This is a genomic window from Ideonella azotifigens (genome assembly GCF_021043325.1).
Taxonomy (GTDB): Bacteria; Pseudomonadota; Gammaproteobacteria; order Burkholderiales; family Burkholderiaceae_C; genus Ideonella; species Ideonella azotifigens.
Genome location: NZ_JAJNKD010000007.1, coordinates 1 through 113,456, shown reverse-complemented (window position 1 = coordinate 113,456; position 113,456 = coordinate 1). Strand labels below are relative to the sequence as shown.

Sequence of the window (113,456 nt, the reverse complement as noted above, 5' to 3'; positions counted from 1 at the left end):
GGTGGCCCTTGCGCACCAGCGCCGCCACCGCCTGCGCCAGCAGCAGGTTGGCCGGGCCGACCAGGCTGACGTTGATCACCGCCACCCGCTCGCCGGCCAGCCAGGCGAGCGCCCGGGCCACCTCTTCGGCGCTGCCGCCTGCCGGCTGTTCGCAATAGACATCGGCCGCCAGCAGCGTGGCGCCGGGCAGCACCCCGGCGAAAACCGCGTCCCGCCCGACCAGCAGCGAAGCCACCGCGGTGCCATGCGCGCTGGGCCGCTCGGCGCCGCCGCAGCCCCAGCGCTGCAGCGCCAGCCCGGCCAGCGCGGCATGGCCGCTGTCCACGCCGCCATCCACCAGGCCCACGCGGCGCGGCGCCAGGCGCGGCGGTGCCGAAGCTGTTGCTGCCGGCTCGGTAGGCACCACCTCGCCGCCCGGCGTGTAGAGGTGATTGAAGTCGACCATGGCCGATGCATCCATGGCACGCAGCCGCGCCACGGCCTGCGCCGTGCCCAGGCCAGGCGGCGGCCGCAGCACCAGCTGGCGAATCTCCAGCTCGGCCAGCGTCTCCTCGCGCAGCAGCACAAAGCCTTCCGCCAGCGCCGCGGCCAGCAGCGCGGCCGGGGGCGACACCAGCAGCAGTTCCTGGCGGCGCACCGGCTGGCCCGCAGGATCGGCCTCGACCTGGTCCGCATGCCGGCGCAGCAGCTCGCGCACTGCCGCCAGCCGGCGGTCCTGCAGCGCGGCCAGCGTCTGCGGCAGCAGCTCCGGCGAGACCGTGGGCAGGCGGGGCAGCTCGCGCGGCAGCGAAGGCAGCGAAGGCAGGCGCAGCTGGGCGCTGGCCGGCATGGCCAGCGCCAGCGCGCCGCACAAGAGGAGAAGCGAGGGCACAGCTTTCATGGTCGTTGGCAGCATAACGAGCGACGCATGGAAGAAAATCCCTGCGACACCCGTTGTCCCCAGCAGATGAGCCCAGCCTCCCCCGATGTGCGACACCAGATCGCAGCCCTGCTGCCGCGCCTGCGGCGCTTTGGCCGCACGCTGGCGCGGCACCCGGCAGATGCGGACGACCTGGTGCAGATCGCCATCGAGAAGGCCTTGAACCGGATCGACCAGTGGGCGCCCGGCACACGGCTGGACAGCTGGATGTTCAGGATCATGCAGAACGCGTGGATCGACGAAGTGCGGGCCCGCGAGCGCCGCGACCAGACCTTCCTGCCGGAAGAAGCCGGCGCCGAGGTGGGCGTGCAGGACTCGCAGCTGGACGCGCTGGCCGTGCGCAGGGCAGTGGCGCAGCTGGGCGACGAGCAGCGCGCCGCCGTTGGCATGGTGCTGGTCGAAGGCTTTTCGTACCAGGAGGCGGCCGAGCTGCTGGGCATTCCCATTGGCACGCTGACCAGCCGGCTGGCCCGGGCCCGCGAAGCGCTGCAGGCCTGGCTGGGCGAGCTGCCGAAAGAGATGACATGAACGACTGGCAGGACGACGAACTGATGGCGTTTGCCGACGGCGAACTCTCCGCCCGGCGCCGCCAGGCGCTGGCCGAGGCAATGGCCGGCGACGCCACGCTGCGGGCGCGCGTGGAAACCTTCCAGGCCCAGCGCCAGCGCGTGGCCAAGGCCTTTGCGGCCGTGCTGGACGAACCGGTGCCGGACCGCCTCAGCGCCTTGCTGGCACCGCCGCCGGCCGCCGCGCCGCGGCTTGCAGCAGTCGTCGCACTGGATGCCATTCGCCAGCGCCGCGGGGGGCTGGGCTGGGCGGCCTGGGGCGGCATGGCGGCCAGCCTGGCGATTGGCCTGGTGTCAGGCGCCTTGTGGGCACACCGGGGTGGCGATGTGCCGCTGATGGCCGAGCAAGGCGGCCGGCTGCTGGCCCGCGGCGCGCTGGCGCAGGCGCTGGACACGCAACTCGCAAGCGACACGCCGGCCGGTGCGCGCGTGGCGCTGCAACTCAGCTTCGTGGCGCAGGCCGGCGGCTACTGCCGCACCTTCGTGGCCGGTGGCACCGCAGGCCTGGCCTGCCGCTCGCCCGCAGGCTGGCAAGTGCAGGCCGCGGAGCAGGTGGACGCCAGCCAAGCCGCTGGCCTGCGCCAGGCGGCTTCAACGCTTCCGCCTTCCGTGCTGGCAGCGGTGGACCGGTACATCGCCGGCAATGCGCTGGACGCCACGCAGGAGCGCAGCGCACGCGACCGGGCCTGGCAGCGCTGAGACAGGCGTCAGTTCAGCAGTTCGATGTGCCCGCGCACCGGCTCCCAGCCGTCTGCACGCGTGGCCACGCCCATGGTCGACCGGTCGTTGAAATTCAGCGCCATCGTCAGCGTGTAGCCGGCGGGCGAAGGCAGCGAAACCAGCTGGACTTCTTCGGCCAGCTCGAAGCAGCTGTAGGGCATGCGCAGGGAGGCCGGGTGGCCCGACAGGCCGAAGGTGCCGTCCTCGTGGAAACGGATTTCCTGGGACTCGCCCCGGATCGGGCCTTCGAGCCAGCGCAGCTTCAGCGTCCGGCCCTGCATGGCATCGGGCACGGCAGCACGGGTGACGGGGCGTTCGGCGAGGAGATTGGACATGGGATGACAGCGTCGGAAAGTGCGTTCTTGGATTGCCGTGCAGTAGACCGTCGGGCCCGCAAACAGCCCGTGAGTGAACGCCGCATGGCGCTGTAGGCGCAGGCCGACAAGCGCCGTGCCAACCGAAGTCAGCAAGTGCTGTTAACTTCCTGGCTTGCTGACCGTTCTGAAGCCCTCTCCCGAAGCCCCACCAAGCTGACATGAGCATCCGCACCCGTCTCCTGTTGCTGGTCTTCGCCGTCTGGCTGCCGGCCGTCATCGGCTTTGGCCTGCTGGCGCGCACCACCTACCAGCGCGAGGAAGACAGCGCGCGCATGAACGTGCAGAACATCGGGCAAAGCCTGAATTTCGTTGCCGAGCGGGAGCTGGACAAGCGCGCGGTCATGGCCCGCACGCTGGCGGGCTCCAGCGCGCTGCACGACGGTGACCTGCGCCGCTTCCGCGAAGAGGCCGCGGTGGCCGTCGAGGGCAGCGGCAACTGGGCCTTCCTGGTCGACCGCGAACGCGTGCTGCTGAACACCTTGCTGCCCGAGCTGGACCTGACGCCGCGCCCGCGGCCACCCGGCGCGCACTTCGTCACCGGCGAGCCGGAAGTATTCTTCGCCCAGCAGGCGCCATTGCTGAAGAAGCCGGTGCTGGGCGTGTTCGCGGCGCAGCGCGGCGTGCAGCCGCCGCAGTACAACGTCGGCGTGTCCTTCGAGCCGAGCGTGATGCAGGCCATCCTCGACGAGCACCGGTACCCCGAAGGCAGCGTCGCCTCCATCATCGACCAGGACCAGCACGTGATCGCCCGCAGCCGCGATCCGGAAAAGTGGCTGGGCCGGCAGGCCACCGGCGACATCCAGCGCCGTGCCCAGGCCGGCGAAGACGGCTTTGCCGAATCGACCACGCTGGACGGCGTGCCATCGCTGAGCTACCTCAGCAAGCCCAGCCGCTACCGCTGGGCGGTGATCATTGCGCTGCCGCGCACCGCGCTGACCCGGGCGGCACAGCGGGTCACGCTGCAGGCCATGGCGGCCTCCGGGCTGTTGCTGCTGATCGGCCTGGGCATGGCGATGTATGGCGCGCGCCGCATCAGCGCGCCGGTGCTGGCCCTGCGCGAAGCCGCCTCGCAGCTGGGCGAAGACGCGGTGCCGCCGCGCCTGAGCACCGGCGTCAGCGAGGCCGACCAGGTCAGCGCCGCGCTGCACGAAGCCGGCCTGCGCTCGCACGAGGCCACGCGCACGCTGGAGCAGCGCGTGGCCGAGGCCGTGCAGCAGGCCGGCGAGGCCCAGGCCCGGCTGCTGGACGGCCAGAAGCACGAGGCCATCGGCCGTCTCACCGGCGGCCTGGCACATGACTTCAACAACCTGCTGCAGACCATCCAGATGGCCTTGCAGGTCATGGATCGCCAGGTCGGCGAAGGGTCGCAGCGCCGGGTGCTGCAAAGCGCGCTGCGGGCCACCGCGAAGGCGGCCGCCCTGGTCCGGCAGATGCTCACCTTCGGCCGCCGCCAGGCGCTGCAGCCGCAGTCGGTGGACCTGGGCGACTTCGTGCTGAAGACCCAGGAGCTGACCAGCAAGGCCGTCGGCGCACGGGTGCAGCTGTCGGCCCACATCGAGCCACGCCTGCCGGCACTGTTCGTCGACCCCACGCAGCTCGAACTGGCGCTGCTGAACCTGGTCTTCAATGCCCGCGACGCAATGCCGGACGGCGGCCACATCACCCTCACCGGCCGCCTGGCCGAGCCAGCCGAAACCGCCGGCCTGCAGACCGGCCAGCGCTACCTCTGCATCGAGGTGGCCGACGACGGCCCCGGCATGGACGCCGAAACCCAGGCCAAGGCCTTCGAGCCGTATTTCACGACCAAGCCGGTCGGCACAGGCAGTGGCCTGGGCCTGCCGCAGGTGCTGGCCCTGGCGCGCCAGTCCGGTGGCGACGCGCGGTTGCAGAGCAAGCCCGGCGAAGGCACCCGCGTCAGCCTCTACCTGCCGGCCAGCGAGCAGCGGGCAGAGGCACCGGCCGCCAGTGCCGGTGCGCCCCAGCCCAGCCGCCAGCTGCGGCTGCTGATGGTGGAAGACGATCCGCTGGTGGCCTCGGTGGTGCTGCCGGCCCTGCAGGGCGAGGGCCACAAGGTGACGCTGTGCAACAGCGCCGACGAAGCCTTGCAACGCCTGTTGCAGGGTCAACCCTTCGACGTGCTGTTCACCGACGTGGTGATGCCCGGCCGCATGAGCGGGCTGGACCTGGTGGCCTGGTGCCGCGAACACCTGCCCGCGCTGCCCACCGTGGTCGCCACCGGCTACTCGGCCCAGGCGCCCGACACCCATGCCCAGCTGCTGCGCAAGCCGTATGCGATCGACACCTTGCTGAGCGCCCTGCAGCAGGCGGCTGACGACAAGAAGACACCCCCCGCCGCCGAATGAACCCGCCCCATCTGCTGCGCTGCCGCTGCGGCACCGTCTCCGGCCTGCTCAGCCACGGCGAGCGGGCCAACCGCTGCGTCTGCTACTGCAAGGACTGCCAGGCCTTCGCCCACTTCCTCGGCGAGCCGCAGCGCGTGCTGGACCCGCTGGGCGGCAGCGAGGTGATCGCCACCTCGCCCGCCTGGCTGCGGTTCACCCAGGGCCGCGAAGCGCTGGCCTGCATGTCGCTCACCGAAGGCGGCATGCTGCGCTGGTACACCCGCTGCTGCCGCACCGCCATCGGCAACACGCCGCGCAACCACAAGTTCTCGTACATCGGCCTGCTGCACAGCTGCCTGCAGAGCGATCCGACGCACACGCTGGCTGCGTCCTTCGGCCCGCTGCGCATGCAGCTCAACCGGCAGAGCGCCAGGCAGACGCAAGGCCCTGTGCCGAGCGCAAGCGCCCTGTCCACCACCTGGGCCATGCTGCGCATCGCCCGCATGGTGGCCGGCGCGCGCATTGGCGGCAGCTACCTGCACACGCCCTTCTTCGACGTGCACAGCGGCACGCCGCTGGCGCAGCGCCAGGTGCTCAGCAGCGCCGAATACGCGCGGCTGCAGCAACGGGTCGGGCAGTCCTGAACCCGCCTGCTGGACTTCAGCGAAACAACCCGCGGCGGCGGCGCGGCGTTGCCGTGCTCCAGGCAATCAGGGCCAGCAGCGCCACCTGCAGCGGCAGCCGGGCCGCCAGCAAGGCATAAGGCACGTCGAACTGCTCGGGCACCTGCAACATGTAGAAGTGCACCGGCGTGACCGCCAGCGTCAGCAGGAACAGGCCGATGCCCGCCGCACGGCGGGTGCGCCGCCACAGCAGGCCGGCAGCGCCCAGCAGCTCGAACACCCCGCTCACCAGCACCGCGGCCATCGGCCACGGGATGTACGGCGGCACGATGCGCATCTCGGTTTCGAGCGCGGCGAAGTGCGCAATGCCGCCAATGAAGAACCACAGGAACACAAACACCAGGCCGGCAAGGCGCCAGCCTCCGAGCCGGGGCGCGGACATGGGAAGAGCAGATGACATCGGGCGATTGGACCTCAAGTGCCAGGGCCTGCCGAAGACAGCCCCACGAGGCCGCCGGAACGGACAGCGCACTGCTGCAGCCCGCATCCAAGCCCCCACCACTCCCCCCACCAGCACGAAGCCGCAAATTTCTGTATGATTATCATCATGCGAATTTCAAAAGCGAGCCAACGGGCGGCGGCAAAAGAGGCAACACACGCGCGCATCGTCGCCGTGGCGGCGCGCGCGATCCGCCGAAGCGGCTACGACGGGGTCGGCGTGGCCGACATCATGAAAGAGGCCGGGCTGACGCACGGTGCGTTCTATGCGCACTTCGCTTCGCGCGAGGCCATGCTGGTAGAGGCCGCACGCCAGGCCTGCGCCGAGTCCGCCTCGGTGGCAACAGGCGTGGCGGCCAGCGCGCCGCCGGAGCAGGTGGTCGCCGCCATGCTGGGCGCCTACCTCTCGAAGACGCATGCCGACCAAGCAGAAACCGGCTGCCCGCTGGCCGCCCTGGGCTCCGAGACCGCGCGGCAGGCGCCGGAGGTGCGCCGGGTCACGACCCGCCACATCAAGGAAATGGTCGACCTGCTGGCCCGACAGTCGCCGGACTGGGGGCAGCCCCAGGCCCACGCGCAGGCGCTGGTCGCGATCTCCACGATGGTGGGCGCGCTGCTGCTGTCCCGCGCGGTCGATGACCCCGCGCTGGCCGATGGCCTGCGAAGCGCCGCGCTGAAGCACCTGACCCCCACCCACGATTGAAACGGCCACATGGAGCGCCGGCCCTTCGCTCGCCTTCTCACATGATGATCATCATCCCGATATCACAACCCCTCCCCACCCAAGCCTCGGACAGACCCACACCATGACAAAACACAGCAGGATTGCCCTTGTGACCGGCGCTTCGTCGGGCATCGGCCAGGCCACTGCCACGCAGCTCGCCCAGGTGGGCTACAAGGTCTACGGCACCAGCCGCCGCGGCGCCCAGCCCGGCCAACATGCTTTCGAGATGCTGGCCCTGGACGTGACACGCGACGCGTCGGTCGAAGCCGCCGTCCAGCAGCTGATGCAGCGCGAAGGCCGCCTCGATCTGCTGGTCAACAACGCCGGGTTTGGCGTGGCGCCCGCCGGAGCCGAGGAAAGTTCGATCGAGCAAGCCCAGGCCATTTTCGACACCAACTTCTTCGGCCTGGTGCGCATGACACGCGCGGTGCTGCCGCACATGCGCCGCCAGGGCGGCGGCCGCATCGTCAACATCGGCTCGGTGCTGGGCTTCCTGCCCATGCCCTACATGGCGCTGTACTCCGCCACCAAGCATGCGGTGGCCGGCTATTCCGAAGCGCTCGACCATGAGCTGCGCACGCAGGGCATTCGCGTCTCGGTGGTAGAACCTGCCTACATCAACACGCCGTTCGATGCCAACCTGATGCAGCCCGATGCGGTGCTGGACGTGTACGGCACGGTGCGCGCCGGGGTCGAGAAGCGGGTCAAGGAAGTGCTCGTTGGTGCCGACGGCCCGGAGGTCGTCGCCGAAGTGGTGCTGCGGGCGGCCACCGCGGAGCACCCCAAACTCCACTACACACCCGGCCTGGCCAGCCGCATGCGCATGCTGCGCCGCTTCGCGCCTGCCAGCGTGCTGGACGCGGGCGTCCGCAAGGACCTGCGCCTCGAAGCCTGAGCCGCTCGTTGATCCACCACATCTCCCAGCGCCGGGCCATCAGTTCGACCAAGGAAACACCATGAAGGCATTTGTTCTCGACCGCTATGCCAAGAAAGGCCTTCTGCGGCCAGCCGAGCTGCCGGACCCTGATTTGCACGACGACGAGGTCCTGGTCGAGGTCCACGCTGCCGGCGTCAACCTGCTGGACGTCAAGATCCGGGACGGCGAGTTCAAGCTGATCCTGCCCTACCGGCTGCCGCTGGTGCTGGGCCACGACGTGGCCGGCGTGGTGCGCAAGGTCGGCCCGCGGGTGCGGCAGTTCAAGCCCGGCGACGAGGTCTACGCACGGGTGGACGACTTCCGGATCGGCACCTTCGCCGAGCTTGTCCCGGTCAAGGAAAGCTCGCTGGCGCCCAAGCCCAGGAACCTCTCGATGGAAGAAGCCGCGTCCATCCCGCTGGTGGGCCTGACGGCCTGGCAGGCGCTGGTCGAGACGGCCAGGCTGAAGCAGGGAGAGAAGGTCTTCATCCAGGCGGGTTCCGGCGGCGTCGGCACCTTCGCCATCCAGTTGGCCAAGCACCTGGGCGCCACGGTGGCGACCACCAGCAGCAACACCGAGCTGGTGAAGCGCCTCGGCGCGGACGTGATCGTCAACTACAAGACGCAGGACTTCGCGCAGGTGCTGCGCGACTGCGACCTGGTGCTGAACAGCCAGGACGGCAAGACCCTCGCCAAGTCGCTCGGCGTGCTCAAGCCCGGCGGCAAGCTCATCTCCATCTCCGGCCCGCCGGACCCGGCATTCGGCCAGGCCATCGCTGCCCCCGGCTTCGTGAGGCTGGTCATGCGGCTGCTGAGCGCAAGTGTCAGGCGCAAAGCCAGGAAGCTGGGCGTCGACTATTCATTCCTGTTCATGAAGGCGAACGGCAGCCAGCTGCGCGAGATCACCAGGCTCATCGAGGCCGGCGCCATCCATCCGGTGATCGACAAGGTCTTCCCGTTCGCATCCACCAACGAAGCCATGGCCTACGTCGAGGCCGGCCGCGCAAAAGGCAAGGTGGTGATCAAGATCAGGTGAGGATGGCCTCAGGGCCATGACGCAGCGCAAGCTGGCGGCAGACAAGGCGCGACGCACGGCCAGCCGGGTCGCACAATGAATCTCTTGCCAGCCAACCCTGAGGACTCGCCAGCATGACCACGCGTCGCACCTTCATCCAGATCATTCCGGTGACCAGCCTCGCGCTGTTGGCCGCACAGCAGGCGCGCGCCGCAGACGTCGACCCCAAGGATGCCCAAGCCACGGCGCTGGGTTATGTGGTGGACGCCACCAAGGCCGACAAGGCCAAGTTCCCGAAGTACGCCGCTGGACAGACCTGCGCGAATTGCCAGTTCTACCAAGGCAAGGCGGGCGACGCGAGCGGTGCCTGCCCGCTGTTCGCCGGCAAGAACGTCGCGGCCAAGGGCTGGTGCAGCGCCTACGCGAAGAAGGCCTAGACCTGGACCTGGCGGAGCCCGGCTGGACGGCAAGCCGGGCTGAACCTGCGGCAACTTCCGGTGCTCCGGTGCTTCAGCCGTTGGACCTGAAGTGCAGGGGCCTGCAAGACGATCCCTTGCGGCATGGCGGTCGCACTTGCCATCGCGCATGATCGCCCGGCGGACGGCCCAGTTTTCCGGGTCACTTTGCAAACGCCCACACATTCGACTCGTTGTGCCAATGGTCCTCGCCCTAAAATTCACCTCGCCATGGCATACAAACCTCCGACTCACATTCTTGAAGTCCTGCAGAAGATCGAGTACGAAGAAGCGCTGCCCGACGGAGATCCGCGCTATGTGGACACGCAGACGGCACGCGGCAGCGAGAAGACCTTTGCGCGGCTGGCACGCAAGTTTGGCTGGGATCCGGCGACGAATGCCTTCTTTGCCCCCAACGACAAGCATGTGCTGTTCTTCGGCCACATCGGCAGCGGCAAGACCACCGAGCTGCGCCGATACGCGGGCAGGCTGAACGAGTCGAAGCGCTTCTATGTCGTTGAAGTCGACGTCCTTGCCAAGCTGGACCGCAACAACCTGCAGTACACGGAAGCGCTGATGGCGATGGCTGAAACGCTGCTGGAGCGTCTCAATGCCGATGGATTCTCGCTCGGCGAAGACTCGCTCAAGCCCGTGCGCGACTGGTTCGCCAGTGCCATCCAGACGCGCAGCACGAACCGGGAACTGAGCGCGGAACTCAAGACCGGCATCGAGGCTGGCGGCGGTATCCCGGGAATCGTCAAACTGTTCGCAGGCTTTACCACTGCGTTCAAGACCGGGTCGAGCCAGAAGAGCGAGTGGCGGCAGGAGATTCGCAACGGCTTCACGACCCTGGCGATCGCGTTCAGCAACCTCATTCGCACTGCAGAGGCCGAGTTGGCGCGTGCAGGGCGCGCCGAGCGGGTGCTCTTCCTGATCGACGGTACCGACAAGATGCGCGGTGAAGACACCCAGCAATTCTTCGTACAGGATGCCGAGCAACTCCTGGCAATCCAGACCCTGGCCATCTACACCGCACCACTCCACCTCAAGTACGACGGGCGGCTGGGCGGCAAGCTCGATGCTGACATGGTGCTGCCGATGATCAAGCTGCAAGAGCGCGACGGCAGCCCCTTCGAGCCCGGCCTGACGGCCATGCATGAGCTGCTGCTGCGGCGCGCCGACAGCAGCCTGTTCTCCAGCGACGCCGAAGCGAAGCGCCTGGTGGAATACAGCGGCGGTCATCCGCGCGAACTGCTGCGCCTGTTGAAGCTGTGTTGCGAAGTGGCAGACAACATCATCGACGCGGCAGTGGTGCAACGAGCCATCGAACAACTCGCATCCGACTACCGCTACTTCCTCAAACCCGGCGACTACGCGCTGCTGAAGGCCATCGACGCCAACCCGGCCCACGGCGGCAACGACGAACAGGCGCAGGAACTGCTGCACCGGCTGGCGCTGCTGCAGTACAACGATGGCGCCTGGCGCCGCAGCCACCCGGTGGTGCGCACGCTGGAGGGCTACCGACTGGCCGTGGTGCCGGCTGCCGAGCCTGCAACCGCGCCAGCCGCAGCTCCCCCAGCCTGACCCAAGCGGCAGTCTGCGAAATGGCCGGCTCCGCCTTCGATGTTGAACAACTGCGGTTGGCGGCGGCACGTGGTCTCCCAGCGTCTTGCCACGACGATTTCCTGCGCCTTTCGCGCACGCTGGTGCACGGCCCGGCCTTCCAATGGTTGCTGGTCGATGCGCCCGACGAAAACCTGCGCAAGCAGGTGATGACGGCGCTCGACGAGGTCTTGCGCATGGCGGGCCTGAACACCAGCCGCCTGCCGGTGAGCGACAGGATTGCCGACGTGGCTGAGCTGGAAGAGCGTCTCATCAAGAACGCCCGCGCAGGCTCGGTGGTCCACGTCGTCGGCCGGCCGGGATGGTTCGATTCGGCGCGATGGGACGCCTTCAACGCACGCCGCGAACGCCTTGCCTCGCAAGCCCGCGCACGCCTGGTGTTCTGGCTCGATGCCGATGCGATTGCACTCGCCTCGAGCAAGGCGCCTGACTTGTGGGCCTGGCGAAGTGGCGTCTATGCCTTCCTGCCCCCCGCGGCGCCTGCGACATCCGCACCCGCCATCGGTTCCAGCCCCGAACTCAAGCTCACCAGTGGCCATGTCTCGCCGATCCCGCCTAGGCCAACGGGCGCAGACAACCGTTCAATGGCAGAACGCAGCCGCCGCGTCGCCGAGATTCGAGCCTGGCTGGCAAACAAGCCAGCGCCGCCGGACGAATTGCTTGCGGCACCTGTCGACGAACTTGGCAGGTTGCTGCATGATCTCGGTGACTACGACGCCGCGCTGCAGCACTGGCGCGAGGTCGAACTCCCTTTGCATCGGCGCCTGGGTGACGAACGAGCGGAGGCCATGACCAAGGGCCAGATCGCCGACATCCTGCAAGCCCGCGGCCAGCTCGACGAGGCCCTGCGCATCCGAAGAGAGGAGCAACTGCCCGTCTATGAACGCCTGGGCGACGTGCGCTCCAAGGCTGTGACCACAGGCAAGATCGCCGACATTCTGCAAGCCCGCGGCCAGCTCGACGAGGCACTGCGCATCCGGAAGGAGGAACAACTGTCCGTTTATGAGCGCCTTGGCGACGTGCGCGCCAAGGCCGTGACCATGGGCAAGATCGCCGACATCCTGCAAGCACGCGGGCAGTTTGACGAGGCCCTTCGCATCCGCCGAGAAGAGCAAATGCCTGTCTATGAGCGCCTGGGCGACGCGCTCTCCAAAGCCGTCACAGTGGGCAAAATTGCCAACATCCTGCGAACCCGCGGGCAGCTCGACGAGGCCTTGCGCATCTACCGGGAAGAACAACTGCCGGTATTCGAGCGACTTGGCGACATACGCTCCAAGGCCGTCACCATGGGTCAGATTGCAGACATCCTGCAAGACCGTGGCCAGTTCGACGAGGCCTTGCGCATCCGCAGGGAGGAACAAATGCCCGTCTTTATGCGCCTGGGCGACGTGCGCGAGCAGGCCGTCACCATGGGGCAGATCGCCGATATCCTGCAAGACCGCGGCCAGCTCGGCGAGGCCCTGCGCATCCGCAAGGAGGAAGAACTGCCCGTCTATGATCGCCTTGGCGAGGTACGCGGGAAGGCGATCACAAGCGCGAAGATCGGGTTGCACTTGCTGGATGGAGAAGGGGCAACGGCCGATGAAGCCAGGCAGTTGCTTGAGACGGCATGGGCAGAGCTGTCGCGCCTGGGTTTGCCAGAGGCAGATGCCCTTGCCGAACAGATGCGCATGCGAGGTTTGAAGTTGCCCGCCACCCACCGACGTGAGTGAAACGCGGTGCGCTGCCCGGAGAACGGCGCAGGCATTGCTGGCCTACGGCGAATTTGCAGTCGCTCTCGGCAGCCACAACTCAACGCGAGTCCCGGCCCCCGAAGCTTCGACCACAACCCGCGCCTCGTGCACCTTAGCCACCTCGGCGACGATGGCCAGGCCCAGGCGGCCGCTGGCGGCGGGGGTGCGGTCGCTGCCGGTGCGCAGCAGCAGTTGCTGCGCCGGCACTGGCATGCCGGCGCCGTCGTCGGTGACGATCAGGCCGGCCTCTTGTTCGGTGACCTGCATCAGCACGTCGACCCGGCCGCCGGGGCGTGAGAACTTGAGGGCGTTGTCGACGAGGTTGCAGAAGGCCCGGGTCAAGGCCTCGCGGTGGCCGAGCACGGCGACGCCGAAGACCAGCGCCTGCTCCAGCGTGCGGCCTTCCTGGACGGCGCGGCGCTCGAAGGTCTCGCAGGCCTCGTCGATCAGCGAGGCCAGGTCCAGCGAGACACGGCCGCTCAGCGGCAGGCGGCTCAGGCGGGCGATGTCCAGGAAGCGGTCCGTCATGGTCAGCGCGCGCTGCGCCAGGCGGCCGGTCCGCAGCAGCGTGTCTTCGCGCGGCGTGTCGGACAGCGCGGCGGCAATGGCCGTCAGCGGCGCGCGCAGGTCATGCGCCAGGAAGGCCAGCGTTTCCTCGCGCTCGGCGCTCATGCGCGCCTGCAGCTCGTTTCGCCTCAGCAGCTCGGTCTGTGCCGCACGCAGATCCGACAGCGCAGACCCCAGCGCCTGGGCGCGCTTGGCTTCGACGTCGGCGAGGCGGCGCAGGTGTTCGCTTTCGGCGCGCGCCCGCTCGGCCTCGTGCCGCAGCTGCGTGGCCATGGCCCGGTCGCGCACCTCGCGCCCGTGCGTGGCCTCGCGGGCGGCCGCCGCAGCGCGCGCGCAGGCATAGGCGCGGGCGTGGTCGCCGACCTTGGCATGCTGCTCGGCGACGAGGGTCAGCAAGTGGTCGGGCACCGTGAACCCTGGGATCTCGGCCGCGACATCGAGCGCCAGCCCCAGGTAGTGCAGCGGCGCACTGGTGGCCGCGGCCCTGGTCGGCGGCGCGAGCTCGAAACGGTCGTGCAGTTGGGCCAGAAACTGCAGCACCTCGATCTGGGCGGTCAGCTCGCCGTTGGCCACGGCGGTTGCGAGCGCTCGAAGGGCGTCCTGCTCGGCTTCCGGACCACGCCCCAGCAGGGACAGGGCACGGGCGCGGCCGATGTGAACCGAGAACAGGAACTGCTCGCGGTAGTGGCCGTGCGACTTTCGTTCGAGTTCCGCATAGGCGAGCAGCGCGGCTTGTGCGTCCCCTCGCTGGAGGGCAAACAGGCCGCTGAAGCTCAGTGCCGGCAGGTAGAAAAAGCAGCCCGTCAGCGGCGCCAGCACGTCGATGGATTCGTCCAGCATGGCCTGCGCGGCTTCGGGCTGGTCCAGCTTGGCCAGGACCGGTGCCATCTGCACCAGGCCGGCACCGATGGCCACCGGCCAGCCGGTGCGGCGCGCCATGTCCAGCGACTGCTGGGCCCAGTCGAGGGCAGCGCCGTGGTCGTTGAGCATGGAGAAGGCCAGGCCCAGGTTGGCGGCGGTCGAGATCTGCTTCCTGACCATGCCGCAACGCCCGGCGGCCGCCATCTGGTCCCGCAGCCAGGGAATCGCGGGGCCGTGGTCCCCGCGCTTGAAGGCCATGGCCACCCGGAAGTCGTTGGCCACCACCGTCAGGACCGGAATGCCAGTGGCGACCAGATCGTTCATGGCCGCCGCCCAGCAGGTCTCGGCGTTCGGGTCGTTGGCAGCCGCCGCGTTGTAGGCCAGGGCCGCATGGACCAGCGCAACGCGCAAGCCGTCGCCCCCGGCAACGGCGCAGTCGCGTGCGCGCGCCAGTGCTGCGTCACGCTCCCGGTACTGGCCCAGGTCGCTGGCGATGTTCGCGGCCAGCATCAGCGCGTCGCAGCAGCCCGCGTGCTCACCCCGGCCCATGAACGCCGCCAGCGCTGCCTGCGCCTGAGCGCCCGCGGCGTCGAAGTCGGCGCGCAACAGGCAGGCCTCGGCGCGCACGAGTGACAGGCGCGCAAGGGCCGTGCCGGCAACCGCCGGCGCGCTGGTGGCCAGCAAAGGTTGCGCTTCATCGGCCAGGACCGCGGCGAGCGCCGGGTCGCGCTGCCTCAGGTGCCAGGCAAGCGTCACCAGCTGCAGCGCGCGGGCTTCGCCGAAAAGCGCCGGCAAACGGTGCTGCCAGGCCGCGACGAATTCTTCGGTGGCAACCGGCTCCAGCGCTTCCATGAGATCCGCGCCGGGCTGCGGGTTCACCGTGAGGACCCCGGCGATTCCAGGCGGTAGCCCGAGCCGTAGACCGCCGCGAGCCGGATGTCCCGCCGCGCCAGCCCCAGCTTCTTGCGCAGCGCGTGCACGTTCTGCGCCAGCGTGTGGGGCGCCACTTCGCTGCTCTTGCCCCAGACGCCGGCAATCAGTTCAGCCCGCGGGATGAAGCGGTCCGGGTTGTTCATCAGCAGCCAGATCAGGTCGAACTCGCGCGGCGTCAGCGCGAAACGTGCGTCGGGCTCGTCGACGTCGCGCACGCTCTGGCGCGCATAGTCGAGCCGGTAGGGGCCGAAGCTGACGCTGCCGCTGAACGCGGCCGGCGCCTGGTTGACCCGGCGCGCCAAGGCCTGCAGCCTGGCGCGCAGCACCGGCCTGGCAACCGGCTTGGTCAGGAAGTCGTCCGCACCGGCCTCGAAGGCCGCGACCACCCGCTCCTCGTTGTCGACGGAGGTCAGCATGACGATGGGCACCGCCAGGCCAAAGCGCTCGCGCACCCGGCGCAGCACCTGGTAGCCGCTGAGGTCCGGCAGCATCCAGTCGAGCACGATGAGCTGCGGCGTGGACTCGGCCAGCGCCTCGAAGAAGCTGCCCGCGGTCCAGAAATGGCGGACCTGGAATTCCGTGGCCGCCAGGCTCGCCTTGAAGTGCGCTGCGTGCTCGGGATCGTCTTCCAGCAGAAAGCTGCGCATTCATTCCCTTCTATTGCCGCGTGCAAATGACCCAAGCGGCCCAAGCGATTATGCGGTCGAGGTCAGTTGCGCTTGTCGAGCAGGAAGGCGTGAGGCACGCCGTCCAGCAGGCCATTGCCGGCGATCTGGCCCTTGGCATTGATCGCCGTGGCCTGCACGAAGGTCCAGCCGGCGGCGTTGTCGACCAGGCTGGCGAGGTCGTGCATCTTGCCGCCCTTGTAGAAGAAGGCCGAGGGGGTGCCTGCCGCGTCCACCATGCCGCCGACCACCGCGTCATGGTCGTTGAGCGCGGTGGCGAAGCTGCTGCCGCCATCGGGCGCGCCCAGGTCGATCATCGTCGTGCCGTCGAAGAAGAAGGCGTGGTGGTTCACACCGTCTGCGACATCGGCGTTGCCCACCACGTGGCCAGCGGCATTGATGGCCATGCCGATGGAGGACCGGCCCCCCAGCGTGCCTAGCTCGCGCCAGAAGCCGACCGTGGGGTCGTAGAGGAAGGCATGCGAGCCGGAATACGGCACCTGCGTGGCGCCTGTGATCTGGCCCGCGTCATTGACGCCGCGGGCATCGCAGCCGGAGGTCGGCACCAGGCAGCTCAAGCGGGTGAGCTTGCCGTCCTGGTACTTGAAGGCGTAGATCGAGCCCCACACCGGATCCAGGATGCCGGTGCCCACGACCGTGCCGTTGCCGGAGATCGCATGGGCATGGCTCTCGCCGGTGCCAAGGGGAGCAATCTCGACGGCGCCGGCCGCCTTGCTCCACCAGGCCGACGTTGCCAGCGAGCTTTGCTTGTCCATCAAGGTGCCTGCGACCTGGCCGGCATCGTTCAGCGCGGCCCCAGCGATCACCGAAGGCACCGAATGCCATTGGCCGCCGAAGTAGCGCGCCACCTTGCCGTTGCGCTCGCCGAGCACGTTGGCATTGGCATTCAGGCTGGTCGCGCTGGTGTTGGGGCCCAGGTCCACAAGTTGGTAGGCCGGCGCGGCCAGGCAGGCCGGTGCGACGAGCGACAGCGCCGCCAAAAGCGCGGCACAGGAAAGGGAAGACGAATGCATCGTGAGCCTTTGAATGGCGAAAGATGAGGGACGGGGCCGCGCTGGCGACTACTGCCTGGTCGTCTTGACGGTGATGTTGTCGATCACCGTGTTGCCGTCGGCGGGGCCGCTGAACGAGAAGCCTGCGATGCCGGTGGCCGACTTGAAGTGCAGCGTCTGGTAGCGGCTGGTCGGCACGTCCTTGTAGCTGTCGACCCGCAGCACCTTGGAGTAGACCGGATTGCCATTGCTGTCCCAGGCGGAGAAGGTCGACTCCACGTACACCGCCACGTCGATCTGCATGGCCTTGAGGGTGGCGCCGAAGGCCGCGTCGAAGTTGATGGTGATCGGGGAGGAGGACCATCCACCCTCGCTGCTCAGCCAAATGCCGCTGCCGGCCGTGCCGCGCACGGTGTTGCTGGGGTCCGCCCAGTCGCCGTCCACCAGGCAATAGTTGCTTGTGCAGAAGTTGCTGGCGTTCGAGTGCTTGGCGAACCAGCCCGACTCCCAGGCCGGGAAATCAGCGTTGAAATCTTCCGTCTTGGTGGCGGCGTGCGCGGACAGCGCCGGCCCGAAAGCGCAGGCCGCAAGGCATGCGAGCTTGAAAACGGCGGTGCGGAAGGTCGTGGGCATGGGCGTGTTCTTTGGGGGCTGCAATGACCCCATTGAACGCGCCGGCGCCGCCCGGGACAAGGGCAACTATCAAACATCATCAATGGCCGTGCGGAGCTTCCGGCGCGCATCTGCGCGGCCTGTTCCTGACGGGCAGGCCGCTGGTGACCAACCTCCGTGTCGGCGCGGCAATCGGTGCAGTTGCCAGTACGGTTTTGGGAAAGTTTTGGGGTCGCTTGGGGACGCCCAAGGGGGTTGGATCGGACATTGAGTCCATCCACTGCTCACTGGACGGATCCCATGATCGAAGTCAACTGGCTGCTGTTTGTCGGCGCCTCGCTGGTGCTCATCCTCACGCCCGGCCAGGACATGATCCTGGTCATGTCGCGCTCCGTTGCGCAAGGCGCCGTGGCCGGCTTGGCCACGGCCACCGGGGTCTGCAGCGGGCTGGTGGTGCACACCGCCCTGGCGGCGCTGGGACTGGGCGCCGTGATCCGCGCCTCGGCATGGCTGTACCTGGGTCTGCAGATCGGCGGCGCCCTCTACCTGGCCCACCTGGGCCTGCAACTGCTGCGTGTGCCTGACCAGCCGTTGGCCATGACAAGCGCCGCACCGCAACGGCCGGCGCGCATGTTCCTGGACGGCGCGCTCTCCAATGTCTGCAACCCGAAGATCGCCGTGTTCTACCTCGCGTTCCTGCCGCAGTTCGTCGCCCCCGGTGCCTCGCACGCGACCGCGTCGCTGTTCGCCCTGGGCCTGGCCTTTGCGCTGCTCGCCCTGCTGGTCAAGGGCCCGATCGGGCTGGGGGCGGCGGCGCTGTCGGGCTGGCTGCGGGCGCATCCGCGCTCGCTGGTCTGGCTGTTTCGCTGCAGCGGCGTGGTGCTGCTGGGGCTCGGCGCCCAGTTGATGCTGCAGCGGCCGCTGTGACGCCCGGAACCGGTGATCGGCGGCTAGGGCCTGTTAACGCTACGGCAAGGGGCGCGAAGGCCAGGCACAAGGGGCCAATCTAGGCGTGGACCGCCGCCCGCACTCGTGTGCGGGCAAGGGATGCAACGACGAGTGGCCCCTTGTGCCTGGCCTTCCCGAAGGGTTGTGATCAAAAGGGCCGCACGCGGCGTTGCAAATCCTCGTCGGGTATCCAACCCGACTGCGGTTCGCGCCTTGCCTGCGGCCCTTTTGATCACAACGCGCTCCCTTGCCGTAGCGTTAACAGGCCCTAGGGTGCGTCGCCTGTGGCGAGCGCCTCAGCGGCCTCCTCGGTGAGCAGCCGCCCTTGCTGCACCAACCGCTCGGCCTGCGCCACGCCCAAGGCCGCGCTGGCCGCCGCGAGCACGCCCGCCAGCAGGGCTGCCTCCTGGGGCTCGAACGTCATGCCGCGCGACTCGTAGCCTTGACGCGCATGGCCCAGCAATTGCGCGGCCGGCCCGTGACGCCGCTCGGCCGAGGCCAGCGCGCACAGTGGCGGGCCCAGCGTCGGGGTCGCGAAGCGCCGGGCCGCCGCAAGACTGCGCGGCAGCAGGGCCCGCGCCTCGTCGAGCCGTCCCAGCGCCACCAGCGCCTCCAGCAATGGACCGATCACCCAGGGCAGGTTGCCATTGCGACCGCTGCCGTCGGCGTCCACGCGGGCCAGCAGCGCCTGGCCGCGCTCGGCAGCCTCAGCGTGACGGCTCAAGTGGCCCAGGACGCCGACGATGCTGGACTCGGCGGCCTCCGCCGCGTCCTGGTCCCCCAGCTGCTGCGCCAGCGCCAGCTCCTTTTCGCGCACGGCCAGCACGGCGAGACGGTCGCCCCGGATCACCGCCGCCCGGCCCAGCGCGCCAAGGATCCCGAGACGTTCGCGCGGCGTCAGGTCCGGGATGGCCTCGGCCAGGGTCTTCAGCTCGGCACAGGCTTCGGCGAGTTCAGGGTCCGCGACCGCGATGCTGCGCACCCAGCCGAGGGTGGCGCGCAACAACTGCCTGGGCTGGCCCAGGGAGCGCCACAGGGCCACGGCACGCCGTGCGGGCACCCGGGCGTTGGCATCGCGCCGGATCACGCCGACGCGGGCGCGCTCGGTCCACCACAGCGCCTGCACCTCGGCTGGCAGGGCCAGCCCGGCGGATTCCAGCATCCGGGGTTCCAGGGCCAGCAGCCAGTTGCCCGACTCGTGGCGCCAGATGGTGAAAGTGGTGACGCCGACGATGCGCGCGCTCAGTTGTGCCGCCACGGCGAGGTCGTGCCCTCGCGCCCAGGCGAGGGCGTCGCGGGCGTTCTCCATCTCGGGCAGGCACATGGCCGTGGTCACCGGGTCGCTCAGGATGTGGCGCGAAAAAAGCGCCAGCACCGCGCCGGCATGGCGCCTGCGAACGGTGGCAGCCTCGCCTGCCGGGGCATCGGCCTGCGCAGGCTGCTGCGCCAGCTGTTCCAGCGCAAAGGCCCGCAGGGTTTCGAGCAGCCGATAGCGTGGCGGATCCTCGCTGCTGACCACCACCAGCGAGCGATCGGCCAGCGTCGCCAGCCCGTCGATGACATCCCAGCGCGCCTGAGGATCGTCCGTCATCAGGCCCACGGCAAGGTCCAGCGTGAAGCCGTCGGCGAACACCCCGAGGGACCGGAACAGGCGCTGCTCCGTCGAGCCCAGCAGGGCGTAGCTCCATTCGAGCGCGTTATGCAGCGTTCGGTGGCGCGTGGCGGCGTCGCGGTGGCCGCGGGTGAGCAGCGCGAAGCGCTGCGCCAGCGCGTCATGCACGCCCTGCAGCCCCAGCAGCGGCACCCGCGCCGCCGCCATCTCCAGCGCCAGCGGCAGCCCGTCGAGCTGGGCGCAGACGGCATGCAGCAGCGGCTGGGCTGCGGGCGTCACGGCGAACCGATGGTCAGCTGCGATCACCCGCTCCACCAGCAGTGCCAGCGCGCCGTCGGGCGCCACGGCGCCGGTCCCCGCCTCCGGACCGACCAGGGCCAGCGGTTCGAGCCGCAGCACGCGCTCGCCGGCCACGGCCAGCGGGACCTGGCTGGTCACCAACAAGCGGACGCCGGCCAGCGGGCCCAGCAGCGAGGCCAGTTCGGCGCAGGCCTGGACCAGATGCTCGGCGTTGTCCAGCACCAGCAGCAGTTGCTGGCCGTCGAGCGCCGCCACCAACTGGGCCGGCGCATCCTCGTCGTGCCCGGTCAGGTGAAGGTCCAGCGCACGCGCCAGGGCACCGGTGATCTGCTGGTCCTGGTCCAGCGCCGCCAAGTCGACCCAGACGCTGCGGCCAGCCCAGCGCGCGGCCACCAGGCGCGCCAGGCTGGTCTTGCCCACGCCCGCCGTGCCGACCAGCGTGACGCAGCCTTCAACCTGCAGCAGCGCCTCCAGCCGGGCCAGGTCCGGGTCCCGGCCGATCAGGCGGCGGGCGGCAGGCCGCGGCGCCGCCGTTGCGACCGATGCAACGGGGGCTGGCTGCGGCGGTGTTGCCGTGGGCGCCGACAGCGGCATGGGCGGAACCGATGCCGCCTCGCCCACCTGCGCTGTGAAGCGGTAGCCGCGACCCGGCACGGTGGCGATCAGCTCGTTGCCCAGCACCTTGCGCAGGTTGCTGATCTGCATCTGCAGGTTCGCCTCCTCGACCACCAGGCCGGGCCAGACGCGGTCCAGCAGTTCGCCCTTGGTCAGCAGGTGTTCGGGCCGCTCGGCCAGCGCGATCAGCAGGTCCAGCGCCCGCCGGCCCAGCGTCGCGGGCTGGCCGTCCACCAGCAGGCGGCCCTCCTCCGGCTGCAGCTCGAAGCGCCGGGACGGCCCGAAACGCAAAGGCGCGATGACCGGTGATCGAGGTTGGGGGTTCGGCAAGACGCGTCCTTTCCGAGCGCGAGGCGGCGAAGCAGCTGCGGGAGCAGGCGCCAGGGGCCGATTTTGGCGAAGTTTTGGGACCGTTTGAGGACGCCAGGCGGGGCGACATCCACAGTTCGAACCACGCGCTGCCCACCGCTGGCCAGCCACCGCCCCACTCCCGACACAGGTGCCTACATGACCCAAGCTTCCCTGACAGCCGAACCCCGCATCGAGGCGCCCGCGACGAGCGCGACCAATGCAGATGCGCCCAGTCCAATGTCGTTTGCCATCCTGCGCAACACGCACGAGGCCTTCCGCACCAGCATCCGCCTGCAGCACGAGGCGCTGAAGCTGGGCGACAGCGCCAGCTTCGCCACCGAATGGCGGGACCTGCAGCGTGCGCTCGCCGTGCATGTGGCGATGGAGGACCACACCATGTTCGCACTGCTGGACGAGGTGGGTGCCGGGGCGATCACCGCCGCCCACCTGCCGGACGAGCACCAGGAGGAAGCGCGTTTTGCCGCGCGAGTGGATGCCGCGCTGGCGGCCGGCAGTCCGGCTTTGCTATACGGCACCTGGGCCGCCTGGCGCGAGGTGCACCTTGGCCACCTGCTGCACGAGGAAGCAGTGGTCACGCCGCTGACCATGCAGGCCGCGCCGACCCCGAAGGCACGCGGCCGCGTCGTGCACGAGCGCGTGATCGTGCCGACCGAGCAACTGCCGGATTTCGACTGGTCCGTCGGCTGGGTGACGCGCCACCTGGCCGAGTTCGGCTCGACCTCGCAGCCGCCCGTGGTCGCGACGCGGGTCTTCGCCTGGGGCCTGCAGAACGCCTGTTCACGCAGCCAATGGCGCCGCCTGCGGCCCGTCGTGCAGCGCAATTGCCCGCCCGTGCTGTGGGCCGAGATGGCCTCGCAGTTCGGCCTGGAGGGCGAAGGCGCCATCGACTGAAGCGACCGGCGGAGGCGCCGGATCCGGCGCTGTGCGATCATCCGCCCGTGACCTCCCGCCCTCCACGCCTTCAGCCTGCGCCGCGCCTCGTGGCCCGCGTGCTGTGCTGCGCGTCGATGGCTGCGGCCCTTCCCTTCGCGATTCGAATTCTCCAGGACCGTTGAGCTGCGGCGTCACGCCGGTGCCCAACGGTCCCCTCGCCTGCAGCGGCGCGCTTCCCGCGCCATCCCACGCGTTGACCCACGGAGAATTCCCATGCCTCATTCCGCTTCGTCCGCCCACCCGGGCACGGAGTCCACTGCCCATCCCCTGCTGTGCGACATCGAGCGCACTGCCCGGCGGCTGGCCGGCCAGGTGCTGCACACGCCGGTATGGCAATGGCAGACCGGCGCCGCCAGCCAGCTCGCCCCGCAGACCGAGGTCTGGCTGAAGCTGGAGTTGTTCCAGCACACCGGCAGCTTCAAGCTGCGCGGCGCATTGAACTGCATCCAGGCGCTGGACGCGCCTGCGCTGACGCGCGGCGTGGTAGCCGCCAGTGCCGGCAACCATGCGGTGGCGGTGGCCTACGCCGCACGCACCGCCGGCACGCATGCCCTGCTGTTCATGCCGCGCCATGCCAGCCCGGTGCGCGTGGCCGCCTGCCGCGAGCAAGGCGCCGAGGTGCTGCTGACCGACACCATCCACCAGGCCTTTGCCCAGGCACAGCAGGCAGCCACCGAAGGCCTCAGCATGATCCATCCGTTCGACGGCCCGCTGACCGCCGAAGGCACGGCCACCATCGGCCTGGAGCTGATGCGACAGGTGCCGTGGCTGGACGCGGTGGTCGTGCCGGTGGGCGGCGGCGGGCTGTGCGGCGGCATTGCCGCGGCGGTGAAGCAGCTCAACCCGCGCACCCAGGTCTTCGGCGTCGAGCCCTTCGGTGCCGATGCGATGTACCGCAGCTTCCAGGCCAATGCGCCACAGGTGCTGGCGCGCGTGGACACCGTGGCCGACAGCCTCTGCGCGCCCTATGCGCTGGCCTACAGCTACGGCGTGTGCCGGCGCTTCGTGGACGAGATCGTTCGGGTGAACGACCGCGAGATGGTCGCGGCCATGCACCACCTGTTCCGGGACATGAAGCTGGCGGTGGAGCCGGCCTCCGCCGCGTCCACCGCGGCCTTGCTGGGACCCTTGCGCGGGGCTCTGGCCGGCAAGCGCGTGGCCCTGGTGGTGTGTGGTGCCAACATCGACACGGCGCGCTTCAGCGAGCTGCTGGCCGAAGCCGCCTGAGCCGTTGCTGCCCAGCGGCCTGGGCGCGCGCTCGGGCCGCTCAGGCCACTCAGTCGGCCGTGATGTGGCCGACCTCGATCACCTTCTTCCACCGGGCAAATTCGGAAGCCTGCATGGCCTTGAACTGCTCCGGCGTGTTGCCGACGATCTCGAACCCCTGCTCCACAAGCTTGGGCTTCACCGACGGATCGTTGAGTGCGCTGACGATCGCGGCATGAAGCTTGGCTTTCACGTCGGGGGGCAGCCCTTTTGGTGCCGCCACGGCCTGCCAGGAGTAGACATCCGCGCCATGCACGCCGGCCTCACCGAGCGTGGGGGTCTGAGGCAGCAGCGGGGAGCGCTTGTCGCCGGTCACGGCGAGCGCCCGCAGCTTGTTGGCGTTGATGTGAGGGATCACGGCGTTGATGTTCTGGAACGAAGCGTCCACCACCCCGCCGAGCAAATCGGTCATGGCCGGGGCGCCCCCTTTGTAGGGCACGTGCAAGGCCGACGTGCCGGTCTGCTGCCAGAACAGTTCAGCGGTCAGATGATCCGAAGAGCCATTGCCCGAGGAAGCGAAGCTCAGCTTGCCCGGGTCTTTCTTCAACGCGGCAAGCAGGTCGGCCACCGACTTGAAGGGCGATGCCGCCGGGACGACCAGCACATTCGGCGCCTGCACCGCCACGGTCAGCAGATCGAAGTCCCTGGCTGCGTCATAGGCCACGTTTTTGATCAAGTGCGGCGCGATCACATAAGGCCCCAAAGACGACACCATCAGCGTGTACCCGTCCGGCGCTGCGCGCTTGACCTGGCCTGCGCCGATGGTGCCCGTGGCGCCCGGTCGGTTTTCCACGATGAAGGTGCCGCCCAACTTGTCCTGAAGCTTGGCCCCCAAGGTCCGCGCGATCGCATCGGTGGAGCCCCCCGGCGGAAAAGGCACCACCAGGGTCACCGGCCGCTCGGGATAGGCTGCCTGCGCCATGGAAGTCAGGCCGCCCAGGGCGACGGTGGCCAGCGCGAGCGCGACCCACCGTCGCATCGGCGATTTGGCTTTGAACATGATCTCTCCTGCAAGGTCGAACAAGGTGCCTCGGCCGACGGCAGCCCGCTCACCGGAGCGCCAGCGCACCGCAAGACCGGCTCTCCGCGCGGCGAAAGCTCGGCTTTGGCCGGCAACAGCCTCTGGGCACCTTGGCAATTGTTAACGTTAACATCAGGCCAAGTCAAAGGCGTTCGCCTCAGTGTTTCCCCGGGGAACGGGCGCGTCGCCGGGTGACTTCTAGAATCCCCCATCGCATGGCCCTCCCCCCTTCTGACCCGCCGCCGCCGCCGGCCTCCACCGAGACCCGCGGCGCAGTGACCATTCATCAGGTCGCCGCCCTCGCGGGGGTGTCCCTGATGACGGTGTCCCGAGCGCTGAATGAACCGCATCGCGTCGCCGGCCCGACCTTGGAACGCGTGCGAGCCGCCATCCACCGCACCGGCTATGTGCCCAACCTCGCAGCGGGCGGGCTGCGGTCCCTGAAGAGCCGGCTGGTGGTCGCCCTCATCCCGACGACCACCGGTCAACTGTTCGCAGGCATGATCGGCGCGCTTTCCGAGGCGCTGCGTGAGCGCGGCATCCAGCTCATGATCGGCGAAAGCGGCTACGGCGCGCACCGCGAGGATGACTTGCTGCGCGCCGCCATCGGCCGCAGGCCCGAAGGCATTTTCCTGACCGGCGTGATGCACTCGGAAGAGGGACGGCGGGCCTTGCAGTCCTGCGGCATCCCGATCGTCGAGACCTGGGACGAAACCGAGGCACCGCTGGACATGCTGGTCGGTGTCTCGCAGGTGCAGCTCGGATCCGAGGTCTGCCGGTATCTGCATGGCAAGGGGCATCGGCATCTGGCGCTGATCTCCGGCGACGATCCGCGCGCCGCCCGACGCCGCGAGGGCTTTTTGCAAACCGCCGCGATGCTGGGCCTGCCCCCGCCCGTCACGCACATGCTGACGGCCCCCACCACCCACGCGCAAGGGCGCCAGGCGATCGACTCGCTGCTGCGCCAGGCGCCACCGCGCATCGACGCTGTCTTTTGCAGCTCCGACATGCTGGCCCTGGGCGTGTTGACCCAATGCCGTGTCATGGGAGTGGCGGTCCCGGGCGACCTGGCCGTGGTCGGCTTCGGGGACCTGGACTTTGCCAGCAGCGTGGTGCCCGCCTTGACCACCGTCCGGATCGATGGCGACGCCATCGGCCGCATTGCGGCTGCGATGCTCGCCACCCGGGCCGAAGGCCTGCCCGTCGCCAAACGCAGGGTCGAGGTGGGGTTCACCGTGGTCTCGCGCGAGACCGCCTGAACCGGTGGCGGCTCAGGCGCGGTCGGCGGCGGCGGCGGCGGCCTGCTCGGCGTAAGGCCCCAGCTTCAGCAGCCGGGCCGCGTTCTGCTTGAGGATCAGCGGCTTGACCTGGTCCTTGAAGCCGGCTTCCTCGAAGTCGCTCATCCAGCGTTCGGGCGTGATCAGCGGGAAGTCGCTGCCGAACAGGATGCGGTCCTTCAGCAGCGTGTTGGCGTACTGCACCAGCTGCGCGGGGAAGTACTTCGGGCTCCAGCCTGACAGGTCAATCCACACGTTGGGCTTGTGCATGGCCAGGGAGATGGCCTCGTCCTGCCAGGGCCAGGACGGGTGGGCCAGCACGATCTGCATGTCGGGGAAGGCAATCGCCACGTCCTCGACCATCATCGGGTTGGAGTTCTGCAGCCGCAGGCCGCCCCCGCAGCGCATGCCGCTGCCAATGCCCGAATGCCCGCTGTGGAAGATGGCCGGCAGCTGGTATTCGGCGATCACTTCATAGAGCGGCCATGCCATGCGGTCGGCCGGCTCGAAGCCCTGCACCGTGGGGTGGAACTTGAAGCCCTTGACGCCGTATTCCTCGATCAGCTTGCGCGCCTCGCGGGCGCCCATCTTGCCCTTGTGCGGGTCGATGCTGCCGAAGGCAATCATGATGTCCGGGTTGGCCAGCGCGGCCTCGGCGATCTCCTCGTTCGGAATGCGCCGCCGGCCCATCTGCGTTTCGGCGTCCACCGTGAAGTTCACGAAGCCGATCTTCTTCTCGCGGTAGTAGGCAATCGTCTCGTCCATCGTCGGCCGGCGCGACGAGCGGAAGTACTTGTCGGCCGCACGGTCGAACTCCTCGCCGTAGTTGTCGAAGGGGTTGCGGCAGGACACCTCCAGGTGGGTGTGTGTGTCGATCGCGATCAGCTCGTCCAGGTTCATCGAGAAAGCTCCAAATTTGTTTAAGTAAAACAATCAATTGACGGGTGCGTCATCGGGGTTTTCACGGACAAATATTCGATTGATCTGCGGGCGCGCCAGCGCAAATAATGATTAAGTTGCTGAATCATTTTTCTGCCTCCACCGGCACCTGCCCATGACCCTCCCGGATTTCACCCCCGCCACCGGCCTGCTGGCCGGGCTGCCGTTGCTGCAGATCAGCCAGCAAGGCGCCGTGGCCCACCTGCGGCTGAACCGCCCGGCCAAGCGCAATGCGCTGAACGACCCGCTGATCGCCCAGCTGCACACCGCCCTGCTGAACCTGCCGGAAGACGTGGGCGCGGTGCTGCTGAGCGGCGAAGGCGAACACTTCTGCGCCGGGCTGGACCTGTCCGAGCTGAGCGAGCGCAGCGTGGCCGAAGGCATTGCGCACTCGCGCGGCTGGCATGCGGCGTTCGAGCAGGTGCAGTTCGGCCGGGTGCCGGTCGTGGCGGTGCTGCACGGCGCGGTGGTGGGCGGCGGGCTGGAGCTGGCCAGCAGCGCGCATGTGCGTGTGGCCGAGCGCAGCACCTTCTACGCGCTGCCCGAGGGCCAGCGCGGGCTGTTTGTCGGCGGCGGCGGTGCGGCGCGCATTCCGCGCCTGATCGGCACCGCGCGCATGACGGACATGATGCTGACCGGCCGCGTGCTGAGCGCCGACGAAGGCCTGCAGGCCGGCCTGTCCACCTACCTCACCGAGCCCGGCGAAGGCCTGGCGCAGGGCCTGGCGCTGGCCAGGAAGATCGCCGTCAACGCACCGCTGTCCAACTTCGCGGTGATGCAGGCGCTGCCGCGCATCGCCGGCCTGTCGCAGTCCGACGGGCTGTTCGTCGAGTCGCTGATGGCCGCCATCGCCCAGGGCGACGACGCCGCCAAGCAACGCATGCGCGCCTTCCTCGAAGGCCGGGCAGGCAAGGTGAGCGCCGCATGAGTGCGCCTGCCTATCGTGCATTGCGGGTTGGCGGTTGCCTGGAGGCGGCTGTCGAGTACCGCGACGATGGCACCGTGGTCCTGCGCTCCACCGAACCACTGTCGCCCTTCCCTGCCCGCCTGAGTGACCGGCTGGAGCACTGGGCGCGAGAAGCGCCGGAGCGAACGTTCATCGCCCGCCGTGGTGCGGACGGTGAATGGCAGCGCATCAGCTATGCGCAGATGCTGGCGCGCGCGCAGGCCGTGGGCCAGGCGCTGGCGCAGCGCGGGCTGTCGCACGACCGGCCGGTGGCCATCCTGTCGGACAACGACCTGGAGCACCTCACCCTGTCCCTGGGCGCGATGTGGGCCGGCGTGCCGTACACACCGGTCTCGGCCGCGTATTCGCTGCTGTCGCAGGACCATGCGAAGCTGCGCCACATCCTGGGCACGCTGACGCCTGGGCTGGTGTTCGCGTCCGGCCCGGCCTATGCAAAGGCGATTGCTGCGGCGGTGCCCGAAGGCGTGGAAGTCGTGCTGACCGACGGTGCGCTGGCTGGCCGCAGCACCACGCCCTTTGCCGAGCTGCTGGCCGCCACGCCCGGCCCGGAAGGCATGGCCGCGCATGCCGCCGTCGGCCCGGACACGCTGGTCAAGGTGCTGTTCACCTCCGGCTCCACCAAGCACCCCAAGGGCGTGATGAACACGCACCGCATGCTGTGCGCCAACCTGCAGATGATCCGCCAGTCCTTTGCCTTCCTGGGCGACGAGCCGCCGGTGCTGGTGGACTGGCTGCCGTGGAACCACACCTTCGGCGGCAACCACAACGTGGGCATTGCGCTGTACAACGGCGGCACGCTGTACATCGACGAAGGCAAGCCCACCGCCAGTGGCATTGGCCAGACGCTGCGCAACCTGCGCGAGATCTCGCCGACCATCTACTTCAACGTGCCCAAGGGCTTCGAGGAAATCGTCTCGGCGATGGACGAGGACGACGCGCTGCGCGAGTCGCTGTTCCGCCGCGTGAAGGCCTTCATGTACTCGGGCGCCGGCCTCTCGCAGGCCGTGTGGGACCGGCTGGATGCGCATGCCGAGCGCACCATCGGCCACCGCGTGCGCATGCTCACCGGCCTGGGCATGACCGAGACCGCACCGTCCTGCACCTTCGCGCTCGGCGAAGACGTGCGCTCCGGCCACATCGGCCTGCCCAACCCCGGCGTGGAGCTGAAGCTGGTGCCCACCGACGGCAAGACCGAGATCCGCTTCCGCGGCCCGAACGTCATGCCCGGCTACTGGCGCGAGCCGCAGCAGACCGCCGAGGCCTTCGACGAGGAAGGCTTCTACCGCACCGGCGACGCGGTCGCCTTCATCGACCCCGAACAGCCCCAGGGCGGCCTGCGCTTCGACGGCCGCATCGCCGAAGACTTCAAGCTCTCCAGCGGCACCTTCGTCAGCGTGGGCCCGCTGCGCGCCCGCGTGCAGCTGGACGGCTCGCCCTGCGTGCAGGACGTGGTGGTGGCCGGGCTGAACCGCGACGACATCGGCCTCCTGATCTTCCCCCGCGTGGACGAATGCCGCCGCCTGGCCGGCCTGCCGGCCGACACACCGGCCGCGCAGGTGCTCAGCGACGCCAAGGTGCGCGATTTCTTCCAGCAGCTGGTGAACCGCCAATGGGCGGCCGGCACCGGCGGCGCGACCCGCGTGGCGCGCGCGCTGGTGATGGCCACGCCGCCGCGGCTGGACCTGGGCGAGGCGACCGACAAGGGTTCCCTCAATCAACGCGCGGTGCTGGCCCATCGCGCGGCATTGGTCGATGCCTTGTACGACGGTCTGCCGGCCGATGCTCTCCATTCACTCACGGACGGCCTCGATGTGATTCGGCCGAAGACAGCATGACGATGATGAACCTGCAAGGCGTGGCCGCACTGGTCACCGGTGGCGGCTCCGGCCTGGGCGCGGCGACCGCGCGTGCGCTGGCGCAGCAAGGCGCCAGGGTCGCGGTGCTGGACATCAACGAGGCCGGCGCAGCCAAGGTCGCCGCCGAGATCGGCGGCCTGGGTTTGCGCTGCGACATCACCGACACCGCCAGCGTGCTGGCTGCGCTGGCCGCCGCGGCAGAAGCCCACGGCCCGGCGCGTGTGTTGATGAACGTGGCCGGCATCGGCGGCGCCAAGCGGCTGATCGCCAAGGACGGCACGCCGATGCCGATCGAGGACTTCCAGCGCATCATCAACGTCAACCTGGTCGGCACCTTCAACATGATCCGCCTGGCCGCCGCGGCCATGGTCAAGCTGGAACCATTGCAGGATGGAGCACGTGGCGTGATCGTCAACACCGCCTCGGTGGCAGCCTACGACGGCCAGATCGGCCAGGAAGCCTACGCGGCTTCGAAGGGCGGCCTGGTCTCGCTGACGCTGCCGCTGGCGCGCGACCTGGCGCAGTTCGGCGTGCGCGTGGCCACCATCGCGCCGGGCCTGTTCCTCACGCCGCTGCTGCACGAGCTGCCTGCCGAGGTGCAGCAGTCGTTGGCCGCGTCCATCCCGTTCCCCAAGCGCCTGGGCCAGCCGGAAGAGTTTGCCGAACTGGCGCTGCACATCGTCCGAAACGGGCACCTCAATGGCGAGGTGATCCGGCTGGATGGCGCCTTGCGCATGGCGCCCCGCTGAACTGTTTTCCCGATTCCCAAAAAGGGCCGCGCTGACGGCCCGCCCACAACGGAGACAAACCGATGGACCTTGATCGCAGACAGTTCCTGCTGGCCACTGGCGGCACGCTTGCCGCCGGTGCCCTGCCCGGCCTCGCGCAGGCACAAAACCTGGAGACCGCCCGCATCGTCGTGGGCTTCCCCCCTGGCGGCACCACTGACGCGGTGGCCCGCCGCATGGCCGACAAGCTGCGCGGCAACTACGCCAAGGTCGTGCTGGTGGACAACAAGCCCGGCGCGGGCGGACGCATCGGCGTGGACGAACTGCGCCGCAACCCGCCCGACGGCAGCACCCTGCTGCTCACGCCGGCCTCCATCATCACGCTGTACCCGCACATCTTCACCAAGCTGCCGTACACCACGGACGACGTGAGCCCCGTCAGCACGGCCTGCATCATCAGCTTCGCCTTCGGTGTCGGCCCGGCCGTGCCGGCTTCGGTGAAGAACCTCAAGGACTATTTCGCCTGGGTCAAGGCCAACCCGGCCCAGGCTGGCTACGCCACGCCCGGCGCCGGCACGCCGCCCCACTTCCTTGGCATGCTGCTGTCCAAGGAAAGCGGCGTGGAGTTGAACCACGTGCCCTACCGGGGCTCGGCGCCGGGCATCCAGGACCTGGTGGGCGGCCAGATCCCGGCCATGAGCTCACCCATTGGTGACTACCTGCCCCACCTGGCCAGCGGCAAGCTGCGCGTGCTGGCCACCTCCGGCCCCAAGCGCTCCCGCTTCACGCCCGACGTGCCCACCTACGCCGAACAAGGCTTCCCCGCGCTGCAGATCCAGGAGTGGTACGGCTTCTTCCTGCCCGGCAAGGCCTCGCCCGAAGCCGTCACCCGGGCGGCAGACGCCATTCGCGCTGCCGTCGCCCAACCGGATGTCGCCGAGGCCTTCTCCCAACTCGGCTTCGAAGCCTCCGCCATCACCCCGGCCGACATGGCCAAGGCCGTCAAGGCCGAGTCCGCCGCCTGGGGCCCGCTGGTCAAGCGGGTGGGATTCACGCCGGAGGCGTGAGTGCCTGCGACGGGGCCGACTTGGGCCCCCGTCGGCGCCGAAGAGATTCAGGCAGCCCGGCGCTTCTTCCGTCGCGCCCGCCACTGCACTTGGCCATGGCCGGAGCTCAGCGGCTGGCGGGGCAAATGCCCCTAGGTGCTGGACAATCCCGGCCATGAAGCCGAAAGCCGCAGCGCCGTCACCCGCAGCCTTGGTGCCCGAGGGCATCGACGAAGCCGCCCTGATGGGCGATCTGCGCGCGCTTGTCAGGTCGGCCCGCGAGCGAATTGCAGCGGCTGCGTACGCCACTCAGACCTTGCTGTGCTGGCACATAGGCAAGCGCCTTGCGAGAGAGCATCTTCAAGGCGGCAGGGCGGCGTATGGCAAGCAGATTCTCGTGACGGTGTCACGAGAATTGACGGCCGACCATGGCCGAGGGTTCAGCTACGCCGAGCTGGCCCGCATGATCCAGTTTGCCGAGGCATTTCCCAGCGAAGCCATTGTCGTGACGCTGTCACAACAATTGAGCTGGTCGCACAGCGCAGCGCGGCGCTGCGCTGCGACCCCGAAGGCGAGCAGCCGTGAACCCACCAATTCAATGCGAATTTTGACCAACTCGCGCCGGTGATCCGGGAGCCTGGTCAACCCCAGCGGCAGACGCCCCGCGCCGCCATTCCCCCGGCCGCTGCCCCGTCTGCGCCTGGAAGGCGCGGGACAGCGCGGCCTCGTTGCTGTAGCCCACCTCCTGGGCCACCAGCTTCAATGGCATGCCGGCAGCCAGGTGCTGCTGGGCCAGGCCGATGCGCCAGGCCTGCAGGTAGGCCCCGGGCGTGACGCCGACGACATCGCGGAAGGTGTTGGCGAAGGCCGTGCGGCTCATGCCGGCCAGTTCGGCCAGGCTTTCGAGTGACCAGGGCTGCTGCGGGCGCTCGTGCAGCGAGACCAGCATGTTGCGCAGCCTCGGGTCTGCCAGGCCGGCCAGCATGCCCGAGCGCACATGGCCCCGGTCCATCACCACCCGCAGCAGCTGGATCAGGAGTGCCTCGAACAGCCGGTCCAGCATGGCCTGGCGGCCGCAGTTGCGCGCATCGGCTTCCGAAAACAGGTGCCTCAACAGGAAATCCATTTCCGGTGCCTGGGCCAGCGGCAGCTGCACCACGTCCGGCAACGCCGCGGCCACCGGGTTGGCCACGCTGCCGGTGAACTCGATGTGGGCGCAGACCATGTCGGCGCCGCGCTGGGCGTCGGTGATGAAGCGGCGTGGCAGCGGCCGCGGGTAGAGCAGCAGGCTGGGCTCGCACACCTCCAGCGGCGGCGCCGCGCCGAAGTGGTCCACCGCCAACCGGCCAGCGCGGACGACGTGCAATTGCCCGCGCGTCTCATCTTCGCCAATGGCGTTGATGCCGCACAAGGCCCCGCTCTGGAAGGTGCGCGCCGAGACTGAAAAGCGCTCGAACAGCGCGGCGAGCCGGTCCATGGGTGTGGCCGTGCAGCCAGCTTCGTTGAGGTCAGGCGTGAGGCTCACTGTACTAATTGATATTTTTCAAGAACGCAAAGATACCAAACATACATACCCGGCAGGCAAAGTTCAGTCCATCGAACGCCGCGCTGAAGCCCTTTCTGGACCACAGCGCGGCGCCAACCCTCAACCGTCAGCCCAAAGGAACTGCCATGACCTCCGTTCGCACCCTGATCGCTTCTGCCGCCGCCGCCCTCGCACTCGGCATCACGGTCGGCTCCGCCACTGCCGCCGGCAGCCCCGGCGTGGAGCACCAGACCCAGGCCTTCCTGGAGGCCCTGGCCAAGGGCGGCGGCCAGCCGCTGGAAACGCTGAGCCCGGCCGATGCGCGCCAGGTGCTGGTCGGTGCGCAAGCTGGCGCCAAGCTGCCGCCGGCCGACGTGAGCGAGAAGACCATCCAGGTGAACGGCCAGCCGCTGAAGCTCCACATCGTGCGGCCCGCGGGCGCCAAGGGCGTGCTGCCAGCCTTCATCTTCGTGCACGGCGGCGGCTGGATTTTGGGCGACTTCCCCACCCACGAGCGCTTCGTGCGCGACCTGGTGGCCGACTCCGGCGCGGTCGCGGTGTTCGTCAACTACACGCCCTCGCCCGAGGCGCGCTATCCGGTGGCCATCCAGCAGATCTATGGCGCAACCAAGTGGGTGGCCGAGCACGGCGCCGAGATCGGCGTGGACGGCCAGCGCCTGGCGGTGGTGGGCAACAGCGTGGGCGGCAACATGGCGGCCGTCACCGCGTTGATGGCCAAGGAACAGCATGGCCCCGCGCTGCGCGCCCAGGTGCTGTTCTGGCCGGTGACCAACGCCAGCTTCGAGAACGCCTCCTACGACGAATTCGAGGCCGGCCACTTCCTGACCCGGCCGATGATGAAGTGGTTCTGGGACGCCTACACCAGCGACGCCAAGCAACGCCAGGACATCCACGCCTCGCCGCTGCTGGCCACGACCGAGCAGCTGAAGGGCCTGCCGCCCGCGCTGGTCATCACCGCCGAGAAGGACGTGCTGCGCGACGAAGGCGAAGCCTACGGCCGCAAGCTCGACGCCGCGGGCGTGCCCACCGTCGTCACCCGCTACAACGGCATGATCCACGACTTCGGCCTGCTGAACGTGCTGGCCGACGTGCCGGCGACCCGCGCCGCGCTGCACCAGGCGGGTGAAGTGCTGAGGGCTGGCCTGCGCTGAGCCGCAGGCGGCGGTTCAGCGTTCGCGCGCAGGCAGCACCGTGCCGCGGCAATCGCCGAAGCCGATCCTGGCAAAGCCCTCGCGCACGCCCCAGGCGCGCAGGATCACGGTGTCGCCGTCTTCCAGCGTCGTGCGGGTTTCGCCGTTGCCCAGGGCCACCGGCCGCTGGCCGTTGTGGCCCAGCTCCATCAGGCAGCCCTGCTCGCCCTGGCGCGGGCCGGACTGGGTGCCGGTGCCCAGCAGGTCGCCGGGCCGCAGGTTGCAGCCGTTTTCGGTGTGGTGCGCCAGCATCTGCGCCAGGCCCCAGTGGGCATGCCGCGAACTGCTGTGGCTGATGCGGAAGGCCTGCCCCTGGCTGGCGGCCGTGGCCAGCCAGACTTCCAGTGTCAGGTCGAGGCCGGAGCGCGAGGCGCCCCCGCCTTCGGCCAGGTTGGGCCCGCCGGGCGGGTCGCCGGCCTCTCGCGCCAAGGGGCAGCGGAACGGCGCCAGGGCCTCCAGCGTGACGATCCAGGGCGACACAGTGGTGAGGAAGTTCTTGGCCAGGAACGGGCCCAGCGGCAGGGACTCCCAGCCCTGCACGTCACGGGCCGACCAGTCATTGAGCAGGCAGACGCCGAACAGGTGGGACTCGGCCTCGGCAAGCGGCACCGGCTGGCCGCGTTCGTTGCCGGGCCCCACATAGGCCCCCAGTTCCAGCTCGTAGTCCAGCTTGCACGTGGGCGCGAAGACCGGCTCGGCCTGGCCCGGCCGGCGGTACTGTCCCCAGGGACGCGGCAGGCCCGCGCCACTGACCTCGATGGACGAGGATCGCCCGTGGTAGCCAATGGGCAGCCAGCTGAATTGCGGCAGGGCCGGCTGGGTCGGCTGGAACATGCGGCCCATGTTCAGCATGTGGGCCCGCGAGGTGAAGAAGTCCGTGTAGTCGCCAATGGCCGCCGGCACCGCATGCTCGGCCTGGGCCTGCGGCACCAGGCAGCCGGCCAGCCGGCCGGCCTCGGGCGCGCCTTCGCGAAGCACCGCCGAGAGGCCTGCCCGCAGCGCGGACCAGGCCGCCGGCCCCAGGGCCATCAGCGCGTTGAGCGTGGGCTGCGCGGCGGCCTCGGCCGCGGCCCGCAGGCCGGCTGGAAAGACCTCGGCGGCGAGCGCCTGCCGCATGTCGAGGATCTGGTCGCCAATGGCCACGCCGCCGCGAAAGGCCTCGGCGCTGCCGGCACGGCGGAACACGCCATGTGGCAGGTTCTGGATCGGGAAGTCGGTCCCGGGCAGGTTGGCGGCGTCCACCCAGCTGCGCAGGCGGGCATCGTGTGTGGCATTCAAGGTCATGGCGAGGTGTTCCAGAAAGCACAAGGCCGAAGGGCCTGGGCGGCTGCAGGCACAGGCAGGTCAGAAGCGGTGGCGGATGCCCAGCGCGAAGCCGGTGCCGCTGCTGAGCTCGGTCATCCGGTCGTCCATCACCACGGCGTACAGGTCGGTGCGCTTGGACAGGTCGTGGCCATAACCCAGGCTGGTGGTGGTGCGGTGCAGGTCCTGGGCCCCGGCGCGCTGCATGCCGGTGCGGGCCGACGACAGCAGCCAGCGGCCGCTGCCCATCGGCGCGGAGAGGCCGAGCTGGTAGGTCTTCAACTCGATGTCCTGCGACCGCCCGGCGCGCAGGCCGGCCATGCGGGTGTCGATCGCCTGGCCGAACAGCTTGACGACGCCAAAGTCGTAGGAAGCCCCCAGGTTCCAGGTCTTCAGGTCGTGGGCGGTGTAGGGCGGCACGGCACCGGCCAGCGCGGTATCCCACAACGGGAAGGTGAGCGCGGCGTCCTGCACATGCTCCACCGAGAGGGTGGCCGCAAGATCACCTGCGCTGTAGCTCAGGCTGCCCCCGATGCGACGCCCGCCATTGCTCTTGTTGTCGGTGACCTGCAGCGCCGCCACCAGGCCGGCCAGCCTGGGCGAGGTGTAGGCCACCGAGCCGTTCCAGCCGGAGTCGGTGGCGCCGCTGCCGGTGGTCATGGGCTGCGTGGGGCTGCCCACATAGGTCTGCAGGAAGGTGGGACTCAAGGACGACGATGCGCCGAACGGGTTGAAGCGGATCATGTTCAGGAAGCCCGGCGTGGACATGCGGCCCAGCCTGAGCGTGCCCCAGTCCCCGGCCACGCCGACCAGGGCGCTCTTGCTCCAGAAGGTCTCGCCCGGAATGCCGCGCGTGGCGGCGCCCAGGTCAGGCCGGAAGAAGGTGCTGAGGTCGAACAGGCCGCGCCATCCGCCGCCCAGGTCTTCGGTGCCACGGAAACCGAGCTGCGAGGTCTCCATCAGGTTGCTCTCCACCTGCCGGTCGCGGCTGCCGCCGGCCAGCTGCTTCTGGTAGAGGCCGGCGTCCATCACGCCGTAAAGGGTGACGTTCGATTGGGCACAGGTGGTGCCGGCGGCCAGGGTCAGGCAAGCGGTGAGGGAGCTGTGCAAAAGGCACTGGTTCATCATGTCTCCTCGTGGGGTCGTTGTCGGTGGGTTGGAAATCCAGGGCGAACGATGCCGTGCGGCGGCCCCAAGGCCACCGCAGGGCGGGAATGAAGGAACGGGGCCGGCGGCGAGGCGCCGCCGAGGTTCAGCCGGCGGCCATCAAGGCCTCGTCGAAGATGGCCACGGCACGGGTCCACCCGGCCGAAGCGCCACGCACCTTGTGCGGGAAGCAGGAGACATGGAAGCCGTCGCTGGGCAGCGACTCCAGGTTGTGCAGCTTCTCGAGGTGGCTGTAGCCGATGTCACGCCCCGCCTTGTGGCCCTCCCAGATCAGGCTGGCGTCCTGCGTCTCGCGGTATTTCTTGGCGGTGTGCACAAACGGCGCGTCCCAGCTCCAGGCGTCGGTGCCGGTCAGCCGGATGCCCCGCTCCAGCAGGTACATCGTGGCCTCGTAGCCCATGCCGCAACCGGCCGAGACATAGTCGGGATGGCCATAGCGCTCGCCGGCCCGCGTGTTGATCAGCACGATCTCCAAGGGCTTGAGGCGGTGGCCGATGCGGTCCAGCTCCGCTGCCACATCGGCGGCCGTCACCACGTAGCCATCGGCGAAGTGACGGAAGTCCAGCTTCACCGCCGGCTGGAAACACCACGCCAGCGGCACGTCGTCGATGGTGGTGGACTTGCGGCGCTCGCCCAGCGCAGCGTCCATGCTGCTGTGGAAGTGATAGGGCGCGTCGAGATGGGTGCCGTTGTGGGTGGAGAGCTGCACCAGTTCCACCGCCCAGCCTTCGCCATCGGGCAGGTCCTCGCGCCGCAGGCCGGGGAAGAACGGCTCGATCTGCTCGTAGCTGTGCGCGTGGGTGAAGTAGGTGATGCGGGGCTCCAGGCCCGGCGGGTCGGAGGCCACCTCGTTTTCGAGGTAGATCGAGAGGTCGACAAAGCGGCGTGTCACAGGCAGGTCCTCGAAAGGTGGAAACAGGAGAAGGCTCAACGGCGCTGCCAGCGCAGCAGGTGGGCCTCGGCGGCCGCGAGCGCGGCATTGCTGGCGAAACCGATGCCGCCCAGCAGCATCACGCCGGCAAACAGCTCGCTGGCCTGGTACGACCGGGCGGCCAGCAAGATGGCCTGGCCCAGCCCGGGTTGGGAGGCCAGCATCTCGCCTACCACCGACACGATCAGCGAAATCGTCATCGACAGGCGCATGCCCGCCAGGATGTCCGGCATGGCATGGGGCAGTCCCACCTGGGCCACGAAGGCCCGGCGGGAGAGCTGCAGCGCGCGGCCGACCTCGCGCAGTCGCCCATGCAACGCGCCGAAGCCGTGCACCGTGGCCAGCAGCACGGGCCACATCGCACCGAAGGCCACCACCGCGAGCACCATGCCGGCTGACAGGCCGAACAGCGCAATCGCCAGCGGCATCAGCGCCGAAGCAGGCAGGGGCCGCATGAACTCCAGCGTCGGCTGCAGCCAGCGGCGGGCGGCCTCGGAGCTGCCGATCAGCGCCCCCAGCACCACGCCGCACAGCGAGGCCAGGCCCCAGCCCAGCAGCATTCGCCCCACCGTGGCCAGCGTGTCGCTGCCCAGCGAGCCCCCGGTGAACCCATCGCCCAGCGCGCCAAAGGCGGCTTCGGGCGTGGGCAGGAAGGCCCGGTTCATCCAGCCCAGGTGGCTGGCCAGCCACCACAGCCCCAGCATCGCGGCCAGCAGGGCCACCGAGCCGGCCGTGTGACGCAAGTCGAGTTTCATGGCCAAGCTCCCATGCGGCGGGCCAGGCCCTGCTGCAGCGCGCCCGCCGCCGCGTTGATGCCCAGGCCGAGCGCACCGATCCACAACAGCCAGGCCAGCATCAGCGCCGGATTCAGGCTTTGCTGGGACAGCATCAGCGCGTAGCCGATGCCGTACGGGTTGGCCGCGATCTCCACCGTGACAGCCACCATCAGCGCAATGGCCACTCCCAGGCGCAAGGCCACGAACAGGCGCGGCAGCACGGCCGGCAGCACGATCTTCAGGAACCGGTCGCGGGGCTTGAGCTGCAGCGCTGCGCTCACCTCGAGCAGCCGCGGCTCGATCTGCCGCACCGCAGCCTGGGCCAGCACCAACACCGGCCAGACGGTGGCGAAGGCCACCACGCTGGTTTCCATCGTCACGCCGAAGCCGAAGATCAGCATGGCCAGCGGAATCAAGGCCACCGACGGGATGGGCCGCAGCACTTCGATGGTCAGGAAGCTCACGCTCGCCGCCTGCCGCCACAGGCCAAGCACGGTGCCCAAGGCCAGCCCGGCCAGCCCCCCCACCAGCAGCCCCAGCGCAGCGCTGCCCAGCGTGAAACCGGTGGCGGCCAGCAGGCTGCCGTCGGCCACCGCGCCCATCAGCGCCCGCAGCGCCGCGCTGGGCGGCGCCAAGGCATCGCTGTGCTGCCCGGCCGTGCGGGCGAAGACCTCCAGGCCGGCCAGCAGCACCGTCGGCAGCACCGGGCCCTGCCAGCGATCAGTCATGGCTGTGCCCCAGGAAGCCATAGAGCTCGCGGCGCAGGCGCAGGAACTCGGGCAGTTCCTTGGTGCCGAGTTGGTCGCGGGGCCGCGGCAGTTGGACGTCGATCACCCGCGCCAGACTGGGACGCTCGGGCGTGGGGTTGGCGCGCAAGGCGACCACGCGGTCGCCCAGGTACAGAGCCTCCTCCAGGTCATGGGTGACGAAGAGCACCGTCAGGCCTCGTTCGCGCACCAGGCGGGCGAGTTCGTCCTGAAGGCTCTCGCGCGTCATCGCGTCCAGCGCTCCGAAGGGCTCGTCCATCATGATCAGCTCGGGCTCCTGCGCCAGGCAACGCGCGATCTGCACCCGCTGCTGCATGCCCCCCGAGAGCTGCGCCGGGAACTTGGCGGCATGCGCCGCCAGCCCCACCGTGGTGAGCACACGCTCAATGCGGGCGGCCCGGTCGGCCGGGGCCACCCCGGCCGCCTCCAGGGCCAGGCTGATGTTGCCCGCCACGGTGCGCCACGGCAGCAGCGCGCGCCCATAGTCCTGGAACACAAACGCCACTTCGCGGGACGGGCCCGCAACGCGTTGCCCGCCCCGCATCACCGTGCCGCTGGAGGGCGTCTCGAAACCGGCGGCAGTGCGCAGCAAGGTGGTCTTGCCGCAACCCGAAGGGCCGACGATGCAGACGAACTCGCCCCGCGCGATGTCCAGGCTGGTGGGAGACAGGATGACCCGCGCACCGAAGTGCATGGCCACGCGGTCGAAGCGCAGCAGGGTCTCGCGGGGTTGGGCCTGGGCCGCATGGCGCAGCTCGATGACAGGAACGGCAGACATGGTGGCCTCAAGCCTTCAGGATCAGGTTGTCATAGGCGATCTGGCCCTTGAGCAGGCCCTGGTCCTGCATCAGCGCGCCCCACCAGCGAAGTTGCGCGGGCGTGACAATGGGCCCGGGCGGGGAGATCTGCATCTTGGTCGCGACCGGCTCCGGCAGCTTGAGGTACTTGCCCAACGACGCCCGCACCTTCTCTTCGTTGGACGGCCTGAGCATGAAGGCCGCCGCCTCGCCCAGCCCCTCGCGAAAGGCCTTCACCGCGGCCTGGTTCTGCTGAACCCAGTCGCGGCGCGCCACGTGCACCACGGTCGGATAGCCGGAGGGCAGGAACGTCATGTAGTAAGCGGCCACATGGCCGACCCCGCTTTCCAGGATGCGCGCCATGAAGGGCCCACCGGTCACCACGGCATCGATCGCGCCGCCGCGCAGCAGGTCGGCGTGCTGCGGGAACGGCGCCTCGACGAAGCTGACCTTGGCCGCGTCCACGCCCAGGGACTTCAGCCAGGCGCGGAAGGTCACATGCAGCAGCGCGCCCAGTCCCGGCACGCCAATGCGCTTGCCCACGCAGTCCGACGCGCCGCGGATGTTGGTGCCGGCCTTGGCCACCAGGCCCAGCTCGGTGTAGGTCTTGGAGAGCACGCCGCCACCGGCCAGCACCACGTGGTTCAGGCCGGCGTCCACCGACTGCAGGAAACCCGTGGGTGTGACGCCCCCGATCTGCAGCGAGGCCGACTGCACCGCCGGCACGATCGTGGGGTTCAGCGGAATGAAGCGCAGTTCCATCTCCAGGCCGCGCCGGGCGAAGAAGCCCTCGTCCACGCCCACGAAGACGGTGGCGAAATCGGACACGGCGGAATAGCCCAGGCTGATGCTGGCGTTGGTGCCGGCACGTGAAGCCATCGGCGGCGCGGCCAGCGAGGCGGCGGCGGCCATGCCACGGCGCAAGGCATCGCGGCGGCGGAGCAAGAAAGGTGATCGCATGCGGGTCTCCGGGTCGTTTCGTCAGGTCATGGCTGCGCCAGCCGGGGGCTGACCCAGCTTCGAAGCGCGCGGCGCAGGGGAAGGCGGAAGGGGACGCTCAGGTCACCAACACGGCACGGAAGCCGGCGGTGACAAAGCGCAGCAAATGCGGGGTGGCCGCCGGGTCGGCGGGCTGGTTCTCGCCTTTGGACAGGCGCGCCACGCGCGTGTCGGAAAGGAAGTGCAGCAGCGCGCCGAGCATGAACTGGTAACACCAGGCCACCTGGCCGCGGCTGCTGCCGGGAAACAGGACCTGCAGCGCGTCGAGGTAGGCATGGGCCAGCGGGTCGAAGAACTCGCGCTGCGCCTTGTCGGACTCGGCAGTGGGCAGCGCCAGTTCACGCGCGGCCATCAGGGCGTAGTACTGGCCCTCGGGGCTGCCATGCAGGGCCACCACCGGCCCGATGAAGGACGCGATCAGTCGCTCCAGCGCATCGTCGGCAATCGGGGGCTGGGTGGCCGCTCGCAACTGCGCGAGCCGGGTGTCGATGGTGCCCTGCCAGGACTCGAAGATCGCGTAATAGAGGTCCTGCTTGGCGCCGTAGTAATAGCCCACCAGGGCCAGCGGCACGCCGGCTTCGGCGGCAATCTCGCGGATCGACACCGCGTGGTAACCACGCAGCGCAAACAGCTTCTCAGCGGCCAGCAAGATGGCGCGCTGCCGGTTCGGCTGGGCATCGCCTTGGCTGGCTTTGCGCGACTCGGGCAGGCGCCGCTGGGGAAAGGTCGAAGGCATCTCGGCAGGCATGGTGATCCGGAAATCGACAGGCGCGACAAGCCGCGCCATGTCGAGTTTGTACACCCGTACAAGAATTTTGTACGACCGTACAAACCCTGGATTACCCCCGCCGGCGCTGCCGGCCCCTCTCAGTTCACAGCTGCTCAGGCTCTAAGGCCACCGGATCGGCGTCGAACGAGATGGTGGCCTCCACCGTCTCCCAGATGAAGCGCCCCGACGGTCTTTGCTGTTCCTCGACGACGTGGGCGACGAGCCCGGCGGCGCGCGACATGACGGCGAAGCCGCGCATGACTTCGGTGGGCACGCCGATCTCGCCGAGCAGCGCGGCGACGGCGCCGGTGGCGTTAATCGTGATGGGTTTGCCAGCTGCCGTGTCGACCGCGCGGGACAGGGTTTCGAGGGCGCGCAGGTAGTCGCCGGGCAGCTCAGGCTCGGCGCGGGCCAGGTCCAGCAGCTTGTAGGCGCGCGGGTCCACCGGCTTGTGCAGGTGGTGGCCGAAGCCAGGCACGGGCTGTTTGCGGGCCTGGTGTTCGCGGGCGATGGCCAGGGCTTCGCCTTGCGGGTCGGCCGCGGCCTGCAGGCGGTCCAGCAGGCGCGAGCAGTTTTCCATCGTGCCGACGAAGCTGCTGCCCACGGCCATCAGGCCCGCGGCCACGGCACCCTGCAGGTTCTCAGGCGCGCTCATGTAGACCAGCCGGGTGGCAATGGCGCTTGGCGTGAGGCCGTGTTCCATCAGCACGATGAGTACCACGTCGGCGATGCGCATGTCGACCGGGCGCGGCGTGCGGCCAAGGATCTGCATCAGCAGCACCTCGGTGAAGGTCTTCTGGCCCATCAGGTCGTCGACCAGGTTGGCGCCGCCGTAGTGCAGGCTGGTCAGCGTGTGGCGGCACAGGCGGGTGGTGGGCGGTGCCTTGGCTTTGGTGGAGACGGTCATTGCAAGGCCTTCAGTGGGAGTACGAGGCCAGCGCGAGTTCGCGCACGGCCGCCTTCAGCACCTTGCCGACGGGCGAGCGCGGCAGGCTGGCGTGGAAGTGGATGCGCTTGGGCGTGTGCACCGGCCCCAGGCGCTCGCGCACGAAGGCGATCAGTTCGGCCTCGGCCGCATGCTGACCAGGCCGCAGTTGCACTGCCGCCTGCACGGCTTCGCCCCACTTGTCGTCCGGCACGCCGAACACCGCGCATTCGTGCACCGCCGGGTGCTGGCCCAGCGCGTTTTCCACGTCCACCGGGTAGACGTTGAAGCCGCCGGTGATGACCAGGTCCTTCAGCCTGTCCTTGAGGTACAGGAATCCGCGGGCGTCGATCAATCCTCGGTCGCCGGTGTGCAGCCAACCGTCGACCAGGGTTTCAGCAGTCTTCTCAGGCAGACGCCAGTAGCCGCTCATCAGCAGGTCACCGCGGGCCACGACTTCGCCGACCTCGCCGCGCGGCAGCAGCTCGCCGGTCGGCGCCATGATGGCCACGTCGCTGAACCAGGTGGTGCGGCCGACCGAGGCCCAGTTGGCCTCTTCCTCGAAATCCTCGGGCCGCATCACGGTGAGGATTTGCGGCGCCTCGGTCTGGCCGTAGGTGGTGCCCAGCACCGGGCCGAAGAAGGCGCGCACCGCGCGGATCTTCTCGGGCGGCATGGCCGCGCCGCCGTAGATCAGGCGACGCAAGCGTGGGAAGTCGGCCCGCGAGGCGCCGGGCAGCGCCATCAGCATGTAGATCAAGGTGGGCGGCATGAAGCAGGCGGTGCCGCCGCGGGTCCTGAAGGCCTGGCGCACGGCCTCGGCGCCGCCACTGGCCAGCACCACATGGCAGCCGCCCTGCGCCAGGATGGGCAGCAGGTAGGTGGAGGTGCCGTGCGTGATGGGCGCGGCCAGCACGTAGCGCTCGTGTTCGTCGAAGCCCCAAGCCTGGACCTGGTTGGCAATGTTGGCCAGCCAGGCGCGGTAGGGTTGCATCACGCCCTTGGGCGCGCCGGTGGTGCCGCCGGTGAACTTGATGGCCTGCGTGGCCTCCAGCGGCAGGTCGATCACAGGCCGCGGCGCGCCAGCGTGCTGCGCGGCCAGCGAGGCGATGTCCAGGCCGTCCTGGCCCGTTTCGCAATGGATGCGCGTGCCCGGCGCCTCGCCCAGCAGCGCCATGCCGTCGGCGTCGGCCACCAGCAGCGTGGGTTCGGTCGCGTCCACCAGGCGGCGAATCTCGGGCGCGGTGCTCTTCACGTTCAGCGGCACCCACACCTTGCCGCTGGCCAGCACCGCCAGCAGCGCGACGATGTGGGCCGTGCTGTTGGCCGCGCAGATGCCCACGCGGCTCTGCGGCGTGGGGTCCAGCGCGATGAAGGCCGCGGCCAGTGCGCTGACATGCGCGGCCAGCGTGTCGTAACGCAGCAGGCCTTCAGGTGCGTCGATGGCGATGCGCTCGGGCCAGCGGTCGGCGGCGCGCCAGAAGAAGTCGATCGGGTGCATGAAGGGCTTGTCCTGCTCAGTCTGGTTTGATGCCGGCCTGCTTGATGACCTCGCGCCAGCGCTTGGCTTCGGAGGTGATCAACTGCTGCAACTGCGCGGGCGTGCCGGGCTCGGGCGTGGCGGCCATGTCGCGCAGGCGTTGGGCGATGTCCGGCTCGGCCAGCACCTTGTTCAGCTCGCTGTTGAGCCGGGTGATGACGGCGCGCGGCGTGCCAGCGGGGGCGGCCAGGCTGAACCAGGACTGCACGTCGAAGCCGGGGAAGCCGGACTCGGCCAGCGTGGGCACGTCCGGCAGCAGCGGCGAGCGTTGCGCGCTGGTGATGGCTAGCGCGCGCAGCTTGCCGGCCTTCACATGCGGCAGCACCGAGGGCGTGTTGTCGAACATGGCCTGCACCTGGCCGCCCATCAGGTCGGTCAGCGCCGGCGCGCTGCCGCGGTAAGGCACGTGCAGCAGGTTGGCCTTGGCAACCACCTTGAACAGCTCGCCCGAGAGGTGGATGGTGGAGCCGCTGCCGGACGATGCGAAGCTCAGGCCTGCGGGCGCCTGCGCCAGCTTCACGAACTCGGCCACGTTCTTCGCCGGCAGCGCCGGGTTGACCACCAGCACGTTGGGCACGCGGGCGATCAGGCCGATGGGCTCGAAGTCCTTCAGCGGGTCGTAGCCCAGCTTCTCGTACAGCGATGCGTTGACCGTGTTGGCCACGGTGTAGACGTAGAGCGTGTAGCCGTCGGCCGGCGCGTGGGCCACGGCTTCGGCGCCGATGTTGCTGTTCGCGCCGGTGCGGTTGTCCACCATCACCGACTGGCCCAGGCGCTCGCCCAGCTTGCCGGCCACCAGGCGCGCCACCACGTCGGTGGCGCCACCGGCGGCGTAGCCGACGACCAGGCGGATCGGCTTGGTCGGCCACGCGGCGGCCTGGGCTTGCGCTGCCGGTGCGGCGAGCCCGCCCAACACCAGCGCGGCGGCGGCGAACAAGCAGCGGCGGCGCGGCTTGAGGATCACGGAAGTCATGGCTTGTCTCCTGTTCTTGGAGGCGGCCTGCCTGCCCGGCGTGCCACCTTGCCGGCGCCGCGGCACACTGCACCGCTCAAGCTCCAACACGCCAATTCTTCGACATGCCTGCCCGCGCTGCGAATTCAAACGTCCACTCTGCGGACGTTTCTTCCAACACCCGCCCGGCGCCCGGCCCATCGCCGGCCGTGCCGCCCGAGGACAGCGGCGTGCGCACGCTGCGCCGCGGCCTGCAGCTGATGGACCTGGTGCTGGAAGCGCCGCCCGAGGGGCTGCGCGTGGTGGACCTCTGCCGCGCCGCCGGCCTGGAGCGTGCCACGGTTCACCGGCTGCTGGGCACCTTGCTGGACAGCGGCCACCTGGCCCGCCAGGGCCGCTTCCGCCTGGTCGCGGGGCCGCGGCTTGCGGGCGTGCAGCGCCAGCCGCCCGGCCCGTCCGGCATTGCCGCCAGGCTGCAGCCGGTGCTGGCGAAGATCAGCGCTGCGAGCGGCGACGCGGCGTTTGCCATCGTGCGCGAAGGCCCGACCTCGCACTGCATTGCCCGCCAGGTCGGCACGCACCCGGTGCAGATCCTGGTGATCGAGGTCGGCTCGCGCCAGCCGCTGGGCGTGGGCGCCGCCGGCCTGGCCTTGCTGGCTGCGCTGCCGGACGCGGACGTGGCCCCCATCCTCGCCGCCAACGCGCCGCAGCTGCCCACCTACGGCGGCATGACGCCCGAGCGCATGCAACTGCTGGTGCGCGCCACCCGCGAACGCGGCTGGTCGCTGATCGGCAACCACGCCGCGCGCAACATCCTGGCCGTGGGCATGGCGGTGCGCGACACGCGCGGCGCGCCATTGGCGGGCATCAGCGTGGCCAGCACGGTGGCACGCATGCAGAAAGACAGGCAGCAGCAGATCGTGAAGTGGATGCGTGAGGCGCTGGCGGAATTGGTCCCGAAGGGGCTGTAACGGCGCAAAGGCCAGGCATTCCAATTGGTTGACATGTGTTTCCAAGGAAACTATATTGCGCTGAAGTTTCCATGGAAACCAAATGAAGCCCAGAACCAGCACACCCGCAGCCTCGCCATCACCGCTTGCAGCCCATCTGGGTTTCTGGCTGCGTTTCGTGTCCAACCACGTGTCCACGCGCTTCCAGCAGTTGCTGGAAGCAAAGGGCGTCAGCGTCACCGAATGGGTGGCGCTGCGCACCCTGTGGTCGCGCAGCGAGACCCGCCATGCCGAACTGATTCGGTCCCTGGGCATGACCAAGGGCGCTGCGTCCAAGGTGGTCTCGCGGCTTGAGGAGAAAGGCCTGGCGGAACGGCAGTTGGTCGGCGGAAGCGCTCGGGAGCAATCGCTGGTGCTGACGCGCGCGGGCAAAGCACTGGTGCCCCAGCTGGCCGCGCTGGCCGACGCCAATGACGAACACTTCTTTGGCCACCTCAGCCCAAAGGATCGCCTGGACTTGATGGCGGCCATGCAAGCCCTGGTGCAGCAGCACCAGCTCAAGGACATCCCTGTCGCCTGACGGATCAGGCACTCCAGCCAAGGAAGGAACCCGCCGTGAACGAACACACCCAAGCTGCCATACAGGCCACGTTCGAGGCATCGAACCAGGGCCGCATCCACTTCGGCGAAGTGATCGCGCGACTCTCGAGCGTCCAGGTCGAGTCCTACCATGTCGACTACCGCGCGGGCCGCAGCACCTACCACCTGCACGACGGTGCCTCCCTGGACCTCGGCTTCGAGCGGCCGCAGGAGGCAATTGCCGACACCTTCGATGGCGATGCGGTGCGCGCGGCCATCCTGGGTGCGCAGCAGGGCCGGGTGATGTACCCCGAGTTCAAGTTGCTTTCGCAGCGCGCGGGCTGTACCGGCTACACCGTCTGGATCGCGGGGCGCCACGTCACCTACTTTGGCCGAAGAGGGGAAACGCATGTGGAGCGTTTCCCGGACTGAAGGGGACGCGCCTGATGCGGGACAGGGTGCCCGGCATGCCGCCGATCCCGCCTGCACGCAGCCTGAACCGCGCCACCTGCCATTCGTCGCAGCCCTGACGCTGTGCGCTCGCCTGCTCTCTAAAGTGCACCGCCATGCGCGGCCCGTCGGCCGCCCCGCACGGTGCCCACATGCTCGCGATCAAGCAACTCACCCACACCTACCCCAATGGCGTGCGCGCCCTGGACGAGGTTTCGCTGGAGATCCCCGCCGGCATGTTCGGCCTGCTGGGTCCGAACGGCGCCGGCAAGAGCAGCCTGATGCGCTGCCTGGCCACGCTGCAGGTGCCCAGCGCCGGGCAGATCCGCTTCGGCGACATCGACGTGATTGCCCAGCCCGAGGCGCTGCGCGCCACGCTGGGCTACCTGCCGCAGGACTTCGGCGTCTACCCGCGCGTCTCCGCCGCCGACATGCTGGACCACCTGGCGGTGCTCAAGGGCATTGCCAGCCGAGGTGAGCGCCGCGACACGGTCGAGGCGCTGCTGCGCCAGGTCAACCTGTGGGAGGTGCGCAAGTCGGCCATCGCGGGTTTCTCGGGCGGCATGCGCCAGCGCTTCGGCATCGCGCAGGCGCTGATCGGCAACCCGCGGCTGATCATCGTGGACGAGCCCACGGCGGGCCTGGATCCGGAGGAGCGCAACCGCTTCAACAACCTGCTGGCCGAGATCGGCGAAAACGTGGTGGTCATCCTGTCCACCCACATCGTCGATGACGTGACCGACCTCTGCCCGCGCACCGCCATCCTGGTCGGCGGGCGCATCGTGCAGGCGGGCACGCCCACGGCGCTGATTGCCGCGCTGCAGGGCCACATCTGGCAGGCCAGCATCGACAAGCACGAGCTGGACGCCGCCAAGGCCCGCCACGCGGTGATCGCCACCCGCCTGCGAGGGGGCCGCACCGTGATCCGGGTGCTGGCGGATGCGTCACCCGGTATCGGCTTCGCGCCCGCCGAGCCGGGCCTGGAGGACGTGTACTTCTCGACCCTTTACCTGCACCGTGCCGCCCAGCCGGCCGCTGTCGACATGAAGGCGGCCTGAGATGTCCGCCCGAATGTTCGCCCCCGTGGCCGCCTTCGAATGGCGCTACCAGCTCAGGAGCCCGGTGTTCTGGGTCGGCTGCGTGATCTTCTTCCTGCTGACCTTCGGCGCCACCACGGTGGACCAGATCCAGATCGGCAGCCGTGGCAACGTCAACATCAACTCGCCCTACGCCATCCTGCAGACGCTCAGCATCATGAACATCTTCGCGGTGTTCATCGTGGTGGCGATGGTGGCCGGCACGGTGCTGCGCGACGACGAGACCGGCTTCGCGCCCATCCTGCGCAGCACGCGCGTGGGCAAAGGCGCTTACCTCACCGGGCGCTTCACAGGCGCTGTCGCGGCGGCGCTGCTGGTCCTGGCCTCGGTGCCACTGGCCATCGCCGTGGGCTCGGCCATGCCCTGGCTGGACGCCGAGAAGATCGGCCCCTTCGTGCCGGGCAACTACCTGTACGCGTTGTTCGTGTTCGGCCTGCCCACGCTGCTCATCACCGGCGCCGCCTTCTTCGCGCTGGCCACGGCCACGCGGTCGATGATGTGGACCTACGTGGGCGCCGTGGCGCTGCTGGTGCTGTTCTTTGTCACCCGCGGCCTGCTGCGCGACGTGCAGCACGACACGCTGTCGGCCCTGAGCGACCCCTTCGGCCTGACGGCGCTTCGCATCGTCACCAAGTACTGGACGGCCGCCGACCGCAACACCCGCCTGCCCGAGATCACCGGCCTGCTGCTGGCCAACCGCGTGCTGTGGACCGGCATTGCCCTGGCGCTCTTCGCGGGCGCCTGGTGGCGCTTCCGCTTCGAGGTGCGGGGCAGCAAGGTGGCGGCCAAACCCGGCAAGACACAGTCTTCCCCGGTGGCGCGCAGTGGCCCGCTCCCAATGCCACGCAGCGACGCGGCAACCCGCCGCGCGCAGTTCGCCGCGCTGGCGCGCTTCGACATGGCCTTCGTGTTCCGCAGCCCTACCTTCTTCGTGCTGCTGTTCATCGGCGTGATCAACGCCGGCGGCACGGCCTGGTACACGGGCGAGTGGTACGGCGCCAGCAACATCCCTGTCACGCGGCTGATGGTGCAGGCCTTGCAGGGCGCGTTCACGCTGATGCCGGTCATCATCGCCATCTACTACGGCGGCGAGCTGGTCTGGCGCGACCGCGAACGCCGCATGCATGAGATCATGGACGCCACCGCCGCGCCCGACTGGGCCCACCTGGTGCCCAAGATCGCAGCCATCGCGCTGGTGCTCGTGGCGTCTTCGCTGGTGGCCGTGCTCACCGGCATGCTGGTGCAGCTGCTCAAGGGCTACACGCACTTCCAGCTCGGCGCCTACCTGCTGTGGTTCGTGTGGCCCACCGTCGTGGGGGCTTTGCAGCTGGCAGTGCTGTCGGTCTTCGTCCAGGTGCTGGTGCCGCAGAAGTTCATCGGCTGGGGGCTGATGCTGCTGTACCTGGTGGCCAGCGTCGCGCTGGCCTCGGCCGGCTTCGAGCACAACCTCTACAACTACGGCAGCACGCCGCCGGTGCCGCTGTCGGACATGAACGGCATGGCACGCTTCTGGATCGGCCAGAACTGGTTCCATCTCTACTGGAGCGCCTTCGCCACGCTGCTGGCGGTCGGTGCCTTTGCCTTCTGGCGCCGGGGCGTGGTGTCCCCGCTTCGCTTGCGCCTGCCAGGCGCGCGCCAGCGGCTGCACGGTGGTGCGCTGGCCATCGGCGGCGCGGCGCTGGCCACCTTCCTGGCAAGTGGCGCGTTCATCTTCTGGAACACCAACATCCTGAACGAGTACCTCCCCGCGCCGGAGCGCGAGGCATCGCTCGCCGAAGCCGAGCGCCAACTGCTGCCTTTCGAGAAGCTGCCCATGCCGCGCATCACGGCCGTCACGCTGGATGTGCAGCTCTACCCCAAGGAAGCCAAGGCGGTGACCAGCGGCAGCTACCGCATCGAGAACCGCAGCGGGCAGCCGATCTCCGAGCTGCACCTGAGCTGGGCCAAACCCATGCAACTGGATGAAGTGACGCTGCCAGGCGCCAGCCTGCAGAAGGAATACGCGCAGTGGTCCTACCGCATTTACCGGCTGCAGCCGGCCATGCAGCCCGGCGAAGTGCGCACCCTGGCCTTCAAGACCACGCTGCAGCAGCGGGGCTTTTCCAATGGCGCGCCGCTGACGCGGCTGGTCGACAACGGCAGCTTCATCGAGAACAGCGCCATCTCGCCCAGCATCGGTATCAACCGCGACGACTTCCTGAAGGACCGCGCCAAGCGCCGCAAGCACGGGCTGCCCGCCGACCTGCGTCCGCCCACGCTGGAGGACGAAGCCGGCCGCGCGCACTCCCTGCTGCGCGGCGACAGTGACTGGGTCGACGCCGACATCACTGTCACGACCGACGCCGACCAGGTCCCCATCGCCCCCGGCTACACGCTCAGCGACACGATCGCCAACGGCCGCCGCAGCGCGCACTTCAAGCCGGACGCACCGATCAACCACTTCTTCTCGATCCAGTCCGGCCGCTACGCCGTCACGACCGACGCGCTCACCGTGGCGGGCAAGAAGATCGCCCTGGCCGTCTACCACCAGCCCGAACACGCCTACAACGTGCCGCGCATGCTGGCGGCCATGAAGGGTTCGCTGACGCTGTTCAGCGAGAAGTTCTCGCCCTACCAGTTCCGCCAGGCGCGCATTCTCGAATTCCCGAGCTACGCCGACTTCGCGCAGAGCTTTGCCAACACCATCCCGTACTCGGAAAACCTGGGCTTCCTCACCAAGCTGGGCGACGAAGACAAGATCGACGTGGTCACCTACGTCACCGCGCACGAGATCGCCCACCAGTGGTGGGGCCACCAGCTCGTGCCCAGCAGCCAGCAGGGCGGCACGATGCTGGTCGAAAGCTTCGCGCAGTACTCTGCCTTGCTGGTCATGGAGCGGCTGTACGGCAAGGAGCAGATGCGCCGCTTCCTGAAGTACGAGCTGGACCGCTACCTGCGCTCGCGCGGTGGCGAGGTGGTCGAGGAACTGCCGCTGAACCGCGTCGAGAACCAGCCCTACATCCACTACCAGAAGGGCTCGCTGGCCATGTACTGGCTCAAGGAAGTGGTGGGCGAGGACGTGGTCAACCGCGCCATGGCCACGCTGCTCCGGCAATACGCCTTCAAGCCCGCGCCGTATGCCAATTCGCTCGACTTCCTGCGCATCCTGCGTGCCGAAGCGGGCCCGCAACACCAGCAGCTGATCACCGACCTGTTCGAGAAGATCACGCTGCTGGATGTGAAGGCGTCGCAGGCCAAGGCAGTGCGGCGCGCCGACGGCAAGTACGAGGTGAGCTTCGTCGTCGAAGCGAAGAAGTTTTATGCCGACGGCAAGGGCAAGGAAACCGAAGCGCCGCTGGCTGAGCACTTCGACATCGGCGTGTTCAGCGCCGAGCCGGGGCGGCCGGGCTACACCGCCAAATCGGTGCTGTCCTTCGCGCAGCAGCCCATTCACACCGGCAGCCAGACGGTAACCGTGGTGGTGGACCAAGCGCCGGCCTGGGTGGGCGTGGACCCGTACAACAAGCGCATCGACCGCAACTCGGAGGACAACCTGAGCCGCATCGAAAGCCCTTGAGCGTTCGGCAGCGCGAGGCGCCCGCGCAAGACGCCCCGCGCAGTCGCCAGGCGCTCAGACTTGGGGCGCCAGCGCCTCGACCGCCGAGAACCCTTGCGCCATCAGCGCGAGGAACGCTGCGTTGGCCTTCTTCGCCGATCCGCCGCGCGCCAGCAAGCGGACCGCCTCTTCGCGTGCCGTCCGCACCATCAACACGATCATCCCGGCCTTGAGCCGCGTCAGGCCGTCTGGATTCGGCCCGGCCAGTGCGACCGCGAGGCCCTCGGCTGCCTCGTCGGCAAGCTCGCGCAAACGGGCCTGGAGCGAGGGGCTCGCGTCGACCACCCGCCACCAGTCCAATACCTGGCCATTGATGTAGCAGAGCGGGTGCTTCTGTCCGTTCAACGCCGCCAGGCACGCGCGGAGCGCATCGACCGGCGGCGTGCCATCAGGCCGCTCGATCAGTGCTTGCCGGAAAGGCAGCATCTTCAGGTCGTCCTCGCGGTCGAGCATCAGCTCTTCCTTGCGGGCAAAGTAGTTGAAGACGGTCATCTTCGACACCTTCGCCGCCACCGCGATCTCGTCGATCGTGACCTCCTCGAAGCCACGCTCGAAGAACAGCTTCGTTGCCACATCGGAGATCCGTTGCCGGGTCTCCCGCTTCTTGTTCTCGCGTAACTCGCCCATGGGCGCGAAGCTTAGCCGAAGCATGCGCAAGAGGCCTGCCATTTCGCAGGAACTTTTACCAAGTAAAAAATATATTGCGATTAAGTTTTATCGAGTACACAATTCAACCACGCATCGTGGTTGAGCAATCGAAAGGAATCAGCGGATGACAAGGGACAAGGCCAGGAAGGTGCTCATTTCCGGTGCGAGCTTTGCGGGCCTCTCGTCCGCGTACTGGATGAGCCAGCTGGGCTATGACGTGACGATCGTCGAGACCTGCGGCGGGCTGAGACGGGGCGGCACGGCCGTCGACATCCGCGGGGCCACCGTGGACATCGTCAAGCGCATGGGGCTCCTGGCGCAGATCCGTGCCAACAGGCTGAGCTTGCGGCGCTGGGAGTTCAAGCACGCGGACGACCGAACGGCCCGCATGCTGGTGTTGCGCGAGGAAGGCGATCCAACACCCGAAGATGAATTCGAGATCGAGCGCGAGGTGCTGCTGGACATAGTGCACGGCGCCGTGAAAGACCGTTGCAGGATCGTCTTCGGAACCCGCATCTCGGCCCTGGCCGAAATCGGCGACCGGGTCGAGGTCAGCTTCAGGCACGGCGCCCGGGACTCGTTCGACCTGGTGCTCGGCTGCGATGGCATGCACTCCGGCGTGCGCAAGCTGTGGTTCGGCGAAGAAGCGCAGTACACGCACTTTCTCCAGCAGTATTTCTCGATCGCCATCGTGGACAAGCTGCTGATCGAGCAGGACACCGCGCAGATGTTCAACGTGCCGGGCAAGGCCGCAATGCTCAATGCCTACAAGCACAAGACGGACCTGATCCTGAGTTTCGTCTCCGAGCACGAGATCCCATACAACCACCGCGACGAGGCGCAGCAGCGCCGAATCGTCGCGGCGCAATTCGCTGGCGTGGGCTGGCGGACTGAGGAGATGTTGCGCGAAATGGCGGGCTCCACCAACTTCTACTTCGACAAGCTGTGCCAGATCCGCATGCCCTCTTGGTCGCGCGGCAGGGTCGCGCTGGTTGGCGATGCGGCCTACTGCGCGTCGCCCGCGGCCGGGATGGGTGGGTCGCTCGCCATCGACGGTGCGGCCGCACTGGCCGACGCGATGCAAGCGACGGGCGGCGACCACGAGCAGGCCTTCCAACTCTACGACGAGCGGTTTCGCCCGTTCGTCGACAAGATCCAGGCCCAGGCGGTGCAGACAGGGCTCGAGACGCTGGTGCCTCGGACCGAAGAAGCGATCCGGGCACGCAACGCAAAGACGGACGCCGAGTTTTAGGCCGCCTGGCAAGCTTGCCAAAATGGCAAGCCAGCGCTCAAACCCGCCACGGCGCGGGCCGCGTTCTTGGTATGACCGCGCGCATGCTGGCGTAGACGGTGTGGCCGGCCGCGGCCAGCGATTTGGCGCTGAGGCGGCCGATGCCGCTGGACGCGCCGGTGACGAGGATGGTGGTCTTCATGATGCGTGCCTCCTCAGACCATGCCGCCGTTGGCGCGCAGCGTCTGGCCGTTGATCCAGCCGCCGTCCGGGCCGACCAGGAAGGCCACGGTGTTGGCGATGTCCGCCGGCTCGCCCAGGCGCTCCAGCGGCGGCACCTTGGCCAGGCGCTCGATCAGCTCGGGCGACTTGCCGTCCAGGAACAGCGCGGTGGCGGTCGGGCCGGGGGCTACGGCGTTGACGGTGATCTGCTTGCCGCGCAACTCGCGGGCCAGCACCAAGGTCATCGTCTCAATGGCGGCCTTGGTCGCGGCATAGACCGAGTAGCCGGGCAGCGCGGTGCCGACCAGGCTGCTGGAGAAGTTGACGATGCGGCCGCCCGGCGCGAGGCGCTTGGCGGCTTCGCGCATTGCGTTGAAGCTGCCTTTGACGTTGATCGCAAACAGCTTGTCGAACTCGGCGTCTTCGGTGTCGACCAGCATCGGCATCTGCGGCGGCATCACGCCGGCGTTGTTGACCAGCACGTCGATGCGACCGAAGGCTTGCGCCGCAGCGTCGAACAGCGCGCGCACCGCCGCCGGGTCGGCCACATCGGCCTGCACCGCCAGCGCCTGGCCGCCGCTGCCCTGGATGGCTTCGACGACGCGCGCGGCCTCGTCGGCCCGGCCGGCGTAGTTGACGACGACGGCATGGCCGTCGGCCGCCAGGCGCTGGGCAATGGCGGCGCCGATGCCGCGCGAGGCGCCGGTGACGATGGCGACGCGGAGAGTGGTGGAAGAAGTGACTGGGGTGTTCATGGTGGATTCCGGTGATGAGGGCTTGGCTGGGGCAGGACCGTGGTCTGATCCCGTGCCGCTAATTTATTGTTCGACTCGATCCAGATAAATACGCGATTCAATCCATCACAATCCAAACCACCTAAACAATTGGAGCGTGCATGGACCGGCTGGATGCGATGCACCTGTTCGTGCGCATCGTCGACCTGGGCAGCTTCACCAAGGCGGCGGATGAGCTGCAATTGCCGCGTGCCTCGGTCAGCCTGGCGCTGCAGCAGCTGGAGCTGCGGCTGGGCGTGCGCCTGCTGAACCGCACCACCCGGCACGTCAGCGCCACGCTGGACGGCGAGGCCTACTACCTGCGCTGCCAGCAGATCCTGCAGGACGTGGGCGACAGCGAGGACCTGTTCCGCAGCGCCCAGCTGCGGCCCAAGGGCAAGCTGCGCGTGGACCTGCAGGGCACGCAGGCGTTGCATTTCGTGCTGCCGCACCTGGGCGAGTTCCACACGCGCTATCCGGACATCGAGCTGGAGATCGGCCTGGGCGACCGGATGGTGGACCTGGTGCGCGAAGGCATCGACTGCGTGCTGCGCTCCGGCGAACCGAAGGACTCTTCCATGGTGGGCCGGCGGGTTGCGCTGCTCGGCCTGGTGACCTGCGCCAGCCGCGACTACCTCGCGCGGCGCGGCACGCCGCAGACGCTGGACGAGTTCCGCAAGCACCATGCGGTGAACTACGCTGGCAGCAGCGGCCGCGTGCTGCCCTTCGACTTCCTGGTGGACGGCGAGAAGCGCAGCCTGATGCTGCGCGGCCCGGTCACCGTCAGCAGCGCCTACGCCTATTCAGCCTGCTGCCTCGCCGGCCTGGGGTTTGTCCAGGTGCCGCGCTATCACGTCGAGGCCCAGCTGCTCAGCGGTGAACTGGTCGAGGTCTTCCCCGAGCTGCGGCCTGCGCCCATGCCGGTCTCGGTGCTGTATCCGCATGCGCGCCAGCTGTCGTCCCGCGTGCGGGTGTTCGTGGACTGGCTGGCCGAGCGCATGGCCGGGGCGAACTGAGTGCTCGAAGCGGCCCATGGCCCTGAGCGGCACGGGCGTCGAGGCTGTCGCCGTCCGGGTCGAGCACATTCGCGGCGCAGCAGCGAGGGCTGCAATGAAGCCAGGCACTCGCCAGGCCCCTGTCAGCTTCAAGTTCTCGACTTCAAGTAGCGTCCAGGCGTTTCGCCGAGCACTTTGCGAAACATGACCACGAAGTTGCTCGCATTCTCGTAGCCGAGCCCGGCTGCGACATCTTGGACCGTCGCGCCCCTGGCCAACCACTGCAAGGCAAGCAGGATGTGCAGTTGCCTGCGCCAGCGTCCGAAACTCATGCCGGTTTCTCGGGAGACAAGGCGGGAGAGCGTGCGCGGACTGATGTCCATTCGGGCTGCCCAGGCGTCGATGCTGACTGCATCGGACGGGCTGGCCATGAGCCACTCGACAAGTCTGCCAAGTCGCTTGTCTGTCGGCAGGGGAAGATGAACGAGCCCTGGCTGCGCCGAAGCCATTTCGTCGACGAGGAGCGTCATCAACCTGGACGCCATGGCGCCCTCTTCGTAGCGCATGGGCAATGCCGCTGAACGGATCACCAACTCGCGCAGCAGCGGCGTCGTCGACAAGGTGCAGCAGTCTCGCGGCAATGCGTCGCCCACGGCAGGATCGACGTAGACGACGTAACACTCGATCGTGCCGGCCGCCTCCATTCGATGCCGCACACCGCCGGGCACCCAGATGGCGCTTCCCGGCGGCACGAGCCAGAGGCCGCCGGCAACTTCGCAGGTGAGCACTCCCCGCATCCACAGCAGGAACTGACCCTTTCGATGGTGGTGGAAGTCTGTTTCCTTCCGGGTGTCGTCGCCGTGTGTCACAGCCATGTCCAGGCCAGCGGCGCCGAGGGTGATCACGGGCCTGGGGACAAGGTCCGGATCCTCCCAATCGATTGAAGAAGCGTCTCTGAAAACGGGCATCGGGCGGGTCCGGGACGCCGGAGGCGGCATGGCAAGAATTCAATACATCATGGCATGTTGGATCCTTGTGGCCAAGACATGCCCCGCCTAACGTGGCCGTTCCGAACCACCACGAGGCCTTTCACCTTGGAACGAACGAAGAAGATCCTGATCTGCGGCGGCGGGATCGCCGGCCCTGCGTGTGCCTGGTGGCTGAGCAAGCACGGCTTCTCGGTGGTCGTCGTCGAGAAGGCCAGCGCCTTCAGGGACGGGGGACAGAACGTCGACGTGAAGGGTGCCGGTCAGCAGGTCATCAAGCGCATGGGCCTGACGGCGCAGATCCAGGCTCGCGACACGGGGGAGTGCGGCCAGAAATGGCTGGACGCTGCCGGCAAGGTGGTGGCCGTCTTTCCCAAGAATGGTTTCGGCAGCCTGACCAGCGATTTCGAAATCCTCCGAGGCGATTTCGCACGTGTGCTTTTCGATGCGACCCGCCATACCTCAGAGTACCGATTTGGCACCCATGTCACTGGCCTCGAGGAGACTGGGGACGGCGTGCGCGTGATCTTTGACGATGGCGCCACGGAGGCATTCGAGTTGGTGATCTGCGCCGACGGCATGAGCTCGTCGACAAGGTCCCTGGCGCTCGCCGAGGAAACGCGCCTGCGCTATCTCGGCGCCTACATGGCCTTCTTCAAGATTCCCCGGCGTCCAGAAGACGACCTCTGGGCCTGCTCCGTGAACGGCATTGGCGGCACGATGATCCACCTGAGGCCTGGAGGCCCGACGGAGACCACCGTCCTGGTCACTTTTCCGGCCAGCGAGCCCGACCCGCAAAGGCCGTTGACGTTGTCTCGGCGTGACATGCTTCGTGCAGCGCTGGAAGGTCGGGGCACGGTGGCCGACCGGCTCGTCGGTGAACTGGATGCCGTACAGGACTTCTACTTCGGACCGATGAGCCAGGTGCAAGCTTCGACCTGGTCGAAAGGCCGGCTGGTCTTGCTGGGCGACGCGGCGCACTGCCCGACGCCGTTCACGGGCAAGGGCACGGCCTTGGCCCTCGTCGGAGCCTACGTCCTGGCGGGGGAAATCAAGGCGAACCCGACCTGCAGCGAAGCCTTCCGAGCCTACGAAAGCATCGTGCGTCCGTACGCCGAGCGATCACAGCAGGCCTTGAGCCCCCGAATGATTCGACTCATGCACGTGAGGACGCGGTTCGGCGTCGCCATCGCCCACATCCTGCAACGAGTTTTCGGTAGCAGGCTCATCCAACGCCTGTTGAAACCAGGCGCCGCTGCTCAAGCCCGGAAGATCGACGAGGACTTCGCGCTTCCAGTTTATTGAGGGATGCGACAGACCGTGCGCATGCGCCCTCAAACCCGCTGCAAATACGCGATCGCCGCAGTGACCGTCGCGGCCTGCGCCTGGTTGCACTGGGCGGGGCTGGCCGTGGGGCTGTCGGGGTAGACCTCGGTGGTGGTGACCAGGCGGGCAGCGGTCATGCCGCCGCACAAGCCGAGCGCGCGCTTGGGGTAGTTGATGACGCCGGCCTGCTGCAGCGGCTCGCCGATGAGGCAGCCGTGTTCGTCGGCCTCGGCGATGTGGGTCACAGGGCGGACGGCCTCGATCAGCGCGCGCTGGAAATCGGGCGCTGGGCGCTCGGTGTCGCCCACCAGGTAGAAGCCGTCGGGGATGGCATGCCAGTCGAACGCGACGCCATCGCGCGCGGCCTTGGCAGGCCCGAACTCGCTGTTGTCGGTGTCGGTGGTTTCATGCAGGTCCACGTGCAGGTCGACGCGGGTGCAGTTGGCAGCCACGCAGGCCATGGCCAGCGCCGACTCTGCCGCCGGGCTGGCCGGCTTGAACTGCCGGTTCGGGTCCAGCGCATCGGGATTCCAGCGGTTGATGGTCTCGTAGCCCCAGGGGCTGATGCACGGCAACACCAGCAGGTTCAGGCCTTGGGCATGACGGCCGAACTCGTGTTCCAGCCACAGCAGCGCGCCCTGCACGCCGCTGGTCTCGTAGCCGTGCACGCCCCCGGTGACCAGCACGACCGGATGATCGGCGCGCCATGCGCGGCTGCGCACCGCCCACAGTGGGTAGCTGGCCAGGCCCAGGCGCGTGTAGTCCAGCGTGCCGTACTGGAACAGCTCTGCCTGTGCCGGCAGGCCAGCGGCGAGGGCCTTGAGGGGCGCCACGACCTCTTCGGCATAGACCCGCTGCAGCGGCTGGCGGGCGAGCCAGGCGGCTCTTTCAGCGGCAGCCCAGGGCGTGCCTGGCGTGCCGATGGGATACGGCGTGCTTGACGGGGAGATGCTCACGAATGCCACCCTGATTTTGGCGATGCCGCGCACGATACACCGCGGCACGGCACGGCCAAGCCCCTTGGCCCGAGGCGAATTCCCCGCGCTTCTACACTGGCCCTGCTGCGCAGTTGCTGCCAGGCGGCAGTGGCCCTTGCGCATGCCGGCACCTCTTCTGTTCACAGGGAAGCCCATGCGCCACTCCGGAACCTTCACCCCCACGCCAAGCACCACACCCTGGCCGGCGGCCGCACTGGGCGGGCTGCTGGTCCTGATCGGCCTCGCGCTGGCCGCTGGCGGCGCCATGCTGATCGCCAGGGCGGGCAGCGCCTACTACCTGGCCATGGGCCTGGCCCTGGTGGTTTCGGGCGCGCTGCTGACGCGCGGCAAGCGCTCGGCGCTGGTGGTCTACGGGCTGGCATTTTCCGCCACCGTGGGCTGGGCGTTGTGGGAAGCCGGGCTGGACTTCTGGGCCCTGCATGCGCGCCTCTTCACCTTCGCCGGCCTGCTGCTGCTCATGCTGCTGGTGCAGCCGGCGCTGCGGCGCCGCGCGGCGCTCGCGCCGCGCACCGGCATGTTCCTGGGCCTGTCGGCACTGCTGCTGGCCGGCCTGTTGGGTACGGTCTGGGGCATGTTCCAGCCGCATGGCATCCACCACACCACCATTGCCTCCGGCCAGGTGCCGGCCCCCGCCGAAAGCGCGGTCGCCAACTGGTCGCACTACGGCAACGGCCCGGGTGGGGACCGCTTCGGTGCGCTGGACCAGATCAACCGCCAGAACGTGGGTGATCTCACCGTGGCCTGGACCTACCGCACCGGCGACGTGCCGCAGTCGGACGGCAATGGCGCGGAGGACCAGCTCACGCCGCTGCAGATCGGCAACACCGTCTACCTCTGCACGCCGCACAACAACGTGATCGCACTGGACGGCGACACCGGCGCGGAGAAGTGGAAGCGCGTGATCGACGCCCATGCCAAGGTCTGGATGCGCTGCCGCGGCCTGGCCTATTTCGATGCCAACCAGCCGCTGCTGCAGCCAACCGACCCGGGCAGCAGCCCGGTGCCGCCAGCGATGGTCGCGGAAGGTGCGCCGTGCCAACGGCGCATCCTGATGAACACCATCACCGACGAGCTGATTGCGCTGGACGCCGACACCGGCAACTTCTGCCCGGACTTCGGCCGCAATGGCCGCGTGGACCTGCGCGAAGGCATGGGCGACGCGCCGGACCCGCTGTACGCGCTGACCTCGGCGCCGACGATGGCCGGCACCACCGTGGTCGTCGGCGGGCGGGTGGCGGACAACGTCGCGCTGGACATGCCGGGCGGCGTGGCGCGCGGCTACGACGTCATCACCGGCCAACTGCGCTGGGCCTTCGACCCCGGCAACCCGGACGACAAGCAGGCGCCCTCGCCCGGCAAGACCTACACCCGCTCGACGCCCAACGTCTGGGCGCCCATGTCCTACGACCCAGCGCTGAACACCGTGTTCATGCCCACCGGCAGCGCCGCCATCGACCTATGGGGCCCCAAGCGCACCGAGCGCGACCATCAATTCGGCGCCTCGATGCTGGCGGTGGACGCGACCACCGGCCAGCAGCGCTGGCTGTTCCAGACGGTGCACAACGACCTCTGGGATTTCGACGTGCCGATGCAGCCGACCTTCTTCGACTTCAAGAAGACCGAAGGCGGCACCGTGCCGGCACTGGTCTTCGGCACCAAGGCCGGCCAGCTCTACGTGCTGGAACGCGCCACCGGCAAGCCGCTGACCAATGTCATCGAGACCCCCGTGAAGCCGGCCGGCATTCCCGGCGAGCCCTATGCGCTGACGCAGCCGGTGTCGGTCGGCATGCCGCAGATCGGTGCGCAAACACTGACCGAAGCCGACATGTGGGGCGCCACGCCCTTCGACCAGCTGATGTGCCGCATCGCCTTCCGCGGCATGCGCTACGAAGGCCTCTACACCGCGCCCGACACCGACACCTCGCTCAGCTTCCCCGGCTCGCTGGGCGGCATGAACTGGGGCGGCCTGTCGATCGACCCGACCACCAACACCATCTACGCCAACGACATGCGCCTGGGCCTGTGGGTGCGCATGGTGCCGCAGCAGCCGGCCAGCGGCGGCGCTTCGGCGCCTGCAGGGGCCGAAGCGGTGAACGCCGGCATGGGCGCGGTGCCGCTCAAGGGCACGCCCTATTCGGTGGTCAAGGACCGCTTCTTCTCGCCCATCGGCATCCCGTGCCAGAAGCCGCCTTTCGGCTCGCTGACCGCCGTCAACCTGGACACCCGCCAGGTGGCCTGGGAAGTGCCGCTGGGCACCGTGCGCGACTCGGTGCTGCACGGCGTGCGGCTGGGCCTGCCGATGCCGGTGGGCATGCCGACCATCGGCGGCTCGCTGACAACCCAGGGCGGCCTGGTCTTCTTCGCCGCCACGCAGGACTTCTACCTGCGCGCCTTCGACAGCGGCAACGGCCAGGAGCTCTGGAAGGCGCGCCTGCCGGTCGGCAGCCAAGGCACGCCCATCACCTACCGCTCGCCGAAGACGGGCAGGCAATACGTGCTGATCTCGGCCGGCGGCGCACGCCAGTCACCGGAACGGGGCGACTACGTGGTGGCCTATTCGCTCTCGCACTGACCACGGCGCTCACTACACTGCCCGGATGTCCTCCGCCCCCGAACCACACGCCCCCGGCGTCGATCAGACCTGCCTCGCCCACCTGCTGGGCTACCAGTTGGCCCAGGCGGACATTCCGCTGAAGAAGATCTTCTTCAAGCGCATTGCAGAACCGTTCGGCCTGCGGCCGGTGGAGTTCACGACCCTGGTGCTGGTGAAATTCAATCCGGGCATCAACGGCAAGCAGCTCGCGCAGACGCTGGCCGTCACCGCCGCCAACATCACCTTGATGCTGGACAAGCTCAGCGAGAAAGGCCTGCTGGCGCGGGTGCGCAGCGAGACGGACCGCCGGGCGCAGAACGTGCACCTGACGGCAGCCGGCGAAGTGCTGGCAGCGAAGGCACACGAGGTGTCGTTGACGATGGAGCAGGACCTGCTGCGCCACCTCAGCGCCGGCGAGCGGGTGATGCTGCTGGAGCTGTTGCAGAAGCTGGCGAAGCACCGCAGGGTGTAGCCCGCTGCCATCGCCCTTGAAAAGGTTCGCACAAAATATCAAAAGCGTTTCGCCCCCTCTCGGTAGGCTTGCGGCCTTCTGCAACCCACCCGAGGAAACGACATGCGTGACGCCAGACAGACCACCTGGGAAACCTACACCAATGCCTGGCGCGAAGCCTCGGCCGATGCCAAGGCCGCAGCGCTGGCGCAAAGCGTGGCGCCGGCCTGCGTCTACCAGGACCCGCTGGTCACGGCCCGCGGTCACCGCGAACTGATCGACTACATGCTGGACTTCCACAGGCAAGTTCCCGGTGGCCATTTCGTCACCACCAGCTTCCTGGCGCACCACGATGCCAGCGTTGCCAAATGGCACATGGTCGATGGCGATGGCAAGGTACTGGGCGACGGCGTGAGCTTTGGCCAATACGACGGCCAGGGCGCGCTGGTGGCGATGACCGGGTTCTTCGAAGTGCCCGCCCAGTGAATGGCACGCGAAGAAACCCGCGATGAACTACCTCGCTCAGGTGCAGCGCGGCATCGACTACATCGAAACCCATCTGGACGGGGACGTGGATCCGGCCGATGTGGCGCGCCACGCCGGCCTCAGCCAGTGGCACTACCAGCGCATCTTCAAGGCACTGACCAACGAGACCCTGAAGACCTACATCCGCTCGCGCAGGTTTTCGCTGTCGCTGGAGAAGCTGGCGCGCACGCAGGAACGGGTGCTCGACATTGCGTTGGCATCGGGCTTCGAATCGCAGGAGAGCTTCACGCGGGCGTTCAAGAAGGCGTTCAGCGTCACGCCAGCGCACTACCGCCGGCATGCCGGCGCGCTGGCCTTCCTGCACAAGGTCCGGTTCGACGAGGACTACCTGCGGCACATCCATGCCAATGTGTCGCTGGAACCCGAGCTCATCGAACACGGCGAGATGCAGCTGGTCGGCCTGAGCACGAAGTTTCATGGCATGGACTCCGAGAAGAACAACGTGGCCAGCAAGCTGCCTGCCTTGTGGGCTGCGTTCCTGCCACTGCTGGCCGACGTGCCGAACCGGATCGTCGGCAGCTGCCACGGCGTGGTCCAGCAGACCTCGGCCCAGTCCGACGAGCTGGTGTACTGGGCCGCGGCACCGGTCACACACGTCGGGCCGCTGGGCAAGGGGCTGGCCAGCCTGCGCATTCCCGCGGCCCGCTACGCGCGCTTCACGCACCGCGGCCTGCCCGCAGGGCTGGACCAGACGGTCAACTACATCTATTCGAGCTGGCTGCTGCGGTCCGGCGAGCGGCACGCTGGCGGCTGCGACCTGGAGTTCTATGGCGCCGACTATGCGGCCGACTCGCACGCATCGACCATGCATTACGCGATTCCGCTCGCAGCGAACTAAGGCACCTCTTCAGCCGACCAGTTCGCGCAGCAGCGCCACATTGGCCACGCAGATCAGCGCCAGCAGCGCCCAGGCGGCCGCCTTCATGGTCCCGCGCAGCTGGAAGCGGCCCATCAGCTTCGCGTCGCCGTTCAGGCGCAGCAGCGGCCAGATCGCAAACGGCAGCTGCAGGCTCAGCACCACCTGGCTGCCGACCAGCATCGTGCCCACCCCCGCCTCGCCCAGCCACAGCACCCCGAAAAACGCCGGCACCAGCGCGAGCACGCGCGTCGCCAGGCGGCGCTGCCAACACGGAATCTTCAGCCGCAGGAAGCCTTCCATGATGACCTGGCCGGCGATGGTGCCGGTGAAGGTCGAGCTCTGGCCTGCCGCCAGCAGCGCCACGCCGAACAGCACTGACGCGATGGACGCGCCGACCAGCGGGTCCAGCAGGTGGTAGGCCTGCTGGATCTCGGTCACCTCGGTCTGGCCCTTGGCATGGAAGGCCGACGAAGCCAGCGTCAGGATCGCGCCGTTGACCAGCAGCGCGAGCGTCAGCGAGATCACCGTGTCCCAGGTGGACAGCTGGATGGCCTCGCGCTTGGCCTGCTCGGTGCCGGCGAAGTGCCGGGTCTGCACGATGGACGAATGCAGGTAGAGGTTGTGCGGCATCACCGTGGCGCCGAGGATGCCGACTGCCAGCATCAGCGCCCGCGGGTCGTGCAGCACCAGCTCGGTCGGGACCAGGCCTTGCGCCACCGCATGCCAATCCGGGCGGACCAGGACGATCTGCACCAGGAAGCACACGCCGATGGTCATCACCAGCCCCAGCACGATGGCCTCGACCTGCCGGAAGCCGCGGCCCTTCAGGCCCAGCACGAACAACGTGTCCAGCGCGGTGACGGCAATGCCGGCCAGCAAGGACATGCCGAACAGCAGGTGCAGTGCCAGCGCCGTGCCCAGCACCTCGGCCACGTCACACGCGACGATGGCCAACTCGGCCATCACCCACAGCGCCCGGTTCACCGCCGGCCGGTAGCGCGCCCGGCAGGCCTGCGCCAGGTCCAGCCCGGTGACCAGCCCGAGGCGCAGCGCGAGCGTCTGCAGCAGCATCGCCGCCACGCTGGACAGCACGACCACCCACAGCAGCGCCGGCCCGAAGCGCGAGCCCGCCTCGATGTCGGTCGCCCAGTTGCCCGGGTCCATGTAGCCGACCGACACCAGCAACCCCGGCCCCGCCACCTTCGCCAGCCGCTTCCACAGCGGCTGCGAGGAGGAAACATCAACCGAGCCGCGAACCTCGGACGGACAGAACGGCGCAGTGGCGGTGGTGGGCAGACCAAACATGCGGCCGATTCTCGGTGAGGCGGCCGGCAGTTGCACTGCTACCAAAGCATGCCCCGTGTCAGCGACCCAACGCCACCCTCACCAGTTCACCCAACCGGCTGCGCTGCTGCCCTTTCTCGTCGAAGTTCTCCGGCGCCAGCCATTGTTCGAAGGCCGGGCGGATCGCCGGCCATTCGTGGTCCAGCATCGAGAACCAGGCGGTGTCGCGGCTGCGGCCTTTCATGACGGCGGCCTGGCGGAAGATGCCTTCGAGCTGGAAGCCGTAGCGTTCGGCAGCACGGCGCGAAGGCGCGTTCAGCGCGTTGCATTTCCACTCGTAGCGCCGGTAGCCGAGTGCGTCGAACACGCGCTGCATCAACAGGAACTGCGCTTCGGTGCCCATGGGCGTGCGCTGCACCAGCGGCGAGTAGGTCACATGGCCAACCTCGATCACGCCGTTGGCGGGGTCGATGCGCATCAGCGCCAGCGTGCCGACGGCCTGGCCGGTGGCGTTGTCGATGATGGTGTGGTGCAAGGGGTCGGCCGAGGCTTCGGCCTTGGTGAGGTACTCGGTGAGCGCAGCCATCGAAGGGAACGGGCCGGCCGGCATGTAGGTCCAGTCGCGGCCGTCCGGCTGGGCGCTGTAGGCAGCGTAAAGCGCCTCGGCATGTTGGGCCACGCTGAGCGGCTCCAGGCGACACCAGTGGCCCACCAGAGGCGTGCGCGGCGGCAATGCACGCGGCTGCCAGCCTTCGAGCCTGGGGCCGACAGGCTGGCCGTATTCGTTGAGCTGAATGTCGTGGGGCATGGTGGTTCAGAGCAGGTGGCGGTATTGCACGAAGCCAGGCTTGCTGGCGATGCGGTCGTAGAGCTTCATCGCTTCGGTGTTGGTCTCGTGCGTGAGCCAGTGCACGCGCGAGCAGCCGGCTTCACGAGCACGCGCGTAGACCCACTCGATCAATGCGCGGCCGACCCCAGCACCACGCACTTCGGGGTCGACAAACAGGTCCTGCAGGTAGCAGTAGTCACCGACCGTCCAGCAGCTGCGGTGGCGGATGCAGTGCACGAGGCCGACGGCCTTGCCATCCAGCTCGGCCAGCGCCGCGAACATCGGCTCGGCCGGGTCCAGGAAACGCGCAAAGGTGGTCTGCGTGGTCGCCAGCGGAAGGTCGGTCTTGTAGAAGGCCTGGTAGCCGCGCCACAGCGGCAGCCAGGCGTCGAAGTCGGTCTGGGCCAGCGGCCGGACCTGCAGGGCGGTGGAAGACATGCTTTGAGAAAGACGTGCGGTGGGAGTCGGCACGATAGGCGCATCGTGGCATCATGAAAAGTACCACGCCATTAGCTTCTGATGGAACCACGACTGTCGATGATTCCGATGACCCTGGACGCCCCACTGCTCGCCGGCCCGTTGGCAACAGGCCCAGGCGCACCATCGCGCCAGACCCAGCTGACCCAGCGCCTGAAGCAAGCCATCCTGGCCGGCGAGCTGCCAGCCGGCGGCAAGCTGCCGTCCTCGCGCGGGCTGAGCGAATCGCTGGGCGTGGCCCGCAACACGGTGTTGATCGCCTATGAGCAGCTGGCCGCCGAAGGCTTTGTGGTGGCCGACACGCAAGGCACGCGGGTGGCGGCGCTGCAAGGCCGCCCGGTGGCCAGGCCGAAGCCTGTGCCCGCGGCGCAGGCGCCCACGCAGACCGCGCAGCGCCTGTCCAGGCTGCAACCCACGCGCGGTGGGGCGCCCGGCCCGCTGCCGCTGGCGCCCGGCATTCCGGCGCTGGCCCAGTTCCCGCTCGCAGCCTGGCGGCGCGCCCACGAGCAGGTGCTGAAGGCAGCGCTGCCGGCCACGCTGGCCTATGGCGACCCTCTCGGCGAGCCGGTGCTGCGCGAGGCGCTGGCCCGGCACCTGCGCGCCTCGCGCGGCGTGCGCTGCGAGCCGGCGCAGGTCATCGTCACCGAAGGCGCGCAGGAGGCGCTCGCGCTGTGCGTGCGCCTGCTCACCAACCCCGGCGACACGGTGTGGCTGGAAGACCCCGGCTACCGCGGCGCGCGGGCCGCCTTCAATGCCGGCGACCTGAAGCTGGTGCCGATGCGGGTGGACGCGCAAGGCCTGCAGGTGCCGACGCAAGCCTGGCGCGAGGCGCCACCGCGCCTGATCCAGGCCACGCCGGCCCACCAATACCCCACCGGCGCGGTGCTTTCGGTGGCGCGCCGGCTGGACCTGCTGCAGCGCGCAGCCGAGGCCGGCGCCTGGATCGTCGAGGACGACTACGACAGCGAATTCCGCCACCAGGGCGAGCCCATCGCGGCGATGCAAGGCTTGCGGCCCGACGCGCCGGTGCTCTACATCGGCACCTTCAGCAAGACCATGTTCCCCGCGCTGCGCCTGGGCTTCCTGGTGCTGCCGGCTGCGCTGCAGGACGCGGCCGCCAGCCCCATGGCCGAGCTGCTGCGCGGCGGCCACCGGCTGGAGCAACTGGCCATGGCCCGCTTCATCGAAACCGGCCAGTTCGCCCGCCACCTCGGCCGCATGCGCCGCCTCTACCGCGAGCGCCAGCAGGCGCTGCGCGAAGCGCTGGCCACGCAGCTCGGCGTGGCCCACGAAGTGCTCGGCGGCCAGGGTGGGCTGCACCTCACGGTGCGCCTGGCTGCGGCCTTGCGCGACCAGGCCATCGTCGATGAAGCTCGCCGCCAGGGCCTGGGCGTGGCTGCGCTGTCCAGCTATGCAATGCAGCCGCGGCCCGAGGACAACGGCTTGGTGATCGGCTACGGCAACACCTCGGCGGAGCAGATGGGACCGATGGTGAAGCGGCTGGGACGGATTGCGAAGGCTCAGGCGGGCAAGGCGGCCGGCTGAGGCGACAGGCGCTGTGCCGTGCGCGCCAGGTGCTCACCGAAGCGCTGGGCAGAGCGCGCATCCGCCTCGCTGAGCACCGGCGCCTCGCCGGGGTTGGCCAGGTTGTGGCCCATCAGCCCGAGGAAGCTGCCGAGGTGGTTGGTGCCGTCGGGTTGGTACGGCAGTGCGTCCCAGCTCAGCCAGTGCATGCCGTGCTGCGCGGCCAGCACCGACAGGTAGCTCAATGTGGCCAGCTTGTCGCCGCTGGGGCTGCCGCTGGTGGTAAAGCCGGCCGCGAGCTTGCCGGTCCAGGCGCGGGCGAACCACAGGCCGGCGGTAGCGTCTGCAAAGGCCTTGAACTGGGCGGCCGGACCGCCCATGAAGGTGGGCACGCCGAAGACGATCAGATCGGCTTCGCTCAGCCTGGCCAGCACGGTGTCGTCCTGCCAGCGGCCTTCGTGGACCTGATGGCCGTGCAGGCGGATCAGCCGCAGCTCGGCCTGGCCGGACTGGCGCGCGCCGGCGGCGATCTGCTCGGCCAGCAGGTGGGTGCTGCCGCCTTGGGAGAAGTAGACGAGTGCGATGGTGGGCATGGGGTTGCTCGTTGGAAAGGAACGGGGGTTTCAGGCTTGGGGCGGCCAGGCACTCAGCTGGCCCAGCATGCCGAACCAGTCTTCGAGGTGCCAGGTGTGCGAGATCCGGCCGTCTCGCAGGTGGTGCACCTCGTGCATCACCACGTCGATGGGCTTGCCGGTCGGCGCAATGCCGAAGAACTCGCCGCGGTGGGTGCCGGTGATGCGGGCGCGCACCGCCGCACGGCCCTGGTGGCCGAACATCTCCTGCACCGTGATGCGCACGTCCGGGAAGGCCTGGGCGAACATCGCGATGACAGGGCCCAGCCCGGCCGGGCCTGGCGCCTGGCCGGGGCCCAGCGGGATGTCCTGCCAGTCGGGCGTGGTGGCCTCATGGACCAGCGCCGGGTCCTGCTCGTTGAAGGCGCGGTAAAGGGTTTCGATGGCGCGCTGCTCGGCGGCACTGAGGCCGTTGGGCTGCACTGCGGCGGCGGGAGAAAGGGGGATGTCGGAAGGCATGGCGCCACTGTAGAAACAGCGCCCACCCGCGTCCAATCGAATAATGGTATGCAGCAAAATCCACGGCATGGATCTTCATGCGGTGGACCTGAACCTGCTGGTGGCCTTCGACGCGCTGATGCGCGAGCGCAGCGTGACGCGCGCCGGCCTGCGCATCGGCCGCACCCAGCCGGCGATGAGCGCCGCGCTGGCCCGGCTGCGCCATCTGCTGAAGGACGAACTCTTCGTGCGCAGCGCCGCCGGCCTGCGGCCCACGCCCCGCGCCACCGAGCTGGCCGAGCCCATCACCGCGGCCCTCGCGCAGCTGCAGCAGACGCTGGCCTTCACGCAGCCCTTCGAGCCCGCCAGCAGCACGGCCACGTTCACGCTGGCCCTGTCGGACCACCCTGCCCTGGTCACGCTGCCGCGCCTGGTGCCGCTGCTGGCCAAGGCCGCCCCCGGTGTGACGCTGCGCGTGAAGGCTTTCACCGCTCGGGAAGACGCGGTGGCCATGCTGGACGCCGGCCAAGCCGACGCCGCGGTGGGCGTGCCCGGCTCGGCCACGCCCCGCATCCTCACCGCACCCATGTTCAGCGAGCCTTTTGTCTGCGTGCTGCGCCGCGGCCATGCGCAGGCCAAACGCCGGCTCACGCTGGAACGCTTCCTGGCCATGGACCACCTGCTGGTCTCGCCCGAGGGCGACGGCGTGGGCCTGGTGGATCTGAAACTGGCCGAGCAGGGCCTCCAACGCCGCGTGGCCCTGCGGCTGCCCCAGCTTTTTGCCGCAACGGCCGTCGTCACCCGCAGCGACCTGATGGCCACGCTGATGGTGGGCGCCGTGCAGGCCTCCGGCCTGGGCGACCAACTGGTGTTGTTACCACCGCCGCTGGCCGTGGACGAAGTGCCGTTCGTGCTGCACTGGCACCGCCGCAGCGACGCGCTGGCAAGCCAACGATGGTTCCGTGAGCAGGTGCTGGCGGTGGGGCGGGCGCTGGTGGCGGAACGCGCGCTTCAGGCGGCAGCGCCCAAGATCGCCAGATAGCGGCCCAGGGCTTCAGCGCAAGCCGCCCTGCACCGTTGCGGCACGCCGCAGCCTCAGTCCCCCGTCAGGGTCACGGCGGCCTCCCTCCACAGCGCCAAGCGCCGCGCGGCACCGCCGTCGATCATGGGATCAGGAGAACCTTCCCATGACCCAGTTTCAGAACCAAACCGTGCTCATCGTGGGCGGCAGTTCGGGCATCGGTGCCGCCACGGCGCTGGCCTTTGCCGCCGCGGGGGCCCGCGTCACGATCGCGGCGCGCAACGCGGAGCGGCTGGCAGCCGTCGCGTCCCGGGACAAGGGGCGCATCGACACCGCGTTGCTCGACATGACCGATGCCGCCGCTGTCGAGGCGTTCTTCGCGCAGCGGCCGGACTTTGACCATGTGGTGGTCTCGGCGGCGCAGACGGCCAGCGGCCCGGTGCGCAAGCTGCCGCTGGCCGATGCGCGCAGATCCATGGACAGCAAGTTCTGGGGTGCCTATGGCGTGGCGCGCGCGGCCCGCATCACCCCCGGCGGCTCGCTGACCTTCGTGTCCGGCTTCCTCAGCGTGCGGCCCAGCAAGACGGCCGTGCTGCAGGGCGCGATCAACGCGGCGCTGGAGACGCTGGCCAGCGGCCTCGCGCTGGAACTGGCGCCGGTGCGGGTCAACACCGTGTCGCCCGGCATGGTCAACACCCCCATCTGGGACCGGCTGCCGGACGACGCGCGCCAGGCCACGTTCGACGCCGCCGCCAAGCGCTTGCCCGCGGGCCGCGTGGGCGAGGCCGACGACATTGCACAGGCCATCCTCTTCCTGGCCGGCAACGGCTACGCGACCGGCAGCACCGTGCGGGTCGACGGCGGCGGTGCCATCGCCTGACCCGGCCTGCCCAGCCGCCACCCCAAAGGCTCAGGCCTTCAAGGGTTGATTGCACCGGGCGGCACGCACCACCACCCCTGGTGCTTCAATCCTTCCACCAGATGCCGCGCCCGCGGCCCCCTCTTCAAGGAATCAACTCGCCATGAACATCGTCCTGAGCGGCAAGACCGCCATCGTCACCGGCTCCACCCGCGGCATTGGTTATGCCATCGCGCTCGGCCTGGCGCGTGCCGGCGCCAGCGTCGTGATCACCGGCCGCAAGCAGGAGGACGTAGAACAGTCGCTGGTCAAGCTGCGCGCTGCTGTGCCGGGCGCCCAGGTGCGTGGCGTGGCGGCTGACCTGGGCAACGCCGCGGGCTTCGAGGTGTTGAAGGCCGCCGAACCGCATGCGGACATCCTGGTCAACAACGTGGGCGTGTTCAACCTGCAGCCCTTCGCCGAGATCCCCGACGAAGAGTGGACGCGCATGTTCGAGGTCAACGTGATGTCCGGCGTGCGCGCCAGCCGCATCTACCTGCCCGGCATGCAGCAGAACAACTGGGGCCGCATCGTGTTCATCTCGTCCGAGTCGGGCCTGAACATCCCCGCCGACATGATCCATTACGGCTTCAGCAAGACCGGCAACCTCGCCGTCTCACGCGGCCTGGCCAAGAGCCTGGCCGGCACCGGCATCACGGTGAACGCCGTGCTGCCCGGCCCCACGCTCTCCGAAGGCGTACAGCAATTGGTGGCGCCGGGCGGCGACCTGGCCACCGCCGAGCGCATCGCCAACGAGTTCGTCAAGGCCCACCGCAGCTCGTCCATCCTGCAGCGTGTCGCCACGCCCGAGGAAGTGGCGAACATGGTGGTCTATGTCTGCTCGCCGCAGGCTTCGGCGACCACGGGCGCGGCGTTGCGGGTGGATGGGGGCGTGGTCGACACGATTGCCTGACCGGCGCCGGCAGGCCCCACCGAACGCTCGCCTTCTGAGGCGAGCGCCGCGAAGCCTTCGGCAGGCGCAGCGTACCTCCCGGGCCGCTGCGCCCAGCTTCACTTAGCCCTGCTTGGCTTTGCGGGCTTCCATCAGTTCCTTCTTGCAATCGGGCGAGAGCTCCTTGCGGTGCTCCTTCATGCAGGCCTTGAGCGTGCCGTCGCCCGGCTTGATGCCGGGGCAGAGCTTGTCAACGTCGGCCTTGCAGGCCGCAGCCACGTCGGCGGTCGATGGCGCGGCGTCAGCAGCGTAGGCGGCGGCGGACGCCAGAAGGCCGGCGCAGGCCAGGGACAAGGCAGAGAACATGATCTTCACGGGCGGGATCTCCAGGTTGGGTGACACGGGATACGACGCGAAACGCGGCCAATTCTCCCACCCGACTCACACCCGCTGCGGCAGAAAGCTGCGAGGGTCAATACCTGCCGGAGCCTGCCAGTGTCAGGTCTTGCAAAACGGCGGCCCAAAGCCGATGAAAGACGTCCAGCGTCAAGACGTTGTCGCTTCGCAAGACCCCAGGCCACAGACCCCAAGCCCACACGGCATCGCTGAAACGCCCGCCACTCCCTTCTCCACCGACTGCCTCAGTAGCGCGCCGATCAGAGCCGGCACGAGCAGAGCCAACACGCCGCCGCGGGTGGCCGGGGCATGAGAGTGCGTAGACCTCGTTTACGATAGACGTACTTTGTTCCGAGCCTTGGCTGGCCGGCCGAGAAGATACCTAGCGGCAAAGCCGCGACCAAGGCAAGAGAGCGCAGACATGACTACACCGGCGCACCCAGGCCAGATCCTGGCCGGCAAGCTTGCTGCCATCGGAGTTCTGCCTACAGAACTTGCGCGCCAACTTCACGTCCCGGCGAACCGAATCACGCAAATCATCAAATGGCAGTGCGGAATCAAGGGTGATTCCGCTTTGCGCTTCGCGCATTGGTTCAGCAGTGCTCCCGAGTTCTGGATGGGTCGTCAGGCACAACATGAGCTGCACGAAGCCGTTCGAAGCTCCGGCAGAGAGACTCGGCTGCTTCCTCGGCAAACCACTCAGGCGGATGCGCAATGAAGTACGTCTACGAAGATCTAAGCGACGACCAATTCGAGCAACTCGTTGTACTGATCTGTCAGCGCTTGCTTGGCATGGGCGTGCAGAGTTTCGCCAAAGGCGTCGATGGCGGACGTGATGCGAAATTCATCGGTGTCGCTGAACTCATCCCGAGCAAGGCCGCGCCGTGGAACGGCACCATCATCGTCCAAGCCAAACACACCAATGGCTACAACCGAAGTTGCTCCGAATCTGATTTCTTCAGCACGAAGTCAGGGGACACTGTAATTGGCAAGGAAATTCCGCGTATCAAGAAGCTGCAAAGAGCCAATCAACTTGATCACTACATTTTGTTCGCAAATCGCAGCCTAACGGGAAATGCCGAGAGCGACATTCGCGCTCACATCGCCAAGGAATGCGGCATCCCAGAGCAGTCGATCATGCTTTGCGGCCTTGAGGCGCTTGAACTGTGGCTGAAATCGTTTCCTGAGATCCCGAATTTGGCAAGACTTGATCCACTTGACTCACCTCTTGTAGTGAGCCCCGACGAACTTGCCGAAGTCGTGGAAGCGCTCGCCCGCCATATGGACGGGGCTGTTACGACCATGGACGCGCCGCCATCTCCGCGCACGTCCTATGAGACCAAGAATGCGCTTAACAAGATGAGCCCTGAATATGCCAAAACTTTGCGCCGGCAGTACCTCAAAGACACGGCACAAGTAAAGGAATTTTTGGCAGCACCGGAGAATGACGAGCTCCTTCGCATGTATGAGTCCACGGTCGATGAATTTCAGCTGAAGATTATTGCAAAGCGCAAATCCTATCAAAGCTTCGACGACGTTATGAACTACCTCATGGACCTGCTCTTCGCACGGGATCCAATCCTCCGCAGAAACAAGAAACTGACGCGAGTGATGTTGTTCTACATGTACTGGAATTGCGACATCGGGGAGGGCGAAGATGCTGCGCCCAACTAAACATTCGCACCCCGACCGGACTGTCGTCAACGTGGCGCTACTCGTGCTGAATCGCCTTCGTAAGCGGCGGCTAGAAGGTTACAGCCCGCTGCGGGCGTACGTGAAGAAAGTTGTCGCTGGTGGTGACGTACTGTTCCTGCCCGCGCTCAATTTTTTATTCCTTCTGGGGCTAATCGAGTACCGCCCGAAAACTGATGCTGTCGAGTACGTGGGGCCCCAATGAAGTTGTCAAAGCTTTACAGCAACAAGCCCGAACTTTTTGGTCCGATCGACTTCCGGTCGGGCCTGAATGTTGTGTTGGCCGAGATTCGACTTCCTGACAACCGTGATAAGGACACGCACAACCTCGGCAAGACCACTCTCGGCCGATTAATTGACTACGGCTTCCTTGTCACGCGCGATCCGAAATTTTTCCTTTTCAAGAATGAGGCGTTATTCAGTCGCTTCGTGTTCTTCCTCGAAATCGAACTGGCTGATGCTTCCTACGTCACGGTACGGCGAGGGGTGGAAGAGGCGACAAAGATCAGCTTCAAAAAGCATGAGGCATCGCATCAAGATTTCGCCGACCTCGCGGAAGAAGACTGGGATCACTTTGGTCTGCCCTTCGAACGGGCACGGGAGATGCTGGACGGCCTTCTTGATTTGCGGGGTGTATCTCCATGGGATTTCCGGAAAGGCCTCGGATATCAACTGCGAGGACAAGACGACTTTCAGGACGTTTTCCAGCTTCGCCGTTTCGGGATAGGCGCACACAAGGACTGGAAGCCGTACGTCGCTCACATTCTCGGCTTTGATCATTCTCTTGTGCAGCAGCACTACGAGAAACAGGAAAAACTTGAGGAAGCGAAGTCCGTCGCCGATACGGTTAAAGCCGAACTTGGCGGAACTGTCGATGATGTAAGCAAGATTGAAGGCATTCTTCAACTAAAGTTGAAGGAAGCTGAAAAGAAGCAGAAACTCCTTGATGCTTTCGACTTCCGCCAGCAAGATAAGGAGCGAACCAAGCAGGTCGTCGAGGACATTGATGCTCGTATCGGCGCACTTAATACGCAGCGCTATTCCCTCAGTCAAAACAGAAGGAAGATTGCGGCCTCGCTGGAAGAGGACCAGATTCTCTTCAATCCTTCCGAAGCCCAGCGACTCTTTCAGGAAGTCGGCGTTCTGTTTGCCGGTCAAATCAAAAGGGATTTCGACCAGCTAATCGCGTTCAATCGCGCAATCACGGACGAGCGCCGAGGCTATCTGATTGAAGAATATGCCGAAGTCGAAGCCGAAATTAAGGGAATCACGACCGAATTGAACACGCTTGGTAAGCGCAGGTCAGATCTTTTGTCATTCCTCAGCGCTACCGATGTTTTTGCCAAGTACAAGCAGGTTACAGATGAGCTGGTAACCCTGCGCGCCGATATTGAGACACTGGAAAGACAGCGCGGCTTTCTCCGGAGGCTGCAAGATCTGAGGACCAACATCCGAAAGCTCTCCGAGGATCGGACTCATCTGCAATCGCAAATCGAGGCAAACGTCGAGGCGCAAAGCGGGGAAATCAATAGTTTATTCTCATCCATTCGCTTGTACTTCAGCGATATTATCGAAGAGGTCACCTCGCACAAGGCCTTGCTGAGTGTTTATGTCAACAAAGAGGGCCATCTCGAATTCAAGGCGGAAGTACTGGATGATGCTGGGAAAGCAACGAGCGCCGACCTTGGACATACCTATCGGAAACTACTGTGCATTGCTTTTGACCTAGCTGTGCTGCGTGCCCATCTCGATCAAAAATTCCCACGTTTCGTCTTCCACGACGGCGTCTTCGAATCCCTGGACGACCGGAAGAAGGCAAACCTTCTTGCAGTCATCCGTCAGTACGCAGATCTTGGGCTTCAGCCAATCATCACGCTGATCGACTCGGACGCACCACCGCCCTCCGAGGACGGAACGCCTGTCTTCTCGATCGAGGAAATCGTCGTGAGGTTGCACGACGAAGGGGACGAAGGGCGCCTTTTCCGCATGAAGGCTTGGTAGCTCATTAAGCTCATTAGCCGAGCAATTTCTCCTCGCCACGCTGACCCCTTCGCCCTTCAAACGCTCGCCGCCCCCACCACCAACCGCCTCGCCAACGCCGTCCCATCCTCCCGGAACACATGCACGCTTTCCGGCGGCGCGACCAAGCGCAGCATGTCGCCCACCCGGAAGTTCTCGTCGTGGACCTTGGCGATGAGGGTGGCGTTGCCGTCGCGCAGCTTGGCGTGCACGTAGCCGTGTTCGCCGAGGTGTTCGACGTGCTGGACCTGGGCGGGCCAGCCGGTGTCCTGGCCTGGGGCTTCGCGCTGGGCCAGCAGGTGTTCGGGGCGGATGCCCAGCGTGGCGCGTTGGCCGGGTTGCAGGGCGCGGCCACCACTTTGACCGTCTACGCAGGCGAGCTGGGACTGGCCGGCGCAGTCCAGCAGCACGCGTTCGGCGTCTGCGGCGGCCACGCTGGCGTCCACGAAGTTCATCGCGGGTGAGCCGATGAAGCCGGCGACGAAGCGGTTGGCGGGGTGGTGGTAGAGCGTGAGCGGGGAGCCGACCTGGGCGATGCCGGGCTCGCCACGGGCGCCGGCGCCGGGCGTGAGCAGCACGATCTTGTCAGCCAGCGTCATGGCCTCGACCTGGTCGTGGGTCACGTAGATCATGCTGGCCGAGCCGATTTGGCGGTGCAGCTTGGCGATCTCCACGCGGGTGTTGACGCGCAGCGCGGCGTCCAGGTTGGACAGGGGTTCGTCAAAGAGGAACACCTTTGGCTTGCGCACGATGGCGCGGCCAATGGCCACGCGCTGCCGCTGGCCGCCAGAGAGCTGCTTGGGCTTGCGGTCCAGCAGCTCGTCCAGCTGCAGGATGCGCGAGGCTTCTTTCACGCGCGCCTCCACCTCGGCCTTGGGCAGCTTCTGCTGCTGCAGGCCGAAGGCCATGTTCTGGTAGACGCTCATGTGCGGGTACAGCGCGTAGCTCTGGAAAACCATCGCCACGTCGCGCTTGGCGGGCGGCAGCGCGTTGACGATGCGGCCGTCGATCTCGATCTCGCCGTCGCTCGCGTCTTCCAGCCCAGCAATGAGCCGCAGCAATGTCGATTTTCCGCAACCCGAGGGGCCGATGAAGACGACGAACTCGCCTGGCGCGATGCTCAGGTCGATGGCATGAAAGATGGAGACAGGCCCAAATCGCTTGGAGACGTTTCGGAGTTCGATGCGGGACATGAGGACGCGCTCCTTGCCAACTGGCTTTGTGGGACCAAGTGGCCAAAAAAGGCCTGATGCGGCGGCAGCAGGATGACCTGCGGCTCGTGGCTGCCGATGAAGCCGTGGCCGTTGACGGGGATCACGGCGGTGCCGGCGGGCAGTTCATAGCGCGCCGGCAGTGGCGAGAGGTTGAAGGCGCAGACGAGGTGCTTGGGTGTGTCGCCTTCGGCCGCCGGCAGCGCCGGTTCGCCAGCCTCGTGGCGCACAAAGGCCACGACCTGTTCGTGCGCCGGCAGCAGCGCCATCTCGCCGCTGCGCAGCAGCGGGTTGCCGCGGCGCCAGTGCAGGAAGCGGCGGTAGTGGGCGAGCAGCGACTGGTCGTCGCCTTCCTGGCGGTCCACCGCGTGCGAGAGGTGCGGCTCGGCGACCGGCAGCCAGGGCGTGGCGGTACTGAAGCCGGCGTGCGGCGCGGCGGCCTGCCAGGGCATGGGGGTGCGGCAACCGTCGCGGCCGGGGAAGTCCGGCCACATCTCCTTGCCATACGGGTCCTGGATGGCAGAGAACGGCAACTCGGCCTGGGCAAGCCCCAGTTCCTCGCCCTGGTACAGGCAGGGCGAGCCACGCAGCGAGGCCAGCAGGCCCAGCAGCACCGGCGCGATGCGGCTGGCTTCGCCCAGCGGCTGCCAGCGGGTGACGACGCGGTCCACGTCGTGGTTGTTCAGGCTCCAGCAGGCCCAGGCGCCTTCGGTGCTGGCGACGAACTCCTGCAGCGTGCTGTGGATGAAGGCCGGCGAGCACGGGTGGCCCAGCAGGTTGAAGGTGTAGGCCATGTGCAGGCGCTGGCCGCGGGTGTATTCGGCCAGGCGCTCGTACTGGTGGTCGTCGCCGATCTCGCCGATGGTCGCGGTGCCGGGATAGCGGTCCATCAGCGCGCGCAGGCGCTCCAGGAACGGCAGATTCTCGGGCTGGCTCTTGTCGTACACATGCTGCTGCAGCGCATACGGGTTGCAGTGCGGCACGCCCACGGCGTAGTGGCCTGCGGGCTGCGGCGGGTTGGAGCGCAGCTGCTTGTCGTGCACGTAGAAGTTGACGGTGTCCAGGCGGAAGCCGTCCACGCCACGCTTCAGCCAGAACTCGGCCACGTCCAGCACGGCCTGCTGCACGTCTTCGTTGTGGAAGTTCAGGTCCGGCTGGCTGCTGAGGAAGTTGTGCAGGTAGTACTGCTTGCGGCGCGACTCCCACTGCCAGGCGCTGCCGCCGAAGATGGACAGCCAGTTGTTCGGCGGCGAGCCATCGGGCTGCGGGTCGGCCCAGACGTACCAGTCGGCCTTGGGGTTGTCGCGGCTGACGCGGCTCTGCTGGAACCACGGGTGCTCGGTGGAGGTGTGGCTGATGACCAGGTCGATCAGCACGCGCAGGTTCAAGGCGTGCGCCTCGGTGACCAGCGTGTCGAAATCGGCCAGCGTGCCGAAGATCGGGTCGACGTCGCAGTAGTCGCTCACGTCATAGCCGAAGTCGCGCATGGGCGACTTGAAGAACGGCGAGATCCACAGGCCTTCGACGCCCAGCGAGGCGATGTAGGGCAGGCGCTGGGTGACGCCCGGCAGGTCGCCAATGCCGTCGCCGTTGCTGTCCTGGAAGCTGCGCGGATAGACCTGGTAGAGCGCGCCGCCGCGCCACCAGGCGGGGTCGGTACTGGATTGCTGCATGTTGGTTTGCGTGGGTGGGTCGGGGGAAAGGTTTTCAGCCTTTGACCGCGCCTGCCGTGAGGCCGGCGACGATGAGCCGCTGGAAGTACATGACGAGCAGGATCAGCGGCAGCGTGACCATCACCGAGGCGGCCATGATCGGGCCCCAGGGCAGCTCGTGGCCGCCGGCGCCGCTGATGAAGGCGATGGCCACCGGCACGGTGCGCTGCTCGGTGGAAATGGTGAAGGTGAGCGCGAACAGGAACTCGTTCCACGCGGCGATGAAGGCCAGCAGCCCGGTGGAGACCAGGGCCGGCCAGAGCACTGGCAGGAAGATGCGGAAGATGGTGCCAATGGGGCCTACGCCGTCCATGATGGCGGCCTCTTCCAGCTCCTTGGGCAGCTGCTTCATGAAGGTCACCAGCACCCAGACGGTGAAGGGCAGCGTGAGCATCAGATCGGCAAACAGCAGCGCGCCCAGGCTGTCGTACAGCCCGAACCAGCGCACCAGCTCGAACATGCCCGAGAGCACCGCAACCTGCGGGAACATCGAGGCCGACAGGATGCTCAGCAGCAGCAAACCGCGGCCGCGGAACGCCACCCGGCCCAGCGCCCAGGCCGCCGGCAGGCTGACCAGCATGGACAGCAGCACCACGCCACCGGCCACCAGCAGCGAGTTCAGCAGGTTGTGGGCAAAGGGCTGGTCGCGGAAGACGGTGACGTAGTTGAACAGCGTGGGCGCCAGCGGCACCAGCCGCGGCTCGAACATCTCGCTGCCGCGCTTGAGCGAGGTGGAAATGGCGTAGACAAACGGGAACACCGAATACGCGATGAAGACCGCCGCCAGCAGCCAGTAGCCCACGGTGCCAAGGCCGATCTTGCCGAAGGTGCGCCGTGGCGCCTGCGTTGCAGCGGTGTTCATCCCGAAGCCTTTTCAACGCGGCTGCGCATGGCCACCGCATAGGTGACGGTGACGACCGCGATGGTGAAGAACAGCAGCATGGCCGCGGCCGAGCCGACGCCGACCTGCTGGAAGTCGATCAGCTGCTCGCGCACGTAGACCGACATGCTCTTGGTCTCGCGGGCGTTGGAGGTCATCACGTAGATCACGTCGAACACGCGCAGCGCGTCCAGCATGCGGAAGATCATCGCCACGGCCAGGCCGGGCAGGATCAGCGGCAGCGTGATGTGCCAGAACACCGCCAGCGGCTTCACGCCGTCCACCCGTGCCGCCTCGTAGCAGTCGGACGGCACCATCTGCAGCGCAGCCAGCGTGAGCAGCGCCATGAAGGGCGTGGTCTTCCACACGTCCACCAGCACGATGGCGAACAGCGAGAGGTTCGGGTCCGCCGTCCAGGCCAGCGGCGCACTGAGGATGCCCAGCGCCACCATGTAGTGGTTCAGGATGCCGAACTGGTCGTGCAGCATCCAGCTCCACATCTTGGCCGAGACCACGGTGGGAATGGCCCAGGGCAGCAGCATTGCGGCGCGCAGCCCCGTGCGCAGGCGCGAGGGGTGGTTGATCAGCAGCGCCACGCCCAGGCCCAGCACGGTCTCGATGGCGACCGACAGCAGCGCAAAGCGCAGCGTGGTGAAGACCGACTGCCACCAGCCGGCGTCCATCAGCACGCCGTATTCGCCGAGGTAGTTGTCCAGCCCGATGAAGTGCCAGTCGCCCAGCTGCGAGAGCTGCGCGTCCGTCAGGCTGAACCACAGCGTGCGCGCCAGCGGCCAGCCGGCAATCACCAGCAGCAGCAGGAGCATGGGCGCGAGCAGCGCCCAGGCCCAGCGGCTGCGGTGGCGGGCAATGCCGCCGCCGTGCACGGCGGGCCGGGCGGCCGGCGCCGCGGTGGCGGCAGCTTGGGCTTTCACCGCGAGCTCCGTCACAGCTTCAGTTCCACTTGCCGCCGCGGCTGGTGCGGCCCAGAGAGGTCTCCAGCTGCGGCAGTGCGGCGGTGGCCTTGGCCTGGCCGGCCAGCACTTCGTGCGCGCTGTTCCAGAAGGCGTTGCTGACCTGGTTGTAGTGCGAACCGGTGACGGTGGCCGGGCGCGCGGCGGCGCTGGCGAAAGTGCCGTAGAGCTCGCCCATGAAGGGGTTGGCCTTCAGGACTTCCGGGTCCTTGTAGAGGGCCGGCATGGTCGGGTTGAACGAGCCCTTGATCGCGCGTTCCTTCTGCACCTCGGCGCTGGTCATGTACATCACCAGGTCCGCGGCAATCGCCGGGTTCTTGCTGTACTTCGAGACTGCCAGCTGGTGCCCGCCCAGCGCCGCGGCGCTGCGGCCGTTGGCGCCATTGCCCTTGGGCAGCACGGTGATGCCGACCTTGCCCTTGATCGTGCTGTCGGCCGCCTGCGAGAGCGCCCAGGCATACGGCCAGTTGCGCATGTAGACGGCATTGCCGGCCTGGAACACGCCACGCGATTCTTCCTCGGCGTAGTTCAGCACGGCCGATGGCGAGATGGTGCCGACCCAGCTGGCGGCCGTCTGCAGCGCTTCGGCGGCCTGCGGGTTGTTGACGCTGATCTTGCCGCTGGGCTCGACCACGCTGCCGCCACCAAAGCTGACCAGCCATTCCAGCGCATTGCAGCTCAGGCCTTCGTAGGCGCGGCCCTGCCAGACATAGCCCCACATGCGGTCGTTGCCGGCCTTGCGCTCGCCTTCCTGGATCAGCTTGGCGGACTTGGCCAGGTCGTCCCAGGTGACGGGCAGCGGCTGCTTGTATTTCTCCAGCAGGTCCTTGCGGTAGTACAGCAGGCCGGCGTCGGTGAACCAGGGCATGGCGACCAGCTTGCCGCCCACGGTGTTGTTGGCGACGATGCTCTCGAAGTGCTGCGACTGCGTGCCCTTGGCATACGGCGTCAGGTCGATCAGGTGCGTGCCCAGCAGGCCGGGCCAGACCACGTCGATCTGGAAGATGTCGATCTTGTCGGACTGCGAGCCCAGAATCTGCTGGTACAGCGCCAGGCGCTCGTTCGAGTCGGCCGGCGTGGCAACCACCTGCACCTCGTTGCCGGTCTTCTTGGCCCAGGCATCGGCAGCACTCTTGCAAAGCTCCAGCTCGTAGCCGATGGCGCCGCAAGAGATCTTGATCGACGCGGCCTGCGCCTGAGTGGCGGCCAGGCTGGCGACGAGGGCGAAGGCGGCCAGGGCGGCTGCGCGGGGGATGGTGTTCATGTCATGTCTCCTGTCGATGTGCGTCCTGCCGCGAAGGCAGTCGGGGCCGTGATCCGGCTCGGAGCACATCAGACTCGCCGTGCGTGAACGGCGAATTGCATTTGTTTCAGTGCGGCGCTGGCACCGGCTCGGCGAGCAATGCGGTGAGCGCGCCGCGCTCGAAGGGCTTGGGCAGCAGGCCCACGTCTTCGGGTGCCTCGAGGCGCGGCAGCACGGCCTCGAAGGCCAGGCCGGACATCAGGCACAGGCGCAGCGCCGGGTGGCGGCGGCGCAGCGCGTTGGCGACCTGCACGCCGTCCATGCTGCCGCCCAGGCACACGTCGGTCAGCACCACGTCGGGCAGTGGCGACTCGTCTGCCGCGCGCAAGGCGGCTGGCCCGTCGCCCACCGCCTGCACCTGCGCGCCAGCGCTGCGCAGCAGGTCGACCACGGTTTCGCGGAAGGCCGCGTCGTCGTCCACCACCAGCACCGACAGGCCTTGCAGCTCGCTGCCACCGGGCACGTCGGCCGCCTGCGGGGCGCCCGGCGGCAGCGCCTGGCCATGGCCGGCAGCGCAGGGAAAACGCAGCGTGAAACAGGTGCCCTCACCTGCCCTGCTGCTCACCTCGACCTCGCCACCGGACTGGCGCACAAAACCGTAGACGATGCTCAGCCCCAGCCCGCTGCCCTCGCCCGGCGCCTTGGTCGTGAAAAACGGTTCGAAGACCTTGCCCAGCAGATGCTCGGCAATGCCGCCGCCGGTGTCGGCAACGCTGATCTGCAGCGTCTCGCCACTGCCGTCTGCGCCGGCCGACAGGCGCTGCGTGGCAATGCACAGCTCACCACCTTCGGGCATGGCCGAGGCGCTGTTGAGCACCAGGTTCAACATCGCGTTTTCGAGGTGGCCGCGGTCGACGAAAAGCTGCGCCTCGGGGGCCTGCAGGTCCAGCTGCAGCCGGGTCTGCGGGCCGGCGCTGAACTCGATCAGGTCGCGCATCTCGTCGATCATCGCGTCGATGGGCACCCACTCTGCCGCCAGCGGCTGGCGGCGCGCAAAGGCCAGCAGGCGGCGCGTCAGCCCGGCCGCGCTGGCGGCTGCGCGCAAGGCGCGCTGCAGCCGCGGCCTGGCCTCGGGCGACAGCGTGGCCTCGGCTTCCAGCAGGTCCAGGTTGCCGATGATGGTGCCGAGGTAGTTGTTGAAGTCATGCGCCACGCCGCCCGTGAGCTGGCCCAGCACCTCCAGGCGCTGGGTGTGCTGCTCCTGGCGTTGGATGGCGCGCCGCAGCGTCAGGTCGGTCACCAGCGTGACGGTGCCGCCGTCGGGCATGGCCTGGCTGCGCAGGTCGAACAGGCGGCCATCGGGCAATTGCAGCTCGATGTGGTGGGCCTGCAGCAGCTCGGCCGCGTCGCCTGGATTGCCGCTCTGCCCCGGCACGCTCCATGCGGCATCGGCTGGCAGCGCCTGCATCAGTTCGTGGGCACGCTGGCCGGGATGCAGCGTCACGCCTAGCTGGCTGAACAGCTCGGCCAGGCCGGTGTTCCATAGGCGCAGCTCGCCGCCTCGGCCGAACACCGCCAGCGCGTCCGTCATGCTCTGGTGCACGGCGGCCAGCAGCGCACCCTGCGCCCGCAGGTCGCGCACCAGCGTCTGCTTGGCCAGCAGCGCATCGCGGAAGACCTCGAAGCTGCGGGCCAGCGCGCCGAGTTCGTCGCGCCGCAAGGTGATGGTGGCCGTGCGCTGGGCCAGCGGCGCGGTGTCGCCGCCGACCAGGCGTGTCATGGCCTGCGTGATGGTCTCGACCTGCGAGATGAAGCGGCGCACATGGCGCATAGCCAGCGCGGCGATCAGCACGCTGCCCAGGGCCAGCAGCAAAAGCGCGGCCTCGCCGGAGCGGATGGCCTGCTGCACCTGACTGCGACGCTCGGCCGCCTGGCTGCGCAGGCTGTCCACGTACTCGTCGACCTTGCTGCTGAGTTGATCCGCGTTGCCACGCGTGAGCACCACCAGGTAGGCGATGCGGCCTTCCAGCATCAGCTGGTAGCGGCGCAGCGCCAGCAGGTTCTGCGGGCCGAAGGCCAGGTCCAGCAGGCTGCGTTCCAGCGCGGCCGGCAATGGCTTGGCCAGGCCCGCGGCCTGCTCGCGGCGCGCGGCGATCCACAGCGCCTCGGCGTCGGCCTGCAGCTTGCCGATCTTCGCGGCGTCGCCGCCGCCCGCGCTGGTCACCAGCGTGGCCCACAGCGCGGTCACCGCGTTGGCGCCTGCAGCACCCGGGCCGTTGCCGGCCGCGGGCAACTGCTCCCCCAGGCGGTCCAGCTCGGCCACCTGCAGCTTCAGCTGCGCCTCGACCTGCTGCCGCTGGCCGGTCAGCTCGGCGAGCTGGCCCATGTCGCGCGTCAGGTCGATCAGCACGGTGCGCAGCGCCGGGCCCAGCGCGCCTTCGTTGCTCAGCGTGTCGACGCGCCGGCGCACCTCGGCGAGCAGTGCGTCCACCGCAGCCGAGTTTTCTGCGAGGTTGGCAGCGGTGCGGGACTCGCCAACGTTGGGCGCAATGGCGGCGAGCCGCGCTGTGCGCTGGGCCAGTTCCAGCGCCTGCGTGACGTTCGGCAGCAGCTCGCCCTGGAAGCCGACCAGCGCCCGCTGCGCGCTGCGCATGCCGTACCAGCCCAGCGAGGCCAGCACGATGGCGGCGGCCAGCAGCGCGACCAGCGCCGCCAGCAGCCGCGTGCGGACACGATCGCCCAGCCGCGGCGCCGCTTCGCTCACAGCGGCGTCACCAGCGCTTGAAAGAGGTAGCCCAATCCGCGCTCGGTGCAAATAAACTGCGGGTGGCGCGGGTTCGGTTCGATCTTGCGGCGCAGGCGCAGGATCAGCACGTCGATGGTGCGGTCGTAGACCTCGGTGTCGGCGCTGCGGGTTTGCTCCAGCAGTTCGTCGCGCGACCACAGGCGCTGCGGCTGGCGGGCCAGGGTTTCGAGCAGGCGGTATTCACCTTGCGTGAGCGCACACAGCTCGCCGGCGCGGCTGCGCAACTCGCGCCGGCCCAGGTCCAGCACCCAGTCGCCAAAAGCCAGGCGCGGGCTGTTGGACGGTGCCTGGACCTGTGCCGGTGCAGCGACGGCCGGTGCGCCGGCCTGCTCGTAGCGGCGCAGCACCGCGCGCACGCGCGCCACCAGTTCGCGCATGCCAAAGGGCTTGATCAGGAAGTCGTCGGCCGCAAGTTCGAGCAGCAGCACGCGGTCGGTCTCGTCGCTGCTGCCGCTGATCATCACGATGGGCACGCGCGAGACCTGGCGCAGCTGCCGGGCCAGCACCAGGCCGTCTTCGTTGCGCAGGCGCAGGTCCATCAGCACCAGGTCGTGGCGGTGCCTGGCCATGGCCTCGCGCATCTGCGCGGCACCGTCCACGCAGTCGACCTCGAAGCCGCTGCGGTGCAGCACGTCGTCCAGCATCTGGCGCATGTCGGCGTCGTCGTCGACCACCAGCACGCGCGATGGCGGCGTGGCGCCGAGCGACAGCGCACCCGCGGGGAACTCGGCCAGCGCCGCAGTGGGCGGACTTGCCATCATCTTGTTGTCTCCTGTCGCGCCTGGCGGCTGCCGCGGCGCGTTGTCTCGCTTGTTGCCTGTCACGCCGGCCTCTTCGGGCCGGGCCTGCGCTGCAGGCAAGCCTCACAGCTTGCCTGGGCTGGGTCGCGGCCTGGATGTCGTGCGTGTCGATTCTGCATTCACAAATGAAACATGCGAAGGACGGCTAAACAGCCCCGAGGCGGGCGCAGGGACAGGGTCTCCGGGTTTTCCACAGCTTCAATGCGCCCAATCTGATGGAAAGTGGGCGCACAGCGCACATTACCTCCCCACTGCGACCCTCGCCGGCCCAGACTCGGCGCATGGGACCCGCCCTGCCGAACCGCCTTGCCGACCTTGCGCTGCTGCCCGCCTCCGGGCTGGCCAGCGTTCGGCCGTTGATGGAGCCCGGCATGGCATTGCCTCCCACCGAATCTCGCGGCACTGCCGACATCGTCACCAGCCTGCAGCAAGGGCTGCGCGTGATCGAGGTATTCGACCAGGACCGGCCGCAGCTGACGATTGCCGAGGTCGCCCGCAGAGCCGACCTGAGCCGCGCCGCGGCCCGCCGCTACCTGCTGACGCTGGCCGAGATGGGCTATGTGAAGCACGACGGCAAGACCTTCGCGCTGAGTGTCAAGGTGCTGCGGCTGGCGCAATCGTTCATGCACTCGTCGCGCCTGCCACGCTTGCTGCAGCCGCAGTTGCAGGCGATTGCGGCTGCACTGCAGGAATCTTCGTCGGCCGGTGTCCTGGAAGGTGACGACGTGATCTCCGTGGCCGCCGCCGGCTCAGGCCGGCTGACCTCCAGCACGCTGCAGCCGGGCACCCGCGTGCCGGCCTACTGCACGGCCAATGGCCGGGTGCTGCTGGCCGCGCTGTCACCCGAGGCGCTGGACGCCTGGCTGCGCCGCCAGACCTTGCCCGCCCGCACGACCCACACGCTGGTGGATCACGACGCGCTGCGCGCCGAGGTGCAGCGGGTGCGGGCGCGCGGCCATGCGCTGGTGGACCAGGAATTCGAGCTGGGCTTGCGCACCGTGGCCGTGCCGCTGCGCAACTTCAAGGGTGAGGTCGTGGCCTCGGCCAACCTCAGCGCACATGCCTCGCGCATGCGCATGGACGAGCTGGCCGAGCGTGGCCTGCCCTTGCTGCTGCAACTGCAGGCGCAGCTGCAATCGCTGATCTGAGTCGACGATGGCGCGGCGGGCGCTGTCGAACGCACTGCTTCTGCTGTTCCCGCCACCATTGCCAGGAGCTTTGCCATGCCGCCCACCACCTTTCCCACGCGCACCCAGGTCGCCATCATCGGCGCCGGCCCGGCTGGGCTGCTGCTGGGCCAGCTGCTGCACAAGGCCGGCATTGACGCGGTGGTGCTGGAGCAGCGCAGCGGCGACTACGTGCTGGGCCGCATCCGCGCCGGCGTGATCGAGCAGACCACGGTGGACCTGCTGGAGCGCGCCGGCGTGGCGGCCCGCATGCACGCCGAAGGGCTGCCGCACGATGGCTTCGAGCTGTGCGTGGACGGCCAGCGCTCGCGCATCGACCTGCATGCACGCACCGGCGGCAAGCGGGTCACCGTCTACGGACAGACCGAGATCACGCGTGACCTGATGGCCGCGCGCGCCGAAGAGGGGCTGACCACGGTGTATGAGGCCACGAATGTCGAGGTGCTGGACTTCGACGGCGACACGCCGCGCGTGCGCTTCCAGCACCAGGGCCGGGACCATGAGCTGCGCTGCGATTTCATTGCGGGCTGCGACGGCTTCCACGGCGTGTGCCGCGCCAGCGTGCCGCAAAGCTCGCTGCGCACCTTTGAAAAGGTGTACCCCTTTGGCTGGCTGGGCATCCTGGCGGACGTGCCGCCGGTGGCGCATGAGCTGATCTACGTTCGGCACGAACGCGGTTTCGCGCTGTGCAGCATGCGCTCGGCCACGCGCAGCCGCTACTACCTGCAGTGCTCGCTGGAGGACAAGGTCGAGCAGTGGAGCGACCAGGCCTTCTGGGATGAGCTCAAGCGCCGGCTGGACCCGGCAGCGGCGGCCGCACTGGTCACCGGCCCGGCCATCGAGAAGAGCATTGCACCGCTTCGCAGCTTCGTCACCGAACCGATGCGCTTCGGCCGGCTGTTCCTTGCGGGCGATGCGGCGCACATCGTGCCGCCGACGGGCGCCAAGGGGCTGAACCTGGCTGCGTCAGACGTGCAGTTCCTGGCCGAGGCGCTGACCGAGCATTACCAGGAGAAAAGCGCCGCCGGGCTGGACGGCTACTCGGCCCGCGCACTGGCCCGCATCTGGAAGGCCGAGCGCTTCTCGTGGTGGTTCACTTCCCTGATGCACAGGTTCCCGGACAACGCCGGCTTTGGCGACCGCATGCAGCAGGCCGAACTGGACTACCTGCGCCAATCGGAGGCCGCGCAGACGGTGATGGCCGAGAACTATGTGGGGTTGCCGATGGTGGCCTGAAGCCACCCGGCGGTCAGTTCTTGCAGCCTGGCGTGCCGGACTGCGAGAACGAGTTGAACAACGCGCGCTGCTGGGCGTAGCCGTTGGTGTAGTCGATGAACTGCTGGAACACCGGCACCGGCTGGAACAGCGATGCGTTGGATGGTGCTTCGAGGCGCGGCAGCGTGTAGTCCTGCAGGCCGCCGGTTTGCGAAGTCGGCGTATGCTGGAAGCGGTCGGTGCAGGCGAAGTCGCCCGTGTCGCCGGCAGCAGCCGAAGTGCCACGGTCGGTCGCCTGGTAGATGCGGGCCATCTCGCCGTAGTTGCTGATGATGGCAATGTTCTGGTTGCCCTGCCAGACCATTTGCGGATAGGTGATCTGCGCGCCTGCCGAGGCCGGCACCAGCGTCGCGTACGGGCTCCAGGCGAGCGACTTGGCGTCGTAGCGCATGTACATCAGCGCACCGCCGTCGGCGAAGGCCAGGTGGATGTAGCCCTTGCCATCCAGCGCGGTGTTGAAGTGGCTGGACACTGGCTCGCTGTCTGGCGGGTTGGGGCTGGTGTAGAGGGTCTGTGCCGCGCTCCACGGAGTGCCTGCATCACCCTTGACGGGCCGCTCGGACCAATACATGGTTTCATGCACCGTGAAGACCATGCCGACGCCCGCGGGGGTCAACACCAGGCGAGCGCTGCGCTTGACCTGAGGAGCAGGCGCGGTGGCGTCCTTCGGGCCGAACTGCAGGCCGGTGTTGTTCCACTTGGTCTTGCCGGGCTTGCGCAGGTGCAGCACGATCACCGACTTGCCGTCCGCGCTGTCCGTCTCGACAAACGCGGCCCAGGTGTTGCCCTTGGTGTCGGTGACAAAGCTGGGGTTCGCGCCGCTGGTGGTGGCGCTGCCGCGCGGCAGCGTCTGGATCGCGCCAGCCGCAAAGCTGCGTTTGCTGCTGTCGTACGGGAAGGTGACAAAACGGATGTCACCGCCGACGGTGTCATAGATGACCGACAAGCTGGACGTCGCGCTGTCGTAGTAGCCGTCCGACACATTGCTGGCACCGGTGCCGTTGAGGACCTGCTGCTGCTGCCAGGTGGCGCCAGCGTCATGGCTGGAATACAGGGTCAGCGAATTGTTGCCGGACTGCTTGGTGTGGTTGATCAGCACGTGAATGCCGCCATCGGCCGTCTGCCACGAGTGCTCCTGGTGGCGGTACGAGATCATGCGCTGCGACAGGCTGGTCAGGCTGGTGACCGTGCTGGTGGTGGTGCCAGCCTGTGCCGCCAACGATGCCAACGAAACGGCCAGACCCAACGCAAGCCCACTGGCCATGCAACGCAGGCGGCGAACGGGGTGGGGCGACACAGCGCGGGAAGTCTTCAGGCGATACATCTGTATTTACTCCAGGACATGGGGCGACTGGAATGCTGACATGCATGCATCATGCCGGCCAGCCCACAGCCAGGGGATGAGTGGCCTGACCGGGCCTTGCCACCCGAAAAAGCGTGACAAACCTCTCACCGCCTGAAACCGCGCGCCAGACGGATCCATTGCACCCGCATTGCAGGCGCAGAAATGCAAAAGGCCAGCGCAAATGCGCTGGCCTTTTTTTGTGTTGGTGCCCAGGAGAGGACTCGAACCTCCACGGAGTTACCCGCTAGTACCTGAAACTAGTGCGTCTACCAATTCCGCCACCTGGGCTTTGCTGACAAAGCATTGCTGCTTCCCGGCAAGCCTCGCACTATAGCATGTTCCAGCCAAAGTGCCAAAAATTCTAATGTGGGAAGATTTCACGGAGCATGCTGGAATCGAACCCTGTCCGCGCACGTCTTGCGAGGACTGCACTTCAGAGGCCCGTCGCCATGCCCCAACTCCACCCGCTCGCCGAAGCCCTGGTCGCCGCCCATCGCCACCACGCACTGCTGTCGCCCGCCGAATGGACCGGCCAGCCGGCCGATGCCGAAGCGGCCTACGGCCTGCAGCAGCAGGTGGGCGACACGCTGGGCTGGTGGCCGGCGGGCAGCCTGCCGCGCAGCTGGAAAAGCGGCGGTCCGGGGCCGGATGCCTTGCGGCATGCGCCGCTGGGCGAGAGCGGCGTGCTGCAGGCCGATGGAGAAACGCTGGACTGGCGCGCCCGCCCCTGGCCTGGTGCCGCGCTGGAAGCCGAGATCGCACTGCGGCTGGGCCAGCCGGTCACACCGGCCATGGCCGCAGAGGTGGACGAAGCCAGCGCGTGGGCCCTGCTGGACGGCCTGGCCGTGGCGGTGGAATTCGCCGCCTCCCGCTGGGCGAGCGCCGCCAGCGCCGATCAGCAGCTGGCCGACGGCCTGTCCCATGGCGGCCTGGGCCTCGGGCCATGGCAGGCACCCGCGCCGCGCAACTGGGCCGCGCAAGCCTTGGCGCTGACCCGCAGCGGCGAGCCAGCGCAACCGTTCACGGGCACCCATCCGCTGGGCCATCCCGGCGCGGTGCTGCCGGGCCTGCTGCGCCACCTGACGCGCCACGGCGCAAGCGCGCCCGCCGGCACGCTGGTCACGACCGGCAGCTGGAACGGCGCGCTGCAGGTGGCCCGCGGCCAGCAGGTCACGGTTGCCTTTGCTGGCTTGCCACCGCTGACCGTGCTGCTCTGATCGAACCCGCGACGCGACAGCGCAGCCGGCGCCGGGCCGCCCCAAGACGGCTGCGCAACCCGCCCGGCGGGTGGCTGGCGTACTCGCCAGACCGGGTGCCCCATCTACGGTTTGATGTAGGCGTAGCCCTGGATCTGGAGTTTCGCCAGGCGCACCACGCCCGAGGGCGTGAAGTCTGCCTCCTGCAGGAACTTGTCCTTGGACAGGCCGCGGTTCTTCAGCGTGATCTCGCAGACTTCGAAGTGCACGCCGCGGTTGTGCAGCGCGGCGACCAGGCCTTCGTAAGGCGCGCCGGTCTTGTCCTTGGCGCCTTCCATCAGGAAGTCGACGCCGGTGGCCAGCGTAACCACGGTGATCTGCGCCGTCGGGTCGGCGTCCAGGTGGTTGCGCACATTGCGCAAGGCCTGCAGCGCCTGCGACTCGGTGTCGCCCACGTGGTAGACGACCTTGTCGCCTGCAGGCGCGCTGGCCGGTACGGCGGCGACAGACTCGGCCGCGCCGGCTTGCATCGGCATGCCCGCGGCCACGGCCAGCAGCAAGGCGACCATCCAGCGCCTGGGCCCGCCGTGCGAGGCAGGAGGCTCTGCGCCATTCAATCCGTGAAACGTCGCTCGTGTGGACTGTTCTTGCATGGGGGCCATGAGGAAGTGGGTCAAAAAGACTAGGCGCTTGTCGAAAGAACGTCAAGCAGGTTGAGCCACACCCGGTCTTCACCGGCTGGGCACTCGCATGAGATTGCCAACCAAACTGCCGTTCAACTGAACCCGATCTTCGGCCTCTGTGCATGGCTGCACCGGGGCCGTTTTGCTTGCAGCGAGGCAGCGGTAGGATGCTTGCAGCTGGCGATGCGCTGTTGGCTGTCCGCCCGCCCCCGGCCTCCGGGCTGTTTACGGAGCTTCGATTTGTTCCGCGTCCTGCGACTGTTGCTCCGCCCTTCGCACGATCTGCAAGACCTGCGGGCCTGGCGTACCCGCGTGCTGGACACGCTGCTGACCGTGCTGCTGCTGCTGGGCAGCTTGATCGCGCTGCCCAGCGCCTGGCTGGCCTGGCGCAATGGCTTGTGGCCGGTGCCGGTGATGGATGCGAGCTTGCTGGGCCTGCTGGCCCTGCTGCGCTGGCGCAGCAACTGGCCACTGGCCGGGCGGGCCTACCTGTTGATGGGCTTGGTGTTCGTGCTGGGCATGGGCCTGGTGGCCCTGGTTGGCCCGGTCAACCTGATCTACCTGATGGTGGTGCCGGCGCTGGCGGTGCTGTTGTGCGGCATGCGCACGGCCGCGCTGGCCTTGCTGCTGAACGTGCTGGGCCTGGTGACCCTGGGCGGGCTGGCCCAATGGCTGCCGCTGCCAGGCCTGAGCTCGGTCGACTTCGTCACCTGGCTGGTGATGATCGCCAACTTCTGCCTGGCAGACGGCACCTTGGTGCTGGCGATTGCCGCGCTGCTGGCCGGGCTGGAGTCCGCACTGGCAAGCCAGCTCAGCGCGCTGAGCGCGATGCGCAACAGCCAGGCCCAGCTGAAGGCGGCCGCCGAGGCGCACCGCGTCAACGAGGAAAGCTTTCGCCGCATCGCCGCACAGATGCCGGGTGTGATCTACCAGTTGCGGATGAAATCCGACGGCAGTTACCGCTTCCTCTACGTCAGCCCCGGCGTGCGCGAGCTCTACGGCATCGAGCCCGAGCAGGTGATCCTCGACAGCCAGGCCCTGGCCCGCTTTCGCCACCCGGACGACCGTGACAGGGTGCTGGCGCAAATGCAAGCCTCGCGAGCGGCTGGGCTGGACATCGAGATGGAGTACCGCATCGTGCTGGCCGACGGCACCGAGAAGTGGATCCACCTCCAGACCTCCAGCGCCCAGCAGGACGAGCACGGCATGATGCGCTACGGCCTGATCGTCGACATCACCGAGCGCAAGCGCACCGAAGCCCGGCTGCGCGAGAACGAGGAGCGCTGGAAGCTGGCCCTGGAAAGCACCGGCGACGGCGTCTGGGACTGGCACGTGCAAACCGGCGTCGAGATCTTCTCGCGGCGCTTTCGCGAGATGTACGGCTACAGCGAAGCCGAGCTGCCAAACCGGGCCGACGCGATGGACGGCCGCACCCACCCGGATGACCTGGCCTCGTTGGAGCGCGCGCGCGAAGACCATTTCGCCGGCCGCACGGCCAGCTATGTGCACGAGCACCGCGTGCGCTGCAAGGATGGCAGCTGGAAATGGGTGATGAGTCGCGGCATGGTGATCGCCCGCGACGAGCAAGGCCGGCCACTGCGCATGATCGGCACGCACACCGACATCACGCGCTGGAAGGAATCCGAGGCGCTGATCTGGCAGCAGGCCCACTTTGATGCGCTGACCGGGCTGCCGAATCGCCGCATGCTGCGCGACCGGCTGGAGCAGTCACTGGCCCGCGCCGCTGAGGGCGGCCAAACGCTGGCCCTGATGTTCATCGACCTGGACCACTTCAAGGAGGTCAACGACACACTGGGCCACGCGCAGGGTGACGAGTTGCTGCTGGAGGCGGCACGCCGCATCGGCGCATGTCTCGGGCCAAAGGACACGGTGGCCCGCATGGGCGGCGACGAGTTCACCGTCGTGCTGCCGGCGATGCAGGACGCCGCACGCGCGGAGGCGGTGGCTCAGCAGCTGATCCACAGCCTGAGCACGCCCTTCCAGCTGGGACATGAACGCGCCTTCATTTCGGCCAGCATCGGCATTGCCTGCTACCCGGCCGACGCCCAGGTCATAGACGAGCTGCTCAAGCATGCCGACCAGGCCCTCTATGCCGCCAAGGACGGCGGGCGCAACCGCTTCAGCCACTTCACGCCTGCGCTGCAGGAGGCGGCGCAGACCCGCATGCGGCTGGCGACCGATTTGCGCAGCGCGCTGGCCGAGGCGCAGTTCCGGGTGCACTACCAGCCCATCGTCGATATGGCCACCGGCGAAGTGCACAAGGCCGAGGCGCTGGTGCGCTGGCAGCATCCGCAGCGCGGCCTGGTCAGCCCGGGCCTGTTCGTGCCCATTGCCGAGGCCAGTGGCGTGATCGTCGAACTCGGGGACTGGGTGTTTCGCCAGGCCGTGCAGCAGGTGGCAGCCTGGCGCGTGTCGCACGACCCGCGGTTCCAGATCAGCGTCAACAAGTCGCCGGTGCAGTTCCGCAGCGCTGCCGGCACCGCGCAGGCCTGGGCCCGGCACCTGGCCGACCAGGGCTTACCGGGCGAGTGTGTGGTGGTGGAGATCACCGAAGGCCTGCTGCTGGAGGCGGACAGCCATGTCTTCGAGCAACTGGCCCACTTGAAGCAGGCCGGCATGCCGGTGTCGCTGGACGACTTCGGCACCGGCTATTCGTCGCTGTCCTACCTGCAGAAGTTCGACATCGACTTCCTGAAGATCGACCAGGTGTTTGTGCGCGGGCTGTCGGCCACGTCGAAGAACATCGCGCTGTGCAAGGCCATCATCGGCATGGCCCACGAACTGGGCATGAAGGTCGTGGCCGAGGGCGTGGAAACCGAAGAGCAGCGGCAGCTGCTGCAGGCGGCCGGCTGCGACTATGGCCAGGGCTACCTGTTCGCCAGGCCCATGGACGGTGAATCCTTGTCGCGCTGGCTGGCCGAGACGGAAGGTGTCTGCCCAGCCAAATGAAGGCAGGCGCTCACTTCAATTCACGATGCCGGGACGACGCGGCCAGGTCCGGGCAAGTCCAGCGCAAGAGCTCGGCCAGGCGCTGTACCACCCAGGCACCCTCGCCTGGCTGCAAGCCTGAGGCCGGCTGTTGCAGCGCCTGCAGGCAGCGAAGCAGCACATCGTCTTCCGCCAAGCCATCGTCATGGTGCAGGCCTTGCGCACTGCTGACCAGGTGGCCGGCCAGGTCCTCGCAGAGTTCATAGCGAGTGCGCACTTCGTCCATGGGCACCGTCAATCGGCGAGCGCGGTGCGAGGACGCACCACCATACAGGGCTAGAAAGCTGTCTGGCAGCGGGGTGAGTTGATCTTCGGACACAGTGGCTTGGTGGGCAGCAAAAGCAATGGCCACTGTCGCACGAGATGCCTCGGCCGGCCACACGGCTGCCGCATTCCCGGGCACCGGAACAAAGCGTCAGTGAAATCAAGGGCTTGGCGGCGCCCTCCCAGGTTTGTCCACAGGCTTGCGCACCTCAGACGGGGACAAAGCCTCGAAGCCTGCCTGCGCCGCGTTTCAGCCCGCGTCACCCAGTTCGGCCGCCACCTGCAGCAGTTGCTGCGGTGTCGGCTGGTCCCAGTTGTCACCCAGGCTGCCTTGGGCGAAATAGCGCAACATTTCCGGCAGGACCAGCGGATGCTGCCAACCGCTGGTCTGCAGACGCTTGCGGATCGACGGATGGACCTGCCGCGCTTCCATGTCGATCAGCAGGTCCGCCGCCAGTTCAGCCTGGGCCTCGGCAGACAGCGCGGCAATGTCGGCCGCCACCTGCTCACGCCGGCGGCGTATCCATTCTTCGGTCCAGCGCGACTGGCGCCTGGCCTGCAGTTCGCGGCCTTCGCTGCCGCGCGGCACGCCCTCCCCTTCACGGCTGGCCTCGCGTCCGGGTTCGCGAGGCGCCGACGGTCCTGCCGTCAGCAACTGGCGGCTGCCCAATGCTGAATCGGTTACCGGCCTGGCCTTGCCCTTTTCCTGCCCTTTTTCCTGGGCGCTTTTCGCCTCGGCAACGGCAGTGACCCGCGCCACTTCGCCGGGCATCAAGGACCGCAGGTAGCGGTAAGGGTCGCGCAGCGGCCCCGGGAATTCCGAGGCTGCACGCTTGGCCAGCAGGTCCAGGCCGCTGCGCATGGCCTCCGTGCCATGCTGCAGCAGCAGCTCCTCCGCCTTGTCCTCGTCGACCCCCAGCTCGCGCGCGCGAACCACCAGGCTCAGGTCGATCGCATCAGGCGGATGGCGCAGCGGCAAGGCCGACTGCTGCTTCTGGCGGATCAGGAACTGGATCTCGCTGATGAAGCGCCCTTCCTTGTGCTCGACCAGCTCGACCTCCAGGTCGGTGATGCTGCTGACTTCGGCAATCGCCAGCTTCAAGGTGTCGCGCTTGAAGATGCGGTATTCCAGCTTGGCGGTGCGTTCGGACTCGGGCTGGCCGCTCAGCACCGGCCGCCACCAGCGCCAGTGCTGGCGCGAGGTTCGGCCCACATCCTTGTAGCGGGTGCAGATCTCGTAGAGCGCAATGCCGGCGTGTGAGCGCAACTGGCTGATGACTTCCAGTTTCAGCCGGGCAAACACCGTGGGTTCCAGCAGTTCCTGCTTCAGGTTCACCGCATACGACCATTCCACCCAGACCTGCCCGCGCTCCTTGGCCAGGCGTGCATGCGCCAGCAAGCCCGACACGTTCCAGGCCGCCCCTTCGCCGGTGGTGGGCGACTGCCACTCCACGGTGGTCGAAACCATGGCGCGCAAGTGTTTCTTGATCAGCGCGTGATCGTTCGAATCGAAATCGACGCCGCGCACCACGCGTTCCAGCGGGATGCGGAACACGTCCTTGTCCAGCCCCTGCTCCTGCGCTTCGTACAGCAGCACGTTGTAGGCCTTGCGGCCCAGCGAGGTGATGCGGGCCGACTTGGGCACGATGGCCAGCGTGTTGACCGGCTTGCGCAGCGGCGGCGCGCCGACCGCGTCGGCAGCAAAGCCGCGCGTGGCCAGGCCTTGACCCAAGGGGGCTCGCCGGCGGGCCGGCTGCGGCACAGGTGCATGGGCCGTTTCCTGATCCGGCGGAGGGGCAGGGCGGTCGCGCGCACTCATGTCTGGACTGTACCGTAGATGTTAGTAGCGCTTTCACATGGGCAATGACCACGGTTTCGAGGCCCCTAGCCTGCGCTCCGGCAGGTGAGTCAGGCATTCACCTCAGTCCTGAATACCGTCACCTCAGCGACACAGGCGCTGACGCCTGACGCATCACGAACATGCCAACGCATTGCCAGTTCGGCCTCCGACTGCGAAACCGTATCAGCGCAACAGGCTGGCCTGACCGGAGGATTTTCAGGACAGCAGGCCGAAAAACAGCTCCTGAAAAGTCTCACCTGAATGCTGCAGGCGCAAATGCGCAGGGTAGGGCGCAGTGACGGCACCGGTCTGAACCTACTTTCAAGCCCGGGAAACCTGCCAGACAGCTCGCAGCGCCCTGGTTTGCGGCGCCACAGCGCCAACCGCCCGGCTTCCCCGGCCAGCCAGCGTGGGAAGAGCACGCACTCTCCCGAAAACCTGCACCTGGAACCGCCGGTTCGGGCTCATGCGCCGAGGGCGCCAGCCCGATCCCGGCCGCCAACCAGCCATGGCCCAAAGCCGTTCAGCGATTTGCAAGGCAATCCCGCATGCACGCATGCTGGTTCCCGACGAATCTCCACTCCGCCCTGTGCGCACTCCATTTGGCCCCGAAAACCCGCCGGCTCATCCCGTATCCACGCATCCAAAGAGAGCTAAGTCTTTGATACGAAAGGATAATATCCCGCCTAAAGGATTTAAAGAACTCAAAGGGTCTGAACTTCCTTGAACAGCCAAGGTGCTCGAATCCGCTTCAACCTACTGTGTTGAACGGTTCAACAGCAAGCTCGGGCAGAAGCCAAGGAAAGAGAAGACTTTCCTAAAGGGCCATAAGTTGACAAAATGCAGGCCATTCAACGATTCAGCGTCAAGGCTTCGAATCGTCAACTGTTGGGAGCCCTACGTTGGACAGAATCACATTCAAAGCACCGCGCAGTATTTCGCTGGCGGACATCGCGGACCAGGCGGAACGTGCAGTCGCCATGATGGTGCAGATCCGCTCGGCAATGCTGGCGCCCACGGCGCGCAAGTCGCCACCAATTTTCAATCTCAGCCAGCTGGCCGCGCAATGTGGCATTGAAAAAGGCTCGCTGAGCCATCGCCTGAGCAAGGGCGATTTGCCAGCGGGTCAGCTGAATGCTTCGGGTAGCCGACGCGAATTCAGCCTGGCGGAAGCGCGTACCTGGATCCGCGAATACCGCAAGGACGGTCTCAGGCCAGAGGGGGCTGAAGCCGTCACGCTGAGCATCGGCAATTTCAAAGGTGGTGTGAGCAAGACCACCACAGCGGTCACCTTGGCCCAGGGCCTGTCGCTGCTGGGGCACAAGGTTCTGGTGATCGACACCGATCCTCAGGGGTCCCTGACCACCTTGTTCGGCATCCTGCCGGACACCGAGGTGGAGGAGGAGGACACCATCCTGCCGCTGGCCATGGGCTCGGAGACCTCGATCCGTTATGCCATCCGGCCGACGTACTGGGATGGCATTGACCTGGTCGCGGCCGCGCCAGTGTTGTTTGGTGCCGAGTTTGCGTTGCCGGCCCGCCAGACGCAGGAACCTGGCTTCGAGTTCTGGCGGGTCCTGGACCTGGGCATCGACGATGTGCGTGACGAGTACGACGTGATCATCATCGACACGCCACCCGCGCTGTCGTACACCACCATCAACGCGTTCATGGCCTCGAACGGCATCATCATGCCGCTGCCGCCCAACGCGCTGGATTTCGCCTCGGCCTCGCAGTTCTGGAGCTTGTTCTCAGATCTCACCAGCGAGCTCTTGACCAAGCGGGGGCTGACCAAGGAGTTCGATTTCATTCACATCCTGCTGTCGCGCGTGGACTCAACCGACTCCGCAAGCAACATCGTGCGGCAGTGGATTGGCCAGACCTATGCCGAGAAGGTGCTGCCTGTCGAGATTCCGAAAACCGCCGTGATCGGCGTGACGGCAGCCGAGTTTGGAACGGTTTACGACGTGGCCAGGTACGACGGTTCGGCGCGTACTTTCAAACGGGCAAGGGATGCTTATGACTCCTTCGTTGGCTACATCGACGGCTCGGTTCATTCCGTCTGGCAAAAGCAGCTGGAGGCCAGGCCCCCGCAAAAGGTGCCGGCGGGGCAGGGGGCTGGCGGGGTGTTGAACCGTTCAACAGCGTCTTCGGTGCCGACACCTAAGCAAGGAGCCAAGCGATGAGCAAAAAGCTTGCAGCCAAGGCGGGGCTGATCCAGACCCTGAACCTGCCAGCCACCGGTGCACCCCGTCCGGAGCTGGTGCAAGACGTCAATCGCCCCAAGACGGCGCCGGGCTCGATGTTGCACTTCATGTCCAGCCAGAGCGCCGCCATCAAGGAAGCCGATGATTTGCGCGAGCGCCTGAAGTCCTTTGATGGTGCTTCGCCGGTTCGATTGATCGACCCGGCACTGATTCGTGCCTCGCGCTGGGCCAATCGGCACGACGCCTCTTTTGCATCGGCGGACTTCGCTGAACTGCGCGACGAGATCGAATCCGCCGGTGGAAATGTGCAACCGATTCGCGTGCGGCCGTTGGCGGCAGCAGAGTTGTTGAACGGTTCAACAGAGGCCGGGGCAGGGCAGGGCGCGTTGTACGAATTGGTGTTTGGCCACCGCCGGCACCGGGCCTGCCTGGAGCTTGGCCTGCCGGTTCGCGCGATGGTGGAGCCGGCGACAGACCAGGAATTGTTTGAGGCCATGGAGCGTGAAAACCGCGGCCGCAAGAACCTGAGCGCCTGGGAGCAGGGCTGCATGTACCGCAAGGCACTGGACGAAGGGCTTTATCCATCGCTGCGCAAGTTGGCTGAAGCGGTGCGGGTCGACGTCTCGCTGGTGTCGAAGAGTGTTTCTCTCGCACGCCTGCCGGATGCAGTGGTTGCCGCCTTTCCGTCGCCGCTGGACATCCAGTTCCGCTGGGCTCAGCCTTTGTCCGAAGCCTTGCAAAAAGACCCGGACGGCACGCTGGCTCGCGCGCGGGCCCTGCGCGAAGAAGGTGCTGTTGCCGGGTCGGCGGTGCAGGTGTTTGACGCGCTGATCAAACCGGCTGCTGCTTCGGCAGTGGCCATAGGCGAGCCTCAACGCATCCTGCGCAAAGGCAAGGCGCTGGCGACGGTGAGCCGCGATGCCAAGGGCAGGGTGACGGTCAAGCTTGAAGCGGGCGCGGTGCCTGCGGCCAGGCAAGCGGAGCTGATGTCCCTGCTGGAGAGCTTCCTCAAGGGCTGAATACACGTGGCCGCTGGCCACCGTTGAACGGTTCAACGGGCCAAGTTTGGCGACGACTGGAGGCCAGGCGAGTCAGTTGCCGCCAAATGCCTCGTTCATTTCGGCCTGCAGGCGCTCCAGTTGAGCCCTGGCATAGCGCATCGTCGTGCGTGGATCGGCGTGGCCCAACTGCCTTTGCACTACCTCCAGCGGCGCCTTGCGCTCAAGCGCACGGGTGCCGAAGGTGTGGCGCAGCCAGTGGGGAGATGCCTTCATCGCAATCGCCAACTCCGTGGGGGCAAGCGAACTCTGACGCAAGGCCAGCATCACCCAGCGCTTCACCGTCTGGTACAGCGCCTGGTAGCCGATGGGTGCCAGTGGGTCCGCCGCGCTGGCCACCAGTGGCAACTCGGGAGGCGCTGCCAGCACCATCGCAGGCAAGCCGCGCTGCGTCAGGTAAGTCTGCAGCGCTTGCTCGGCCTGTCCCGGCACCGCGACGACCCGGTTGCGAGCACCCTTGCCGTGCACCTGTAGCGCCAGGCGTCCTTTGTGCGAGCGAAAGGCACCCAGCTTGGCGCTCAGCAACTCGGCCGCGCGCAGGCCGGTGGCCTCCACAAATCCCAGCACGAACAGCATGCGGTCCCTGGAAGGGGAGGGCGCCTGAGCCTGGATGCAGGCCAGCATGGCTTGCCAGGCCTCCGGCGTGAATGCGCGCGAATCCAGCTCATGCCGCAAAGCATCGTCGCCGGTGCGGCGGTTCACCAGCGTCCAGGGGTTGCGGGCCGCGAGATAGCCCACGTCGACGAGCCAGCGAAAGAAGCTGCCCAGCACGATCACTGCCTGCCGCCGGCTGGCCAGGCTGAGTGGCCCACGAAAGGGCGCCCAACCTTCACCCATCACACCGCTGTGGCGACGTGAAATCCAATCCGCCGGCAAGTTCTCCAGAAACGCCATGTAGGCCAGGCAGTCGTCAACATCGGTTTCGCGTAGTCCTTTTCTGCGCACCTCGTTGAGCCACAGCAACAAGCGCAGCGCTTCGCGGCGATAGCTGGTGGCAGTGGTGCTGGCACCGGCGCGAGCTGCAATCCAAGCCTGAATCGCCTCCAGGTCATTGCGGGCGCTGATCAGGGGAGGGGACGTCGAGCGCGGCAATGTTGGTGGCGGATTGTCAAAAGCGACCGAATCGGCCACTTGCCCGGCAAGGCCCTTGATGCCCTGTTTGGGCGAAAAAAAGGTGTCCAAGCCACTGGTGGGTGCGTCGACCTCGGAAAACGCCGCTGGCGGCGTTCTGGCGGGTGGCCTTTGCGCTGTGGTGTCGCCACGAATGGGCCTGTCGGCCTCCTGGCGAGCCACGATTTCGACCGACGGGTGTCGCCCCGCGGTGCCGTCTTGCGCTGGCGACCCAGCCCCTTCTGGCTGCCCGCGCATTGCCAGTGCGAACCGGCGATTGGCAGCGGGCGGGGTAGAGGAGGGCGGCAACAGACTTTGCAGATGCTGCGCCAGGCGTTGCGCCTTGATCTGTCCGATGGAGGCTAGGCCCCGCCACCAGTGGCCGCCCCGGGCAACTCTCGCCTGAAGATCGCCCAAGCACACCAAGCCAGCGCGCATCAGCCGTTCGGCCATTTGCGGATCCAGCCAGGCGTCCAGTGGGTCTTCGGGTCGGGGCGTCTCCGTGGCGGTCAGCTCCAGCGCGCGCAGCAGCTGGAGTTGCCGTTCGCGCAGACGCTGCCGGCGATCCGCACGTCTGTCGTTCGGATACGCCTCCGCGTAGAGCTGCAGCACCTCGGCTTCTGACCAGTCCTCCAGGTCACGCTCTGCGACGAAGTCCTCCAGTGAGGGTTGGCCGGCGTGGTCGCGCAGGCGGATCGTCAGCCCGACCAGGCGCCAGGCCTTGTCGCCCCGCCTGCGGGCCAGGCTGCGCAGGTGATCCACCACCTGCCGGTGCGCTCCAACGGCCTGATTGCCGTGCTCGATCCCCAGGTAGCGCTGGGCCGACACAGCAATGGGCAAACCCTCGGCCACTGCGCGCAAGTGAGCGAAATGGTGGGCGCCGATCCGAGGTGCGTAAGTGCTTGATTTCACAGGGCTTATTGCTGGCCGGCGGATTGGTGTCCGAATTGTCGTAAATTTTCAATACTAAGATTATTACGCTAATCTTAGTATCAGGCTACCGATCCCTGGATGTCTTATCGGCCGGATCGCCGCCTTCCCTTGCAGAAAGCCTGGAAAGACCCGCAGCAAGGCTGCCGCTGGGCTCCAACGGTTTTATATTTGACATAACTAACATTGACACGGTATTGCCCAGTTGGCCGGATTGCAGATGCGACACTGCACGCGGTATTTGCGCCAAAGACAGCGTTGGGAGTTGGCATGACGGGTGGATTTGCAGTGCGCGAGCGGCGTGGTTTCCTGGTTACGGCCTGTGGCAACGAGATGTCCGTGGCTTGCCGTGGTTCTGCCTTGATCCTGCGGGTCTGCGCATGCTGAAGACGCGTCTCTTGCCTGCGGGCCCGCTGATGGGTTTTGTTGCGGCGGTGTTCGCGTTGGTCGCGGTCACGCTGGTCTCGTTTCGGGCGCTGGAGGAAAGTCGCTACACGGCTGACCGGTTGACTCGGTCGGCCGAAGCCATCACGCAACTGCAGGAGGTGCTGTCGGTGTTGAAAGACGCCGAAACCGGTCAGCGCGGATTCCTGCTCACTGGAGACGAGTCTTACCTGGCGCCGTATAACGATGCCCGCGCCCGGGTTCACGCAGCCGTCGCAGAAGCTGGGCCCTTGCTGGGAGACAGCGAGGTTCATCTGCGTGGGCTGGCGACCCTGCAGCAAATCACCACGGACAAGCTGGACGAACTGGCCGAGTCGATTGCGCTGAAGCGATCCGGCCACGCTGACCAGGCCCTGGCCTTGGTGCGCACTTCGCGCGGCAAGGCGGCGATGGACCAGTTGCGCGAGACGATTTCGTTGATGCAGGCCACGGAGCGCCAGGCCTTGGCCGAGCGGCAGCTTCGCTGGCGGGAGGCTCAGCAATTTGCGTCACTTGCCACCTGGGTGGGAGCCGGGCTTCTGCTGGCCTTGATCGGTGCGGCGGCAGTCAGTTCGTCGCGAGAATTCCGGGCCCGCGAGCGCGAGTCCTGGGTGCGTGATGGCCTGGCCGGTCTCGGTGCCGAACTGCAAGGCGAACTGCGGTTGGAGGTGCTGAGTGAAAAGGTCCTGGCCTACCTGGCCCTGTTGCTGAATGCCCAGGTCGGTGCCATTTACGCGCCGGAGCCGGATGGGCGCTTTCGCCGCCTGGCCGGCCATGCCCTGCCGCTTGCCGAAGGCCACGCAAGTGCCTGGCGACCGGGTGACGGTTTGGTTGGCCAGGTTGCCCTGGACCGGCGCCTGCGCCATGTGCGCGAGGTGCCGGCCGGCTATTTGCCGGTGACGTCGGGCACCGGGCAAGCCGACCCGCGGGAGTTGGTGGTGCTGGCGGCCGAGGTCGACGGCGACCTGCAGGCGGTGCTGGAATTGGGATTTTTCCGCCGCTTGCAACCGACCGAACTGGCACTGCTGGCGCGCGCCTCGGCGCTGCTGGGCATGGCCTTGCGTTCGTCTCGCGACCGCACGCAGTTGGAACAATTGCTGGAAGAAACCCAGCGCCAGGCCGAGGAACTGCAGGCCCAGCAAGAGGAGCTGCGCGTCAGCAACGAGGAACTGAGCGAACAAGGCCGCGTCTTGCAGGCGTCGCAGGTGCAGTTGGAATTGCAGCAGGAAGAGCTGTCCCAGACCAATGCGGAGTTGGCCGAGCAATCCCGTGCGGTGGCGCAGCAGCGCGACGCGCTTGAACAGGCGCAAGCGGTGCTGTCTGAAAAGGCCACCGAACTGGCTCGCTCGAATCAGTACAAGAGCGAATTCCTGGCCAACATGAGCCATGAACTGCGCACACCGCTGAACTCCTCGCTGATCCTTGCCAAACTGCTGGCCGACAACAAGCGCGGCAACCTGACCGAGGAGCAGGTCAGGTTTGCCCAGACCATTTCCGCGGCGGGCCATGACCTGCTGGAACTGATCAACGACATCCTGGACCTGTCCAAGATCGAGGCCGGTAAGGTCGAGGTTTTCAACGAGCCGGTGGCGCTTGCTCCTGCTGTCGATTCCTTGCTGAAGATGATGATGCCCCAGGCCAGGGAAAAGGGCCTGGCCTTGACGGCGAAGATCGAGGCCGACGTGCCTGAGTGGCTGGAGACCGACGGGCAGCGGCTGCGCCAGATCCTGAAGAACCTGATGTCCAACGCGCTGAAATTCACCGAGCGCGGCGAGGTGAAAGTGGCGTTGCGGATGCAGGGCGAGCAACTGGCCTTCACGGTGCAGGACACCGGCATCGGGATTTCCCAGCAGCAACAGCGCGTGATCTTCGACGCGTTCCGCCAGGCAGATGGCAGCACCCATCGCAAGTATGGCGGCACCGGGCTGGGCTTGTCGATTTCGCGTGACCTGGCCCATTTGCTGGGTGGCGACATCGAGGTCAGCAGCACGCCTGGCCAAGGCAGCGTGTTCACATTGACCTTGCCGCTGCAAGCACCCGCCCGGTTGGCCACTGCCCTACCCTTGCCACGCCTGCGCCAGCCCGGGCCGGCGACGGCGCCGCCGGCAGGCGAACCCCTGGACTTCGCGAAAGCCAAGCCGGATCCGCAGGTGTCGGTTCAGGCTGACGAGCCGAGCGACATGGCGGTCGACCACGAGTCCGGCCAGGCGCGGCGCATCCTGGTGATCGAAGACGACGAGCGGTTCGCAATGATCTTGCGGGACCTCGCTCAGGAGATGGGCTTTGCCTGCATGGTCGCGCAGTCCGCCTCAGACGGACTGGCGCTGGCGCGCAAATACAAGCCGAGCGCGATCTTGCTCGACATGAACCTGCCGGACCGCTCGGGCTTGAGCGTACTGGACCAACTCAAGCGAAGCTCGCAGACCCGGCACGTGCCGGTGCACGTGGTCTCGGTGGCCGACTACAGCCATGAAGCGCTTGCGCTGGGCGCGGTGGGTTACGCGCTAAAGCCAGTCAAGCGAGAACAGCTGGTGAGCGCGCTGCAGCAACTGGAAGCCACGTTTTCACAGCGTGTTCGCCAGGTGCTGGTGGTCGAGGACGACGCCCGGCAGCGCGACAGCATTCGCCAGCTGTTGGCCGCAGACGAGGTGCAGATCACCGATGTGGCGTCGGTCGGCGAGGCGCTCGCCCAGCTGCAGGCGGCGCGGTTCGACTGCATGGTGATGGACCTGAACCTGCCGGACGGTTCTGGCTTTGAGCTGTTGGAGCGCATGGCGGCGACGCAGTCGCAGCAGCCCTCGCCGCCTGTAATCGTCTACACCGGCCGTTCGATCAGCCGCGACGAAGAGCAGCGGCTGCGCAAGTTCTCGAAGTCCATCATCATCAAGGATGCGCGTTCACCCGAGCGCTTGCTGGACGAAGTCAGCCTGTTCCTGCACCAGGTCGAATCTCATCTGCCGCCGGAGAGCCAGCGCATGCTGCAGGCCGCCCGCGACCGCGACGCGACCTTGGAGGGCCGCAAGATCCTGATCGTCGAAGACGACGCGCGCAACATCTTTGCCCTGTCCGGCTTGCTTGAACCCAAGGGTGCCAAGGTGGTGATCGCCCGCAACGGCCGTGAAGCGCTGGATGCCTTGGCCAGCGCCGATCTGCCTGGCGCCGCTGATGGTGACGGTCCGGTCGACCTGGTGCTGATGGACATCATGATGCCGGAGATGGATGGCTACGAGGCGATGCGCGAGATCCGCAAGCACCCGGCCTGGCAGAAGCTGCCCATCATTGCGCTGACGGCCAAGGCCATGCGTGATGACCAGGAGAAATGCCTGGCAGCTGGCGCCAACGACTACGTGGCCAAGCCACTGGATGTGGACAAGCTGCTGTCGCTGATCCGGGTGTGGATGCGCGGCTGAAATGGGTGTCCACATCAACGGCGTTGCTGCACGCTGCTGTGCCGGCATACCTGCCGGGCCACGCAAAGGCACCCGGCTAAAAAATGAACTAACGGCATCTCTTTTTCCGAGGCTGACCTCAGGCTACAAGCAAGCCGCGCCGTCTGCCGTTAGTTCATTTATAGTTGGGCATGCCTTCCCTGCCACTTTCCGACGATCAGACGTCAAGCCAAGACGCTGATGCAACCTGGGCACGCTGGACAGCCCACGTCCAAAGTCGAGGTCTGCTGTCAAAGCCCGCATCGCTGGCGGTCTACACGCACATGTGGCAATCGTTCGCCACATGGCTGCAAACGCAGCACATCCGCTTGGCTGACCTGAATGTGGCGCAGCTTTCGCGATTCCTGGACGAGCGCGGGCGCGACTCGGAGCTCAGCCCGAGGCATGCCTGGCGCATGGTCAGGCTGATTGACCGGGTGATGCAATTCGAGGCGATGCGGCAGGCCACGCCTCCAAACAATGCGTGCGCAGACCTGCTCGCGCGCCGCCCAGACATCCAATATGCCAACGCTAGCCAGCAAGACGGACTGCCGGAGGCGCTGAGCGCCCAGGAAGCCGCCGCCCTGCTGCGCTGGCTGTCGCCCGGCGAGCCGGAGACCGCCACCAGATCTTCAGCAACCTGGAAAGAAATGCGCATCCGCGCGGCGATCGGCCTGCAACTCGGCGCAGGTCTCACGCCGGGCGAGATCAGGGCGCTGGAACTGCGACATGTGCAGCAGGCGGCAGCCGACTCGGCGGTGCCACCGCGCCCCACCGCACTGACATTGCCAGCCAACGGCAATTCGCCGGCGCACACGGTGCAGTTGAACGGCTGGCCCGCACGGCTGCTTGCTGAATGGCTCATGCTGCGCAGCGAGTTTTCATTTCCCGGCAGCATGGTTTTTCCGTCGACCCGTTCGGCGGGTGCGCCATGGGGCAAGGTGGCGCACTACGAAGCCGTGCGAAAGGCACTGACGGCCGCGGGCCTTGGCCAGGTCGACGGAGGCTCCTACCGCTTGCGCCACACCTATGCCTTGCGGCAGTTGCGCCGCGGCGTTGCGCCTGCAGAGTTGTCAAAGCGGCTCGGCGTGACCGACCCCGACGTGATGGACCGTTACCAACGCCTGCTGGCCAAACGTGAGGAAAGCCAGGTAGAAGAATTCGAAAACTCTTACAATGCCCGGCTCGACGCATGGTGAAGCGGAGGCACGACCCGCGACACCATCCGGCGCGCTGGGTTTTCCAGGCATCGCGGCCCGCTGCCCTCACCTGCAGCCGCCCGTCACCGACCGGCCCTGAGCCATATATCCCCGGTCACCAAGCCTGTTCACCCCGCGCTGGCGCCGTCGGGCCGCGTTCGGCTCGCCGCTTTTGCCGGTGGGCCGACGGTGAATGGTCTTCCGCGTTGCGCTGCAAGGCGCCATGCGTTTCCTGCCCTCGCGGCTCGTGCGCCGACGCTGTTGCCGCTGCCCTCGAGCCGAGGCTTGGCCAGCACACCTTTTGTCATCAGGAGTCCCTTTGGCCAAAGAAGAACTGATCGAGATGCGTGGCGTCGTCAATGAAGTGTTGCCAGACTCGCGCTTCCGCGTGACGCTGGAAAACGGCCACCAGCTGGTGGCCTACACCGCCGGCAAGGTCAAGAAAAATCACATCCGCATCCTTGCCGGGGATGCCGTGTCGCTGGAGCTGTCGCCTTACGACCTGAACAAGGGGCGCATCACCTTCCGCCACATCGAGCGCACCGGTGCTCCGATGGGCGGCAACAGCCCACGTCGCCGCTGAGCTGTCTGCCCCTCGCGGCAGTTGGCTTGATCAAGGCAGGGCGCTGCCCAGCCCACCGTCGGGTTCGTCGTTGACACCTGCGGTTCATGCCTTCCGAGCGACGGTTCGTCGCCTGTCCGTCGCAAGCGGCGCGCACGCTCCCTAGAGTCCAGCCTGTTGAACGCCCGCTGTGTGCGTTGACCACTGGAACCGGAGCCCCGCCATGCCGCTTGCCCAATCCCCGCTCTTCCTTCCCCGCCTTACCGGCCTCGGCCTGGCGCTGGGCATCACCACCGCCAGCCTCTGGGCCCTGGGATCGGAAGCCAACCGGCAGCACGAAGAACTGACGCAAGCCCAGTTCCAGCGCAGCACGGTGGTCGCCCAGAGCTGCAGCCTGCAGCCCTCGCGTGGCCTGCGCAGCTGAACGGGAGACCCGCCCAATGCCGCTGCTGATCGCCTTCTTGCTGTGGTGCCTGTTGTGGGTGCTGTGCTGGCCCGTGGCGCTGGCGCTGTTGCTGGTCGCCCCTTTGCTGTGGCTGCTCAGCCTGCCATTGCGCCTGCTGGGCGTGGTCGTCGGCGCCATGTTTGCGCTGCTGCGCGCCTTGCTCTACCTGCCAGCGCGGCTGCTGGGCCACAAGCCCTGAACCTGCCTGCGGTGCCCGGAAAAGACGCCGATCTCAAGGTCTGACCTGCGCTTTGGGCACCAGGCCGCTTGTGCTACCGTGGCACACCCCTTGAGCGACGCTTGGCCTGCAAAAGGCCGGTGCGCAGCACGGGCATGCTTCGAATGCCACTGTGACCGAGCTGTCCATCGCCATCGCAGCCATTGTCGGCACCCTGCTTGGCATCTTGCTGACGCTGGTCGTGCTGTGGGCATGGCGGCATCGGCGCTGGCGGGCCATGCGGGACCGCCACGGCGCGCGCCGCCGCCAGCAGCTCTCGCAACTGCGCGAAACCGCGCTGGTTGCCGCCATCGCCCAAGGCTCCTCTGACCTGATCTTCGCCAAGGACCTGAACGGCCGCTACCTGTTGTTCAATCCTGGTGCCGGGCGCAGCTTTGCGCGCAAGCCGGAAGACGTGATCGGTCGCAACGACCTGGAACTCTACGGCCCTGAGCGTGCGGCCGAACTCGCGGCTCAGGACGCGCAGGTCCTGCGCGAACAGCGCAACATCGACTTCGAGCGAAACTGGCCGGACAACCGCTTTTTCAGCGTCACCAAAGGTCCGTTGCATGACGCGCAAGGTCGCCTAATCGGCCTGTTCGGCGTGCTGCGCGACCTGACCGAAAAGCGTCAGTTGCAGCACCTGGCCGAGCAGGAAGCCGAACTGCGACACGCGTTGCTGGAGCAGACGCAGGACGGTGTGGTCGTCTTGACGCCAGAAGGTGGCGTGTTCCAGGCCAACGAAAGCTTTGCCCGCATGCTGCGGCGCTCGCGCGAAGAGGTCGCCCAACTCCACCTGTGGGACTGGGACGTGGAGTGGACCCGCGAACAGGCCCTGGCGGCGCTGGCGAACAAACAGCCCAGCCACCCGCTGCTGGAAACCCGCTGGCGGCGGGCCGACGGCAGCCTGCTGGACGTCGAGATCAGCGCCAGCCCGACGCATACCGGCGCCCGTGCGCTCGTGCTCTGCACCTGCCGGGACATCACCGAGCGCAAGCGCCTGGCCCAGGCGCAGGACCAGCAGCGCCACCACCTGGAGCAATTGGTGACCGAGCGCAGCGTGGCACTGGAGCGCGCAGTGCACGCGCGGCAGGAAAGCAACCAGTTCCTGCAGACCATGACCGACAACATGCCGGGTGCCGTCAGCTACTGGGACCGCGAGTCGCGCTGCCGCTTTGCCAACAAGGCCTACGCGCAGTGGATGCAGAGCACGCCGGCCCAACTCATCGGCCGGCATGCCGACGACTTGCTGGGCGAGCAGATCGCCGGGGAAACCGACCCCTGCCTGCAAGCTGCGCTGCAAGGCGAGGCTCGCCAGATCGAACGTCCACTGGTGGGCGTGGACGGCCAAATCACCCAGACCTGGACCACCTTCACACCGGACCTTCACGCCGGCGAAGTCCGCGGCGTCTTTGTCGCCTTCCATGATGTGACCCAGCTCAAGCGCACCGAACGCCAGCTGCAGCAGCTCAACCGCGAACTGCAGCAGGCCCGCGACCGCGCCGAAGCCGCAAGCCAGGCCAAGAGCGCTTTCCTGGCCAACATGAGCCACGAAATCCGCACGCCGATGAACGCCATCATCGGCATGACCTACCTGATGCGCCAGGACCAGCGAGACCCTGCGCTGCTGCTGCGGCTGGACCAGGTCAACCATGCCGCTCAGCACCTGCTGGCCGTCATCAGCGACATCCTGGACCTGTCCAAGATCGAAGCCGGCAAGCTGGTGCTGGAGGAAACAGACTTCTCGCTCAGCGCGATGCTGGAGCGCATGAGCACGCTGGTGGCCGAACACGTGCGTGCCAAGGGCATTGCGCTGAAGCTGGAAGTCGAAGGCCTGCCCGATGGCTTGCGCGGCGATCCGACACGGCTGTCGCAAGCCGTGCTGAACCTGCTCAACAACGCCAGCAAGTTCACCGAGCACGGCAGCATCACGCTGCGCTGCAGCAGCCTGCCGCTGCCACCCGACCTTGCCGCGGAAGCTGCGAACCAGGCCGGCCACGGCCACAACCCGCCCTTGCTGGCCTGCTTCGAAGTCTGCGACACCGGCATCGGCATCGCGCAGGACAAGCTGGCCAACCTGTTCCAGGCCTTCGAGCAGGCCGACGCCTCGACCACCCGCCGCTATGGCGGCACCGGCCTGGGCCTGGCCATCACCCGCCGGCTGGCCGAGCTGATGGGGGGCGAAGCGGGCGTGGACAGCGAACTCGGCGTGGGCAGCCGCTTCTGGTTCACTGCACAACTGCAGGCCAGCGTGCCTAAGGCCAACGGCCGCCTGGCGCTGGCCCGCGACATCGCAGCCGACGAAGACCCTGCACAATCAGCCGAAGTGGCCGCCGCCACCGAGGCGCTGCTGAGCAGCCTGCAGGGCCAGCCGCCCACGCCACCCGTGTCCGCCGACACAGCCGCGGACACCCCGGACAAGCAGCTGCGCCAGCGCTTCAGCGGCACCCGCGTGCTGCTGGCTGAAGACAACCCGGTCAACCGCCTGGTCGCAACCGAGTTGCTGAGCGCTGCCGGCCTTGTCGTCGACAACGCCTGCGACGGTGTCGAGGCGGTGCAGCGGGCCGCCGAACAGGACTACGCGCTGGTGCTGATGGACGTGCAGATGCCCAGGCTGGACGGGCTGGAAGCCACGCGCCAGATCCGCCAGCTGCCAGGCCGTGCGCACTGGCCCATCGTCGCGATGACGGCCGGTGCATTCGCCGAAGACCGCGCCGCCTGCCTGGCCGCCGGCATGGACGACCACGTCGCCAAGCCGGTGCAGGCGCACCAGCTTTACGAGACGCTGCTGCGCTGGCTGGGCCTGGCCGCCGTGGCCTGATCGGCCCATCAGTTCGCAGGCTTGTTGCCCGCCATGCCGAACTGCCACAGCAGGAAGCTGTAGATGTCGGCCTGCTTGCTGTAGCCCTGCGCGGCCGTGCTGCCCACACCATGGCCTGCCTGGCCGTCCAGGCGCAGCAGGATGGGCTTGCCGCTGCTGGTCGCGGCCTGCAGGCGCGCAGCGGTCTTGGCGCTGTGCCACACGTCCACACGCGGGTCGTTCAAGCCGTGGATGAACATCACCGCCGGGTAGGCGGTGCCATCCTTGACCTGGTGGTAGGTGCTCATCTCCAGCAGCGCCGGGAACTCGGCAGGGTTCTTGGCCGAGCCGAACTCGGAGATGTTGGTCACGCCGTTGGCCGACTCCTCGGCCCGGACCGCGTCCATGATGCCAACGTCGAAGATCGCCGCCGCGAACAGGTCCGGCGCACTGGTCACCGAACGGCCGACGAAGATGCCGCCGGCGCTGGTGCCCCAGACGCCCAGCGTCTTGTTCGACGCATAGCCCTGGTTGATCAGGTAGCGCGCAGCCGCCACGCCGTCCTTCCAGGTGTTGGCCTTGGTGGCCTTGAAGCCCGCGCGGTACCAGGCGTCGCCGAAGGCACCGCTGCCTCTGGCATTCACGAAGGCCAGCACGCCACCGCGCTCGAACCACGCGTAGGCACGCGGATCGTAGGTCGCCTCGATCGAAAAACCGTAGGCGGCATAGCCCACCAGCAGTGTCGGATTGCTGCCGTTCAGCATCAGGCCCTTGCGGTGCAGGATGGCCAGCGGCACCTTCACGCCGTCATGGCTGGGCACCATCACCTCGGTCACCACCAGCTCGGGCACGCCGGCCGGCTTCTGCGAATCGCGCAGCCCGGTGTTGCGCACCTTGCCGTGGCCGTCGGCCAGCAGGATGGTCGCGGGCTCGGTCCAGCTGCTGGTGGTCAGCAGCATGTCCGAGTAAGCATGCGCGGGGTCGCCACCCAGGAAGGTCGATCCAGCCAGGCCCGGGGCCATGTCGCTGGTCTTGCCGCCAGCATGACGCAGCGTCCGCAGCGTGAAGCCCTGGCGCTCTTCGGTATAGATCGCGTCCCGGCCCAGCGCGAACGCTTCCAGCACGCCGGTGGCCGGCTCGGGCACCACGGTGCGGGCGTTCGCCAGCACCGGCTTGGCCAGGTCCAGCGCCAGCACGCGGCCACGCGGCGCGCCTTCGTAGGTGCGCAGGAACAGCTGCTTGCCGCGCAGCTGCACGTCGGTGATCTTGTCGTCAAAACCGGAGACCCGTTGCCACGACACGGTCTTGGCTTTCAGCGAGGCCACCGGCGCGATGAAGACCTTGCCCTCGGGCACCGTGGTGTCGGTCGTGCGCGCCACCATGTAGGCGCTGCCGGGGCTGAAGAAGACATTGCCCACGTCCAGGCGGTCCAGCTTCAACTCCGGGTTGACCAGCGGACCGAACAAGGGCCGCGCGGCGCTGGCCATGTCGCCCACCTTCAGCAGGAACACCGTGCTGTCCATGTAGGCTTCGGTGTCGGGCGCGCCGGCCGGCAACTCGCGGATCTGGTTGTAGGTCAACGCCTTGCTGTCGGGCAACCAGTGCACGGCGGACTCGTGCACCCGCGGCACCGGCGCGCCGACCGGCTTGCCGCTGCGCAAGTCCATCACGTACAGCGAAGCGTCTTCCGAGCCGCCGGCCGAGATGCCGTAGGCCAGGTAGCGCCCGTCCCAGGACGGCACGAAGTAGTTGATCGCATGCGGCACGCCGCCGGCCGCCTTGGTCAGCGCTTCCGGGTCCACCAGCACCTTCTCGACGCCACCCAGCCCTGTGCGCAGCACCAGCTTCAACTGGTTCTCGCCGGCCTTGCGCTTGAGGTAGTAGTAGCGCTCTCCCGGCATGCGGACAACGCCGCGCACCAGGTCCCCGGTGGCCTGGGCCAGCATCTCGATGCGCTGCTGGATCTCATCGCGGACAGGAATCGCCGCCAGCTGCTCGGCAGCGTAAGCGCCTTGCGCCTTCAGCCAGGCCTGCGTCTCGGGCGACTTCAGGTTCTCCAGGTTGCGGTACGGATCCGCGACGTCCACGCCGTGCAGCGTCTCGGTGACCGCCTGGCTGGGGGCTGCTGGCGGGGTGACCGCCTCCGCGGCCAGGCCCAGGGAGAACAAGCTGGCGGCCAGGATCAACTGGCGCCGCCGTGAAACATGGATCGACATGCACGGGCTCCGTGGCGCGAGTGCGCCAAAAACAAAGCGGCGATGTTACGGTGCCGTGTTGCGAAGACCCCTCGCGCGCCTGCGGAATCCCTGCCCCTAGAACCTAAGCGCAGTCTGTGCTACACGAAGCCAGCGTGCTGGCCAAAAAAAACGACATGCAGCGGCGGTTCAGCGCCTGCTGCATGTCGCAACGACCCCTGTTGGCAGCGCCCCACGTCCCTGCAAGACGCCGCCCCGGGTTTCGGGACCCGGCAGGCCAGCCGAGCAGGTCAGTCCGCTCGCCTGGCGGCCAGGCCGCACTCACGAAAGAGAAACCGGATCAAAGGCTGGCGCAGCGCCAGCCTCGCCATCTCAGTGGATGACGGCGATCTGCTCGCGGGCGTCGCCCTTGTAGGTGTACAGCGTCAGGGCGCCGTTCTTGATGTCGCCCTTCTCGTCGAAGGCGATGGTGCCGGTCACGCCCTTGTAGCCGCTGGTCTTGGCCAGCACCGGCAGGTACTTCGCCGGTTCCGCCGAGCCGGCCTTGACCATCGCGTCGACCATCACCATCGTCGCGTCATAGACGTACGGGGCGTAGATCTGCACGTCCGCGCCGAACTTCTTCTTGAAGTCGACCTTGAACTTCTCCATGCCGACCTTCTGCGAGCCTTCGACGCCGCCGGCTTCCGCGCACACGACCTGGCCGTCGGCCATCGCACCTGCGGCCAGCTTGGGCAGTTCGCCCGAGCAGATGCCGTCGCCGCCCATGAACTTGGCGGTGATGCCGAGCTGCTTCATCTGGCGGATCATCGGGCCGGCCACAGCGTCCATGCCGCCGTAGAACACGACGTCAGGCTTGGTGGCCTTGATGCTGGTCAGGATGGCGGTGAAGTCGGTGGCCTTGTCGTTGGTGAATTCGCGCTTGGCGATCTTGCCGCCCGCGCCCTTGACACCTTTTTCGAATTCGTCGGCCACGCCTTGGCCGTAAGCGGTGCGGTCGTCGATCACGGCAATCGTCTTGCCCTTGAGCGAGGTGACGGCGTACTTGCCCAGCGTGCCGCCCAGGTGCACGTCGTCAGCCACCACGCGGAAGGCGGTCTTGAAGCCTTGGCGGGTGTACTTGGGGTTGGTGGCAGACGGGGAGATCTGCGGGATGCCGGCGTCGGAGTAGACCTTGGAGGCGGGGATGGTGGTGCCCGAGTTCAGGTGGCCGATCACGCCGTTGACCTTGGAGTCGACCAGCTTTTGCGCCGCGGCGGTGCCTTGCTTGGGGTCGCCTGCGTCGTCTTCGGCCAGCAGTTCGAACTTGGCCGTCTTGCCGCCGATCTTCACGCCCTTGGCGTTCAACTCGTCGAT

98 protein-coding genes, 1 tRNA gene and 1 pseudogene (1 of these 100 running past the window's edge) are annotated in these 113,456 nt (G+C 67.7%); 52 read left to right on the top strand and 48 right to left on the bottom strand.

The features are described from left to right. On the bottom strand, positions 1–880 hold the 5' portion of the coding sequence (locus tag LRH25_RS16380; RefSeq protein WP_310742429.1) for a S8 family serine peptidase. It extends 413 nt beyond the left edge of the window; only the first 880 of its 1,293 coding nucleotides appear in the window; the start codon lies at positions 878–880; its stop codon lies beyond the left edge, outside the window. Between the two features lie 66 nt (positions 881–946). On the opposite strand from LRH25_RS16380, the gene LRH25_RS16375 reads away from it, so the two are divergent. Together LRH25_RS16375 and LRH25_RS16370 are read left to right on the top strand one after the other, a co-directional pair. Further along, positions 947–1,447, top strand: a complete 501-nt coding sequence (locus LRH25_RS16375) for a sigma-70 family RNA polymerase sigma factor (RefSeq protein WP_231011667.1) — start codon at positions 947–949, stop codon at positions 1,445–1,447. Continuing rightward, positions 1,444–2,184 carry an anti-sigma factor family protein gene (locus tag LRH25_RS16370; protein ID WP_231011665.1) on the top strand — a complete coding sequence of 247 codons (741 nt, stop codon included), beginning with the start codon at positions 1,444–1,446 and terminating at the stop codon, positions 2,182–2,184. Before LRH25_RS16375 ends, LRH25_RS16370 begins: the two co-directional genes overlap by 4 nt. 8 nt (positions 2,185–2,192) lie before the next feature. Here LRH25_RS16370 and LRH25_RS16365 read toward each other — a convergent pair whose 3' ends face one another. Continuing rightward, entirely contained in the window at positions 2,193–2,540 is a 348-nt protein-coding gene (locus LRH25_RS16365; RefSeq protein ID WP_141291884.1) for a hypothetical protein, read from the bottom strand. 200 nt (positions 2,541–2,740) lie between these two features. On the opposite strand from LRH25_RS16365, the gene LRH25_RS16360 reads away from it, so the two are divergent. Continuing rightward, positions 2,741–4,945, top strand: a complete 2,205-nt coding sequence (locus LRH25_RS16360; protein ID WP_231011664.1) for an ATP-binding protein — start codon at positions 2,741–2,743, stop codon at positions 4,943–4,945. Next, positions 4,942–5,568 carry a DUF6151 family protein gene (locus LRH25_RS16355; RefSeq protein ID WP_141291029.1) on the top strand — a complete coding sequence of 209 codons (627 nt, stop codon included), beginning with the start codon at positions 4,942–4,944 and terminating at the stop codon, positions 5,566–5,568. Before LRH25_RS16360 ends, LRH25_RS16355 begins: the two co-directional genes overlap by 4 nt. A gap of 16 nt (positions 5,569–5,584) precedes the next feature. Here LRH25_RS16355 and LRH25_RS16350 read toward each other — a convergent pair whose 3' ends face one another. Then, positions 5,585–5,989: a DoxX family protein gene (locus LRH25_RS16350; RefSeq protein WP_141291028.1), complete on the bottom strand. Its 405-nt coding sequence runs from the start codon at positions 5,987–5,989 to the stop codon at positions 5,585–5,587. Between the two features lie 153 nt (positions 5,990–6,142). On the opposite strand from LRH25_RS16350, the gene LRH25_RS16345 reads away from it, so the two are divergent. The 6 genes from LRH25_RS16345 to LRH25_RS16320 all read left to right on the top strand — a co-directional run bounded on the left by LRH25_RS16345 (position 6,143) and on the right by LRH25_RS16320 (position 12,490). Then, positions 6,143–6,748, top strand: coding sequence for a TetR/AcrR family transcriptional regulator (locus LRH25_RS16345; RefSeq protein ID WP_231011661.1), 606 nt, complete (start codon positions 6,143–6,145; stop codon positions 6,746–6,748). A gap of 103 nt (positions 6,749–6,851) precedes the next feature. Beyond that, positions 6,852–7,664: an oxidoreductase gene (locus LRH25_RS16340; RefSeq protein ID WP_141288783.1), complete on the top strand. Its 813-nt coding sequence runs from the start codon at positions 6,852–6,854 to the stop codon at positions 7,662–7,664. Between the two features lie 61 nt (positions 7,665–7,725). Beyond that, the gene (locus LRH25_RS16335) at positions 7,726–8,721 is read left to right on the top strand and encodes an NADP-dependent oxidoreductase (RefSeq protein ID WP_141288782.1); all 996 of its coding nucleotides are present in this window, start codon (positions 7,726–7,728) and stop codon (positions 8,719–8,721) included. A gap of 113 nt (positions 8,722–8,834) precedes the next feature. Further along, positions 8,835–9,137: a high-potential iron-sulfur protein gene (locus tag LRH25_RS16330; protein WP_141288780.1), complete on the top strand. Its 303-nt coding sequence runs from the start codon at positions 8,835–8,837 to the stop codon at positions 9,135–9,137. Positions 9,138–9,260: 123 nt separating this feature from the next. Next, positions 9,261–10,739 carry an ATP-binding protein gene (locus LRH25_RS16325; protein ID WP_231011655.1) on the top strand — a complete coding sequence of 493 codons (1,479 nt, stop codon included), beginning with the start codon at positions 9,261–9,263 and terminating at the stop codon, positions 10,737–10,739. A 20-nt stretch (positions 10,740–10,759) separates the two neighbouring features. Continuing rightward, positions 10,760–12,490 carry a tetratricopeptide repeat protein gene (locus LRH25_RS16320; RefSeq protein WP_141288776.1) on the top strand — a complete coding sequence of 577 codons (1,731 nt, stop codon included), beginning with the start codon at positions 10,760–10,762 and terminating at the stop codon, positions 12,488–12,490. 42 nt (positions 12,491–12,532) lie between these two features. On the opposite strand, the gene LRH25_RS33125 is transcribed toward LRH25_RS16320, so the two are convergent. From LRH25_RS33125 to LRH25_RS16300, 4 genes are all read right to left on the bottom strand, one after another. Further along, a complete protein-coding gene (locus LRH25_RS33125) occupies positions 12,533–14,818 on the bottom strand; it encodes a sensor histidine kinase (RefSeq protein WP_231011654.1) in 2,286 nt (761 codons plus the stop codon). Further along, positions 14,815–15,519 carry a response regulator transcription factor gene (locus LRH25_RS16310; RefSeq protein ID WP_141290198.1) on the bottom strand — a complete coding sequence of 235 codons (705 nt, stop codon included), beginning with the start codon at positions 15,517–15,519 and terminating at the stop codon, positions 14,815–14,817. The genes LRH25_RS33125 and LRH25_RS16310 overlap by 4 nt, the downstream gene beginning before the upstream one ends. A gap of 62 nt (positions 15,520–15,581) precedes the next feature. Then, positions 15,582–16,571, bottom strand: coding sequence for a hypothetical protein (locus LRH25_RS16305; protein WP_141290199.1), 990 nt, complete (start codon positions 16,569–16,571; stop codon positions 15,582–15,584). A 48-nt stretch (positions 16,572–16,619) separates the two neighbouring features. Continuing rightward, entirely contained in the window at positions 16,620–17,183 is a 564-nt protein-coding gene (locus LRH25_RS16300) for a hypothetical protein (RefSeq protein ID WP_141290200.1), read from the bottom strand. 279 nt (positions 17,184–17,462) lie between these two features. Here LRH25_RS16300 and LRH25_RS16295 point away from each other — a divergent pair, with 279 nt between their 5' ends. Then, complete coding sequence (locus LRH25_RS16295) at positions 17,463–18,089, top strand: LysE family translocator (RefSeq protein WP_141290201.1); 627 nt, start codon at positions 17,463–17,465, stop codon at positions 18,087–18,089. Positions 18,090–18,378: 289 nt separating this feature from the next. Here LRH25_RS16295 and LRH25_RS16290 read toward each other — a convergent pair whose 3' ends face one another. Beyond that, positions 18,379–20,967: an ATP-binding protein gene (locus tag LRH25_RS16290; protein ID WP_231011652.1), complete on the bottom strand. Its 2,589-nt coding sequence runs from the start codon at positions 20,965–20,967 to the stop codon at positions 18,379–18,381. Between the two features lie 177 nt (positions 20,968–21,144). Here LRH25_RS16290 and LRH25_RS16285 point away from each other — a divergent pair, with 177 nt between their 5' ends. Both LRH25_RS16285 and LRH25_RS16280 read left to right on the top strand, forming a co-directional pair. Further along, positions 21,145–21,900 carry a hemerythrin domain-containing protein gene (locus LRH25_RS16285; RefSeq protein ID WP_141289068.1) on the top strand — a complete coding sequence of 252 codons (756 nt, stop codon included), beginning with the start codon at positions 21,145–21,147 and terminating at the stop codon, positions 21,898–21,900. A 255-nt stretch (positions 21,901–22,155) separates the two neighbouring features. Next, positions 22,156–23,169 (top strand): threonine ammonia-lyase, encoded by a 1,014-nt coding sequence (locus LRH25_RS16280; RefSeq protein WP_141289070.1) that lies wholly within the window; start codon positions 22,156–22,158, stop codon positions 23,167–23,169. Positions 23,170–23,218: 49 nt separating this feature from the next. On the opposite strand, the gene LRH25_RS16275 is transcribed toward LRH25_RS16280, so the two are convergent. Beyond that, a complete protein-coding gene (locus LRH25_RS16275; RefSeq protein WP_375140596.1) occupies positions 23,219–24,208 on the bottom strand; it encodes a Bug family tripartite tricarboxylate transporter substrate binding protein in 990 nt (329 codons plus the stop codon). 236 nt (positions 24,209–24,444) lie between these two features. On the opposite strand from LRH25_RS16275, the gene LRH25_RS16270 reads away from it, so the two are divergent. Then, positions 24,445–25,488, top strand: coding sequence for a LacI family DNA-binding transcriptional regulator (locus LRH25_RS16270; protein WP_141289072.1), 1,044 nt, complete (start codon positions 24,445–24,447; stop codon positions 25,486–25,488). A 12-nt stretch (positions 25,489–25,500) separates the two neighbouring features. Here LRH25_RS16270 and LRH25_RS16265 read toward each other — a convergent pair whose 3' ends face one another. After that, positions 25,501–26,406 carry an amidohydrolase family protein gene (locus LRH25_RS16265; protein WP_141289073.1) on the bottom strand — a complete coding sequence of 302 codons (906 nt, stop codon included), beginning with the start codon at positions 26,404–26,406 and terminating at the stop codon, positions 25,501–25,503. 154 nt (positions 26,407–26,560) lie between these two features. On the opposite strand from LRH25_RS16265, the gene LRH25_RS16260 reads away from it, so the two are divergent. The 5 genes from LRH25_RS16260 to LRH25_RS16240 all read left to right on the top strand — a co-directional run bounded on the left by LRH25_RS16260 (position 26,561) and on the right by LRH25_RS16240 (position 31,670). Then, entirely contained in the window at positions 26,561–27,373 is an 813-nt protein-coding gene (locus tag LRH25_RS16260) for a crotonase/enoyl-CoA hydratase family protein (RefSeq protein ID WP_231011651.1), read from the top strand. Beyond that, positions 27,370–29,247 (top strand): feruloyl-CoA synthase, encoded by a 1,878-nt coding sequence (locus LRH25_RS16255; protein ID WP_231011649.1) that lies wholly within the window; start codon positions 27,370–27,372, stop codon positions 29,245–29,247. Before LRH25_RS16260 ends, LRH25_RS16255 begins: the two co-directional genes overlap by 4 nt. Before the next feature lie 5 nt (positions 29,248–29,252). Further along, the gene (locus tag LRH25_RS16250; protein WP_231011789.1) at positions 29,253–30,017 is read left to right on the top strand and encodes an SDR family NAD(P)-dependent oxidoreductase; all 765 of its coding nucleotides are present in this window, start codon (positions 29,253–29,255) and stop codon (positions 30,015–30,017) included. A 62-nt stretch (positions 30,018–30,079) separates the two neighbouring features. Beyond that, a complete protein-coding gene (locus LRH25_RS16245; RefSeq protein ID WP_141289898.1) occupies positions 30,080–31,063 on the top strand; it encodes a Bug family tripartite tricarboxylate transporter substrate binding protein in 984 nt (327 codons plus the stop codon). A gap of 154 nt (positions 31,064–31,217) precedes the next feature. Continuing rightward, positions 31,218–31,670 (top strand): DUF1016 N-terminal domain-containing protein, encoded by a 453-nt coding sequence (locus LRH25_RS16240; RefSeq protein WP_141289899.1) that lies wholly within the window; start codon positions 31,218–31,220, stop codon positions 31,668–31,670. Here the strand turns inward: LRH25_RS16240 and LRH25_RS16235 are convergent. Further along, entirely contained in the window at positions 31,638–32,519 is an 882-nt protein-coding gene (locus tag LRH25_RS16235) for an AraC family transcriptional regulator (RefSeq protein WP_141289900.1), read from the bottom strand. The genes LRH25_RS16240 and LRH25_RS16235 overlap by 33 nt on opposite strands. A gap of 194 nt (positions 32,520–32,713) precedes the next feature. Here LRH25_RS16235 and LRH25_RS16230 point away from each other — a divergent pair, with 194 nt between their 5' ends. After that, positions 32,714–33,739 (top strand): alpha/beta hydrolase, encoded by a 1,026-nt coding sequence (locus LRH25_RS16230; RefSeq protein ID WP_231011647.1) that lies wholly within the window; start codon positions 32,714–32,716, stop codon positions 33,737–33,739. Between the two features lie 15 nt (positions 33,740–33,754). Here the strand turns inward: LRH25_RS16230 and fahA are convergent, their stop codons facing one another. From fahA to LRH25_RS16175, 11 genes are all read right to left on the bottom strand, one after another. Further along, positions 33,755–35,062, bottom strand: a complete 1,308-nt coding sequence (fahA, locus tag LRH25_RS16225; RefSeq protein WP_231011646.1) for a fumarylacetoacetase — start codon at positions 35,060–35,062, stop codon at positions 33,755–33,757. A gap of 60 nt (positions 35,063–35,122) precedes the next feature. After that, positions 35,123–36,205 carry a porin gene (locus tag LRH25_RS16220; RefSeq protein WP_170201056.1) on the bottom strand — a complete coding sequence of 361 codons (1,083 nt, stop codon included), beginning with the start codon at positions 36,203–36,205 and terminating at the stop codon, positions 35,123–35,125. Between the two features lie 127 nt (positions 36,206–36,332). Further along, on the bottom strand, positions 36,333–37,139 hold the full coding sequence (locus LRH25_RS16215; RefSeq protein WP_141290225.1) for a cyclase family protein: 807 nt from the start codon (positions 37,137–37,139) through the stop codon (positions 36,333–36,335). A 35-nt stretch (positions 37,140–37,174) separates the two neighbouring features. Next, positions 37,175–37,933: an ABC transporter permease gene (locus LRH25_RS16210; protein ID WP_141290226.1), complete on the bottom strand. Its 759-nt coding sequence runs from the start codon at positions 37,931–37,933 to the stop codon at positions 37,175–37,177. Further along, positions 37,930–38,682: an ABC transporter permease gene (locus LRH25_RS16205; protein WP_231011645.1), complete on the bottom strand. Its 753-nt coding sequence runs from the start codon at positions 38,680–38,682 to the stop codon at positions 37,930–37,932. The genes LRH25_RS16210 and LRH25_RS16205 overlap by 4 nt, the downstream gene beginning before the upstream one ends. After that, positions 38,675–39,415: an ABC transporter ATP-binding protein gene (locus LRH25_RS16200; protein ID WP_231011785.1), complete on the bottom strand. Its 741-nt coding sequence runs from the start codon at positions 39,413–39,415 to the stop codon at positions 38,675–38,677. The genes LRH25_RS16205 and LRH25_RS16200 overlap by 8 nt, the downstream gene beginning before the upstream one ends. A gap of 91 nt (positions 39,416–39,506) precedes the next feature. After that, the gene (locus tag LRH25_RS16195) at positions 39,507–40,478 is read right to left on the bottom strand and encodes an ABC transporter substrate-binding protein (RefSeq protein ID WP_231011644.1); all 972 of its coding nucleotides are present in this window, start codon (positions 40,476–40,478) and stop codon (positions 39,507–39,509) included. Between the two features lie 97 nt (positions 40,479–40,575). Continuing rightward, complete coding sequence (locus tag LRH25_RS16190; protein ID WP_141289192.1) at positions 40,576–41,253, bottom strand: TetR/AcrR family transcriptional regulator; 678 nt, start codon at positions 41,251–41,253, stop codon at positions 40,576–40,578. A 136-nt stretch (positions 41,254–41,389) separates the two neighbouring features. Continuing rightward, positions 41,390–42,193, bottom strand: a complete 804-nt coding sequence (locus LRH25_RS16185) for a citryl-CoA lyase (RefSeq protein ID WP_141289188.1) — start codon at positions 42,191–42,193, stop codon at positions 41,390–41,392. A gap of 10 nt (positions 42,194–42,203) precedes the next feature. Then, positions 42,204–43,712: a class I adenylate-forming enzyme family protein gene (locus tag LRH25_RS16180; protein ID WP_141289186.1), complete on the bottom strand. Its 1,509-nt coding sequence runs from the start codon at positions 43,710–43,712 to the stop codon at positions 42,204–42,206. Between the two features lie 16 nt (positions 43,713–43,728). Then, the gene (locus LRH25_RS16175; RefSeq protein WP_231011642.1) at positions 43,729–44,724 is read right to left on the bottom strand and encodes a tripartite tricarboxylate transporter substrate binding protein; all 996 of its coding nucleotides are present in this window, start codon (positions 44,722–44,724) and stop codon (positions 43,729–43,731) included. Between the two features lie 104 nt (positions 44,725–44,828). Between LRH25_RS16175 and LRH25_RS16170 the strand changes: the two genes are divergently transcribed. The 5 genes from LRH25_RS16170 to LRH25_RS16150 all read left to right on the top strand — a co-directional run bounded on the left by LRH25_RS16170 (position 44,829) and on the right by LRH25_RS16150 (position 51,335). Continuing rightward, on the top strand, positions 44,829–45,674 hold the full coding sequence (locus tag LRH25_RS16170) for an IclR family transcriptional regulator (RefSeq protein WP_231011640.1): 846 nt from the start codon (positions 44,829–44,831) through the stop codon (positions 45,672–45,674). Between the two features lie 82 nt (positions 45,675–45,756). Continuing rightward, entirely contained in the window at positions 45,757–46,233 is a 477-nt protein-coding gene (locus LRH25_RS16165) for a MarR family winged helix-turn-helix transcriptional regulator (RefSeq protein ID WP_141287993.1), read from the top strand. Between the two features lie 35 nt (positions 46,234–46,268). Then, positions 46,269–46,664, top strand: a complete 396-nt coding sequence (locus LRH25_RS16160) for a DUF1398 domain-containing protein (RefSeq protein ID WP_141287994.1) — start codon at positions 46,269–46,271, stop codon at positions 46,662–46,664. Between the two features lie 170 nt (positions 46,665–46,834). Beyond that, positions 46,835–47,740: an ABC transporter ATP-binding protein gene (locus LRH25_RS16155; protein ID WP_141287998.1), complete on the top strand. Its 906-nt coding sequence runs from the start codon at positions 46,835–46,837 to the stop codon at positions 47,738–47,740. 1 nt (position 47,741) lies between these two features. Then, on the top strand, positions 47,742–51,335 hold the full coding sequence (locus LRH25_RS16150) for an ABC transporter permease/M1 family aminopeptidase (protein ID WP_231011638.1): 3,594 nt from the start codon (positions 47,742–47,744) through the stop codon (positions 51,333–51,335). Positions 51,336–51,389: 54 nt separating this feature from the next. Here LRH25_RS16150 and LRH25_RS16145 read toward each other — a convergent pair whose 3' ends face one another. After that, positions 51,390–52,001, bottom strand: coding sequence for a TetR/AcrR family transcriptional regulator (locus tag LRH25_RS16145; RefSeq protein WP_141287995.1), 612 nt, complete (start codon positions 51,999–52,001; stop codon positions 51,390–51,392). Positions 52,002–52,146: 145 nt separating this feature from the next. Between LRH25_RS16145 and LRH25_RS16140 the strand changes: the two genes are divergently transcribed. Then, the gene (locus tag LRH25_RS16140; protein WP_141287996.1) at positions 52,147–53,274 is read left to right on the top strand and encodes an FAD-dependent monooxygenase; all 1,128 of its coding nucleotides are present in this window, start codon (positions 52,147–52,149) and stop codon (positions 53,272–53,274) included. A gap of 55 nt (positions 53,275–53,329) precedes the next feature. Here LRH25_RS16140 and LRH25_RS16135 read toward each other — a convergent pair. Further along, positions 53,330–53,455 (bottom strand): annotated as a pseudogene (locus LRH25_RS16135) (SDR family NAD(P)-dependent oxidoreductase); the annotation flags it as partial. 13 nt (positions 53,456–53,468) lie between these two features. After that, entirely contained in the window at positions 53,469–54,230 is a 762-nt protein-coding gene (locus LRH25_RS16130; RefSeq protein WP_231011637.1) for an SDR family oxidoreductase, read from the bottom strand. Positions 54,231–54,370: 140 nt separating this feature from the next. On the opposite strand from LRH25_RS16130, the gene LRH25_RS16125 reads away from it, so the two are divergent. Continuing rightward, positions 54,371–55,264, top strand: a complete 894-nt coding sequence (locus LRH25_RS16125; RefSeq protein ID WP_141287265.1) for a LysR family transcriptional regulator — start codon at positions 54,371–54,373, stop codon at positions 55,262–55,264. A 128-nt stretch (positions 55,265–55,392) separates the two neighbouring features. Here LRH25_RS16125 and LRH25_RS16120 read toward each other — a convergent pair whose 3' ends face one another. After that, positions 55,393–56,211 carry an AraC family transcriptional regulator gene (locus LRH25_RS16120; protein WP_141287266.1) on the bottom strand — a complete coding sequence of 273 codons (819 nt, stop codon included), beginning with the start codon at positions 56,209–56,211 and terminating at the stop codon, positions 55,393–55,395. A 126-nt stretch (positions 56,212–56,337) separates the two neighbouring features. Here LRH25_RS16120 and LRH25_RS16115 point away from each other — a divergent pair, with 126 nt between their 5' ends. Then, entirely contained in the window at positions 56,338–57,534 is a 1,197-nt protein-coding gene (locus LRH25_RS16115) for an FAD-dependent oxidoreductase (protein ID WP_170200824.1), read from the top strand. Between the two features lie 29 nt (positions 57,535–57,563). Here the strand turns inward: LRH25_RS16115 and LRH25_RS16110 are convergent, their stop codons facing one another. Continuing rightward, complete coding sequence (locus LRH25_RS16110) at positions 57,564–58,511, bottom strand: M14 family metallopeptidase (protein ID WP_231011636.1); 948 nt, start codon at positions 58,509–58,511, stop codon at positions 57,564–57,566. Positions 58,512–58,686: 175 nt separating this feature from the next. Between LRH25_RS16110 and LRH25_RS16105 the strand changes: the two genes are divergently transcribed. From LRH25_RS16105 to LRH25_RS16090, 4 genes are all read left to right on the top strand, one after another. After that, positions 58,687–61,125 (top strand): membrane-bound PQQ-dependent dehydrogenase, glucose/quinate/shikimate family, encoded by a 2,439-nt coding sequence (locus tag LRH25_RS16105; protein WP_141287269.1) that lies wholly within the window; start codon positions 58,687–58,689, stop codon positions 61,123–61,125. Positions 61,126–61,150: 25 nt separating this feature from the next. Beyond that, on the top strand, positions 61,151–61,618 hold the full coding sequence (locus LRH25_RS16100; RefSeq protein WP_141287270.1) for a MarR family winged helix-turn-helix transcriptional regulator: 468 nt from the start codon (positions 61,151–61,153) through the stop codon (positions 61,616–61,618). Positions 61,619–61,720: 102 nt separating this feature from the next. Beyond that, a complete protein-coding gene (locus tag LRH25_RS16095; protein ID WP_141287271.1) occupies positions 61,721–62,083 on the top strand; it encodes a nuclear transport factor 2 family protein in 363 nt (120 codons plus the stop codon). A 22-nt stretch (positions 62,084–62,105) separates the two neighbouring features. Then, entirely contained in the window at positions 62,106–62,981 is an 876-nt protein-coding gene (locus LRH25_RS16090; RefSeq protein WP_141287272.1) for a helix-turn-helix domain-containing protein, read from the top strand. 9 nt (positions 62,982–62,990) lie between these two features. Here the strand turns inward: LRH25_RS16090 and LRH25_RS16085 are convergent, their stop codons facing one another. Genes LRH25_RS16085 through LRH25_RS16075 form a run of 3 tightly spaced genes read right to left on the bottom strand, consistent with a single transcriptional unit; the run spans position 62,991 to position 65,553 of the window. Then, positions 62,991–64,307: an Nramp family divalent metal transporter gene (locus LRH25_RS16085; protein WP_141287273.1), complete on the bottom strand. Its 1,317-nt coding sequence runs from the start codon at positions 64,305–64,307 to the stop codon at positions 62,991–62,993. Positions 64,308–64,365: 58 nt separating this feature from the next. Next, complete coding sequence (locus LRH25_RS16080) at positions 64,366–65,094, bottom strand: GNAT family N-acetyltransferase (protein WP_141287274.1); 729 nt, start codon at positions 65,092–65,094, stop codon at positions 64,366–64,368. A gap of 6 nt (positions 65,095–65,100) precedes the next feature. Beyond that, a complete protein-coding gene (locus LRH25_RS16075) occupies positions 65,101–65,553 on the bottom strand; it encodes a GNAT family N-acetyltransferase (RefSeq protein ID WP_141287275.1) in 453 nt (150 codons plus the stop codon). A gap of 81 nt (positions 65,554–65,634) precedes the next feature. Between LRH25_RS16075 and pdxR the strand changes: the two genes are divergently transcribed. Continuing rightward, positions 65,635–67,137, top strand: coding sequence for a MocR-like pyridoxine biosynthesis transcription factor PdxR (pdxR, locus tag LRH25_RS16070; RefSeq protein WP_231011635.1), 1,503 nt, complete (start codon positions 65,635–65,637; stop codon positions 67,135–67,137). Here pdxR and LRH25_RS16065 read toward each other — a convergent pair. Together LRH25_RS16065 and LRH25_RS16060 are read right to left on the bottom strand one after the other, a co-directional pair. Next, a complete protein-coding gene (locus tag LRH25_RS16065) occupies positions 67,113–67,709 on the bottom strand; it encodes a flavodoxin family protein (RefSeq protein ID WP_141291887.1) in 597 nt (198 codons plus the stop codon). The two genes, pdxR and LRH25_RS16065, sit on opposite strands and share 25 nt — an antisense overlap. A gap of 30 nt (positions 67,710–67,739) precedes the next feature. Continuing rightward, positions 67,740–68,207, bottom strand: coding sequence for an ester cyclase (locus tag LRH25_RS16060; protein ID WP_141291888.1), 468 nt, complete (start codon positions 68,205–68,207; stop codon positions 67,740–67,742). Positions 68,208–68,274: 67 nt separating this feature from the next. Here LRH25_RS16060 and LRH25_RS16055 point away from each other — a divergent pair, with 67 nt between their 5' ends. The 3 genes from LRH25_RS16055 (at position 68,275) to LRH25_RS16045 (ending at position 71,018) form a co-directional block, all read left to right on the top strand. Next, complete coding sequence (locus LRH25_RS16055; RefSeq protein ID WP_231011634.1) at positions 68,275–69,228, top strand: LysR family transcriptional regulator; 954 nt, start codon at positions 68,275–68,277, stop codon at positions 69,226–69,228. A gap of 145 nt (positions 69,229–69,373) precedes the next feature. After that, positions 69,374–70,087 carry an SDR family oxidoreductase gene (locus tag LRH25_RS16050; protein ID WP_231011633.1) on the top strand — a complete coding sequence of 238 codons (714 nt, stop codon included), beginning with the start codon at positions 69,374–69,376 and terminating at the stop codon, positions 70,085–70,087. A 142-nt stretch (positions 70,088–70,229) separates the two neighbouring features. Continuing rightward, positions 70,230–71,018 carry an SDR family NAD(P)-dependent oxidoreductase gene (locus tag LRH25_RS16045; protein WP_141288679.1) on the top strand — a complete coding sequence of 263 codons (789 nt, stop codon included), beginning with the start codon at positions 70,230–70,232 and terminating at the stop codon, positions 71,016–71,018. Positions 71,019–71,120: 102 nt separating this feature from the next. Here the strand turns inward: LRH25_RS16045 and LRH25_RS16040 are convergent, their stop codons facing one another. After that, complete coding sequence (locus tag LRH25_RS16040) at positions 71,121–71,372, bottom strand: cysteine rich repeat-containing protein (RefSeq protein ID WP_141288677.1); 252 nt, start codon at positions 71,370–71,372, stop codon at positions 71,121–71,123. A gap of 442 nt (positions 71,373–71,814) precedes the next feature. Between LRH25_RS16040 and LRH25_RS16035 the strand changes: the two genes are divergently transcribed. From LRH25_RS16035 to LRH25_RS16025, 4 genes are read left to right on the top strand one after another with little or no spacing between them, the layout of a single operon-like run. Further along, positions 71,815–72,111 carry a HigA family addiction module antitoxin gene (locus LRH25_RS16035; RefSeq protein WP_141288675.1) on the top strand — a complete coding sequence of 99 codons (297 nt, stop codon included), beginning with the start codon at positions 71,815–71,817 and terminating at the stop codon, positions 72,109–72,111. Then, complete coding sequence (locus LRH25_RS16030) at positions 72,108–73,067, top strand: ABC-three component system protein (RefSeq protein WP_141288673.1); 960 nt, start codon at positions 72,108–72,110, stop codon at positions 73,065–73,067. Before LRH25_RS16035 ends, LRH25_RS16030 begins: the two co-directional genes overlap by 4 nt. Next, positions 73,051–73,290: an ABC-three component system middle component 8 gene (locus LRH25_RS33120; protein ID WP_141288671.1), complete on the top strand. Its 240-nt coding sequence runs from the start codon at positions 73,051–73,053 to the stop codon at positions 73,288–73,290. The genes LRH25_RS16030 and LRH25_RS33120 overlap by 17 nt, the downstream gene beginning before the upstream one ends. Then, complete coding sequence (locus LRH25_RS16025) at positions 73,287–75,086, top strand: DUF2326 domain-containing protein (protein ID WP_141288669.1); 1,800 nt, start codon at positions 73,287–73,289, stop codon at positions 75,084–75,086. The genes LRH25_RS33120 and LRH25_RS16025 overlap by 4 nt, the downstream gene beginning before the upstream one ends. 56 nt (positions 75,087–75,142) lie before the next feature. Here LRH25_RS16025 and LRH25_RS16020 read toward each other — a convergent pair whose 3' ends face one another. The 7 genes from LRH25_RS16020 to LRH25_RS15990 all read right to left on the bottom strand — a co-directional run bounded on the left by LRH25_RS16020 (position 75,143) and on the right by LRH25_RS15990 (position 84,688). Then, complete coding sequence (locus LRH25_RS16020; RefSeq protein WP_141288667.1) at positions 75,143–76,297, bottom strand: ABC transporter ATP-binding protein; 1,155 nt, start codon at positions 76,295–76,297, stop codon at positions 75,143–75,145. Continuing rightward, entirely contained in the window at positions 76,225–77,988 is a 1,764-nt protein-coding gene (locus LRH25_RS16015) for an alpha-amylase family glycosyl hydrolase (protein WP_231011632.1), read from the bottom strand. The genes LRH25_RS16020 and LRH25_RS16015 overlap by 73 nt, the downstream gene beginning before the upstream one ends. Positions 77,989–78,022: 34 nt before the next feature. Next, positions 78,023–78,889 carry a carbohydrate ABC transporter permease gene (locus tag LRH25_RS16010; protein WP_141290646.1) on the bottom strand — a complete coding sequence of 289 codons (867 nt, stop codon included), beginning with the start codon at positions 78,887–78,889 and terminating at the stop codon, positions 78,023–78,025. Next, on the bottom strand, positions 78,886–79,839 hold the full coding sequence (locus LRH25_RS16005) for a carbohydrate ABC transporter permease (RefSeq protein WP_231011630.1): 954 nt from the start codon (positions 79,837–79,839) through the stop codon (positions 78,886–78,888). Before LRH25_RS16005 ends, LRH25_RS16010 begins: the two co-directional genes overlap by 4 nt. Before the next feature lie 19 nt (positions 79,840–79,858). Continuing rightward, positions 79,859–81,142: an ABC transporter substrate-binding protein gene (locus tag LRH25_RS16000; protein WP_141291899.1), complete on the bottom strand. Its 1,284-nt coding sequence runs from the start codon at positions 81,140–81,142 to the stop codon at positions 79,859–79,861. Positions 81,143–81,248: 106 nt separating this feature from the next. Beyond that, complete coding sequence (locus LRH25_RS33115; protein WP_231011629.1) at positions 81,249–83,885, bottom strand: ATP-binding protein; 2,637 nt, start codon at positions 83,883–83,885, stop codon at positions 81,249–81,251. Then, positions 83,882–84,688, bottom strand: coding sequence for a response regulator (locus tag LRH25_RS15990; protein WP_231011627.1), 807 nt, complete (start codon positions 84,686–84,688; stop codon positions 83,882–83,884). The genes LRH25_RS33115 and LRH25_RS15990 overlap by 4 nt, the downstream gene beginning before the upstream one ends. A gap of 410 nt (positions 84,689–85,098) precedes the next feature. On the opposite strand from LRH25_RS15990, the gene LRH25_RS15985 reads away from it, so the two are divergent. After that, the gene (locus LRH25_RS15985; protein WP_231011626.1) at positions 85,099–85,875 is read left to right on the top strand and encodes an IclR family transcriptional regulator domain-containing protein; all 777 of its coding nucleotides are present in this window, start codon (positions 85,099–85,101) and stop codon (positions 85,873–85,875) included. Positions 85,876–85,950: 75 nt separating this feature from the next. After that, positions 85,951–87,150 carry a 4-hydroxybenzoate 3-monooxygenase gene (gene pobA / locus LRH25_RS15980; protein ID WP_141289507.1) on the top strand — a complete coding sequence of 400 codons (1,200 nt, stop codon included), beginning with the start codon at positions 85,951–85,953 and terminating at the stop codon, positions 87,148–87,150. A 13-nt stretch (positions 87,151–87,163) separates the two neighbouring features. Here pobA and LRH25_RS15975 read toward each other — a convergent pair whose 3' ends face one another. Together LRH25_RS15975 and LRH25_RS15970 are read right to left on the bottom strand one after the other, a co-directional pair. Then, entirely contained in the window at positions 87,164–88,453 is a 1,290-nt protein-coding gene (locus LRH25_RS15975) for a hypothetical protein (protein ID WP_231011625.1), read from the bottom strand. Between the two features lie 284 nt (positions 88,454–88,737). Next, positions 88,738–88,822: transfer RNA gene (locus tag LRH25_RS15970), tRNA-Leu, on the bottom strand. A gap of 161 nt (positions 88,823–88,983) precedes the next feature. Here LRH25_RS15970 and LRH25_RS15965 point away from each other — a divergent pair. Next, positions 88,984–89,751, top strand: a complete 768-nt coding sequence (locus LRH25_RS15965; RefSeq protein ID WP_231011624.1) for a fumarylacetoacetate hydrolase family protein — start codon at positions 88,984–88,986, stop codon at positions 89,749–89,751. 104 nt (positions 89,752–89,855) lie between these two features. Here LRH25_RS15965 and LRH25_RS15960 read toward each other — a convergent pair whose 3' ends face one another. Continuing rightward, a complete protein-coding gene (locus LRH25_RS15960) occupies positions 89,856–90,260 on the bottom strand; it encodes a DsrE family protein (RefSeq protein ID WP_231011783.1) in 405 nt (134 codons plus the stop codon). A 414-nt stretch (positions 90,261–90,674) separates the two neighbouring features. Between LRH25_RS15960 and LRH25_RS15955 the strand changes: the two genes are divergently transcribed. Then, on the top strand, positions 90,675–93,383 hold the full coding sequence (locus tag LRH25_RS15955) for a putative bifunctional diguanylate cyclase/phosphodiesterase (protein ID WP_170200720.1): 2,709 nt from the start codon (positions 90,675–90,677) through the stop codon (positions 93,381–93,383). A gap of 10 nt (positions 93,384–93,393) precedes the next feature. On the opposite strand, the gene LRH25_RS15950 is transcribed toward LRH25_RS15955, so the two are convergent. Then, on the bottom strand, positions 93,394–93,648 hold the full coding sequence (locus tag LRH25_RS15950; RefSeq protein ID WP_231011620.1) for a hypothetical protein: 255 nt from the start codon (positions 93,646–93,648) through the stop codon (positions 93,394–93,396). A gap of 288 nt (positions 93,649–93,936) precedes the next feature. Then, complete coding sequence (locus LRH25_RS15945) at positions 93,937–95,418, bottom strand: replication initiation protein (RefSeq protein WP_170200721.1); 1,482 nt, start codon at positions 95,416–95,418, stop codon at positions 93,937–93,939. 1,010 nt (positions 95,419–96,428) lie between these two features. Between LRH25_RS15945 and LRH25_RS15940 the strand changes: the two genes are divergently transcribed. Together LRH25_RS15940 and LRH25_RS15935 are read left to right on the top strand one after the other, a co-directional pair. After that, entirely contained in the window at positions 96,429–97,712 is a 1,284-nt protein-coding gene (locus tag LRH25_RS15940) for an AAA family ATPase (RefSeq protein ID WP_231011619.1), read from the top strand. A 128-nt stretch (positions 97,713–97,840) separates the two neighbouring features. Then, positions 97,841–98,752 carry a ParB/RepB/Spo0J family partition protein gene (locus LRH25_RS15935; protein ID WP_231011618.1) on the top strand — a complete coding sequence of 304 codons (912 nt, stop codon included), beginning with the start codon at positions 97,841–97,843 and terminating at the stop codon, positions 98,750–98,752. Between the two features lie 72 nt (positions 98,753–98,824). Here the strand turns inward: LRH25_RS15935 and LRH25_RS15930 are convergent, their stop codons facing one another. Continuing rightward, entirely contained in the window at positions 98,825–100,513 is a 1,689-nt protein-coding gene (locus LRH25_RS15930; protein WP_231011616.1) for a site-specific integrase, read from the bottom strand. Positions 100,514–101,211: 698 nt separating this feature from the next. On the opposite strand from LRH25_RS15930, the gene LRH25_RS15925 reads away from it, so the two are divergent. The 6 genes from LRH25_RS15925 to LRH25_RS15900 all read left to right on the top strand — a co-directional run bounded on the left by LRH25_RS15925 (position 101,212) and on the right by LRH25_RS15900 (position 109,926). Next, the gene (locus LRH25_RS15925; protein ID WP_141284957.1) at positions 101,212–104,664 is read left to right on the top strand and encodes a response regulator; all 3,453 of its coding nucleotides are present in this window, start codon (positions 101,212–101,214) and stop codon (positions 104,662–104,664) included. Between the two features lie 170 nt (positions 104,665–104,834). Next, positions 104,835–105,881: a tyrosine-type recombinase/integrase gene (locus tag LRH25_RS15920; RefSeq protein WP_141284959.1), complete on the top strand. Its 1,047-nt coding sequence runs from the start codon at positions 104,835–104,837 to the stop codon at positions 105,879–105,881. Positions 105,882–106,200: 319 nt separating this feature from the next. Further along, positions 106,201–106,464 (top strand): translation initiation factor IF-1, encoded by a 264-nt coding sequence (gene infA / locus LRH25_RS15915; RefSeq protein WP_141284961.1) that lies wholly within the window; start codon positions 106,201–106,203, stop codon positions 106,462–106,464. 202 nt (positions 106,465–106,666) lie between these two features. After that, on the top strand, positions 106,667–106,867 hold the full coding sequence (locus tag LRH25_RS15910) for a hypothetical protein (protein ID WP_141284963.1): 201 nt from the start codon (positions 106,667–106,669) through the stop codon (positions 106,865–106,867). A 16-nt stretch (positions 106,868–106,883) separates the two neighbouring features. Continuing rightward, complete coding sequence (locus LRH25_RS15905) at positions 106,884–107,087, top strand: hypothetical protein (protein ID WP_141284965.1); 204 nt, start codon at positions 106,884–106,886, stop codon at positions 107,085–107,087. Between the two features lie 151 nt (positions 107,088–107,238). Then, positions 107,239–109,926: a PAS domain-containing protein gene (locus LRH25_RS15900; protein ID WP_141284967.1), complete on the top strand. Its 2,688-nt coding sequence runs from the start codon at positions 107,239–107,241 to the stop codon at positions 109,924–109,926. Between the two features lie 8 nt (positions 109,927–109,934). Here the strand turns inward: LRH25_RS15900 and LRH25_RS15895 are convergent, their stop codons facing one another. Next, the gene (locus LRH25_RS15895) at positions 109,935–112,121 is read right to left on the bottom strand and encodes a prolyl oligopeptidase family serine peptidase (protein ID WP_141284969.1); all 2,187 of its coding nucleotides are present in this window, start codon (positions 112,119–112,121) and stop codon (positions 109,935–109,937) included. A 351-nt stretch (positions 112,122–112,472) separates the two neighbouring features. Continuing rightward, on the bottom strand, positions 112,473–113,456 hold a 984-nt coding region (locus LRH25_RS15890), incomplete at its 5' end, for a branched-chain amino acid ABC transporter substrate-binding protein (RefSeq protein ID WP_231011614.1).

Bases quoted from the DNA above. Each gene is read 5' to 3' on its own strand.
- LRH25_RS16375 (WP_231011667.1), top strand. From the start codon at position 947: ATGAGCCCAGCCTCCCCCGATGTGCGACACCAGATCGCAGCCCTGCTG.
- LRH25_RS16370 (WP_231011665.1), top strand. From the start codon at position 1,444: ATGAACGACTGGCAGGACGACGAACTGATGGCGTTTGCCGACGGCGAA.
- LRH25_RS16365 (WP_141291884.1), bottom strand. From the start codon at position 2,540: ATGTCCAATCTCCTCGCCGAACGCCCCGTCACCCGTGCTGCCGTGCCC.
- LRH25_RS16360 (WP_231011664.1), top strand. From the start codon at position 2,741: ATGAGCATCCGCACCCGTCTCCTGTTGCTGGTCTTCGCCGTCTGGCTG.
- LRH25_RS16355 (WP_141291029.1), top strand. From the start codon at position 4,942: ATGAACCCGCCCCATCTGCTGCGCTGCCGCTGCGGCACCGTCTCCGGC.
- LRH25_RS16350 (WP_141291028.1), bottom strand. From the start codon at position 5,989: ATGTCCGCGCCCCGGCTCGGAGGCTGGCGCCTTGCCGGCCTGGTGTTT.
- LRH25_RS16345 (WP_231011661.1), top strand. From the start codon at position 6,143: ATGATTATCATCATGCGAATTTCAAAAGCGAGCCAACGGGCGGCGGCA.
- LRH25_RS16340 (WP_141288783.1), top strand. From the start codon at position 6,852: ATGACAAAACACAGCAGGATTGCCCTTGTGACCGGCGCTTCGTCGGGC.
- LRH25_RS16335 (WP_141288782.1), top strand. From the start codon at position 7,726: ATGAAGGCATTTGTTCTCGACCGCTATGCCAAGAAAGGCCTTCTGCGG.
- LRH25_RS16330 (WP_141288780.1), top strand. From the start codon at position 8,835: ATGACCACGCGTCGCACCTTCATCCAGATCATTCCGGTGACCAGCCTC.
- LRH25_RS16325 (WP_231011655.1), top strand. From the start codon at position 9,261: ATGGCGGTCGCACTTGCCATCGCGCATGATCGCCCGGCGGACGGCCCA.
- LRH25_RS16320 (WP_141288776.1), top strand. From the start codon at position 10,760: ATGGCCGGCTCCGCCTTCGATGTTGAACAACTGCGGTTGGCGGCGGCA.
- LRH25_RS16310 (WP_141290198.1), bottom strand. From the start codon at position 15,519: ATGCGCAGCTTTCTGCTGGAAGACGATCCCGAGCACGCAGCGCACTTC.
- LRH25_RS16305 (WP_141290199.1), bottom strand. From the start codon at position 16,571: ATGCATTCGTCTTCCCTTTCCTGTGCCGCGCTTTTGGCGGCGCTGTCG.
- LRH25_RS16300 (WP_141290200.1), bottom strand. From the start codon at position 17,183: ATGCCCACGACCTTCCGCACCGCCGTTTTCAAGCTCGCATGCCTTGCG.
- LRH25_RS16295 (WP_141290201.1), top strand. From the start codon at position 17,463: ATGATCGAAGTCAACTGGCTGCTGTTTGTCGGCGCCTCGCTGGTGCTC.
- LRH25_RS16285 (WP_141289068.1), top strand. From the start codon at position 21,145: ATGACCCAAGCTTCCCTGACAGCCGAACCCCGCATCGAGGCGCCCGCG.
- LRH25_RS16280 (WP_141289070.1), top strand. From the start codon at position 22,156: ATGCCTCATTCCGCTTCGTCCGCCCACCCGGGCACGGAGTCCACTGCC.
- LRH25_RS16275 (WP_375140596.1), bottom strand. From the start codon at position 24,208: ATGTTCAAAGCCAAATCGCCGATGCGACGGTGGGTCGCGCTCGCGCTG.
- LRH25_RS16270 (WP_141289072.1), top strand. From the start codon at position 24,445: ATGGCCCTCCCCCCTTCTGACCCGCCGCCGCCGCCGGCCTCCACCGAG.
- LRH25_RS16265 (WP_141289073.1), bottom strand. From the start codon at position 26,406: ATGAACCTGGACGAGCTGATCGCGATCGACACACACACCCACCTGGAG.
- LRH25_RS16260 (WP_231011651.1), top strand. From the start codon at position 26,561: ATGACCCTCCCGGATTTCACCCCCGCCACCGGCCTGCTGGCCGGGCTG.
- LRH25_RS16255 (WP_231011649.1), top strand. From the start codon at position 27,370: ATGAGTGCGCCTGCCTATCGTGCATTGCGGGTTGGCGGTTGCCTGGAG.
- LRH25_RS16250 (WP_231011789.1), top strand. From the start codon at position 29,253: ATGAACCTGCAAGGCGTGGCCGCACTGGTCACCGGTGGCGGCTCCGGC.
- LRH25_RS16245 (WP_141289898.1), top strand. From the start codon at position 30,080: ATGGACCTTGATCGCAGACAGTTCCTGCTGGCCACTGGCGGCACGCTT.
- LRH25_RS16240 (WP_141289899.1), top strand. From the start codon at position 31,218: ATGAAGCCGAAAGCCGCAGCGCCGTCACCCGCAGCCTTGGTGCCCGAG.
- LRH25_RS16235 (WP_141289900.1), bottom strand. From the start codon at position 32,519: ATGGACCGGCTCGCCGCGCTGTTCGAGCGCTTTTCAGTCTCGGCGCGC.
- LRH25_RS16230 (WP_231011647.1), top strand. From the start codon at position 32,714: ATGACCTCCGTTCGCACCCTGATCGCTTCTGCCGCCGCCGCCCTCGCA.
- fahA (WP_231011646.1), bottom strand. From the start codon at position 35,062: ATGACCTTGAATGCCACACACGATGCCCGCCTGCGCAGCTGGGTGGAC.
- LRH25_RS16220 (WP_170201056.1), bottom strand. From the start codon at position 36,205: ATGAACCAGTGCCTTTTGCACAGCTCCCTCACCGCTTGCCTGACCCTG.
- LRH25_RS16210 (WP_141290226.1), bottom strand. From the start codon at position 37,933: ATGAAACTCGACTTGCGTCACACGGCCGGCTCGGTGGCCCTGCTGGCC.
- LRH25_RS16205 (WP_231011645.1), bottom strand. From the start codon at position 38,682: ATGACTGATCGCTGGCAGGGCCCGGTGCTGCCGACGGTGCTGCTGGCC.
- LRH25_RS16200 (WP_231011785.1), bottom strand. From the start codon at position 39,415: ATGCACTTCGGTGCGCGGGTCATCCTGTCTCCCACCAGCCTGGACATC.
- LRH25_RS16195 (WP_231011644.1), bottom strand. From the start codon at position 40,478: ATGCGATCACCTTTCTTGCTCCGCCGCCGCGATGCCTTGCGCCGTGGC.
- LRH25_RS16190 (WP_141289192.1), bottom strand. From the start codon at position 41,253: ATGCCTTCGACCTTTCCCCAGCGGCGCCTGCCCGAGTCGCGCAAAGCC.
- LRH25_RS16185 (WP_141289188.1), bottom strand. From the start codon at position 42,193: ATGACCGTCTCCACCAAAGCCAAGGCACCGCCCACCACCCGCCTGTGC.
- LRH25_RS16180 (WP_141289186.1), bottom strand. From the start codon at position 43,712: ATGCACCCGATCGACTTCTTCTGGCGCGCCGCCGACCGCTGGCCCGAG.
- LRH25_RS16175 (WP_231011642.1), bottom strand. From the start codon at position 44,724: ATGACTTCCGTGATCCTCAAGCCGCGCCGCCGCTGCTTGTTCGCCGCC.
- LRH25_RS16170 (WP_231011640.1), top strand. From the start codon at position 44,829: ATGCCTGCCCGCGCTGCGAATTCAAACGTCCACTCTGCGGACGTTTCT.
- LRH25_RS16165 (WP_141287993.1), top strand. From the start codon at position 45,757: ATGAAGCCCAGAACCAGCACACCCGCAGCCTCGCCATCACCGCTTGCA.
- LRH25_RS16155 (WP_141287998.1), top strand. From the start codon at position 46,835: ATGCTCGCGATCAAGCAACTCACCCACACCTACCCCAATGGCGTGCGC.
- LRH25_RS16150 (WP_231011638.1), top strand. From the start codon at position 47,742: ATGTCCGCCCGAATGTTCGCCCCCGTGGCCGCCTTCGAATGGCGCTAC.
- LRH25_RS16145 (WP_141287995.1), bottom strand. From the start codon at position 52,001: ATGGGCGAGTTACGCGAGAACAAGAAGCGGGAGACCCGGCAACGGATC.
- LRH25_RS16140 (WP_141287996.1), top strand. From the start codon at position 52,147: ATGACAAGGGACAAGGCCAGGAAGGTGCTCATTTCCGGTGCGAGCTTT.
- LRH25_RS16130 (WP_231011637.1), bottom strand. From the start codon at position 54,230: ATGAACACCCCAGTCACTTCTTCCACCACTCTCCGCGTCGCCATCGTC.
- LRH25_RS16125 (WP_141287265.1), top strand. From the start codon at position 54,371: ATGGACCGGCTGGATGCGATGCACCTGTTCGTGCGCATCGTCGACCTG.
- LRH25_RS16120 (WP_141287266.1), bottom strand. From the start codon at position 56,211: ATGCCCGTTTTCAGAGACGCTTCTTCAATCGATTGGGAGGATCCGGAC.
- LRH25_RS16105 (WP_141287269.1), top strand. From the start codon at position 58,687: ATGCGCCACTCCGGAACCTTCACCCCCACGCCAAGCACCACACCCTGG.
- LRH25_RS16100 (WP_141287270.1), top strand. From the start codon at position 61,151: ATGTCCTCCGCCCCCGAACCACACGCCCCCGGCGTCGATCAGACCTGC.
- LRH25_RS16095 (WP_141287271.1), top strand. From the start codon at position 61,721: ATGCGTGACGCCAGACAGACCACCTGGGAAACCTACACCAATGCCTGG.
- LRH25_RS16090 (WP_141287272.1), top strand. From the start codon at position 62,106: ATGAACTACCTCGCTCAGGTGCAGCGCGGCATCGACTACATCGAAACC.
- LRH25_RS16085 (WP_141287273.1), bottom strand. From the start codon at position 64,307: ATGTTTGGTCTGCCCACCACCGCCACTGCGCCGTTCTGTCCGTCCGAG.
- LRH25_RS16080 (WP_141287274.1), bottom strand. From the start codon at position 65,094: ATGCCCCACGACATTCAGCTCAACGAATACGGCCAGCCTGTCGGCCCC.
- LRH25_RS16075 (WP_141287275.1), bottom strand. From the start codon at position 65,553: ATGTCTTCCACCGCCCTGCAGGTCCGGCCGCTGGCCCAGACCGACTTC.
- pdxR (WP_231011635.1), top strand. From the start codon at position 65,635: ATGGAACCACGACTGTCGATGATTCCGATGACCCTGGACGCCCCACTG.
- LRH25_RS16065 (WP_141291887.1), bottom strand. From the start codon at position 67,709: ATGCCCACCATCGCACTCGTCTACTTCTCCCAAGGCGGCAGCACCCAC.
- LRH25_RS16060 (WP_141291888.1), bottom strand. From the start codon at position 68,207: ATGCCTTCCGACATCCCCCTTTCTCCCGCCGCCGCAGTGCAGCCCAAC.
- LRH25_RS16055 (WP_231011634.1), top strand. From the start codon at position 68,275: ATGGATCTTCATGCGGTGGACCTGAACCTGCTGGTGGCCTTCGACGCG.
- LRH25_RS16050 (WP_231011633.1), top strand. From the start codon at position 69,374: ATGACCCAGTTTCAGAACCAAACCGTGCTCATCGTGGGCGGCAGTTCG.
- LRH25_RS16045 (WP_141288679.1), top strand. From the start codon at position 70,230: ATGAACATCGTCCTGAGCGGCAAGACCGCCATCGTCACCGGCTCCACC.
- LRH25_RS16035 (WP_141288675.1), top strand. From the start codon at position 71,815: ATGACTACACCGGCGCACCCAGGCCAGATCCTGGCCGGCAAGCTTGCT.
- LRH25_RS16030 (WP_141288673.1), top strand. From the start codon at position 72,108: ATGAAGTACGTCTACGAAGATCTAAGCGACGACCAATTCGAGCAACTC.
- LRH25_RS33120 (WP_141288671.1), top strand. From the start codon at position 73,051: ATGCTGCGCCCAACTAAACATTCGCACCCCGACCGGACTGTCGTCAAC.
- LRH25_RS16025 (WP_141288669.1), top strand. From the start codon at position 73,287: ATGAAGTTGTCAAAGCTTTACAGCAACAAGCCCGAACTTTTTGGTCCG.
- LRH25_RS16020 (WP_141288667.1), bottom strand. From the start codon at position 76,297: ATGTCCCGCATCGAACTCCGAAACGTCTCCAAGCGATTTGGGCCTGTC.
- LRH25_RS16015 (WP_231011632.1), bottom strand. From the start codon at position 77,988: ATGCAGCAATCCAGTACCGACCCCGCCTGGTGGCGCGGCGGCGCGCTC.
- LRH25_RS16010 (WP_141290646.1), bottom strand. From the start codon at position 78,889: ATGAACACCGCTGCAACGCAGGCGCCACGGCGCACCTTCGGCAAGATC.
- LRH25_RS16000 (WP_141291899.1), bottom strand. From the start codon at position 81,142: ATGAACACCATCCCCCGCGCAGCCGCCCTGGCCGCCTTCGCCCTCGTC.
- LRH25_RS15990 (WP_231011627.1), bottom strand. From the start codon at position 84,688: ATGATGGCAAGTCCGCCCACTGCGGCGCTGGCCGAGTTCCCCGCGGGT.
- LRH25_RS15985 (WP_231011626.1), top strand. From the start codon at position 85,099: ATGGCATTGCCTCCCACCGAATCTCGCGGCACTGCCGACATCGTCACC.
- pobA (WP_141289507.1), top strand. From the start codon at position 85,951: ATGCCGCCCACCACCTTTCCCACGCGCACCCAGGTCGCCATCATCGGC.
- LRH25_RS15975 (WP_231011625.1), bottom strand. From the start codon at position 88,453: ATGGCCAGTGGGCTTGCGTTGGGTCTGGCCGTTTCGTTGGCATCGTTG.
- LRH25_RS15965 (WP_231011624.1), top strand. From the start codon at position 88,984: ATGCCCCAACTCCACCCGCTCGCCGAAGCCCTGGTCGCCGCCCATCGC.
- LRH25_RS15960 (WP_231011783.1), bottom strand. From the start codon at position 90,260: ATGCAAGCCGGCGCGGCCGAGTCTGTCGCCGCCGTACCGGCCAGCGCG.
- LRH25_RS15950 (WP_231011620.1), bottom strand. From the start codon at position 93,648: ATGGACGAAGTGCGCACTCGCTATGAACTCTGCGAGGACCTGGCCGGC.
- LRH25_RS15935 (WP_231011618.1), top strand. From the start codon at position 97,841: ATGTCCAGCCAGAGCGCCGCCATCAAGGAAGCCGATGATTTGCGCGAG.
- LRH25_RS15925 (WP_141284957.1), top strand. From the start codon at position 101,212: ATGCTGAAGACGCGTCTCTTGCCTGCGGGCCCGCTGATGGGTTTTGTT.
- LRH25_RS15920 (WP_141284959.1), top strand. From the start codon at position 104,835: ATGCCTTCCCTGCCACTTTCCGACGATCAGACGTCAAGCCAAGACGCT.
- LRH25_RS15910 (WP_141284963.1), top strand. From the start codon at position 106,667: ATGCCGCTTGCCCAATCCCCGCTCTTCCTTCCCCGCCTTACCGGCCTC.
- LRH25_RS15905 (WP_141284965.1), top strand. From the start codon at position 106,884: ATGCCGCTGCTGATCGCCTTCTTGCTGTGGTGCCTGTTGTGGGTGCTG.
- LRH25_RS15895 (WP_141284969.1), bottom strand. From the start codon at position 112,121: ATGTCGATCCATGTTTCACGGCGGCGCCAGTTGATCCTGGCCGCCAGC.